General features: G+C 72.3%; 63 protein-coding genes (1 of these 63 cut by a window edge). 46 read left to right on the top strand and 17 right to left on the bottom strand.

Features of this window, described 5'->3' with window-relative positions; genetic code table 11:
- The 6 genes from B085_RS0135040 to B085_RS0135015 all read left to right on the top strand — a co-directional run.
- A partial coding sequence (locus tag B085_RS0135040) for an HAD-IC family P-type ATPase (protein WP_018563275.1) occupies window positions 1-763 on the top strand: 763 nt, incomplete at its 5' end.
- A 20-nt stretch (window positions 764-783) separates the two neighbouring features.
- Window positions 784-1,413 (top strand): potassium-transporting ATPase subunit KdpC, encoded by a 630-nt coding sequence (gene kdpC / locus B085_RS0135035; protein ID WP_026251765.1) that lies wholly within the window; start codon window positions 784-786, stop codon window positions 1,411-1,413.
- A 740-nt stretch (window positions 1,414-2,153) separates the two neighbouring features.
- Window positions 2,154-4,697, top strand: a complete 2,544-nt coding sequence (locus tag B085_RS0135030; RefSeq protein ID WP_026251764.1) for a sensor histidine kinase — start codon at window positions 2,154-2,156, stop codon at window positions 4,695-4,697.
- A gap of 58 nt (window positions 4,698-4,755) precedes the next feature.
- Entirely contained in the window at window positions 4,756-5,439 is a 684-nt protein-coding gene (locus B085_RS0135025; protein WP_018563272.1) for a response regulator, read from the top strand.
- A gap of 39 nt (window positions 5,440-5,478) precedes the next feature.
- Window positions 5,479-5,877, top strand: coding sequence for an OB-fold nucleic acid binding domain-containing protein (locus tag B085_RS0135020; RefSeq protein WP_018563271.1), 399 nt, complete (start codon window positions 5,479-5,481; stop codon window positions 5,875-5,877).
- A 3-nt stretch (window positions 5,878-5,880) separates the two neighbouring features.
- The gene (locus tag B085_RS0135015; RefSeq protein ID WP_018563270.1) at window positions 5,881-6,639 is read left to right on the top strand and encodes a DUF3159 domain-containing protein; all 759 of its coding nucleotides are present in this window, start codon (window positions 5,881-5,883) and stop codon (window positions 6,637-6,639) included.
- A gap of 89 nt (window positions 6,640-6,728) precedes the next feature.
- Here B085_RS0135015 and B085_RS0135010 read toward each other — a convergent pair whose 3' ends face one another.
- Window positions 6,729-7,406, bottom strand: coding sequence for a potassium channel family protein (locus B085_RS0135010; RefSeq protein ID WP_018563269.1), 678 nt, complete (start codon window positions 7,404-7,406; stop codon window positions 6,729-6,731).
- Window positions 7,403-8,071, bottom strand: coding sequence for a potassium channel family protein (locus B085_RS0135005; protein WP_026251763.1), 669 nt, complete (start codon window positions 8,069-8,071; stop codon window positions 7,403-7,405). The genes B085_RS0135010 and B085_RS0135005 overlap by 4 nt, the downstream gene beginning before the upstream one ends.
- A 137-nt stretch (window positions 8,072-8,208) precedes the next feature.
- Here B085_RS0135005 and B085_RS0135000 point away from each other — a divergent pair, with 137 nt between their 5' ends.
- The 5 genes from B085_RS0135000 to B085_RS0134980 all read left to right on the top strand — a co-directional run bounded on the left by B085_RS0135000 (window position 8,209) and on the right by B085_RS0134980 (window position 16,100).
- The gene (locus tag B085_RS0135000) at window positions 8,209-10,257 is read left to right on the top strand and encodes an APC family permease (RefSeq protein WP_018563267.1); all 2,049 of its coding nucleotides are present in this window, start codon (window positions 8,209-8,211) and stop codon (window positions 10,255-10,257) included.
- Window positions 10,258-10,344: 87 nt separating this feature from the next.
- Window positions 10,345-11,697 (top strand): class I SAM-dependent RNA methyltransferase, encoded by a 1,353-nt coding sequence (locus B085_RS0134995; protein WP_018563266.1) that lies wholly within the window; start codon window positions 10,345-10,347, stop codon window positions 11,695-11,697.
- Between the two features lie 471 nt (window positions 11,698-12,168).
- The gene (locus B085_RS0134990) at window positions 12,169-13,662 is read left to right on the top strand and encodes an IMP dehydrogenase (protein ID WP_018563265.1); all 1,494 of its coding nucleotides are present in this window, start codon (window positions 12,169-12,171) and stop codon (window positions 13,660-13,662) included.
- Between the two features lie 116 nt (window positions 13,663-13,778).
- Entirely contained in the window at window positions 13,779-14,396 is a 618-nt protein-coding gene (locus B085_RS0134985; RefSeq protein ID WP_018563264.1) for a TetR/AcrR family transcriptional regulator, read from the top strand.
- Between the two features lie 30 nt (window positions 14,397-14,426).
- Window positions 14,427-16,100 carry an acyl-CoA dehydrogenase family protein gene (locus tag B085_RS0134980; RefSeq protein ID WP_018563263.1) on the top strand — a complete coding sequence of 558 codons (1,674 nt, stop codon included), beginning with the start codon at window positions 14,427-14,429 and terminating at the stop codon, window positions 16,098-16,100.
- A 48-nt stretch (window positions 16,101-16,148) separates the two neighbouring features.
- Here the strand turns inward: B085_RS0134980 and B085_RS0134975 are convergent, their stop codons facing one another.
- Entirely contained in the window at window positions 16,149-16,541 is a 393-nt protein-coding gene (locus B085_RS0134975; protein ID WP_018563262.1) for a PPOX class F420-dependent oxidoreductase, read from the bottom strand.
- 146 nt (window positions 16,542-16,687) lie between these two features.
- On the opposite strand from B085_RS0134975, the gene B085_RS0134970 reads away from it, so the two are divergent.
- Both B085_RS0134970 and B085_RS0134965 read left to right on the top strand, forming a co-directional pair.
- Entirely contained in the window at window positions 16,688-17,701 is a 1,014-nt protein-coding gene (locus B085_RS0134970) for an alcohol dehydrogenase (protein WP_026251762.1), read from the top strand.
- Window positions 17,702-17,909: 208 nt separating this feature from the next.
- Window positions 17,910-18,905, top strand: a complete 996-nt coding sequence (locus tag B085_RS0134965; RefSeq protein WP_018563260.1) for an alpha/beta hydrolase family esterase — start codon at window positions 17,910-17,912, stop codon at window positions 18,903-18,905.
- A gap of 75 nt (window positions 18,906-18,980) precedes the next feature.
- Here B085_RS0134965 and B085_RS0134960 read toward each other — a convergent pair whose 3' ends face one another.
- Complete coding sequence (locus B085_RS0134960) at window positions 18,981-19,523, bottom strand: DUF1697 domain-containing protein (RefSeq protein WP_018563259.1); 543 nt, start codon at window positions 19,521-19,523, stop codon at window positions 18,981-18,983.
- Window positions 19,524-19,625: 102 nt separating this feature from the next.
- Between B085_RS0134960 and B085_RS0134955 the strand changes: the two genes are divergently transcribed.
- From B085_RS0134955 to B085_RS0134905, 11 genes are all read left to right on the top strand, one after another.
- Window positions 19,626-20,879, top strand: coding sequence for an AAA family ATPase (locus B085_RS0134955; protein WP_018563258.1), 1,254 nt, complete (start codon window positions 19,626-19,628; stop codon window positions 20,877-20,879).
- A 10-nt stretch (window positions 20,880-20,889) separates the two neighbouring features.
- A complete protein-coding gene (locus B085_RS0134950) occupies window positions 20,890-21,222 on the top strand; it encodes a nucleotide pyrophosphohydrolase (RefSeq protein WP_018563257.1) in 333 nt (110 codons plus the stop codon).
- A gap of 199 nt (window positions 21,223-21,421) precedes the next feature.
- Complete coding sequence (locus B085_RS0134945) at window positions 21,422-21,877, top strand: DUF6099 family protein (RefSeq protein WP_018563256.1); 456 nt, start codon at window positions 21,422-21,424, stop codon at window positions 21,875-21,877.
- 118 nt (window positions 21,878-21,995) lie between these two features.
- Window positions 21,996-22,919 carry an LLM class F420-dependent oxidoreductase gene (locus B085_RS0134940; protein WP_018563255.1) on the top strand — a complete coding sequence of 308 codons (924 nt, stop codon included), beginning with the start codon at window positions 21,996-21,998 and terminating at the stop codon, window positions 22,917-22,919.
- A gap of 30 nt (window positions 22,920-22,949) precedes the next feature.
- The gene (gene mmuM / locus B085_RS0134935) at window positions 22,950-23,912 is read left to right on the top strand and encodes a homocysteine S-methyltransferase (RefSeq protein WP_018563254.1); all 963 of its coding nucleotides are present in this window, start codon (window positions 22,950-22,952) and stop codon (window positions 23,910-23,912) included.
- On the top strand, window positions 23,903-25,414 hold the full coding sequence (locus B085_RS0134930) for a 3' terminal RNA ribose 2'-O-methyltransferase Hen1 (protein ID WP_018563253.1): 1,512 nt from the start codon (window positions 23,903-23,905) through the stop codon (window positions 25,412-25,414). Before mmuM ends, B085_RS0134930 begins: the two co-directional genes overlap by 10 nt.
- Window positions 25,411-27,957 carry a polynucleotide kinase-phosphatase gene (locus B085_RS0134925; protein ID WP_018563252.1) on the top strand — a complete coding sequence of 849 codons (2,547 nt, stop codon included), beginning with the start codon at window positions 25,411-25,413 and terminating at the stop codon, window positions 27,955-27,957. Before B085_RS0134930 ends, B085_RS0134925 begins: the two co-directional genes overlap by 4 nt.
- 75 nt (window positions 27,958-28,032) lie before the next feature.
- On the top strand, window positions 28,033-29,256 hold the full coding sequence (locus B085_RS0134920; protein WP_018563251.1) for an arginine deiminase: 1,224 nt from the start codon (window positions 28,033-28,035) through the stop codon (window positions 29,254-29,256).
- A gap of 121 nt (window positions 29,257-29,377) precedes the next feature.
- Window positions 29,378-30,382, top strand: coding sequence for an ornithine carbamoyltransferase (gene argF / locus B085_RS0134915; RefSeq protein ID WP_018563250.1), 1,005 nt, complete (start codon window positions 29,378-29,380; stop codon window positions 30,380-30,382).
- A gap of 98 nt (window positions 30,383-30,480) precedes the next feature.
- Window positions 30,481-31,308: an enoyl-CoA hydratase family protein gene (locus B085_RS0134910; protein WP_018563249.1), complete on the top strand. Its 828-nt coding sequence runs from the start codon at window positions 30,481-30,483 to the stop codon at window positions 31,306-31,308.
- Between the two features lie 2 nt (window positions 31,309-31,310).
- Window positions 31,311-33,578, top strand: coding sequence for a bifunctional salicylyl-CoA 5-hydroxylase/oxidoreductase (locus B085_RS0134905; RefSeq protein ID WP_018563248.1), 2,268 nt, complete (start codon window positions 31,311-31,313; stop codon window positions 33,576-33,578).
- A 12-nt stretch (window positions 33,579-33,590) separates the two neighbouring features.
- Here the strand turns inward: B085_RS0134905 and B085_RS0134900 are convergent, their stop codons facing one another.
- The 3 genes from B085_RS0134900 to B085_RS0134890 form a co-directional block, all read right to left on the bottom strand.
- The gene (locus B085_RS0134900) at window positions 33,591-34,172 is read right to left on the bottom strand and encodes a Uma2 family endonuclease (protein ID WP_018563247.1); all 582 of its coding nucleotides are present in this window, start codon (window positions 34,170-34,172) and stop codon (window positions 33,591-33,593) included.
- Window positions 34,173-34,254: 82 nt separating this feature from the next.
- The gene (locus tag B085_RS0134895) at window positions 34,255-35,079 is read right to left on the bottom strand and encodes a PaaX family transcriptional regulator C-terminal domain-containing protein (RefSeq protein WP_018563246.1); all 825 of its coding nucleotides are present in this window, start codon (window positions 35,077-35,079) and stop codon (window positions 34,255-34,257) included.
- A 4-nt stretch (window positions 35,080-35,083) separates the two neighbouring features.
- The gene (locus B085_RS0134890; RefSeq protein ID WP_026251759.1) at window positions 35,084-36,688 is read right to left on the bottom strand and encodes an AMP-binding protein; all 1,605 of its coding nucleotides are present in this window, start codon (window positions 36,686-36,688) and stop codon (window positions 35,084-35,086) included.
- A 95-nt stretch (window positions 36,689-36,783) separates the two neighbouring features.
- Between B085_RS0134890 and B085_RS0134885 the strand changes: the two genes are divergently transcribed.
- Entirely contained in the window at window positions 36,784-37,887 is a 1,104-nt protein-coding gene (locus B085_RS0134885; protein WP_018563244.1) for an acyl-CoA dehydrogenase family protein, read from the top strand.
- Window positions 37,884-38,282 carry a RidA family protein gene (locus B085_RS0134880; RefSeq protein ID WP_018563243.1) on the top strand — a complete coding sequence of 133 codons (399 nt, stop codon included), beginning with the start codon at window positions 37,884-37,886 and terminating at the stop codon, window positions 38,280-38,282. Before B085_RS0134885 ends, B085_RS0134880 begins: the two co-directional genes overlap by 4 nt.
- A 102-nt stretch (window positions 38,283-38,384) precedes the next feature.
- Here B085_RS0134880 and B085_RS0134875 read toward each other — a convergent pair whose 3' ends face one another.
- The 6 genes from B085_RS0134875 to B085_RS0134850 all read right to left on the bottom strand — a co-directional run bounded on the left by B085_RS0134875 (window position 38,385) and on the right by B085_RS0134850 (window position 47,889).
- The gene (locus tag B085_RS0134875; protein ID WP_018563242.1) at window positions 38,385-41,303 is read right to left on the bottom strand and encodes a hypothetical protein; all 2,919 of its coding nucleotides are present in this window, start codon (window positions 41,301-41,303) and stop codon (window positions 38,385-38,387) included.
- On the bottom strand, window positions 41,303-43,147 hold the full coding sequence (locus B085_RS0134870) for an HSP90 family protein (protein ID WP_018563241.1): 1,845 nt from the start codon (window positions 43,145-43,147) through the stop codon (window positions 41,303-41,305). The genes B085_RS0134875 and B085_RS0134870 overlap by 1 nt, the downstream gene beginning before the upstream one ends.
- A 49-nt stretch (window positions 43,148-43,196) precedes the next feature.
- Window positions 43,197-44,105, bottom strand: coding sequence for a hypothetical protein (locus tag B085_RS0134865; RefSeq protein ID WP_018563240.1), 909 nt, complete (start codon window positions 44,103-44,105; stop codon window positions 43,197-43,199).
- A 239-nt stretch (window positions 44,106-44,344) separates the two neighbouring features.
- Complete coding sequence (locus B085_RS0134860) at window positions 44,345-45,874, bottom strand: helix-turn-helix domain-containing protein (RefSeq protein ID WP_018563239.1); 1,530 nt, start codon at window positions 45,872-45,874, stop codon at window positions 44,345-44,347.
- Window positions 45,875-45,888: 14 nt separating this feature from the next.
- Entirely contained in the window at window positions 45,889-46,395 is a 507-nt protein-coding gene (locus B085_RS0134855) for a methylated-DNA--[protein]-cysteine S-methyltransferase (protein WP_018563238.1), read from the bottom strand.
- Window positions 46,396-46,398: 3 nt separating this feature from the next.
- Entirely contained in the window at window positions 46,399-47,889 is a 1,491-nt protein-coding gene (locus B085_RS0134850; protein WP_018563237.1) for an AlkA N-terminal domain-containing protein, read from the bottom strand.
- Between the two features lie 132 nt (window positions 47,890-48,021).
- Between B085_RS0134850 and B085_RS0134845 the strand changes: the two genes are divergently transcribed.
- The 12 genes from B085_RS0134845 to B085_RS0134790 all read left to right on the top strand — a co-directional run bounded on the left by B085_RS0134845 (window position 48,022) and on the right by B085_RS0134790 (window position 65,759).
- A complete protein-coding gene (locus tag B085_RS0134845; protein WP_018563236.1) occupies window positions 48,022-48,849 on the top strand; it encodes an isocitrate lyase/PEP mutase family protein in 828 nt (275 codons plus the stop codon).
- A 316-nt stretch (window positions 48,850-49,165) separates the two neighbouring features.
- Entirely contained in the window at window positions 49,166-51,880 is a 2,715-nt protein-coding gene (acnA, locus tag B085_RS0134840; RefSeq protein ID WP_018563235.1) for an aconitate hydratase AcnA, read from the top strand.
- A gap of 266 nt (window positions 51,881-52,146) precedes the next feature.
- The gene (ngcE, locus tag B085_RS0134835; RefSeq protein ID WP_018563234.1) at window positions 52,147-53,541 is read left to right on the top strand and encodes an N-acetylglucosamine/diacetylchitobiose ABC transporter substrate-binding protein; all 1,395 of its coding nucleotides are present in this window, start codon (window positions 52,147-52,149) and stop codon (window positions 53,539-53,541) included.
- 101 nt (window positions 53,542-53,642) lie between these two features.
- On the top strand, window positions 53,643-54,575 hold the full coding sequence (locus B085_RS0134830) for a carbohydrate ABC transporter permease (protein ID WP_018563233.1): 933 nt from the start codon (window positions 53,643-53,645) through the stop codon (window positions 54,573-54,575).
- A gap of 16 nt (window positions 54,576-54,591) precedes the next feature.
- Window positions 54,592-55,527 (top strand): carbohydrate ABC transporter permease, encoded by a 936-nt coding sequence (locus tag B085_RS0134825; protein WP_018563232.1) that lies wholly within the window; start codon window positions 54,592-54,594, stop codon window positions 55,525-55,527.
- Between the two features lie 226 nt (window positions 55,528-55,753).
- On the top strand, window positions 55,754-56,950 hold the full coding sequence (locus B085_RS0134820; protein WP_026251755.1) for an ROK family transcriptional regulator: 1,197 nt from the start codon (window positions 55,754-55,756) through the stop codon (window positions 56,948-56,950).
- A gap of 146 nt (window positions 56,951-57,096) precedes the next feature.
- Window positions 57,097-58,200, top strand: coding sequence for a sugar ABC transporter substrate-binding protein (locus tag B085_RS0134815; RefSeq protein ID WP_026251754.1), 1,104 nt, complete (start codon window positions 57,097-57,099; stop codon window positions 58,198-58,200).
- A 187-nt stretch (window positions 58,201-58,387) separates the two neighbouring features.
- The gene (locus B085_RS0134810; protein WP_037733039.1) at window positions 58,388-59,176 is read left to right on the top strand and encodes an ATP-binding cassette domain-containing protein; all 789 of its coding nucleotides are present in this window, start codon (window positions 58,388-58,390) and stop codon (window positions 59,174-59,176) included.
- A complete protein-coding gene (locus B085_RS0134805) occupies window positions 59,173-60,471 on the top strand; it encodes a sugar ABC transporter permease (protein WP_018563228.1) in 1,299 nt (432 codons plus the stop codon). The genes B085_RS0134810 and B085_RS0134805 overlap by 4 nt, the downstream gene beginning before the upstream one ends.
- A 136-nt stretch (window positions 60,472-60,607) precedes the next feature.
- On the top strand, window positions 60,608-62,536 hold the full coding sequence (gene dxs, locus B085_RS0134800; protein ID WP_018563227.1) for a 1-deoxy-D-xylulose-5-phosphate synthase: 1,929 nt from the start codon (window positions 60,608-60,610) through the stop codon (window positions 62,534-62,536).
- Window positions 62,537-62,683: 147 nt separating this feature from the next.
- On the top strand, window positions 62,684-64,195 hold the full coding sequence (locus B085_RS0134795) for an amino acid permease (RefSeq protein WP_018563226.1): 1,512 nt from the start codon (window positions 62,684-62,686) through the stop codon (window positions 64,193-64,195).
- A gap of 37 nt (window positions 64,196-64,232) precedes the next feature.
- The gene (locus tag B085_RS0134790) at window positions 64,233-65,759 is read left to right on the top strand and encodes an ArnT family glycosyltransferase (RefSeq protein ID WP_018563225.1); all 1,527 of its coding nucleotides are present in this window, start codon (window positions 64,233-64,235) and stop codon (window positions 65,757-65,759) included.
- Here B085_RS0134790 and B085_RS0134785 read toward each other — a convergent pair whose 3' ends face one another.
- Window positions 65,760-66,167, bottom strand: a complete 408-nt coding sequence (locus tag B085_RS0134785) for an NTP pyrophosphohydrolase (RefSeq protein ID WP_037733037.1) — start codon at window positions 66,165-66,167, stop codon at window positions 65,760-65,762.
- 107 nt (window positions 66,168-66,274) lie between these two features.
- On the opposite strand from B085_RS0134785, the gene B085_RS44780 reads away from it, so the two are divergent.
- From B085_RS44780 to B085_RS0134770, 3 genes are all read left to right on the top strand, one after another.
- On the top strand, window positions 66,275-67,012 hold the full coding sequence (locus B085_RS44780) for a DsbA family protein (protein WP_018563223.1): 738 nt from the start codon (window positions 66,275-66,277) through the stop codon (window positions 67,010-67,012).
- A 91-nt stretch (window positions 67,013-67,103) separates the two neighbouring features.
- Window positions 67,104-68,405, top strand: coding sequence for a peptidoglycan-binding protein (locus tag B085_RS0134775; protein ID WP_018563222.1), 1,302 nt, complete (start codon window positions 67,104-67,106; stop codon window positions 68,403-68,405).
- Window positions 68,402-69,355: an SPFH domain-containing protein gene (locus B085_RS0134770; RefSeq protein WP_018563221.1), complete on the top strand. Its 954-nt coding sequence runs from the start codon at window positions 68,402-68,404 to the stop codon at window positions 69,353-69,355. The genes B085_RS0134775 and B085_RS0134770 overlap by 4 nt, the downstream gene beginning before the upstream one ends.
- A gap of 3 nt (window positions 69,356-69,358) precedes the next feature.
- Here B085_RS0134770 and B085_RS0134765 read toward each other — a convergent pair whose 3' ends face one another.
- Entirely contained in the window at window positions 69,359-70,447 is a 1,089-nt protein-coding gene (locus tag B085_RS0134765; RefSeq protein ID WP_018563220.1) for an LCP family protein, read from the bottom strand.
- Between the two features lie 176 nt (window positions 70,448-70,623).
- On the opposite strand from B085_RS0134765, the gene B085_RS0134760 reads away from it, so the two are divergent.
- The 5 genes from B085_RS0134760 to B085_RS0134740 all read left to right on the top strand — a co-directional run bounded on the left by B085_RS0134760 (window position 70,624) and on the right by B085_RS0134740 (window position 79,142).
- A complete protein-coding gene (locus tag B085_RS0134760) occupies window positions 70,624-71,742 on the top strand; it encodes a hypothetical protein (protein WP_026251753.1) in 1,119 nt (372 codons plus the stop codon).
- A 369-nt stretch (window positions 71,743-72,111) separates the two neighbouring features.
- Window positions 72,112-73,860, top strand: a complete 1,749-nt coding sequence (locus B085_RS0134755; protein ID WP_018563218.1) for a stealth conserved region 3 domain-containing protein — start codon at window positions 72,112-72,114, stop codon at window positions 73,858-73,860.
- Window positions 73,857-74,828, top strand: a complete 972-nt coding sequence (locus B085_RS0134750) for a hypothetical protein (protein ID WP_018563217.1) — start codon at window positions 73,857-73,859, stop codon at window positions 74,826-74,828. Before B085_RS0134755 ends, B085_RS0134750 begins: the two co-directional genes overlap by 4 nt.
- Window positions 74,828-77,701: a stealth conserved region 3 domain-containing protein gene (locus B085_RS0134745; RefSeq protein ID WP_018563216.1), complete on the top strand. Its 2,874-nt coding sequence runs from the start codon at window positions 74,828-74,830 to the stop codon at window positions 77,699-77,701. The genes B085_RS0134750 and B085_RS0134745 overlap by 1 nt, the downstream gene beginning before the upstream one ends.
- Window positions 77,702-77,756: 55 nt before the next feature.
- Complete coding sequence (locus B085_RS0134740; RefSeq protein WP_018563215.1) at window positions 77,757-79,142, top strand: GDSL-type esterase/lipase family protein; 1,386 nt, start codon at window positions 77,757-77,759, stop codon at window positions 79,140-79,142.
- 72 nt (window positions 79,143-79,214) lie between these two features.
- Here B085_RS0134740 and B085_RS0134735 read toward each other — a convergent pair whose 3' ends face one another.
- Window positions 79,215-81,344 carry a 3-hydroxyacyl-CoA dehydrogenase NAD-binding domain-containing protein gene (locus B085_RS0134735; RefSeq protein WP_018563214.1) on the bottom strand — a complete coding sequence of 710 codons (2,130 nt, stop codon included), beginning with the start codon at window positions 81,342-81,344 and terminating at the stop codon, window positions 79,215-79,217.
- Window positions 81,341-81,610: the 3' portion of a thiolase family protein gene (locus B085_RS0134730; RefSeq protein ID WP_018563213.1), read on the bottom strand. It continues 951 nt past the right edge of the window; the window shows 270 of its 1,221 coding nt (coding positions 952-1,221); its start codon lies off the right edge, out of view; it ends in the stop codon at window positions 81,341-81,343. The genes B085_RS0134735 and B085_RS0134730 overlap by 4 nt, the downstream gene beginning before the upstream one ends.

Here is an 81,610-nt window from a genome sequence, read left to right as displayed (position 1 = left end):
CGCCAAGGAGAACGGCACCGCCCGGGTGCTGGGCGTGATCCACCTCAAGGACGTCGTCAAGCACGGCATGCGGGAGCGGTTCGACGAGCTGCGGCGGATGGGNATCCGCACGGTCATGATCACCGGTGACAACCCGCTGACGGCCAAGGCGATCGCCGACGAGGCGGGCGTGGACGACTTCCTCGCGGAGGCNACGCCCGAGGACAAGATGGCGCTGATCAAGCGCGAGCAGGCGGGCGGCAAGCTCGTCGCCATGACCGGCGACGGCACCAACGACGCCCCGGCGCTGGCCCAGGCCGACGTGGGCGTGGCCATGAACACGGGCACCTCGGCCGCCAAGGAGGCCGGGAACATGGTGGACCTGGACTCCGACCCCACCAAGCTCATCGAGATCGTCGAGATCGGCAAGCAGCTGCTCATCACCCGCGGCGCGCTGACCACCTTCTCCATCGCCAACGACGTCGCGAAGTACTTCGCGATCATCCCCGCGATGTTCGCGGTCGCCTACCCGGGCCTGGACAAGCTCAACATCATGCAGCTGTCCTCGCCGCAGTCCGCGATCCTCTCGGCGGTCGTCTTCAACGCGCTGATCATCATCGCCCTGGTGCCGCTCGCCCTGCGCGGCGTGCGCTACCGGCCGACCGGCGCCGACCGGATGCTCCGCCGCAACCTCGGGATCTACGGACTCGGCGGCCTGGTCGCCCCGTTCGCCGGCATCAAGCTGATCGACATGCTCATCTCCCTGATCCCCGGAATCCACTGACGGGAGGCGTGCACCCGGTCATGAACACTTCCGTACGCAACTCCGCCCGGCTGGTCTGGAGCGCCCTGCGCGCTCTGCTGGTGCTGACCGTCGTGCTCGGCGTCGTCTATCCGCTCGCCGTGTGGGGGGTGGCCCAGACGGCCTTCCGCGACCAGGCGAACGGCTCCGAGGTGAGGGCCGGCGGCAGGGTCGTCGGCTCCGCGCTGATCGGCCAGAACTTCACCACCGGCAAGGACTTCGCCCCGGACCCCAAGTGGTTCCAGCCTCGCCCCTCGGCGGCCGACGCCGGCGCCGGAGCGGGGCCGTACGACCCCACCCACACCGGCGCCTCCAACCTGGCGGTGACCGGCAAGCCCCTCACCGACCTGGTCAAGGAGCGCAAGAAGGAGGTCGCGGCCTTCAACCACGTCCCGGAGTCCGAGGTGCCCGCCGACGCGGTCCAGGCGTCCGGCTCCGGCCTGGACCCGGACATCTCCCCGGCGTACGCGGACATCCAGACCGCACGCGTCGCCAAGGCCAACGGGCTGAGCACCGCCCAGGTCGCCCGGCTGGTCGTGGAGCACACGGACGGGCGGCAGTTCGGCATCCTCGGCGAGCCGACCGTCAACGTCCTGGAACTCAACATCGCGCTGAGGCAACTGGCCGGCTGACCCCCCGGGACGGGCCCCGGGGACAGGCCACGTCAGAAAGGCGTCAAGCACGGGGCGCCCGCCGTCAGGAGACCGCCAAAGGGGGGCTCGGGACGCGGCCGGCGGGGTGAGAGTGGAGGTGCGGAGGGAGGCCTGCGCAGGCCGCTCGGCGGTGCGGAGGGGGGCGGCGGAATGGCGCACACCGTCACCGCCGGGCAGCGGCGGCAGGTGCCACCCCGGTCCGGATCCGGACGGCGGTGGGGATTCCGGGTCAGGGAGAGGGCACCGCGTTTCCGCGAGGGCCTCCCTTCCGCGGGGGGATCGCCGGGCCGGCCGCGCGTCGCACGTTGGCGGCGTCGCTGCGCGGCCGCCCCGGCGCCTCGCGCCCGTCGCACCCGTCGCTCCGCGTCCCGCCCGAGGCGTCCGGCCCGAGGCGTCCCTCGGCTGCCGCCCGTGAAGTCGCGGGCCTCACGGGCCCGGGCGGACGACGCGACGACCGGACCCCGGGACGCCCTCGCGGAGCCCCCGCCGGGCCCTCGACGCCTGCCGCGCCGTTCCCGAGGGCCCGCGCCCCACCGGCTTCCCCGACGCGGGGCAGGAGGCGGCCGCCCTCGCCGGCGCGGCCGGCGAGGGGACGTCAAGGACGCGTCAACGTGTTCCCCCAAGGAACAGCACGCCCGTTTTGTCCACTGCTGGGACCATAGGATTCTTGGTGTCGGACGCGCCCGGAAGGGGCACGCCACGAGGCGGAACGTGGAGCCATGGCACGCGGGACTTTGCGGATGTACCTGGGGGCGGCCCCCGGAGTGGGCAAGACCTACGCGATGCTCTCCGAGGCCCACCGGCGCATGGAGCGCGGGACCGACGTCGTCGTCGCCTTCGTCGAGCACCACGACCGCGCCCGCACCGAGGTCATGCTGCACGGCCTGGAGGCCGTGCGGCGCAAGGAGATCGAGTACCGGGACACCGTCTTCACCGAGATGGACGTCGACGCGGTGCTCGCGCGCCGGCCCGAGGTCGCCCTCGTCGACGAGCTGGCCCACACCAACATCCCCGGCAGCCGCAACGAGAAGCGCTGGCAGGACATCGAGGAACTGCTCCAGGCCGGCATCAACGTCATATCGACGGTCAACATCCAGCACCTGGAGTCGCTCGGCGACGTCGTCGAGTCGATCACCGGCGTGCGCCAGCGCGAGACCGTGCCCGACGAGGTGGTCCGGCGGGCCGACCAGATCGAACTGGTCGACATGTCGCCGCAGGCGCTGCGCCGCCGCATGGCGCACGGCAACATCTACGCCTCCGACAAGGTCGACGCGGCCCTGTCCAACTACTTCCGGCCCGGCAACCTCACCGCGCTGCGCGAACTCGCCCTGCTGTGGGTGGCCGACCGGGCCGACGAATACCTGCGGCAGTACCGCGCCGACCACCGGATCTCCGCCACCTGGCAGGCCCGTGAGCGCATCGTGGTCGGCCTCACCGGCGGCCCCGAGGGGCGGACGCTGATACGGCGCGCCGCGCGGATGGCCGCCAAGGGCGCGGGCGGGGAGATCCTCGCCGTCCACATCGCGCGCAGCGACGGCCTGACGGCCGGATCGCCGAAGGAACTCGCCGTCCAGCGGACCCTTGTCGAGGACCTCGGTGGTTCCTTCCACCACGTCGTCGGCGACGACGTCCCCGGCGCCCTGCTGGACTTCGCCCGCGGCGTCAACGCCACCCAGGTCGTGCTCGGCACCAGCCGCCGGCCCGCCTGGCAGTACGTCTTCGGGCCGGGCGTCGGCGCGACCGTGGCCCGCGAGTCCGGGCCCGACCTCGACGTGCACATCGTCACCCACGAACACGCCGCCAAGGGCCGCGGACTGCCCGTGGCGCGCGGCGCCCGGCTCGGCCGCTCACGGGTGATCGCGGGCTGGCTGACCGGGGTGCTCGGCCCTGCGCTGCTCTGCCTGGTCCTCACCCAGCTGCACCCCGCCCTGGGCATCGCCACCGACATGCTGCTGTTCATGACCCTGACGGTCGCGGCGGCCCTCGCGGGCGGCCTCTACCCGGCACTGGTCTCGGCGGTCGGCGGTTCACTGCTGCTGAACTACTTCTTCGCCCCGCCCCTGCACACCTTCACCATCGCCGAGCCCGAGAACCTGATCGCCATCGTGATCTTCGTGGTGGTCGGCGTCGCGGTGGCCTCCGTGGTGGACCTGGCGGCGCGGCGCACCCACCAGGCCGCCAGACTCCAGTCCGAGGCCGAGATCCTGTCGTACCTGGCCGGCAGCGTGCTGCGCGGAGAGCACTCTCTGGGCGCCCTGCTGGAGCGGGTCCGGGAGACCTTCGGCATGGAGGCCGTGTCACTGCTGGAGCGGGCCGGCGAGTACGACGCGTGGACCTGCGCCGCCGGCGTCGGGAGCCGGCAGTGCCTGCGCCCCGAGGACGCGGACGTGGAGGTGCCGGTCAGCGACAACCTCTCCCTGGCGCTCGTCGGCCGGGTGCTGCCCGCCTCCGACCGCCGGGTGCTCTCCGCCTTCGCGGCCCAGGCCGCCGGCGTGCTGGACCGGCAGCGGCTGGAGGACGAGGCGGCCAGGGCCCACAAGCTAGCCGAGGGCAACCGCATACGCACCGCCCTGCTCGCCGCCGTCTCGCACGACCTGCGCACCCCCCTCGCCGCCATCAAGGCGGCCGTCAGCTCGCTGCGCTCCGACGACGTCGCCTGGTCCGAGGAGGACGAGGCCGAGCTGCTGGAGGGCATCGAGGAGGGCGCGGACCGGCTCGACAACCTGGTCGGCAACCTCCTCGACATGTCGCGCCTGCAGACCGGAACCGTCACCCCGCTGATCCGCGAGGTGGACCTCGACGAGGTCGTCCCCAAGGCCTTGCGCGGCGTCCCCGACGGCAGCGTCGCCCTGGACGTTCCCGAGACCCTCCCCATGGTCTCCGTCGACCCCGGCCTCCTGGAGCGCAGCGTCGCCAACATCGTCGAGAACGCCGTCAAGTACAGCCCGGCAGGCGCCCAGGTGCTGGTCGCCGCCAGCGCCCTGGGCGGCCACGTCGACCTGCGCGTCGTCGACCGCGGGCCCGGCGTCCCCGACGCCGCCAAGGAACGGATCTTCGAGCCGTTCCAGCGGTACGGCGACGCCCCCCGCGGCAACGGCGTGGGCCTCGGCCTCGCGGTGGCCCGCGGCTTCGCCGACGCCATGGGTGCCACCCTGCAGCCCGAGGACACCCCGGGAGGCGGCCTGACGATGGTGCTCACCCTCCCCGCCGCGCCCGGCAGCATCCCTGTCGCGCCGGACCTCCCGGCCGAGGCGACGACCTGACCGTGCCCGCACCGCACCCCCGCTCCACCCCCCTCACCGTGAAGGAAAGGCAGGCTCCATGAACCGGGTGCTCGTGGTCGACGACGAGCCGCAGATCGTGCGCGCTCTCGTGATCAACCTGCGGGCCCGCAAGTACGAGGTCGACGCCGCCCACGACGGCGCGACCGCGCTGCAGCTCGCCGCCGCCCGCCACCCCGACGTCATCGTGCTCGACCTCGGCCTGCCCGACATGGACGGCGTCGAGGTGATCCGGGGACTGCGCGGCTGGACCCGCGTGCCGATCATCGTGCTCTCCGCCCGCCAGGCCTCCGACGAGAAGGTCGAGGCCCTCGACGCGGGCGCCGACGACTACGTCACCAAGCCCTTCGGCATGGACGAGCTGCTGGCGCGGCTGCGCGCCGCCGTGCGGCGCGCCACGCCCGGCGGACCCGAGGACGGCGCCGCGACCGTGGAGACGGAGTCCTTCACCGTCGACCTGGCGGCCAAGAAGGTCGACCGCGACGGCGCCGACGTCCGGCTCACCCCCACCGAGTGGCACCTGCTGGAGGTCCTGGTCCGCAACACCGGGCGCCTGGTCAGCCAGAAGCAGCTGCTCCAGGAGGTCTGGGGCCCGTCCTACGGCACCGAGAGCAACTACCTGCGGGTCTACATGGCCCAGTTGCGGCGCAAGCTCGAGACGGACCCCGCGCACCCGCGGCACTTCATCACCGAGCCGGGTATGGGCTACCGCTTCGAGACGTGATCAGTGAACCGTTCACGCGGGCCCGGTACCCTTCGAAGTATGAGTGGTACCACCCGTTCGGACCGGCCGGTCGGCCGCTTCCGCAGGATGCTCGACCGACTGTCCAGTTCCCAGGAGGAACTGCACTCCGACGAGCTGCGGCAGGACACCGCGGACGTCGGGTGCACCCGGATCTGCGACTGCGCCGACCGTGACATAGTGACCGTGACCGGTACACTACGCGCTGTCACTCTGCGGCCGCGGGCCGGGGTGCCCGCCCTGGAGGCCGAGCTGTTCGACGGTTCCGCACCGCTGGACGTGGTGTGGCTGGGCCGGCGCAGCATCGTCGGCATCGAGCCGGGCCGCAGGATCATCGCGTCGGGGCGGATCTCCATGAACCGCGGCCGTCCGGTGCTGTTCAATCCCAAGTACGAGTTGCGTCCGGTCGGACAGGAGTAGTTGGTGGCGTCGATCGACAAGCGGACCGGGGCACAGCCCACGACCGGGCCCGAGCAGGGTCCGGAGCACGACGCGGCCGCCTCGAAGGCGGCCGCCGACCACGCCCTCCTGGAGGCCTTCGGCGGCGTCTGGGGCATGATCGACACGACGGTGCCCGGGCTCGTGTTCGTCCTGATCTACACGATCAACCGGGACATCCACATCGCGGCCATCGCCGCGCTCGGTCTCTCGCTGGTGCTGGCGCTGGCCCGCCTGGTGCGCAGGCAGACGCTCAAGCACGCCTTCAGCGGTGTCTTCGGCGTGGCCTTCGGCGCGGTGTTCGCGATGATGTCCGGCGACGCGAAGAACTTCTACCTGCCGGGCATGCTCTACACCCTCGGGCTCGCGGTCGCCTACGTGATCTCCGCGCTGGCGAAGTACCCGCTGATCGGGCTGCTGCTCGGCCCGATCCTCAAGGAGAACCTGTCCTGGCGGACGCGGAACCCGGGCCGGCTCGTCGCGTACACCAAGGCCACCTGGGCCTGGGGCATCATCCTGCTCGTCAAGTCGGCGATCCTCTTCCCGCTCTACTTCTGGGGCAATGCCACCCAGCTCGGCTGGGTCAAGGTCGCCCTCGGCATCCCGCCGTTCCTGCTCTGCGTCTACCTGACCTGGATCTTCCTGGCGAAGGCGCCGCCGCCGATCGACGTGATCGCGGAGATGGAGGAGGCCGAGCGCGCCGAGAAGGCCGAGCGCGCCGCCAGGGAGGCCGCCAACAACTGACCCGGCGCCCCCGCGCCGGCGGCGAACGCACGAGGGGCGGCCGGAACCCACGGGTTCCGGCCGCCCCTCGTCGTACGTCCCGCGGAGTGCTACGCCCCGGCCTCGCCGCTGCGTACCGAGAGCAGGTCCTCCAGCTGCTCCTCGCGGTGCGGGGCCGCGACGAACAGCAGCTCGTCGCCCGCTTCGAGCGCGTCGTCCTTGGACGGGGTCAGCACACGGTGGCCGCGGATGATCGTGACCAGCGAGGTGTCCTCGGGCCAGGTGACCTCGCCGACCCGGGTGCCCACCAGCGCGGCCTCCTCCGGGAGGGTCAGCTCGACCAGGTTCGCGTCGCCCTGGCTGAAGCGCATCAGCCGGACGAGGTCGCCGACGCTCACCGCCTCCTCGACCAGGGCCGACATCAGGCGCGGGGTGGAGACGGCCACGTCCACGCCCCACGCCTCGTTGAACAGCCACTCGTTCTTGGGGTTGTTCACCCGGGCGACGACCCGCGGAACGCCGTACTCCGTCTTGGCGAGCAGCGAGACGACCAGATTGACCTTGTCGTCACCCGTGGCCGCGATCACCACGTTGCAGCGCTGCAGCGCCGCCTCGTCGAGGGACGTGATCTCGCAGGCGTCGGCCAGCAGCCACTCCGCCTGGGGGACCCGCTCCACCGAGATCGAGGTCGGGTTCTTGTCGATCAGCAGGACCTCGTGGCCGTTCTCCAGCAGCTCGCCCGCGATGGAGCGGCCGACAGCCCCGGCCCCGGCAATGGCGACCCTCATCGGTGCGCCTCCTCAGGGCCCTTTGCGAACGCGGCCTCGACCTGTTCGACCTCGCCCGTGCGCATCATCACGTGCACCAGGTCGCCTTCCTGCAGGACCGTCTCCGAGGTGGGGAGCATGGCCTCGCCCAGCCGGGTGAGGAACGCCACGCGCACCCCTGTCTCCTCCTGGAGCCTGCTGATCTTGTGCCCCACCCAGGCGGTGTCCGTGTGCACCTCGGCGAGCTGCACACCCCCGCTCGGGTCGCGCCACAGCGGCTCCGCGCCGGACGGCAGCAGACGGCGCAGCATCTGGTCGGCCGTCCAGCGGACGGTCGCGACGGTGGGGATGCCCAGACGCTGGTACACCTCCGCACGCCGGGGGTCGTAGATCCGGGCGGCGACGTTCTCGATCCCGAACATCTCCCGGGCGACCCGGGCCGCGATGATGTTGGAATTGTCACCACTGCTGACGGCCGCGAACGCGCCCGCCTCCTCGATGCCGGCCTCGCGCAGCGTGTCCTGGTCGAACCCGACCCCGGTCACGCGGCGTCCGCTGAACCCGGAGCCCAGGCGGCGGAACGCCGTCGGGTCCTGGTCGATCACGGCCACTGTATGACCTTGCTGCTCAAGGGAGTGCGCGAGAGTGGAACCCACTCGCCCACACCCCATAATCACGACGTGCACGACCGTCCTTCCGGCTGCCAACAATTCCGGCCGATCCCTCTCAGGGTCTCAGACCGCGCCCAAAGCTACACACGCACGTAACCCCTCGACAGGTGGGCGGGGGATCGGAAATCTTGACGATCCTCTAACATCGCGGGGTGTCCAAACTGACCGACCTTCCGAAACGGATCCTGATCGGGCGGGCGCTCCGCAGCGACAGGCTCGGAGAGACGCTCCTCCCCAAGAGGCTGGCGCTCCCCGTCTTCGCCTCCGACCCGCTGTCCTCCGTGGCGTACGCGCCCGGAGAGGTGCTTCTCGTCCTGTCGATCGCGGGAGTCTCGGCCTACCACTTCAGCCCCTGGATCGCGGTCGCGGTCGTCGTGCTGATGTTCACCGTCGTCGCCTCGTACCGGCAGAACGTGCACGCCTACCCTTCCGGCGGAGGCGACTACGAGGTCGCGACGACCAACCTCGGCCCACGCGCCGGGCTCACCGTGGCCAGCGCCCTGCTGGTCGACTACGTCCTCACGGTGGCCGTGTCGGTCGCCTCCGGCGTGGAGAACCTGGGCTCGGCCGTGCCGTTCTTCGTCGAGCACAAGGTGCTGGGCGCCATCGGCATGATCGTCCTGCTGATGCTGATGAACCTGCGCGGCGTGCGCGAGTCGGGCACGATCTTCGCCATCCCCACCTATGCCTTCGTCTTCGGCGTCTTCTGCATGCTGGCCTGGGGGATCTTCCGGATCGCGATGGGCGACGAGATGCACGCGCCGACCGCGGGCTACACCATCAAGGCCGAGCACACCGGACTCGCGAGCTTCGCGCTCGTCTTCCTGCTGCTGCGGGCCTTCTCCTCCGGCTGTGCCGCGCTCACCGGCGTCGAGGCGATCAGCAACGGTGTGCCCGCCTTCCGCAAGCCGAAGTCCAAGAACGCGGCGACGACCCTGGCGCTGATGGGCGTCCTGGCCGTGACCATGTTCTGCGGCATCATCGCGCTCGCCCTCAACACCAATGTGCGCATGGCCGAGAACCCGGCCGCCGACCTGCTGGTGAACGGCAAGCCGGTCGGCGCCGGCTACACCCAGGACCCGGTGATCGCCCAGGTCGCCTCCGCCGTCTTCGGCGACGGGTCGATCCCCTTCATCTTCCTGGCCGGTGCGACCGCGCTCGTGCTGTTCCTGGCCGCCAACACCGCGTACAACGGCTTCCCGGTGCTCGGCTCGATCCTCGCCCAGGACCGCTACCTGCCGCGCCAGCTGCACACCCGGGGCGACCGGCTCGCCTTCAGCAACGGCATCGTGCTGCTCGCCGCCTTCGCCTGCGTGCTGGTCTACATCTACGGCGCCGACTCGACCCGGCTGATCCAGCTGTACATCGTCGGCGTCTTCGTCTCCTTCACCCTCAGCCAGATCGGCATGGTCCGGCACTGGAACCGGCACCTGGCCACCGAGACCGACCCCGCCGCGCGCCGCCGCATGAACCGCGCCCGGGCGATCAACACCTTCGGCGCCTTCTTCACCGGGCTGGTGCTCGTCGTCGTCCTGCTCACCAAGTTCACGCACGGCGCCTGGGTCGCCGTCCTGGGCATGGTCGTCTTCTACGGCGTGATGACGGCGATCCGGCGCCACTACGACCGCGTCTCCAGCGAGCTCGCGGCCGCCGAGGAGCACAGCGAGGAGGAGGTCAAGCCCTCCCGCGTGCACTCCATCGTCCTGGTCTCCAAGGTGCACAAGCCCACGCTGCGGGCCCTGTCGTACGCCAAGCTCTTCCGGTCGGACACGCTGGAGGCGCTCAGCATCAACGTGGACCCGGCCGACACCAAGGCCCTGCAGGCCGAGTGGCACCGGCGCGGCATCGACGTGCCGCTGAAGGTGCTGGACTCGCCGTACCGCGAGATCACCCGGCCGATCGTCGACTACGTCAAGAGCCTGCGCCGCAGCAGCCCGCGCGACGTCGTCTCGATCTTCATCCCGGAGTACGTCGTCGGGCACTGGTACGAGCACCTGCTGCACAACCAGAGCGCGCTGCGGCTCAAGGGCCGGCTGCTGTTCACCCCCGGCGTCATGGTCACCTCCGTGCCCTGGCAGCTGGAGTCCTCGGAGCGTGCCAAGCTGCGGGCCCGCAAGGGCGCCGAGTGGAACGCGCCGGGCTCCGTGCGGCGCGGCGAGGTGGCGGGCAGGCGGCGCCGGGAGCCCAGCGGACGGGTGTGAACCGCGTACGGCGCCGGGCCGTAGACTTGTCAGCTGCTCGTTCTTCGCCGTCCCCGTTCCCCACGTGAACCAGGAGCCCGTCCTGCCATGCAGCACCGTTCGAAGGCCCCCGAGGCCGACGCCCTCGTCGGCGAGCGCTACGAGGTCGAGGTCGGCCCGGTCGCGCACGGCGGCCACTGCATCGCGCGGACGGTCCTGCCGGGCCACGACCGCCCTCAGGTGATCTTCGTCCGGCACGCGCTGCCCGGCGAGCGGGTCGTCGCCCAGATCACCGAGGGCGGCCCGGACTCGCGCTTCCTGCGCGCCGACGCCGTGGAGGTCCTGGATGCCTCCCCGGACCGCGTCGAGGCACCCTGCCCGTTCTCCGGCCCCGGCAGGTGCGGCGGCTGCGACTGGCAGCACGCCGCCCCCGGCGCGCAGCGGCGGCTCAAGGTGCAGGTGATCACCGAGCAGCTGGAGCGCCTCGCCCACCTCACCCCCGAGGAGGCCGGCTGGGACGGCACCGTCGAGCCCGCCCCCGGCGACAAGGTCGCCAAGGGGGAGGTCCCGGCCTGGCGCACCCGCGTCCAGTACGCCGTCGACGCCGAGGGCCACGCGGGCCTGCGCCGCCACCGTTCGCACGAGGTCGAGCGCGTCGACCGCTGCCTGATCGCCGCCCCGGGCGTCTCCGAGCTGGGCGTCGAGTCCCGTGACTGGTCCGGCATCGCCTCGGTCGAGGCCATCGCCGCCACCGGTTCCTCCGACCGCCAGGTGATCCTCACCCCCCGCCCCGGTGCCCGGCTGCCCATCGTCGAGCTCGACCGGCCCGTCTCCGTGCTGCGCGTGGACGAGCAGGGCGGCATCCACCGCGTGCACGGCCGCGGCTTTGTGCGCGAGCGGGCGATCGACCGCACCTGGCGCGTCGGTTCCGGTGGCTTCTGGCAGGTCCACCCCATGGCCGCCGGGCTCCTCGTCGAGGCCGTCATGCAGGGCCTCATGCCGCGCAAGGGCGAGACCGCGCTCGACCTCTACTGCGGCGTCGGCCTGTTCGCCGGCGCCCTGGCCGAGCGGGTCGGCGAGACCGGCGCCGTCCTCGGCATCGAGTCCGGCAAGCGCGCCGTGGAGGACGCCCGGCACAACCTGGGCGACTTCGACCGCGTCCGCATCGAGCAGGGCAAGGTCGAGTCCGCACTGCCCCGCACCGGGATCACCGAGGCCGACCTCGTCGTCCTCGACCCGCCCCGCACCGGCGCCGGCCGCGCCACCGTGGAGCACGTCGCATCCCTCGGCCCTCGCCGCGTCGCCTACGTCGCCTGCGACCCCGCCGCCCTCGCCCGCGACCTCGGCTACTTCGCCGCGGCCGGGTACGCCCCGCGGCGGTTGCGCGCCTTCGACCTCTTCCCGATGACGCACCATGTGGAGTGCGTGGCGATCCTGGAGCCGGCGACGAAGGACGCGTGACCGAGGTCAAGTGCCTTGCGCGGCGCTGGAGATACGCCGTGGCCACCACGACCGAGACGAGCGCGCCGGCGGCGGAGCGGCCGGGCCGCACCGGCCACGTCTCGTCGCCACCCGTGCAGAACCCGCAGTCAGTGGATCACTTCAGATCGTAATCGCCGCCTGTGGCAGTGGCCTTGGGGGTCCTTGGGGGTCACATCAGGTGGGACGTACGGACGCCGGCGGCGCGGTAGGATCCCGCATGGCGTGATGGAAGTCAGCGCCTGTGCAGCACCGTGCGAACCGGGTCTGCGTGCCCTCGCCGCCGGTTCGGCCGCGCGTGCGAGCACTGCCCCGCCGGGTGCGCCCGCTCTCGGGATCTCCAGAGTGCGTTCTTCCTGCAGTGCGCCTCCGGCCGGCGTCGACCCGCACTGCCCGCACGAGCCCCGCCGGTCCGTCGCCGACCGGTACGCAGGCTCCTCTTCTGGAGACGACGTGAAGATCCTCCCCGAGATTTCCCGCACGCTCAGCGAGTACCTCCTCATCCCGGGCCTGACCACGGAAGACTGCACTCCGGACAACGTGGACCTCGGGGCGCCCCTGGTGCGTCACCGGGTCGGCGAGGAGCCGGGGATCCGGGTCGCCACCCCCATGGTGAGCGCCATCATGCAGGCGGTGTCGTCACCGGGGCTGGCGGTGGCGCTGGCACAGGTCGGCGGACTGTCGTTCATCCACCAGAACCAGCAGATCGAGGACCAGGCCGCGGACGTGCTGGCCGTGAAGCGGCACAAGGCCGGCTTCCGGACCGGCGACGTCACGGTCGCGCCGCAGACGCCCCTCGGAGAGGTCGCCCGGCTGCTGGCGGACACCGAGCAGGGCGTCGCCGTGGTGACGGAGAACGGGGAGGCGGACGGCGAGTTCGCGGGGATCATCGGCCTCGACGACTTCCACCTGGAGCGTCACGGAGCCTTCGAGCCCGCGGGCAACCGGATGCGGGGCCGGAACGGACTGGTGACCGCGCCTGCCTCGGTCTCGCTGTCCGAGGCGAACGAGCTGATCTGGCAGCACCACCTGGACGTCCTGCCGGTGGTCGACGGCGGCCGGGTCGTCTCCCTGGTCCTCAAGAGCGACTACCAGGCCCACAAGACCTACCACCGCGCGAGCGTGGACGCCGAGAAGCGTCTGCGGGTGGGCGCCGGCATCAACTCCCGTGACTTCAAGGACCGCATTCCCGCCCTGGTGGAAGCCGGTGCGGACGTGTTGTGCCTGGACTCCTCCGACGGCTATTCCGTGTACCAGGCGAAGACCCTCGAATTCGCCCGGGAGGCGTACGGCGAGGAGGTCTCCGTCGGTGCGGGGAACGTCGTCGACGGCCGCGCCTTCCGCTACCTGGCCGACGCGGGCGCGGCGTTCGTGAAGGTCGGGATCGGCGGCGGGGCCATCTGCACCACCCGGGAGCAGAAGGGCATCGGCCGCGGGCAGGCCTCGGCGCTGCTCGACGTCGTCCAGGCGCGCGATGCCTACGCCCTGGAGACCGGGGTGTACGTGCCGCTGTGCTGCGACGGAGGTCTGCTGAGCGACTCGCACATGGCGATGGCGCTGGCGATGGGCGCCGACTTCATCATGCTCGGCCGCTACTTCGCCCGGCTCGACGAGAGCCCCTCGCGGAAGCTCCAGATCGGCGGCCAGTGGTACAAGGAGTACTGGGGCGAGGGCTCCCGGCGCGCGCAGAACGAGGCCCGGTACGGGCAGCGCGGCCGGATGGTCTTCGAAGAGGGCGTCGACGGCTACGTGCCCTACGCCGGCAGCCTGTACGACAACGTGGAGCGCACCCGGGCCAAGATCACCTCGACGATGATCAGCTGCGGCTCGACGAACCTCCGGGACTTCCACCGCGACGCGGTGCTCGTTCCGGTGTCCGCCGAGTCCTTCAAGCAGACCGGCGCCGAGGTGCAGCTTCGCCGCCCCGCCGTCGACTCCGGGGAGTGATCCGGCCGGAGCGGGCCGCGGCCCGCTCCGGCACCGCCCGCCGGTGGTCCGGGCGTCTGCCCCGGCGGCGTTCGGGGCACTGGCATGAAGGTCTGAACGGTGCTTCACTTGTTGCCGTGGCCTACCGGAAGACGCCCGCGGTGCAGGACCGCCTCGCCGCCGCCAGGGAGCAACTGGTGGCGGCCGCCACGGCCGTCGTCGCCGAGGTGGGCTGGGCGAACGCGTCCGTCACCGCGGTGGCGGCCGCGGCCGGCATGTCCGTGGGCACGGTGTACCAGCACTTCCCCTCCAAGGGCGCGCTCGCGGTCGAGGTGTTCCGGCGGGCCTCGGGACGGGAGGTCGGGGTGCTCGGCGAGGTGCTGCGCGACGGCAGCGGCGACCCGGTGCGGCGGCTGACCCAGGGGGTCACCGTCTTCGCCCGCCGCGCCATGGAGAACCGGGGGCTGGCCCACGCCCTGCTCGCGGCGCCCGCGGAACCGGCCGTGGGCGCGGAGCGGCTGGAATTCCGGCGCCGCTACCGCGCCGTGTTCGCCGAGGTGGTCCGCGAGGGGATCGCCGCCGGGTTGCTGCCCGCCCAGGACCCCGAGGTCACCGCGGCGGCGCTGACCGGGGCCATCGGCGAGGTCCTGGTGGACCCGCTGTCCGTCCCCGCCGGGGGCGCGGCCGCCGAGCACCTCGTCTCCGAACTGGTGGCGATGTCCCTGCGCTGCGCGGGAGCCGCGCCAGCCGTCTGACTCCCCACGACCACGAAGGGCCTGACTGCCATGACCGCGATCGCAGATGCCGCGCCGCGCAGCAACCCCGCCGCGCGCACGCACGAGGTGACCAACCAGGCCCCGCCGCTGGTCGGCCACGACGTCGCCGACGACGTCGTGCTGCTGGAGGGCGTGCGCCGCGAGGGGGCCGGGTGGTACGCCGACGACCTGCACCGCCTCGGCCGGCTCGCCGGATCGCAACAGGTGCAGCGCTGGGCCGAGGAGGCCAACCGGTACGAGCCGGTGCTGCGCACCCACGACCGGTACGGCAACCGCGTGGACGAGGTGGACTTCCACCCCTCCTACCACGCGCTCATGGAGGTCGCCCTCGCCGAGGGCCTCGCCGGAGCGCCCTGGGCCGACGAGCGGCCCGGTGCGCACGTGGCGCGGGCGGCCGGCTTCATGGTCTGGAGCACCGCCGAGGCCGGCCACGGCTGCCCGGTGTCCATGACCTATGCCGTCGTGCCGGCGCTGCGCGCCGCACCCGACCTGGCGGCCGTGTACGAGCCGCTGCTCACCAGCCGCGTCTACGACCCCGGACTGCGCGCCCCCGCAGGCAAGCGCGGGCTCCTGGCCGGCATGGGGATGACCGAGAAGCAGGGCGGCACCGATGTGCGGGCCAACACCACCACCGCCACCGGGCAGCCGGACGGCACCTGGCGGCTGCGCGGGCACAAGTGGTTCACCAGCGCGCCCATGAACGACCTGTTCCTCGTGCTGGCACAGGCCCCCGCGGGGCTGTCCTGCTTCCTGGTGCCCCGGGTGCTGCCGGACGGCAGCCGCAACACCTTCCGCATCCAGCGGCTGAAGGACAAGCTCGGCAATCGCAGCAACGCCAGCAGCGAGCCGGAGTTCGACGACACCGTGGCCTGGCTGGTCGGTCCCGAGGGCCAGGGCGTACGGACCATCATCGAGATGGTCACCATGACCCGGCTGGACTGCATCCTCGGCTCCGCCTCCGGCACCCGTGCCGCGCTCGCCCAGGCCGCCCACCACGTACGGCACCGCTCGGTGTTCGGGGCGCGGCTGATCGACCAGCCGCTGATGCGCAACGTCATCGCCGACCTCGCCCTGGAGTCCGAGGCCGCCACCACCCTCGCGCTGCGCGTCGCCGGGGCCGTCGACCGGGCCCGGCGCGGGGACGCGCAGGAGCAGGCGTTCCTGCGGCTGGCCACCGCGGTCGGCAAGTACTGGGTGTGCAAGCGGCAGCCCGCGGCGGTCGCGGAGGCGCTGGAGTGCCTGGGCGGCAACGGCTACGACGAGGCGTCCGGCATGCCCCGGCTCTACCGCGAGGCGCCGCTGAACGGCATCTGGGAGGGCTCCGGCAACGTCAACGCCCTGGACGTGCTGCGTGCCCTCACCCGTGAGCCGGACTCCCTGGAGGCCTTCCGCGCCGAGGTCGAGGCCGCCGCGGGCGGCGACGCCCGCCTCGACGAGGCCTGGCGCCGGGTGCGCGGCGAACTGGTGCTCACCGAGGACGCCCCGCTGCGGGCGCGCCGACTGGTCGAGCGCCTGGCGCTCGTGCTGCAGGGCTCGCTGCTCGTGCGCCACGCACCGGCACCGGTCGCGGACGCCTTCTGCGCCTCCCGTCTGGCCGGCGACCGGGGCCTGGCCTTCGGCACCCTGCCCGCCGGGACGGACCTGGCCGCGGTCATCGGGCGCGTGCCCGGCGCCACGGGCTGAACGGGCCGGGGTCCGCGGCCGCCCACGGCAGCCGCGGACCCGCTCGGGTCACGCCGTGCCGCTGACGCTCTCGGCCTCGATCAAGAACAGCACACGCACCTGGTCGCGGCCGCCGTACCAGGGGTACGGCCCGCCGGTGTACTTGTGCGAGAGCTTCTCGATGTGGTCCTCCGCGCCCTCCGTCGTCACCTCGCGGACGCGCCCGCGCACCTGGAAGTAGCGGGACGGGTCGTCCGGATCGGAGACGGCGACGGCCACCCGCGGATCCCGCGCGATGTTCCGCGTCTTCACATGGCCGCGCACGCTGTTGACGAGCACGTGCTCGCCGTCGGTGTCGACCCACGTCTGGGTCAGCTGCGGCGAGCCGTCCGGCATGGTGGTCGCCAGGAAGCACAGGCTCGGGCGGTGCAGGAGGTCGAGCAGGTCGGCGGGCAGTCCCATGATCGTCCCTCGGTCGGCTGGGCGCAGCCTGCGCCCCATGTCGGGCGGCCCGGCGACCGGTGCTCGGCGCGAGAAAAGACGGCACCGGGGTCACGATGGGTGGGAAGGGCGCTACGCGCCGCAATCCCACACACAGCGGACGGGCAATGAACTCCATGCGGGTGGCCCAGGTCACCGAACCGGGCGGACCATTCGAAATCGTCGAGCGCGAGCTCCCGGAGCCCGGGCCCGGCCACGTCCGGATCACGGTCGAGGCGTCGGGCGTCTGCCACAGCGACGCCGGCTTCGTGCACAACGCCTTCCCCCACCTCACCTTCCCCCTGGTCGCCGGTCACGAGGTCGCCGGGCGCATCGACGCGCTGGGTGAGGGCGTGCGGTACTGGACGGTGGGCGACCGCGTGGAGGTCGGCTGGTTCGGCGGTCACTGCGGGCACTGCACGCCCTGCCGAGAGGGCCACTTCATCGACTGCCGGAACCTGCGGGTGCCCGGCTGGGCGTACGAGGGCGGCTACGCCACCCACATGGTCGCCCCGGTCAACGCGCTGGCCCGGATCCCCGACACGCTCGACGCGGTCGACGCCGCGCCGCTCGGCTGCGCCGGCGTGACCACGTACAACGCCTTCAAGAAGAGCTCCGCCCGGCCCGGGGACCTCGTCGCCGTGATCGGCGTCGGCGGTCTCGGGCACCTGGCCGTGCAGTACGCCGCCAAGTCCGGCTTCGAGACGGTCGCCGTCGCGCGCGGCGAGGACAAGCGGGCCCTGGCCGTGGAACTGGGCGCGCACCACTACATCGACAGCTCGGCCGGTGACCCCGCCAAGGAACTGCAGGCCCTCGGCGGGGCCACCGCCGTGCTCGCCACCGCCGCCAACTCGAAGGCCATGGCGGCCGGTGTCGACGGTCTGCGGCCCGGCGGGGAGCTGATCGTCATCGGCATCGACCCGGAGCCGCTGCCGATCACCCCGGCGCAGCTCATCCTGTCCTCGCGGTCGGTCGTCGGCCATCCGTCCGGCACCTCGCGCGACATCGAGCACACGATGGAGTTCAGCGCGCTCGCGGGGATCCGCCCGATGACCGAGACGGTGCCGCTGGAGGAGGTCAACGAGGCGTTCGCCCGCATGATGTCCGGCGCCGCGCGCTTCCGCATGGTCCTCGTCCCCTGAACCGCGAGGGTGGCTCCCGCCGGGGACGATCCGCTCGCCCCCGGCCCGCCGGAGCACGCGTCAGGCCCTGCCGGGAGGGCCGCGGCGAGCCGCCGGCGCTGCCCGGGGTACCGGTGCGCCCGAGCGGTCCGGGGCACCACGCGCGGCGTCCGCGTTGTGGTGCCCCGGGCCATGTCGCGGGCGTCGCACCGCTCCTACCGTCCGGCGCATGACCTTACTCAGAGCCGCACTGCACAGGGGCCGCCCGCGCGCCGCCCTGCTCGCCGTCCTCGTCGCCCTCCTCGCCGCGCTGGTGCCCGTCCGGCCCGCCCACGCCGCCGGGGCGATCGAGGAGGTGACCGGCTTCGGCAGCAACCCCGGCGCGCTGCGGATGTACCGCTACGTCCCCACCGGGCTGCCCCAGGGCCGGCCGGTCGTCGTCGCCCTCCACGGTTGCACCCAGAACGCCCAGGGATACGGCGCCCAGAGCGGCTGGACCGCGCTGGCGGACCGCTGGGGCTTCTCCGTGGTGCTGCCCGGGCAGACCTCGGCCAACAACCTCAGCCAGTGCTTCAACTGGTTCCAGACCGGCGACATCGCGCGGGGCCAGGGCGAAGCCGCCTCCATCCGGCAGATGACCGCCCGCCAGATCGCCGACAGCGGTGCCGATCCCTCACGGGTGTACGTCACCGGGCTCTCCGCGGGCGGCGCCATGACGGCGGTGATGATGGCGGCCTACCCCGACGTGTACGCCGCCGGCGGCGTGGTCGCCGGGCTGCCGTACGGCTGCGCGCAGGCGGCGGGTTCACCGTACGTGTGCATGTACGTCGGCGCGACGCAGACGCCCGCGCAGTGGGGCGACCGGGTCCGCGCCGCCTTCCCCGGGCACACGGGCCCGTGGCCCCGGCTGACGGTCTTCCAGGGCACCGCCGACTACACGGTCAAGCCCGTCAACATGGACGACCTCGTGCGGCAGTGGACGGCCGTCCACGGCACCGACCAGACCGCCGACGCCTCCGACACGGTCGCGGGTTTCCCGCACCGGACGTACAAGGACGCCTCCGGCGCCGCTGTCGTCGAGACCTACAGCCTCACGGGCATGGGCCACGGCCAGCCCGTCGACCCGGGCAGCGGGGCGGCCCAGTGCGGCACGGCCGCCGCGTACATGCTCGACGTCAACCTCTGCGCGGCGTACCGGCTCGGGACGGGCTGGGGCCTGGGCTGAGCGGGAGGGGGCGACGCCGGGCGGCACGGGGACGCCCGGGGCAGGGATGACGGGGCGCGCGCCGGCCCCGCCCCGTCACCCCGCGGCCATCGCCGCCAGGCGGGTCACGGTGTTCCAGTTGCGGGCCGTGGCCGTCAGTCCCAGGCGCTTCTCCCACAGCGCGTGGGAGAGCCGGGTCTTCTGCACCCCGTTCGGGCAGTGCACGTAGATCTCGCGCTCGCCGGGGCGGAACTCGTCGGGCGCGAAGCCGGCCGGGTCCAGCCCGGCGAGCCGGTCCGCTTCGACGGGCCCCGACAGGAAGGTGACCAGGAAGCGCGCGGGGTCGACGCCCGTCATGTCGAACGGGTTGCGTTCGACGACCCCGGCCAGCCCGGCGGCCTCGCGGACGACGCACGGCACCCTCCGCCCGTCGAACGCGGCGGCGACCGCCGCCTCCAGCGCGTCCGCCAGCTCTGCAGGGTCGGCCCGCTCGTGCTCGAACAGGGCGTTGCCGCTCTGCAGATGGGTGCGCACGGAGGTGCCGCCGATCTCCTCCAGCAGTCGTCGCAGGTCCTGCATCGGAAGCCTGGTCGTCGGCCCGACGTTGATCCCGCGCAAGAGGGCCACGTATCCGGTCACCCCGCCACATTAACCGCCGCCTCGCCGGGCTTACCCACTTTCGGAGGACCGGCGGCCCGGCGGAACGGTTCGCCACCGGGTGCCGCCGCTACGTTCGCGTCCATGAGCACGAAGCGTGACCGTCCGGTCGTCACCGAACTGCGGCTCTCCGCCTTCAAGTCGCATCGCGGCGCGAGTTTCCCGCTCGGGCCGCTCACCGTGCTGGCGGGGGCGAGCGGCACCGGCAAGTCCAGTGTCCTGGAGGGGCTCGGCCTGCTCGGGCGGCTCGCCGCCGGCGAGGAGCTGGCCATGGCGTTCGACGGCGTGCGCGGGGGAGTGGCGGCCTGTGTGCCCCACGCGGCCAAGCCGGACGCCGAGGGCCGGCGCGGCTTCCGCATCGGGTGCACGGTGGACGGCGCGGTCGGCCCCGTCGCACTCGACGTCGCCGTGCAGACCGAACCCGAACTGCGCATCGTCGGCGAGCGGTTGACCGGAGCGGGCGAGACCCTGCTCGCCACCGCGCTGCGCGATCCGGGGCGGCGTACGGTCCAGGCGGCCTGGCACACCGCGGGGCTGGTCCCGGTGACCCGGGCCCCGCTGCCCGACGACCGGCTGGCCACCTCCCTGCTGCCGCTGCGCGTCGCGGGCACGACCGAGGGGCAGCGGCTGGTGCTCGCCGCCGCGGAGCAGACGGTGCTCGCGCTGCGCGGGGTGTTCCCCGTCGACCCCCGGCCGCACATGATGCGTGAGCCCGCGCGGGTGGCCGACGGCCTGCTCCGCGGCGGCTGCGACAACCTCTCGGCGGTGCTGCGCCGCACCCAGGGCGAGTGCCGTACGCGGCACGCCGCGCTGGTCGGTGCGCTGCGGGCGGTGTGCAGCCCGCCCGTCGAGGGGCTGACGGTGGTCCCCGCCGGGGAACCCGGCACGGGGGCGTACGCGGAGTCGGTGGTGGCGGCTGTCGACCGGGGCCCCCTGGGGCTCGTGCCGGTGGACCGGCTCGGTGACGGGGAGTTGCGCTTCCTCGCGCTGGCGCTGGTGCTGCTGACCGGGCCGGGCGTGCTGGAGGTGGACACCAGCGGCGAGGTGCCGGACGCCGTGCAGGTCCTCACCGTGCTGGCGGACGGCCTGGACGCCGGTGTGGACCGGGCGCAGTCGCGGCAGTTGCTGGCGCTGGCCGCGCAGGTCGCCGAACGCGGTCACATCAGGCTGCTCGGCACGGTCCACGACCCTTGCGTGGCCGAGGGGGCGGAGGGGACGACCCTGCTGCGCCTCGGGGGCGCGCCGGCGGACCGGGAGCGGGTGCCGGTGCAGGGGGCGGCCCCGGAGGCGCCGGCCGGGCAGGCCACGCCGCAGCACGCCGCGGCGGCGATGGGGTAGACCTGCGGGTGTGACCGAGGATCTGCACGCGCTGCAGCGCAGGCTGGCCGCATTCGCGGCCGCCCGGCGCTGGGAGCCGTACCACACGCCGAAGAACCTGGCCGTGGCCCTGAGCGTCGAGGCCTCCGAGCTTCTGGAGATCTTCCAGTGGCTCACGCCCGAGCAGGCGGCGGGGGTCATGGAGGACCCCGACAGCGCGCACCGGGTACGGGACGAGGTGGCGGACGTGCTCGCGTATCTGCTGCAGTTCTGCGAGGTGCTCGGAGTGGACGTGCTGGAGGCGCTGTCCGCCAAGATCGACCGCAACGAGCTGCGCTTCCCGCTGCCGGGGGCCGGGGACTGAGGCCCGGCGGGCCGGCGGCGCGCCGGCCGGTGGGCCGCGCTCCGCGGGCCGGTCGCGCCGGGGTACACGCGTGCCGCTCACTCGGGCGGGGGAGCGGGTTGTCCACAGGCGGGAACCGGCCACTTCCCCATCGCGTCATGATCCGTCACTCTGAGTGAGGAACGGACCGACGGGGCGGAGACGGGGGAGGTGCGTCGTGATGGACGCGGTACGGCTGATCCGGGCCACGCGGGAGGCGCTGAGGAGCGGCGGAACCGAGCGTGAGCTGATGGCGGAGGCCTGGCAGGTCCAGGCGCTGACGGAGGCCATCGGCAGCCACCTCGCGCTCCACGGGGCCCCCGAGCTGCGCACTCCCGGATTCTCCGTCTGTGAGGCGGGCGGCCGGGCGTGCGGTGCCACGGGGCCGCCCGGGGTGGCGGCCCTCGCGTTGCGCGCGTCCCTGCTCACCGATGTGCGCGAACCCGCCGGGACCTTGCGCGAGCTGCGCGAACTGCTGTCGGAGCTGGGTATGGCCCTGGTCGCGGTGGCCTGCACCGCCGAGAGCGAGACGGAGTACTGGCAGTGCATCGAGGCGGTCGACGCCGCCGACGAGTCCAAGGACCGGGTGGGTGTGCTCCTGCGCGCGGTCGAGGCACGGCAGCGGGAGGGCGCATGAGCATCAAGTCCGCACATCAGAAGCCAAGTTGGCGGACTGCAGTCTTCTCCGGTCCGGGTGGGTGCCACACACGACAGGTCGCCGATCGATTCCGGGCGAAGAGGTGCAGGATGGAGTCATGGATCTTCGAATCTTCACCGAGCCCCAGCAAGGGGCCTCGTACGACACCCTGCTCTCCGTCGCCAAGGCGACCGAGGAGCTCGGGTTCGACGCCTTCTTCCGCTCCGACCACTACCTCAGGATGGGCGACGCGGACGGCCTGCCGGGGCCGAGCGACGCGTGGATCACCCTGGCCGGCCTCGCCCGTGAGACCAAGCGGATCCGGCTCGGCACCCTGATGACCGCCGCCACCTTCCGGCTGCCCGGTGTGCTCGCCATCCAGGTCGCGCAGGTGGACCAGATGTCGGGCGGCCGCGTCGAGCTGGGCCTGGGCGCGGGATGGTACGCGGACGAGCACGCCGCATACGGCATCCCGTTCCCGAAGGAGAAGTTCGCCAGGCTGGAGGAGCAGCTCGCCATCGTCACCGGCCTCTGGGAGACCCCGCTCGGCGAGACCTTCGACTTCAAGGGCACGCACTACACGGTGGAGAACTCCCCCGCTCTGCCCAAGCCCGCCCAGGCGAAGGTCCCCGTCCTCATCGGCGGACACGGTGCCCGGCGCACCCCGCGGCTCGCCGCCCGCTACGCGGACGAGTTCAACCTGCCGTTCGGCTCGCTGGAGGACACCGCCTCGCAGTTCGCCCGCGTGCGGGAGGCCGCCGAGGAGCAGGGCCGGGGCAAGGACGAGATCGTCTACTCCAACGCCCTCGTCGTGTGCGTCGGAAAGGACGACGCCGAGGTCGCCCGCAGGGCCGCGGCCATCGGCCGTGAGGTCGACGAGCTCAAGGCCAACGGCCTCGCCGGTTCCCCCGCCGAGGTCGTCGACAAGATCGGCCGCTACGCCGAGCTCGGCGCCACCCGCTTCTACCTGCAGATCCTGGACCTGAGCGACCTCGGGCACCTGGAACTGATCGCCTCCGGGGTCCAGTCGCAGCTCGGCTGAGCCCCGCGCACCACGTGAGGAGCACCCGCGATGTCCGCACCGACCCGGCCCCTGGCGCACGCCCTCGCCGAGGGCCCCGTCGCCCTCGACGGCGGGCTGTCCAACCAGCTCGCCGACCAGGGCTGCGACCTGGACGGCGCGCTGTGGTCCGCCCGCCTGCTCGCCGACGCGCCGGAGCAGATCGAGGCGGCGCACAGGGCCTATGTGCGGGCGGGCGCGCGGGTGCTCATCACCTCGGGTTACCAGGCCACGTACGAGGGCTTTGCCGCACGCGGCATCGGGCGGGAGGAGGCGGGTGCCCTGCTGCGGCGCAGCGTCGCCCTCGCCCGCGCCGCCGCCCGCGACCGCGACGACGTGTGGGTGGCGGCCTCCGTGGGACCGTACGGCGCGATGCTCGCGGACGGCAGCGAGTACCGGGGCCGCTACGGGCTGAGCGTCGCGGAACTGGAGCGTTTCCACCGGCCCAGGATGGAGACGCTGGCCGAGGCCGGCCCGGACGTCCTGGCGCTGGAGACCGTGCCGGACACCGACGAGGCGGAGGCGCTGCTGAGGGTCGCCGAGGGCCTCGGCCTGCCGGTCTGGCTCAGCTACACCGTCGCGGGCGGGGCGACCCGGGCCGGGCAGCCCCTGGAGGAGGCCTTCCGGATCGCGGCGGACACGGACGCGGTGATCGCCGTCGGCGTCAACTGCTGCGACCCCGCGGACGCCACCCGCGCTGTGCAGACGGCGGCGGCGACCGTGGACCGGCCCGTGGTCGTCTACCCCAACAGCGGTGAGACCTGGGACGGACGGGCCCGCGACTGGACCGGGGCCCGGGCCTTCGACCCGGCCCTTGCCGCCGTCTGGCAGCGGGCCGGTGCCCGGCTCATCGGCGGATGCTGCCGGGTCGGGCCCGCGCAGATATCCGCCCTCGCCCGCGCGCTCGCCGTCCAGCCGGGGAAAACCGCTGTTGAGGACGGGGGTGGACAGGCGATACTCAGGCGGTGTTCCTGACGATAACGACCACCGGCAGCGGCGGCATGCCGGCCACGGACCTCGGCTTCCTGCTGCACAAGCATCCGGAGAAGGCCCAGGTCTTCTCGACCTCCTACGGCGACGCCCACGTCTTCTACCCCGTGGCGTCCGAGCAACGGTGCACCGCCGCGCTGCTGCTGGAGGTCGATCCGGTGGCGCTGGTCCGGCGCGGCAAGGGCAAGGGCCGGGGCGGGGTCCCGGACTCCGCGCTCGGCCAGTACGTCAACGACCGGCCCTACGCCGCCTCGTCGCTGCTCGCGGTCGCCCTCCGCACGGTGTTCGCCAGCGCCCTGAGGGGCGTCTGCGACGCCCGCCCCGAGCGGGCCGCGCAGCCCCTGCCGCTGCGGATCGAGATCCCCGCCGTGCCCGCGCGCGGCGGCGCCGCCCTGGTGCGCCGGCTCTTCGAGCCGCTGGGCTGGACCGTCGAGGCCGAACCGGTCGCGCTGGACGAGATGTTCCCCGCGTGGGGCGAGTCGCGCTACGTGGGGCTGGTCCTGGAGGGCGAGATGCGGCTGTCCGCGGCCCTCAGGCACCTGTATGTGCTGCTCCCGGTCCTGGACGACGCCAAGCACTACTGGGTGTCGCCCGACGAGGTCGACAAACTGCTGCGCATGGGCGACGGATGGCTCGCCGAACACCCGGAGCAGCGGCTGATCACCAGCCGGTACCTTTCCCGCCGCTGGTCCCTGACCCGGCAGGCCATGGAGCGGCTGGAACTGGCCCGGCTCGCCGAGGCGGACGACAGCGAGGCCGAGGAGCTGGACAACGCCGTCGACGAGGAGGTGGACACCGAGGACAAGCCGCTGCCGCTGGCGGTGCAGCGCCGCGAGGCGATCCTGGCGGAGCTGCGCGACGCCGGGGCGAACCGCGTACTCGACCTCGGCTGCGGCCAGGGCCAGCTGGTCGGCGCGCTGCTGAAGGACGTCCGCTTCACCGAGGTCCTCGGCGTCGACGTGTCGTCCCGGGCCCTGGGCGAGGCCGCGCGGCGGCTGCGGCTCGACCGCATGGGCGAGCGGCAGTCCTCCCGCGTCCGGCTGGTGCAGGGCTCCCTGACGTACACCGACGCCCGGCTCAAGGGCTACGACGCCGCGGTGCTCAGCGAGGTCGTCGAGCACCTCGACCTGCCCCGGCTGCCCGCCCTCGAGTACGCCGTCTTCGGCTCGGCACGCCCCGCGACGGTGCTCGTGACCACGCCGAACGTCGAGTACAACGTGCGCTGGGAGACGCTGCCCGCCGGGCACGTCCGGCACGCGGACCACCGCTTCGAATGGACGCGCGAGGAGTTCCGCTCGTGGGCGGAGCAGGTCGCCGGCCGGCACGGCTACGGCGTGCGCTTCGTCCCCGTCGGCCCCGACGACCCCGAGGTCGGCCCGCCCACCCAGATGGCCGTCTTCACCCTGACCGCCACGACCAGCACGAACACCACGACCAGCACGACCAGCACGACCAGCACGACCACGAAGGAGGTCACCCCCGTATGACCGGCAAGCGCACCCTCCCGGTGACCGATCTGTCCCTCGTGGTCCTGATCGGCACCACCGGCTCCGGCAAGTCGACGTTCGCCCGGCGCCACTTCAAGCCCACCGAGGTGATCTCCTCGGACTTCTGCCGCGGTCTGGTCAGCGACGACGAGAACGACCAGGGCGCCAGCGGCGACGCCTTCGACGTGCTGCACTACATCGCGGCCAAGCGGCTGGCCGCCGGCCGGCTCACCGTCATCGACGCCACCAGCGTCCAGCAGGAGAGCCGCCGCCAGCTCGTCCGGCTCGCCCGCGAGCACGACGTGCTGCCCATCGCGATCGTCCTCGACGTTCCCGAGCAGGTCTGCGTCGAGCGGAACGCCTCCCGTCCCGACCGCGCCCACCTGCCCCGGCACGTCGTGCAGCGCCAGCAGCGCGAGCTGCGCCGCTCCCTGCGGCAGCTGGAGCGCGAGGGCTTCCGCAAGGTGCACATCCTGCGCGGCACCGAGGAGGTCGAGGCGGCCGAGATCGTGCTGGAGCGCCGTTACAACGACAAGCGCGAGCTCACCGGACCGTTCGACATCATCGGCGACATCCACGGCTGCAGCTCCGAGCTGGAGACCCTGCTCGGCAAGCTGGGCTACGTCGACGGCGTCCACCCCGAGGGCCGCACGGCGGTCTTCGTCGGAGACCTCGTCGACCGCGGCCCCGACAGCCCCGGCGTGCTGCGCCGTGTCATGGGCATGGTTGCCGCGGGCGACGCCCTGTGCGTTCCCGGCAACCACGAGAACAAGCTGGGCCGCTGGCTGAGGGGCAAGCAGGTCCAGCACACCCACGGCCTCGCCGAGACCATCGAGCAGCTGGAGAAGGAGGACCAGCGGGACCCCGCCTTCCGGGAGCAGGTGCGCGAGTTCATCGACGGACTCGTCAGCCACTACGTGCTCGACGGCGGCAAGCTGGTCGTCTGCCACGCAGGCCTGCCCGAGAAGTACCACGGCCGCACGTCCGGCCGGGTCCGCTCGCACGCCCTGTACGGCGACACCACGGGCGAGACCGACGAGTTCGGCCTGCCCGTGCGCTACCCGTGGGCCGAGGACTACCGCGGCCGCGCCGCCGTCGTCTACGGCCACACACCCGTGCCGACCACGTCGTGGATCAACAACACGATCTGCCTGGACACCGGCGCGGTCTTCGGCGGGCGGATGACGGCCCTGCGCTGGCCCGAGCGCGAGATCGTCGACGTCCCCGCCGAGCGGGTCTGGTACGAGCCGGCGAAGCCTCTGGCGAGCGAGGCGCCCGGGGGGCAGGACGGGCGGCCGCTGGACCTCGCCGACGTCACCGGCCGCCGTGTCGTGGAGACCGCGCACCACGGCCGGGTGGCCGTCCGCGAGGAGAACGCGGCCGCCGCGCTGGAGGTCATGAGCCGCTTCGCGGTCGACCCGCGGCTGCTGATGTACCTGCCGCCGACGATGTCGCCGTGCGCGACGTCGCAGTTGGAGGGCTATCTGGAGCACCCGCAGGAGGCGTTCGCCGCCTACCGGGCGGACGGCGTCGGCCAGGTGCTCTGCGAGGAGAAGCACATGGGTTCCCGTGCCGTGGCGCTGGTGTGCCGCGACGCGGAGACGGCCGGCGAGCGCTTCGGGGTGACCGGCGGCGTGACGGGCTCCCTGCACACCCGCACGGGCCGTCCGTTCTTCGACGACCCGGCCGTCACCGAGCAGGTCCTGGACCGGCTGCGGGCCTCCGTCAGCGCCGCCGGGCTCTGGGACGAGCTCGGCACGGACTGGCTGCTGCTCGACGCCGAGCTGATGCCCTGGTCCCTGAAGGCCTCCGGTCTGCTGCGCAAGCAGTACGCCGCCGTGGGCGCCGCCTCCGGCGCGGTCTTCCCGGGCGCGCTCGCCGCCCTGGAGTCCGCCGCCGCGCGGGGCACCGACGTGGCGGGCCTGCTGGAGCGGCAGCGCGGCCGGTCCGCCGACGCGGCCGCCTTCACCGAGGCGTACCGGCGCTACTGCTGGACGACCGAGGGCCTGGACGGGGTGCGGCTGGCGCCCTTCCAGATCCTGGCCGTCCAGGGCCGCAGTCTCGCCGCGCTCCCGCACGACGGCCAGTTGGCGCTCATCGACCGCCTGGTCGCGAACGACCCGACGGGGCTCCTGCAGGAGACCCGCAGGCTGCTGGTCGACACCGGCGACGAGGAGTCGGTGGCCGCCGGTACGCGGTGGTGGCTGGAGCTGACCGAGGCCGGCGGCGAGGGCATGGTCGTCAAGCCGCTCCAGGCCCTGGTGCGCACCGAGGACGGCAACCGCCTGGTCCAGCCCGGCGTCAAGTGCCGCGGCCGGGAGTACCTGCGGATCATCTACGGTCCGGAGTACACCCGGCCCGACCAGCTGGTCAGGCTCCGCTCCCGGGCCCTGGGCCACAAGCGCTCCCTCGCGCTGCGCGAGTACGCGCTGGGCCTGGAGGCGCTGGACCGGCTGGCCGCGGGCGAGCCCCTGTGGCGCGTGCACGAGGCGGTCTTCGCCCTCCTGGCCCTGGAGTCCGAGCCCGTGGACCCCCGGCTGTGACGGACGGGGGGCGGGCACCCGGGTGCCCGCCCCTCCCTGGCGGTAAACCCTTGCCAAGTGGGAATGTCTAGCTCCATGGCATTCCATGTGGACTCCGAGGCAGGGCGGCTGCACCGTGTCATCCTCCACCGCCCCGACCTGGAGCTGAAAAGGCTCACGCCGTCGAACAAGGACGCCCTGCTCTTCGACGACGTCCTGTGGGTGCGCCGGGCCCGCGCCGAGCACGACGGCTTCGCCGACGTGCTGCGCGACCAGGGCGTGGCCGTGCACCTCTTCGGTGACCTCTTGCGGGAGACGCTGAACCTGCCCCAGGCCCGGAGCATGGTGCTGGACCGGGTCTTCGACGAGAAGGAGTACGGCCCGGTGGTCACCGACCACCTGCGCGCCGCCTTCGACGAGCTGTCCGCGGCCGAGCTGACCGAGGCCCTGGTCGGCGGTATGACCAAGCGGGAGTTCCTGGCCCGTTTCGCCGAGCCGACCTCGGTCCGCTTCCATGTGATGGACCTGGACGACTTCCTGCTCGACCCGCTGCCCAACCACATCTTCACCCGGGACACCTCGGCCTGGGTCTACGACGGGGTCAGCATCAACGCGATGCGCTGGCCGGCCCGCTGGCACGAGACGATCCACTACGAGGCGATCTACCGCCACCACCCGCTCTTCGCGGGCGGCTCCTTCCACGTGTGGTCGGAGGGCCAGGCGGCCTACCCGTCCACGATCGAGGGCGGCGACGTCCTGGTGATCGGCAACGGCGCGGTCCTCATCGGCATGAGCGAGCGCACCACCTCGCAGGCCGTGGAGATGCTGGCCCAGCGGCTGTTCAACGCGGGGTCGGCCACCACGATCGTGGCCCTGGACATGCCCAAGCGCCGCGCCTTCATGCACCTGGACACCGTGATGACCATGGTCGACGGCGACACCTTCACCAAGTACGCGGGCCTGGGCATGCTGCGCTCGTACACCATCGAGCCCGGCGCCGGGGAGCGCGACCTCAAGGTCACCGACCACCCGCCGGAGCACATGCACCGGGCGATCGCGGCGGCCCTGGGCCTGGACGACATCCGGGTGCTCACCGCGACCCAGGACGTCCACTCCGCCGAGCGCGAGCAGTGGGACGACGGGTGCAACGTGCTCGCCCTGGAGCCGGGCGTCGTCCTGGCCTACGAGCGCAACGTCACCACCAACACCTTCCTGCGCAAGCGCGGCATCGAGGTCATAGAGATCCCCGGGAGCGAACTCGGTCGCGGCCGCGGCGGTCCGCGCTGCATGAGCTGCCCCATCGAGCGGGACCCGGTCTGACGGGCGGCATTCCGTGGCCCGGGCCGCTGGGGCTGTATAAGGATGCGAGTACTCGTATAGACTTCCACGGTCCCGGCGCACTCATGTTCGGCACCCGGCCGACCCCGACCTAGGAGCCCCCATGGCCATCGACCTCACGGGCCGCCACTTCCTCAAGGAACTGGACTTCGCCCCCGAGGAGTTCCGCGGGCTGGTCGAGCTGGCCGCCGAGCTGAAGAAGGCCAAGAAGGCGGGCGCCGAGGTCCGGCGGCTCACGGGCCGGAACATCGCCCTGATCTTCGCCAAGACCTCCACCCGCACCCGCTGCGCCTTCGAGGTCGCCGCGGCCGACCAGGGCGCCTCCACGACCTACCTGGACCCGGCCGGCTCCCAGCTCGGCCACAAGGAGTCGGTGAAGGACACCGCCCGGGTGCTCGGCCGGATGTTCGACGGCATCGAGTACCGCGGCACGGGCCAGGAGGTCGTCGAGGAACTGGCCGCCCACGCCGGGGTGCCGGTGTGGAACGGCCTCACCGACCAGTGGCACCCGACCCAGATGCTCGCCGACGTGCTCACCATGGCGGAGCACTCCCGTTCCCCGCTGGCGGAGACCGCCTACGCCTACCTCGGCGACGCCCGCTCCAACATGGGCAACTCGCTGCTGGTCACCGGCGCCCTCCTCGGCATGGACGTACGCGTCGTCGCCCCGGAGCGGCTGTGGCCGGACGAGTCGGTCGTCGCCGAGGCCCGGCGCCTCGCGGAGGCCACGGGCGCCCGGGTCACCCTGACCGCCGACGTCGCCGAGGGCGTCGCCGGCGCGGAGTTCGTCCACACCGACGTCTGGGTGTCGATGGGCGAGCCCGCCGAGGCCTGGGACGAGCGCATCGCGCTGCTGAAGCCGTACGCCGTGACCATGGACGTGCTGCGGGCGACCGGCCGTCCCGACGCGAAGTTCATGCACTGCCTGCCCGCGTTCCACGACCTCGGCACGGCCCTGGCCCGGGAGATCCACGCGCGGCACGGGCTGACCTCTCTGGAGGTCACCGACGAGGTCTTCGAGTCGGCGCATTCCATCGTCTTCGACCAGGCCGAGAACCGGATGCACACCATCAAGGCCGTCCTCGTCGCCACGCTGGGAGGCGCGTGAGGCGCCGCGTCTATCGCGCGCTCGTGACGGCGGTCACGAAGGGGTGATAACTTCGCGGTGGTGGCAAGCCTGCCTCCCCCGTGAAGGAGGACGTCCCCATGAGCCCCTACCGAGGCTCCGCAGGCCGTACCGAGGAGTGGCGGCACCTGCGGGTCGAGCGCGCCGACGGTGTCGTCACCGTCACCCTCGACCGCCCCGACAAGCTCAACGCGCTCACCTTCGGCGCCTACGCCGACCTGCGCGACCTGCTCACCGAACTGCCGCACCACGGCGACACCCGTGTGCTGGTCCTCGCCGGGGCCGGCCGGGGCTTCTGCTCCGGCGGGGACGTCGACGAGATCATCGGCGCCACCCTCGCCATGGGCGCCGGACAACTGCTCGACTTCACCCGCATGACCGGACAGGTCGTCCGCGCCATCCGCGAGGCCCCCTTCCCCGTCGTCGCGGCCGTCCACGGCGTCGCGGCAGGAGCCGGCTCGGTCATCGCCCTCGCCAGCGACTTCCGGATCGTCGAGCGCTCCGCCCGCTTCGCCTTCCTCTTCACCAAGGTCGGCCTCGCGGGCGCCGACATGGGCGCCGCCTACCTGCTGCCGCGCATCGTCGGACTCGGCCACGCCACCCGGCTGCTGATGCTCGGCGACACCCTGCCCGCCGCGGAGGCCGACCGCATCGGCCTCGTCAGCGAACTGGTCGACGACGGCCAGGCGGACGCCAGCGCCGCCGCCCTCGCCAAACGCCTGGCCACAGGCCCGGCGCTGGCGTACGCGCAGACCAAGGCGCTGCTCACCGCGGAGCTCGACATGCCGCTCGCCGCCGCGGTCGAGATGGACGCCGCGACCCAGGCGCTCCTGATGACCAGCGAGGACTACGCCGAGTTCCACGCCGCGTTCACCGGCAGGCGCACCCCCAACTGGAAGGGCCGGTAACCATGCGGGTGGCCATCATCGGCGGCGGCCCCGGCGGACTCTACGCGGCCGCACTGCTCAAACGCCTCGACTCCGAACGCGACATCACCGTCTGGGAGCGCGGCGCGCCCGAGGACACCTTCGGCTTCGGTGTCGTGCTCTCCGACGAGACGCTCGGCGGCATCGAGCACGCCGACCCGGTCGTCTTCCGCGCCCTGCAAAGGGAGTTCACCCGCTGGGACGACATCGACGTGCACCACCGCGGGCGCGCCGTCACCTCCGGCGGCCACGGCTTCGCGGCGGTGGACCGGCGCACGCTGCTGGCGATCCTCCACGACCGCTGCCGCGACCTCGGCGTGACCGTCCGCACCCGCGAAGCCGCCCCGGCCGCCGAGCGGCTGGCCCGCGACCACGACCTCGTCGTCGCCGCCGACGGCGCGGGCAGCGCCACCCGCGCCACCCACGCCGCCGTCTTCCGGCCCACCCTCACCGGACACCGCTGCCGCTACATCTGGCTCGCCACCGACCTCGCCCTGGACGCCTTCCGTTTCGAGATCGCCGAGACCGAGCACGGTGTGATGCAGGCCCACGGCTACCCGTACCGACCCGGCGTCAGCACCTTCATCGTGGAGATGCACGAGGACGTCTGGCGGCGCGCCGGACTGGACCGGCTGGACGAGGCCGAGTCGATCGCCCGCTGCGAGAAGATCTTCGCCGATGCCCTGCACGGCCACAGCCTGCGCGGCAACCGCTCCCGCTGGATCGCCTTCACCACCGTCGTCAACGAACGCTGGCGGCACGGGAACATCGTGCTGCTCGGCGACGCCGCCCACACCGCGCACTTCTCCATCGGCTCGGGCACCAAGCTCGCCATGGAGGACGCTCTCGCTCTCGCCGCCTGCCTGCACGAGCAGCCCGGCGTCCCCGAGGCGCTCGCCGCCTACGAGGCCGAGCGCAAGCCGGTGGTCGCCAGCACGCAGCGCGCCGCGCGGGCCAGCCTGGAGTGGTTCGAGCACCTGGAGCAGTACGCCGCCCAGCCGCCCCGGCAGTTCGCCTTCAACCTGCTCACCCGCAGCCGCCGGGTCACCCACGACAACCTGCGGCTGCGCGACGCGGACTTCACCGCCTCGGTGGAGCGGGAGTTCGGCACCGGGCCGGACACCCCGCCGATGTTCACCCCCTTCACCCTGCGCGGGCTGACCCTGCGCAACCGGGTCGTCGTCTCGCCGATGGACATGTACTCCGCCACCGACGGCACCCCCGGCGACTTCCATCTCGTCCACCTCGGCGCCCGCGCCCTCGGCGGCGCGGGCCTGGTCATGACCGAGATGGTCTGCGTCAGCCCCGAGGGCCGGATCACCCCGGGCTGCGCGGGCCTGTGGAACGACGGGCAGGAGGCCGCCTGGCGCCGCGTCACCGACTTCGTGCACGCCCGGCCCGGCTCCGCGATCGGCCTCCAGCTCGGCCACAGCGGCCGCAAGGGCTCCACCCGGCTGATGTGGGAGGGCATCGACCAGCCGCTCCCCGAGGGCAACTGGCCGCTCGCGGCCCCCTCCCCGCTGCCGTACCACCCGCACGTCAGCCAGGTCCCGCACGCTCTGGACGACGCCGGACTGGCCGCGATCCGCGAGCAGTTCGCCGCCTCCGCCGTACGCGGCGCTCGCGCCGGGTTCGACCTGCTGGAGCTGCACTGCGCCCACGGCTACCTGCTCTCGTCCTTCCTCTCGCCGCTCACCAACCGGCGCACCGACGCCTACGGCCGCGACCTGGCCGGACGGCTGCGCTTCCCGCTGGAGGTCTTCGACGCCGTCCGCGAGGTGTGGCCCGACGACCGCCCGATGACCGTCCGCATCTCGGCCACCGACTGGGCCGAGGGCGGCACGACCGCCGACGACGCGCTGGAGATCGCCCGGGCCTTCGCCGCGCACGGCGCCGACGCCATCGACGTCTCCACCGGCCAGGTCGTCCCCGACGAGGCGCCCGACTACGGCCGCTCCTACCAGACCCCCTACGCCGACCGGATCCGCAACGAACTCGGCCTGCCCGTCATCGCGGTCGGCGCCATCTCCTCCTGGGACGACGTCAACTCCCTGATCCTCGCCGGCCGCGCCGACCTGTGCGCGCTCGCCCGCCCCCACCTCTACGACCCCAACTGGACGCTCCACGCCGCCGCCGAACAGGGCTACTCCGGCCCCGGCGCCCCCTGGCCCCTCCCGTACCAGGCCGGCAGCCGCCGCCCGCCCACGGGCCGCACGGACGCCCCCCGCCCCCGGCTCACGCTGGACGTGTGAGGGGCGGCCGCCTCAGCGGAAGGCGGAGGTGTCGAGGGCGAACGAGAACGGCTCGGGGAGGTCGAGCTCCTTGCCGAACAGCACCCGGACGTCCTGCCGGTAGTCCTCGGCGTCCGGCTCGCCGTACAGAGTGACGGTGCCTTCGGTGCGGTCCACCAGCAGGTAGAAGGGGATGCCGGCGGCCGCGTAGCCGCGTCGCTTCGGGCCGCGGTCCTTGTCAGGGCGGCTCGACGTCACCTCGACGGTCATGACCACCCCGTCCGGGACGAACCACGAGTCCTTGCCCGCGAACACGCCTTCCGGGCCCACCGTCAGGTCCGGGATCAAGCGGCCGGCCGGAGTGATGAGCCCCTTGGCGCCGGACGTGTAGAACTCGGCGGGGGACTTGCGGATCATCTGGCGGACGAAGCGGCCGAGAATGTCCTCGTGGTCTCCGTCGGGCGGCGGGGTCACGACGATCTCCCCCTCGATCAGCTCGGCGCGGTACCCCTCGGGCACCGTGAGGTCGAGGAAGGCGGCGAGCACGGCGTCGCCGCCGGAGCCCGAGCGTTCGGTCGCGGGCAGTGCCATCTCGCGTACCTCCTCGATCGTCATGGTTCCGCTCCGACGTGGTCAGGTTATGCCCCGCCGGGTGGCGTGGGCGTACATCCTTCCAACGACCACCCGGGGAGGCCCGTCACGCCGCGGGGTCGGCGGCCCGCGCGAACTGCGCGCCCGCGTCGCGCAGGCGGCTGTGCAGGCCCTCGAAGACCGCCGCGGCGCGGCCGCCGGGCCAGTCGGGCGGCAGCAGGGCGGGCGGCAGACCCGGGTCGGCGTAGGGGAGGCGGCGCCAGGAGTCGAGGGCCCGCAGGTAGTCGGCGAAGGCCTCCTGCGGCGGGGTCGCCTCCCGGGCGGCCCAGGCGCGCAGCACGGGTTCGTGGGAGTCCAGGAAGGCGTGGTGGCGCTTGGCGACGGCGTCGAGGTCCCACCAGCGGCGCACGGCCGCGGCCGTCGGCTCGAAGCCGAGGTGGGTGCCGGTGAAGAGGTCGACGTAGCTGTCCAGGCCGAGCCGGCGCAGGGTGTGCAGGGCCTCCTCGTGGAGGCGGGCGGGTGCGATCCACACGCCCGGCGCGGCGGTGCCGAAGCCCAGGCGGGCCAGACGGGAGCGGAGCAGGTGGCGCTTGTGGCGCTCGCTCTCCGGGACGGAGAAGACCGCGAGCACCCAGTCCGGGCCGCCCGTTCCGCCGGCCGGGTGACCGTAGATGCGCCGGTCGCCGTCGGCGAGCAGCTGCCGGGCGTCCTCGGACAGGGCGTAGCCCGCGGCGCCGCCGACCCGGTCCGGTTCCAGCAGGCCGCGGCGCTTGAGCCGGGAGACCGCCGAGCGCACCGACTGGGGGTCCACGTCGACCGCGCCCATCAGCCGGATCAGCCCGGCGACGGGTATCCGCCCGTCCCAGCCGTCGGCCCGGCCGTAGGCGCCGAAGAAGGTCAGGATCAGTGAACTGGGGGTGTGCTCGGTCACGCGATCACTGTAGGTGGCGCAGCCGGAAGCGCTGCAGTTTCCCGGTGGGCGTGCGGGGCAGGGCGTCGATGAAGACGATCTCGCGCGGGCACTTGTAGCTCGCGATCTCCTCACGGGTGAAGGAGCGCAGCGCCTCGACCGTGTGCTCGTCGCGCGGCGGCCCGTCCCGCAGCACGACGAAGGCCCGGACGATCTGGCCGCGCTGGTCGTCCGGTACGCCGATGACCGCGACCTCCCGCACGTCGGGGTGGCGCAGCAGCGCCTCCTCGACCTCGGGGCCCGCGATGTTGTAGCCCGAGGAGATGATCATGTCGTCGGCGCGGGCCACGTAGCGGTAGTAGCCGTCCGCCTCGCGCACGTAGGTGTCGCCGGTGATGTTCCAGCCGCCCCGCACGTACTCACGCTGCCGTTCGTCCGCCAGGTAGCGGCAGCCCGTGGGGCCGCGCACCGCCAGCAGCCCCGGCTCGCCGTCCGGCAGGGGGGACAGCGTCACGGGATCGACGACCCGGGCCTGGAAGCCCGGCACCGGCAGGCCCGTGGTGCCCGGGCGGATCACGTCGTCGGCGGCGGAGATGAAGATGTGCAGCAGTTCCGTGGCCCCTATGCCGTTGATGATCCGCAGGCCCGTCGACTCGTACCAGGCGTGCCAGGTCGCCTCGGGCAGGTTCTCGCCCGCGGACACGCAGCGACGCAGCGAGGACAGGTCCCGGGAGCCGTGCGAGGCGAGTATGGCCCGATAGGCCGTGGGCGCGGTGAACAGCACGGTCACCCCGTGCTCGGCGACGGCGCGGGCGAGCTGCTCGGGGCCGGCCTGCTCCAGCAGCAGTGCCGACGCCCCCACGCGCAGCGGGAAGACGACCAGGCCGCCCAGCCCGAAGGTGAAGCCCAGCGGCGGGCTGCCGGCGAACACGTCCGCGGAGGTGGGTCGCAGTATGTGCGCCGAGAAGGTGTCGGCGATCGCCAGCACGTCCCGGTGGAAGTGCATGCAGCCCTTGGGCCTTCCGGTGGTGCCGGAGGTGAAGGCGATCAGCGCGACGTCGTCGGACGAGGTCTCCACCGCGGCGAAGGAGTCCGGCCGGCCGGCGGCGAGCCGCAGCAGGTCGTCCGGTGCCTCGCCGCCGTACGTGGCGATGCGCAGCCCGGGCGCCTCGCACTTGGCGAGGTCGTCGACCGCGCGGATGTCGCACAGCGCGTGCCGGACGGAGGCCATCTCGCAGATCGTCGCCAGCTCGTGCGGGCGGTGCGCCGCGAGCACGGTCACCGCGACCGCGCCCGCCTTCATGACGGCGAACCAGCACGCCACCAGCCACGGCGTGGTGGGACCGCGCAGCAGCACGCGGTTGCCGGGCACCACCCCGAGGTCGTCGGTCAGCACGTGCGCGATGCGGTCGGAGGCGGCGCGCAGGTCCGCGTACGACCAGACCTCCCCGTCCGGCATCCGCAGGCAGGGCGCCTCGGGCAGTCCGGCGGCGAGGAGTTCGGTACCGCAGTTGAGCCGGCCCGGATAGGCCAGCTCGGGGAGGTCTTGGGTCAGGACGGGCCACTGGTCACGCGGCGGGAGGTGATCCCGCGGGAAAGTGTCCACGTGAGCTGATGGCAGCAGGTCCATGGCGGGTTCGCCCCTCGTTGGCCCCTGGTTGCGGACGGATTCAGCGTAACGTGTTTGTGACGGCAGTCAACGGTACGCGATACGGGAGGTGCCGCGTGGCATCGTTCGCGCTCGACCCGGAACAGCTCAAGTGGTGTGCACAGATCCGTGATTGGGCCGCCGAACGGCTGCGGCCTCTGGCGGAGGCCGGTGAACCCGGGCGGGTCAACCGCCCGCTGCTCGCCGCCCTCGGCGAACTCGGCCTGCTCGCGCGCCTCTTCCCCGGCACCGCCTTGGAGCTGTGCCTGCTCCGGGAGTCCCTGGCCCGCGAGTGCACCGAGGCCGAGACGGCGCTCGCCCTGCAGGGCCTGGGCGCCCACCCCCTGCTGGAGTCCCCGGAGCTGGCCGCCCGCTGGATCCCGCGTGTCGTCTCCGGCGAGGCCGTCGCGGCCTTCGCGCTCACCGAGCCGGGCGCCGGTTCGGACGCGGCCGCCCTCGAACTGGCCGCGGAGCCCGCGCCCGGCGGCTGGCGGCTCACCGGCGAGAAGTGCTGGATCTCCAACGCCCCCGACGCCGACGTCTACACGGTCTTCGCCCGGACCACACCCGGCGCCGGGGCCCGCGGGGTCACCGCGTTCGCCGTCCCCGCCGACCGCCCCGGCCTCGGCGGCGAACGCCTCGACATGCTCTCCCCGCACCCCATCGGGCGGCTGCGCTTCGACGCGGTACCGGTCGGGGAACAGGACGTGATCGGCGAGGTCGACCGGGGCTTCAGGGTCGCCATGACCACCCTCAACCGCTTCCGCCCCAGCGTCGGCGCCTTCGCGGTCGGCATGGCGCAGGCCGCCCTGGACGCGGCCGCCGCCCACGCCGCCTCCCGCACCGCCTTCGGCGCGCCCCTGAAGGAGCTTCAGGCCGTCTCCCACACCCTGGCCGAGATGGCCACCCGCACCGAGGCCGCCCGCCTGCTGGTCTACGCCGCCGCCGAGGCCTACGACTCCGGCGCCGCCTGGACCGCCCGCAGCTCCGCCATGGCCAAGCTCTTCGCCACCGAGACGGCCCAGTACGCCGTCGACGCCGCGGTCCAGATCCACGGGGCCCGCGCCCTGGAGCGCGGCCACCTTCTGGAGCACCTCTACCGCGAGGTCCGCGCACCGCGTATCTACGAAGGCGCCACCGAAGTCCAGCGGTCGATCATCGCCAAGGAGCTCTTCGCATGACCCTCAACCGGATCAACCCGCCCGAGCTGTCCCCGCCCACCGGTTTCAGCCACGCCGTCACCGCCACCGGGAGCACCCTTGTCCTCCTCGCGGGCCAGACCGCGCTGGACTGCGGGGGCAAGATCGTCGGGGAGACGCTCCCCGCCCAGTTCGAGCACGCGCTGATCAACCTGCTCACCGCGCTCCAGGCCGCCGGCGGCACCCCCGCCGACCTCGCCCGGCTCACCGTCCACACCACCGACGTCGCCGCCTACCGCGACCACGCGCCCGAACTCGGCCGCATCTGGCGCGCCCTGGCCGGCCGCGACTACCCGGCGATGGCGGTCATCGGCATCACCCGCCTGTGGGACGAGGAGGCCATGGTCGAACTCGACGGCCTCGCCGTGCTGTCCTGACCGGTCCGGTGGACCGGGCGCCAGGGGCGTCAACGGCCCCTGGCGCCCTTCCCGGTGCGACCACGCGGGGCCCGGACGCCCGCACGCCCCGCACCGCGCAGGTCAGCCCCGGCCGCGCGAGGACACCTCGTCGCCGACCCGGGAGAGGATCGCGGCCGCCTGGTCGAGCCCCGCCTCCCGGCAGCGGGTGATCGCGGCGCGGAGCCGTGCCAGGGCGGCGTCCGGCCGGCCGAGGCCGTTCGCCTCGACCAGCGCGGCGACCCGGACGGCCTCGGCGCGCGGCGCCTCGCCCTGCGCCCCGCCCTCCTCGTGGGCGGCGATCGCCCGCTCCAGCTCGGCGAGCGCCTCGGGGAAGCGCTCGGCGCCGGCGTAGGCCCGGCCGCGCTGGTAGTGCGTGGCGCCGGTCTGGTACCAGCGGGCGACGTCCTCGTCGTCCCCGGACAGTGCCGCCAGGACCTCGTCCGCCCTGCGCAGGTGCCCCAGGGCGTCCTCCAGGCCGTCGGCGCCCTTGGCCGACACGGCGTACGCGGCGAAGTCCCGCATCATCTCCGCGACCGCGTGCGGGTTCGGCCCCTTGGCGTGCGAGGCGACGGCGCGGTCGTACGCGGAGCGCGCCGCGTCCTCACGGCCGGCCGCGAGCAGGGCGACGGCGGCCTCCGAGGCGACGAGCGTGTGCGTGAACTGCTCCTCCCACGGCTCGACGGCGTCGGCCAGCAGCAGGAACTGCTCGGCGCTCGCGCGGTGCTCCTCCAGCTCCCGCAGTCCCCGCGCCAGCAGGAGCCGGGCCTGGGCCAGGGCACGTTCGTCCATGCCGGCCGCGGCCTCGTCCGCGACCAGCGACTCCAGCACGGCGACGGCGTCCGCCTGGCGGTCGGCGCGGGCGAGCACGTCCGCCAGCTCCACCCGCAACTCGGCGGCGCCCGCCGCGTCGCCCTCGCGGTCCAGCCGTGACGCGCCGTCGGACAGGTGGCGCACGGCCGCGCCCTGGTCGCCCGCGTGGTCGGCGGCGTGGCCGAGCAGCGCGTGGGTGCGCGCCACCGGGAACGCTGTGTCGCCATGCGCGGCGGCCGAGGCGAGCGCGCCGTGGAACTGCTCCATGGCCTCCTCGGGGCGGTGCTGCTGCAGCAGCACCTGGCCGAGCAGCCCTCGCGGGCGCGTGCCGCGCCAGGGTGTCCCGGCCGCCTCCACGACCCGCAGCACGCTCCGCAGTTCCCGCTCGGCCCGCTCCGGATCACCGGAGCGCGCCGCGAGATCCGCCGCGTACACCCGGGTGTTGACCGTGCGCTCCGGGGCGCCGAGCCGTTCCGACTCGGCCACGGCCTCGGCCACGGCGGCCTCGAAGCGCTCGCGCAGCTCCGCCGGGACGTCGGGAAGCGCGGCCATCGCCTCGGTGTGCGCGAGGAACGCGCGGCACTGCAGCACGACGAAGTAGGCGCGCCGGACCCCGGCGGTGGCCGTGTCCTCGTCCGCCAGCGCGCGGGCCTCGGCCAGGACGGTGTCCAGCTCCGCCCGGCCCGCGTCGGCCTCCGGGCCGGGCTCCACGCCCACCGAGGCCAGCCGCGCTCGGGCGGTCAGCACGCGCTCGGGCATGCCGGCCAGGGCGAACAGTTCGCGTGCCTCGGCGAGGGCGGCCTTGACCGCCGCCTTGTCCTCGTCCTCCATCGCCGCGAAGGCGCGGTGCTCGGCCAGTTCGCCCCGCAGCCGCTCCTCCGGCCCCAGCCGGGGATCGTGGACATGGCCGTCGGCTCCGACGCGCTCGGCGATCCGGCGCCACAGCTCCTCGTCGCCGGGTCGGCCCGCGTCGGCCAACTCACGTGCCTTCTGGACCAGTTCCACGAAGTCCTCGGGCACCTCCCGTGCGGAGGCGGCCACTGGCGGGGCCGTCACCGCCGGCTCGCCCTCCGGCGACGGCACGGCCGCGGTGCGCAGCCCGAGCGCCAGCGGCTCGGCGAGCGGCGGCCGTCGGGCGAGCCGCGCCCGGCGGCGCTCGCCGACGGCGCCGGTGCCGTTGCGCCGGTCGAACGCCCCGGCCAGGGCGTCGCCCTGCTCGCTCACGTGGTCCAGCAGTTCCCGCGCCGTCCAGGTGCGTCCCACCGGCCCGGCGACGGGAGTCGTGTCGTACCCCTCGTCGACCAGGCGCCGGGTGAGGACCTGGACACCGGTGAGGAAGCCGAGCAGCGAGAGCGGGGCTCCGGCGGTGTCGAACAGGGCGCGGTTCTCGGCGAGGATCTCCAGCGCCCGGCCCTCGTTGCCGGACAGCGCGCAGAACTCCACGTGCAGACCGGTCTCCTCGGCCATGCCGACGCGGCCCCGGGCGTGCCGGTAGCCGGTCAGGTGGTACGAGCGGGCCTCGTCGGTGCGGCCGAGGCGCAGCAGCGGCAGCAGGGCGTGGGCCTGGGTGACCCAGGGCTCCTCCTCGCAGCTCTGGACGCCGCCGAGGACCGGTTCCCAGGTGCGCAGGGCCCTTTCGTCGTCGCCCGCGTCGACGTGGTGCAGCCCCTGGTGCCGGGTCTCGCAGGCCAGGCAGTCGCTGAGCCGCTCCCGGGGCCGCGTGACCCACAGGTCCCAGGCCGTCTCGCGGTCCGCGCCGGTGTGGGCGGCGATCCGGTGCCGCATCGCCGCCACCGGCTGCAGGCCCTCACCGGCGGCGCGGTAGCGGTCGCGCATCCGGCCGACCCACCCGTCGACCGTGGCCAGCGGGACGTCCGGCACCTGGAGCAGCGAGGTCGTCACCCACTTGTGGCGCCACAGCACCTGGCGGGCCTCCCACTCGCTGAAGGAGCCGGGCACCTCCTCCCACAGCGTGAGGATCCGGGCGAAGACGACCGGGGACTTGCGGTGCTCGGCGGCGTACTCGTACGCCGACATCAGTTCGAGCAGCGCCGTCACCAGGACGTCCTTCTCCTCGAACTGCTCGGCCGCCTCGACCAGTTCCTCGGCGGTCACGGTGCGGGGCGTTCCGTAGGGGCGCTCGTTGTTCTCGCGGAGCGCCTCGAACACGGCCTCGGGGGTGTCCAGCATCAGTGCTCCTTGGCGTCCGGCCCGGACGCGGGGGCGTCCTGGTCGTGCATGGCGTGGGTGAGCAGGCCGATGAACGCCCGGTTGAGCAGCGCGCTCTCGGAGGACTTCAGCGGCCGCCGGGTGAGCAGCAGCGCCTGCCCGTACAGGGCCTCGGCGGTGGTGAGGGCGAGCCCCCGCTCGGTGACGGTGGCGGCCCTGCGCACCAGCGGGTTGAGGTGGTTGAGGACGAGCTGGGCCCGCGGGGCCTCCGTGCGCAGCGAGCCGAGGATGTCCGCCCACAGGCCGTCGCTGCTCTGCGCGAGACCGGCCCGGGTGCGCTCGTGGCGGGCCTCGCGGTCGTCCAGGAGCAGCGCCGGCGCCGTGACCGGCTGGAAGGCCCGCAGGACGACGTCGCAGTCGTACTGGCCGACGACCTCGCGGGCGACCGCGAGGAAGGCGGCGGCGGCGAGTTCGGCCGCCGAGTCGACGGGGTCGAGGTGCGCCGTCACAGTGGCCGGGTCCAGGTCGGTGACCGTGGTCCCCGGACGGATCTCGGGCAGCCGGTGCACCAGGTCCCGGTCGTAGGTGTAGCCGCCGTTGACGACGCCGAGGCCCGCGGCCGCCGCGATCGGCGCGACCTGCCGGAACTCGTCGACACTGCGGGTGACCAGCACCGTGGGGTGGGCGCGGGCGAACTCCTCCAGCGTGACGTTGCCGTCCGTCGTCTCGAAGGGCAGCCACGGCAGCAGCATCCGCAGCAGCGCGTCGTCGTAGCGGGCCAGCGCCTTGACGGCGAGGTGGTGGCTGTCGATGAAGCGCCGCAGCAGTACCGGGTCGCTGGCGGCGAGCCCGGTCAGCCAGTCCCGGATGCGGGCGCCGAGGGCGTCGCGGACGGCGGCCAGCGTCTCGTCCTCGTACAGCGCCTCGCGTGAGGCGGTCGGGCGCAGGCTGGTGACATCCACGACGCAGCGGACGAAGAAGGCCCATTCCGGCAGGAGTTCGGCGGCCCGGTCCGAGAGCAGCATGCCCTTGAGGTGCACCCGGTGCCCGGCCCGCTCCGACGGGTTGACGGCGGTCGGCAGCACATAGGCCACGCCCCGCAGCCCGGCGACGGGCAGGTCGAGGTCGATGGTGTCGAGCGGTGTGAAGCCGAACGTGGCGCGGCAGTGCTCGGCGAGCGCCTCGGCGCGGGCCAGCGGGGAGCCGTGGCGCCGCTCCCACGGCGGCGTCTCGTTGACCGCGGTGCTCTCGCCGCGCGGGTCGACGACGGTGACCTCGTGCCGCAGCAGGCTGCCGTAGTGCCGGGCCAGCGAGGCCACCCGCTCGGGCTCCGTCCACTCGCGGGCGTCGGCGCGCGGGGTCAGCGTCACGCGGGTGCCCGGCTCGGGCAGCGCGTCGGCGGGGAGGGTGCGGATCGTGTAGCTGCCGTCGGAGCGTCCGCGCCATTCAACGGCCGGGGCGCCGGGCGCGGTCGCCGGACGGCTGACGACCGTGATCTCGTCGGCGACCACGAAGCAGGCCAGCAGACCGATGCCGAACTGGCCGATGAAGTCGCCGCGGGCGGCCTCGATCTCCCCGTCGGCGGCGCGCTTGGAGCTGCGCCCGATCGTCGCGAGGAAGGTGTGGACGTCGGCCTCGCTCAGCCCGACTCCGGTGTCGGTGACGCTGAGCGTGTCACCGGTCCGCACGGTGATCCTGGCCGGTGCGCCCGGCTGGACCGCCTGCCGGGCGGTGATCGCGTCGACGGCGTTCTGCAGCAGCTCGCGCAGGTAGACGCGGGGGCTGGAGTAGAGGTGGTGGGAGAGCAGGTCGACCAGGCCGCGCAGGTCGACCTGGAACGTGTGCGCTGACGGGGACTGGGACACCGAAGGGCCTTCCGGGCGGTGCGCGGACGGGGAACGGGGCGTGTGGCGGTCAGGGACGTCCGGCGCGGAACCGCATGGTGCGGTAGGGCGACACCGGGACGCTGCCGTCGAGGTACTGCCACGGGAACTCCGTGACGAGCCCGCCGGTGGCGGTGAAGGCGGCCGCGGCCGCCTTCTTCTCGCCGGCCAGGACGAAGGCCAGGGCGAAGGTGTTGAGGGTGCCGAGCCGGCTGACCGGCTCCCCGTACGCGGCGTGGCGGTACGAGCGGTCGGCGGCCTCGTGGAGCTCCGCGACGACATGGGCCGTCCGCATGTAGGGGCTGTCGGTGGCGCCGCGATCGAGGTCGAGCCAGTGCTCCAGGTGCGCGACCGCGACCAGCACGCCGAGCGCGCTGCCCTCGGGGGCGTTCAGGACGGACGCGCGCGCGAACGCGTGCATCTCGTCGTGGGAGCCGCCCCACTTCGCGCAGACCTGCTGCAGTTGCTGCTGGTGCGCGCCCAGGTGCTCCGGGACCCGCCGGGCGGCGGCCTCGAAGCGCAGGCGGGAGATGTCCTGGCCCATCTGCAGCCCCCGGGCGGACATCTGCAGGAAGTACCAGGGGGACGCCCAGCCGGGCTCGAGCTCGGCGGCTCGGTAGAGCAGGTCCTCGGCGACCTCGAGGCGCTCGTGGAAGATCTGGAACTGCTCACGCGAGACGTGCTTCGCCCGCAGTCCGGTCCTCGCCTCCCAGGCCCAGGCGACCTGGCGGGCACCGGCCACGAGCAGCGCCAGACCCGACTCGGGTTCGTCCGCGACGGCCTTGGGCATCCACTGCTCGTAGCCCGCGACCTCGGTGGCGTTGGCGATCAGCCAGCCGCGCTCCCCGTCGTCGGAGACCGCCGACAGCTCGTCCCGCATCGCCGGCCAGTCGGCCGCCTCGGCCGCCGCCAGCAGTCGTGCGAGGCGCGGGTTCCCCATCGCGGGGCTCATCCGTGCCACGGGACGCGGTGCCCACCGCCTCAGCGAGAGCCCCGATCCGCCTCTCGTACCGCCGTCCGCCGTCCCGCCCGCGGGACCACGTCGGACCGCCACCATGAAGACCCCCTCCTGGCCTGGCCGTTTCCCCCCATGGGCCATGATCCGCGGCCCGGAGCATGATTATCACGGCCACCTTGCGGGGGAGTAGCCGGTTTCCCGGCCAGGAGGGGCGGGACGGGTCAGATGTCGCGGAACGTCTCGATCTGGGCCCCGATGGAGTTGAGCCGCTCGGCCAGCTCCTCGTAACCGCGGTTGATGACGTACACGTTCCGCAGCACCGAGGTGCCCTCGGCGGCGAGCATCGCCAGCAGCGTCACGACGGCGGGCCGCAGGGCCGGCGGGCACATCATCTCGGCGGTGCGCCAGCGGGTCGGGCCCTCGACCAGCACCCGGTGCGGGTCCAGCAGCTTGACGTTGGCGCCGAGCCGGGTCAGCTCGGTGAGGTAGATGGCGCGGTTGTCGTAGACCCAGTCGTGGATGAGGGTCGAGCCCTGTGCCGTGGCGGCGATCGCCGCGAAGAAGGGCACGTTGTCGATGTTGAGGCCCGGGAAGGGCATGGGGTGGATCTTGTCGATGGGGGAGCGCAGCTTGGAGGGGCGCACGGTGAGGTCGATCAGCCGGGTGCGGCCGTTGTCGGCGGGGTACTCGGCCGAGCGCTCGTGGTCCAGGCCCATCTCCTCCAGGACCGCCAGCTCGATCTCCAGGAACTCCACCGGCACCCGGCGGATGGTCAGCTCGGACTCGGTGACCACGGCCGCGGCCAGCAGGCTCATGGCCTCCACCGGGTCCTCCGAGGGCGCGTAGTCCACGTCCCGGTCGATCTCGGCGACGCCGTGCACGGTCAGCGTGGTGGTGCCGATGCCGTCCACCCGAACCCCCAGCTCCTCCAGGAAGAAGCACAGGTCCTGGACCATGTAGTTGGAGCTGGCGTTGCGGATGACGGTCACCCCTTCGTGCCGGGCGGCCGCCAGGAGGGCGTTCTCGGTCACGGTGTCGCCGCGCTCGGTCAGCACGATGGGCCGCCGCGGGGCCACGGAGGGGGCGACCCGGGCGTGGTACATCCCGCTGGTGGCGGTCACGTCCAGCCCGAAGTGCCGCAGCGCGGTCATGTGCGGCTGGACGGTACGGGTGCCGAGGTCGCAGCCGCCCGCGTACGGGATGCGGAAGCGGTCGGTCCGGTGCATCAGCGGGCCGAGGAACATGATCACGCTGCGGGTGCGCCGGGCGGCGTCGGTGTCCATGGCGTCCAGCTCCAGCCGCGCGGGCGGGACGATCTCCAGGTCGTTGCCGTCGTTGATCCAGCGGGTGCGCACGCCGATGCTGTTCAGCACCTCCAGGATGCGGTAGACCTCCTCGATCCGCGCGACGCGGCGCAGGGTGGTCCGCCCGGAGTTCAGCAGCGTGGCGCACAGCAGCGCCACGCACGCGTTCTTGCTGGTCTTGACGTCGATGGCGCCGGACAGCCGGCGCCCGCCGACGACGCGCAGGTGCATGGGGCCCGCGTAGCCGAGGGAGACGATCTCGCTGTCGAGCGCTTCACCGATTCGGGCGATCATCTCAAGGCTGATGTTCTGGTTCCCGCGTTCAATACGGTTCACCGCGCTTTGGCTGGTTCCGAGCGCCTCCGCAAGTTGCGACTGGGTCCAGCCCCGGTGCTGTCGGGCGTCACGGATGAGCTTGCCGATGCGTGCGAGGTAGTCGTCTCCCATAGGGAGAGCGTATCTCACATATGAGATGTCAACCTGAGCTCCAGGTCCAGGAGGAACCGCTTGCGCTCCAGACCGCCTCCGTATCCGGTGAGACCGCCGGAGGCGCCGACCACCCGGTGGCAGGGCACGATGATGCCGACCGGGTTCCGTCCGTTGGCGAGCCCGACGGCGCGCGACGCGCCGGGGCTGCCGAGCTTGTCCGCCAGCTGACCGTACGTCATCACCGTGCCGTACGGGATGGCCCGCAGACCCGCCCAGACGCGCTGCTGGAAGGGGGTGCCGCGCAGGTCCAGCGGCAGGTCGAAGGCGGTCAACCCGCCCTCGAAGTACGCCCCCAGCTGTTCGGCGGCGGGCGCGAACGGGGACTCGTCCGGGGCGCGGCGCGCGCCGAAGGACTCCTCCGGCGGCCGGTGGCGCTGCGCGGTCATGTAGAGACCGGACAGGACACCGCCGGTCGCGACCAGGGTCAGCGGCCCGACCGGGCTGTCGATGAGGGCGTGTGTGCGAAGGGACATGAACATTCCTCAGGCTCGGTCGGAGGGCAGGACGTTGACGGGGTGCTCGCCGGTGGCCCACAGGTGCTGGACGGCGTACGCGCGCCACGGCCGCCAGGCGGCGGCGCGCCGGACGAAGGCCGCGGGGGTCGTCGGGAGGCCCAGTTTTTCCGCGGCCGCACGTACACCCAAATCGGTGGCGGGGAAGGCGTCCGGGTCGCCGAGCGCCCGCATCGCGACCACCTCGACCGACCACGGGCCGAAGCCCGGGAGCGCCTCGAGCTGCCGCCGCGCCTTCTCCCAGTCGCTGCCGACGTCCAGGTCGAGGCTCCCTTCGGTGAGCGCGGCGACCAGGGCGGTCAGCGTGCCCCGCCGGGTGCGCGGCATCGCCAGCGACTCCGGGTCCAGGCCCGTGAGCGCCCAGGGGGAGGGGAACAGGTGGGTCAGCCCGCCTCCGGGGTCGGCGACGGGCTCGCCGTGCGCCCTCACCAGCCGGCCGGCCAGCGTGCGCGCCGCCGCGGTCGACACCTGTTGCCCGAGCACCACGCGGACCGCGAACTCGGGCCCGTCCACCGTGCGCGGCACCCGGCGCCCGGGGTTCGCGTCCACGTACGGGGTGAGCAACGGGTCCTGCCGGAGCAGCCCGTCGACGGCGACCGGGTCGGCGTCCAGGTCGAGCAGCCACCGGCAGCGGCTGATCGCGTGCGACAGGTCCCGCCAGTCGGTGAGGGAGAGCCGGCAGGCGACGTGGTCGGGCTCGGGCCGCAGGGCCACGATGCCGTGGCCGTGGGGCAGCCGCAGCGTGCGCCGGTAGGCGCCCTCCCGCCACTCCTCCACACCCGGCACGCCGGTCGCGGCCAGGTGCCCGAAGAGGTTGCCGGGGCACAGCGGCGCCCGGAAGGGCAGTCGCAGCGTGAGCGAGCCCGACACGTCGGCGGCGGGGACGGAGTGCCGCGACCGGGCCGCCCGTGTCCGCAGCTCGCTCGGGGTGAGCGCGAAGACCTCGCGCACGGTGTCGTTGAAGGTGCGGATGCTGCTGAACCCGGCGGCGAAGGCGACGTCGGCCATCGGCAGCGCCGAGGTCTCGATCAGCAGCCGGGCCGTCTGCGCCCGCTGCGCCCGGGCGAGGGCGAGCGGCCCGGCGCCGAGCTCGGCCCGCAGCTGCCGCTCGACCTGCCGGGTGCTGTAGCCGAGACGCGCCGCGAGCCCGGGCACGCCGTCCCGGTCGACGACCCCGTCGGCGATCAGGCGCATGGCTCGGGCCACCAGGTCCGCCCGCTCGTTCCACCGCGGGGAACCGGGGGCGGCGTCGGGGCGGCAGCGCTTGCAGGCGCGGAAGCCGGCCTGCTGGGCGGCGGCCGCACTCGGGTGGAAGCTCATGTTCTCCGGCTTCGGCGGCACCGCGGGGCAGCCGGGCCGGCAGTAGATGCGGGTGGTCAGCACCGCGGTGAAGAACCACCCGTCGAAACGGGAGTCCTTCGACTGCACGGCGCGCACACAGCGCTCGAAGTCCTCATGCACATCCCCAGCATCCGCGGCGGGCGCGGGCCGGGGCTAGCGAGAATCCGACACGGACGTGCGGGCGGGCGGCCCGGGACGTAGGTGTCGGAAATCCGCCGGACCCGCCCCCCGGCCGGTGATGGACTGCGGTCCGTGATCAGCGAACTCAAGGCCAAGGCCGAACTCTTCCGCTCCCTCCATGTCCCCGGGCGCCCGCTGCTGCTGGCCAACGCCTGGGACGCGGCGAGCGCCCGCGTCGCCGAGCGCGCCGGGGCGGCCGCCGTCGCCACCACCAGTTCCGGGGTCTCCTGGACCCTGGGCACCGCGGACGGCGACCACGTCGACCGCGGCCTCGCGCTGGATCAGACCGCACGGGTCGCCGCGGCCGTCTCCGTGCCCGTCAGCGCCGACATCGAGGGCGGCTACGCGGCCGACCCCGAGGGGGTCGCGCGGACGGTGCGGGCGGTGCTGGCCGCGGGCGCGGTCGGCATCAACATCGAGGACTCCCACGACGGCGGCCCGGCCGCCCTGCGCGCCGTGGACGACCAGGCCGCCCGCATCGCGGCCGCCCGCCGCGCCGCCGACGAGGAGGGGGTGCCGCTGTTCGTCCACGCCCGCACCGACACCTTCCTGCGGGGCGCGGGCGACCTGGGGGAGACCCTGGAGCGTGCCGCCGGCTACCTCGCGGCGGGCGCCGACGGCATCTTCGTGCCCGGCGTGAGCGACCCGGCCGTCGTGGCCGCCCTGGCCGAGGGCATCGGCGCCCCCGTGGGCATCCTGGCCGGCCCCGGAGCGCCGCCGGTGTCCGTCCTGGCCTCCGCGGGCGCGGCGCGCGTCAGCCTCGGCAGCGCGGTCGCCGAGGCCGCCTACGCGCTGGTCGACCGGGCCGCGCGCGAACTGCTCGCCACCGGCACCTATGCGGCCGTCGCGGGCGGCATCCCCTGGGGCGAGCTCAATGCCCTGATGCTCCCGGAAGGGTGACGGCAAAGCCTCACCCGGGGTGGGTGCCGTCCGGCCTTCGTGGACAGCGCCCTCGGCGCGCGGCGGGGAGGAGCGGGAGGGGCACCCCAGGGCGCCCGGGCACGGCGGAAGGAGCGTGACGCCGCACACAGACGGCCCGGCGCATGACCCGGCAGCGGTGATGTATTAGAGTTATCTCGACATCGAGATATCTGCCAAGGCGCACCGCTGCCGCCAGAGGTAAGGCTCTCCTTAGTTAGCCTTACCTTAGCGGATCGGCCAGGGGTCGAAGCGGCAGCATTGCGGTGGTACGCGCAAAGTTACGAAGGAGACTGTCGTGTCGGCGAACAGCTTCGACGCCCGCAGCACCCTGCAGGTGGGCGACGAGTCGTACGAGATCTTCCGGCTGGACAAGGTCGAGGGCTCCGCGCGCCTCCCTTACAGCCTGAAGGTGCTGCTGGAGAACCTGCTCCGCACCGAGGACGGCGCGAACATCACCGCCGACCACATCCGCGCGCTCGGCGGCTGGGATTCCCAGGCCCAGCCGAGCCAGGAGATCCAGTTCACGCCGGCCCGCGTGATCATGCAGGACTTCACCGGTGTGCCGTGCGTGGTCGACCTCGCCACCATGCGCGAGGCCGTCAAGGAGCTGGGCGGCGACCCGTCCCGCATCAACCCGCTGGCCCCGGCCGAGCTGGTCATCGACCACTCGGTGATCGCCGACAAGTTCGGCACCCCGGACTCCTTCGCGCAGAACGTGGAGCTGGAGTACGGCCGCAACAAGGAGCGCTACCAGTTCCTGCGCTGGGGCCAGACCGCGTTCGACGAGTTCAAGGTCGTCCCGCCGGGCACCGGCATCGTCCACCAGGTCAACATCGAGCACCTGGCCCGCACCGTCATGGTCCGAGGCGGCCAGGCGTACCCCGACACCCTCGTCGGCACCGACTCGCACACCACCATGGTCAACGGCCTCGGTGTGCTGGGCTGGGGCGTCGGCGGCATCGAGGCCGAGGCCGCCATGCTCGGCCAGCCCGTCTCCATGCTGATCCCGCGCGTCGTCGGCTTCAAGCTGACCGGCGAGCTGCCCACCGGCACCACCGCCACCGACCTCGTGCTGACCATCACCGAGATGCTGCGCAAGCACGGTGTCGTCGGCAAGTTCGTCGAGTTCTACGGCGAGGGCGTCACCGCCACCTCGCTCGCCAACCGCGCCACGATCGGCAACATGTCGCCGGAGTTCGGCTCCACCGCGGCGATCTTCCCGATCGATGCGGAGACCATTAACTACCTGAAGCTGACCGGCCGTTCGGAGCAGCAGCTCGCGCTCGTCGAGGCGTACGCCAAGGAGCAGGGCCTGTGGCTGGACCCGGCCGCCGAGCCGGACTTCTCCGAGAAGCTGGAGCTCGACCTCTCCACGGTCGTACCCTCCATCGCCGGCCCGAAGCGTCCGCAGGACCGCATCATCCTCGCCAACGCGGCCGAGCAGTTCAAGAGCGACGTCCGCAACTACGTGGACACCGCCGACGAGTCGGGCCAGGAGTCCTTCCCGGCCTCCGACTCCCCGGCCGCCAGCAACGGTGTGCCGACCCGCCCGACCCTGGTCACCGCCCCCGACGGCTCGACCTACGAGATCGACCACGGCGCCGTCACCGTCGCCGCGATCACCTCCTGCACCAACACCTCGAACCCGTACGTCATGGTCGCCGCCGCCCTGGTGGCCAAGAAGGCGGTCGAGAAGGGCCTGACCCGCAAGCCGTGGGTGAAGACCACCCTGGCCCCGGGCTCCAAGGTCGTCATGGACTACTACGACCGGGCCGGCCTCACCCCGTATCTGGACAAGATGGGCTTCAACCTGGTCGGGTACGGCTGCACCACCTGCATCGGCAACTCCGGCCCGCTGCCGGACGAGGTCTCCAAGGCCGTCAACGAGCACGACCTCGCGGTCACCTCGGTGCTGTCGGGCAACCGCAACTTCGAGGGCCGGATCAACCCGGACGTCAAGATGAACTACCTGGCGTCCCCGCCTCTGGTCGTCGCGTACGCCATCGCCGGCTCCATGAAGGTGGACGTCACCAAGGACGCCATCGGCACCGACACCGACGGCAAGCCGGTCTTCCTGCAGGACATCTGGCCCTCCGAGCAGGAGGTCAACGAGGTCGTCGCCTCCGCGATCGGCCAGGACATGTTCAGCACCTCCTACCAGGACGTCTTCGCCGGCGACGCCCAGTGGCAGTCGCTGCCGATCCCGACCGGCAACACCTTCGAGTGGGACCCGCAGTCGACCTACGTCCGCAAGCCCCCGTACTTCGAGGGCATGGCCATGGAGCCGGCCCCGGTCACCGACATCGCCGGTGCCCGAGTGCTGGCGAAGCTGGGCGACTCGGTCACCACCGACCACATCTCCCCGGCCGGTGCGATCAAGGCCGACACCCCGGCCGGCACGTACCTCACCGAGCACGGTGTGGAGCGCCGCGACTTCAACTCCTACGGCTCCCGCCGCGGCAACCACGAGGTCATGATCCGCGGCACGTTCGCCAACATCCGCCTGCGCAACCAGATCGCGCCGGGCACCGAGGGCGGCTACACCCGCGACTTCACGCAGGAGGGCGGCCCGGTCGCCTTCATCTACGACGCGTCGCAGAACTACCAGGCCGCCGGCACCCCGCTGGTCGTCCTGGCGGGCAAGGAGTACGGCTCCGGCTCCTCCCGCGACTGGGCCGCCAAGGGCACCGCGCTGCTGGGCGTCAAGGCCGTCATCGCCGAGTCGTACGAGCGCATCCACCGCTCCAACCTGATCGGCATGGGCGTGCTGCCCCTGCAGTTCCCCGAGGGCGCCACGGCGGCCTCGCTGGGCCTGACCGGTGAGGAGACCTTCGCGTTCTCCGGCATCACCGAGCTCAACGACGGCACCACCCCGCGCACCGTCAAGGTGACGACCGACACCGGCGTCGAGTTCGACGCCGTGGTCCGCATCGACACCCCCGGTGAGGCGGACTACTACCGCAACGGCGGCATCATGCAGTACGTCCTGCGCTCCCTGATCCGCAAGTAAGGATCACCGCGTCCGGACCCGTCGAACGGGCCCGCATCCCCGCCGGGGGTGCGGGCCCGTCCGCGTTACCGGCAGGTCTCAACTAGGGAAAGCTGTCTGTCAAAAGCGCGCATGACCTTGCCCACCTCGCGGGAAGTGGACTATACCTGTCGGCGTCCAGGAGGCCCGCTGAACGCGGGCTTGCGCGGGGGGAACAACGGGTGCGTGGCCCGTGCACAGATTCAACTCCGCACCGCATGGGTCCTGGAGAAGGTGAGGACTTGAGCATGAGATCCGACGTCAACCGGCGTGATCTGATCAAGCGAGCCGCAGCGGTGGGCCTGTTGGCCGCTCCCGCCGCGGGTCTGCTGAGTGCCTGTGCGTCCAGCGGCAGCGGCAACGACAAGGGCACCGAGAAGGGCGAGAAGTCCAAGGAGAACCCCTTCGGCGCGGCCAACGACGCCCCTCTGGACGTCGTGATCTTCAAGGGCGGCTACGGGGACGCGTACGCCATCGAGTTCGAGAAGATCTACAAGAAGAAGTTCGCCGGGTCGAAGGTCAGCCACCTGGGCACCCAGGAGATCACCGGCAAGCTCCAGCCCCGCTTCAACGCCGGCAACCCGCCGGACGTCGTCGACGACTCCGGCGCCCAGCAGATCAAGCTGGACGTGCTCTACAAGAGCGGCCAGCTCACCGACCTCACGCCGCTGCTCGACGCGCCCTACATCGACGACCCGAGCAAGAAGATCAGGGACGTCCTGCAGCCCGGCACCATCGAGACGGGCAGCTTCGACGACGGCAAGATGTACCAGCTCTCCTACATCTACACCGTCTGGGGCCTGTGGTACTCCGGCAAGCTCTTCAAGGAGAAGGGCTGGACCGCGCCGAAGACCTGGGCCGACTTCATGTCGCTGTGCGAGGAGATCAAGAAGTCCGGCATCGCGCCCTTCTGCCACCAGGGCAAGTACCCGTACTACATCAACATCGTGGTCATGGACCTCATCGCCAAGCACGGCGGTCCCGACCTGGTGAAGCGCATCGACGACATGGACGCGACCGTCTGGGACGAGCCCGCCGCCAAGGCGGCCGTCGAGGCCGTCTACCAGATCGCCGACAAGGGCTACCTGCTCCCCGGCACCAACGGCATGACCCACATCGAGTCCCAGACCGCCTGGAACGAGGGCAAGGCCGCCTTCATCCCCTGCGGTTCGTGGCTGGAGAACGAGCAGCTGAAGGCCACCCCCTCGGACTTCGAGATGACCTTCCTGCCGATCCCCTCGCTGGACGGCGACAAGCTGCCCTTCGAGGCGATCCGGGCCGGCGCCGGTGAGCCCTTCATCGTCCCGAAGAAGGCCAAGAACCAGGCGGGCGGCCTGGAGTTCCTGCGGATCATGCTCACCAAGGAAGCCTCGAGCAAGTTCGCCCAGACGGCCAACTCGCTGACCGTGCTCAAGGACGGCGTCGGTTCCGACGTCCAGCTGCGCCCGGGCACCGCGTCCACCGTCACCGCGCTCACCGCGGCCGGGAGCAACGTCTTCAACTACAACTACATCAACACGCAGAGTGCCTTCGACACCGACGTGCAGAACGCCAGCGCCGAGCTGATGGCCAAGCGCATCAAGCCCGCCGACTGGCTCAAGCGGGTCAAGGCGGCGGCCGAGAAGGCCAAGAAGGGCTCTTAGTTCGCCCGGCCCTTGCGCACCGGGGCCCCGGTGCCCCCTGATGGTCCGGGGGGCGTTCGGGGCCCCGGTGCGACGGTCTACCCGATGGCAGGAGCAGCGCCATGCGTTACCGCAAGTACCCGTTCATCGCGGGATTCCTCGTCATTCCGGTCGTGCTCTACGTCGTCTTCGTGATCTGGCCGTACCTCCAGACGTTCGGGTATTCCCTGACGGACTGGTCCGGGCAGTCCCAGGAGATGCACTTCGTCGGCCTGGAGAATTACACCAAGCTCTTCGGGGACCACGTCTTCCTGCAGGCGCTCCGGCACAATGTGCTGCTGCTGGTCTTCCTGCCGGTGATCACGATCCTGCTGGCGCTCTTCTTCGCCTTCATGCTCAACGTGGGTGGCCGCGGCGGTACCACGGGCGTGCGCGGAGTGCGCGGATCCGCCCTCTACAAGGTGGTCTTCTTCTTTCCCCAGGTGCTTTCCGTCGCCATTCTCGTCGTGCTGTTCCAGGCGGTCTACCGCAGTGACGGAAGCGGCCTCCTGAACGGCATCCTCATCAAACTGCACCTGCAGGACCCAAGTGCCCCGGTCGAATGGCTGAACAGCCCCGACCTGGTGATGTGGTGCCTGCTCGGCGTGCAGATCTGGGCCGGTGTCGGTTTCTACCTGGTGCTGTTCTCGGCGGCCATGCAGTCCGTTCCGAAGGACATCTACGAGGCCGCGCTGCTGGACGGCGCCGGCCGCCTGCAGACCTTCTTCAAGGTGACGCTCCCGCTGCTGTGGGACAGCGTGCAGACGGCCTGGGTGTACCTCGCCATCGCCGCGATGGACTTCTTCGTGCTGGCCTCGGTCCTCACTCCGGGATCGAGTTTCGGCGGCGGCCCGGACTACCACGGTGAGGTCATGGCGACCTACCTGATGCGCAACTTCCTCACCTTCGGAAAGAGCGGCTACGCCTGTGCCATGGGCGTCGTCATCCTCTTCCTCACCCTGATCCTTTCCGCCATCGCGCTGCGGGTCTCCCGCCGCGATCGCATCGAGTACTGAGCGGGGAGCGCATCCCATGGCCACTCCCATCAAGCAGCCCACTCCGGTACCGGTCTTCAAGGGGCAGCCCACCACGATCGGCAGCAAGAAGACCGACCGGGAACGTTTCGCCGACGGCGGCACGACGCTCAACGTCTTCTCGCACGGCTTCCTGGTCCTGTGGGGCGTGATGATCCTCCTGCCGCTGGCATGGATCGTCCTCGGCTCCTTCAAGAACAACACGGAGATCGGCGCGAGCGCCTGGTCCTGGCCCTCGCACTGGTCCTTCGACGCATTCTCCCGGGCCTGGGAGAAGGGCATCGGCGAGTTCTTCGTGAACACGGTGATCGTGCTGGTGTTCTCGGTCCCGCTGACCATGCTGCTGGGGTCGATGACCGCGTACGTGCTGGCGCGCTACGAATTCCCCGGCAACCGGATCATCTTCTACCTGTTCGTCGGCGGCGCGATGTTCCCGGTGTACCTCGCCCTCGTGCCGTTGTTCTTCATGGTCAGCAACCTGGGCATGCTCAACACCTACCAGGGCCTGATCCTGGTCTACGTCGCCTACTCGCTGCCCTTCACCGTCTTCTTCATGCACTCCTTCTTCAGGACCCTGCCCACGGCGGTCCACGAAGCGGCGATGATCGACGGCTGTTCGCACACCCGCGCCTTCTTCCAGGTGATGCTGCCGATGGCGAAGCCGGGCCTGATCAGCGTGGGAATCTTCAACGTGCTGGGCCAGTGGAACCAGTACATCCTGCCGATGACCCTCATGCAGCAGCAGTCCAGCAGCGACCCGGACCGCTCGATGCTGGCCCAGGGCCTGGTGAACCTGGCGCAGCAGCAGGGGTACTCCGGCGACTACCCGGCGCTCTTCGCGGGCATGACCATCGCGATGCTGCCGGTGCTCGTGGTCTACCTCTCCTTCCAGCGGCAGGTGCAGGCGGGTCTGACGGCCGGCACCCTGAAGTAACCGGAAGGTCACTCCACGTGGCCGCCGCCCGGCCGTCCGGGCGGCGGAGCGGAAGCGGTCCCGCCGTGTGCGGGGCCGCTTCTGGATTTTTCGGGCATTAGGTCGGCGGTCTGGTTCTGCCCCTTGACGGGAAGCGAGCCTAAAGGCTTGCTTAGAGTTCACATGTTGTAGACGACGGGGTCTCATCGGCGTGGCTCCCGTCCGGTTCGGCAGGAGTGGAATGGTCGTGGAGACTCCGGGATCCCAGTCGTCGCTGCACCGGGCCAACCTCGAGCGGGTGGTCCGGGCCGTACGCCTGGCGGGTTCGCTGACGCAGGCGGAGATCGCCCGTACGACGGGGTTGTCCGCCGCGACGGTCTCCAACATCGTCCGCGAACTGCGGGACAACGGGACCGTGCAGGTCACCCCCACCTCCTCGGGCGGGCGCCGGGCCCGCGCCGTGGCGCTGTCCGGTGACGCGGGCGTCGTCGTCGGCGTCGACTTCGGGCACTCCCACCTGCGGGTGGCGGTCGGCAACCTGGCCCACCAGGTGCTCGCCGAGCAGTCCGAGCCGATCGACGTGGACGCCTCGGCCTCCGAGGGCTTCGACCGGGCCGAGCAACTGGTCGCGCGGCTGATCGAGTCCAGCGGCATCGACGCCGACAAGGTGATCGGCGTGGGACTCGGCGTGCCGGGCCCGATCGACGTGGAGACCGGCGCGCTGGGGTCCACCGCCATCCTTCCGGGGTGGGGCGGCATCAACCCGCGCCAGGAACTCGCCGAGCGGCTGCGCATGCCCGTCCAGGTGGACAACGACGCCAACCTCGGCGCCCTCGGCGAACTGGTCTGGGGCGGCGGCCGGGGGGTGAAGGACCTGGCGTACATCAAGGTGGCCAGCGGCGTGGGCGCCGGGCTGGTGATCGACGGCCGCATCTACCGCGGGCCCGGCGGCACCGCGGGCGAGATCGGTCACATCACGCTGGACGAGTCCGGCCCGGTGTGCCGCTGCGGCAACCGCGGCTGCCTGGAGACCTTCACCGCCGCCCGCTACGTACTGGACCTGCTGCGCGGCAGCCACGGCCCCGGTCTCACCCTGGCGCGCATGGTGCAGCTGGGCCGCGAGGGCGACCCGGGCTGCCGCCGGGTCATCGCGGACGTCGGCCGGCACATCGGCATGGGCGTCGCCAGCCTCGCCAACCTCTTGAACCCGAGCCGGGTGGTGCTCGGCGGCGACCTCGCCGAGGCCGGGGAACTGGTCCTCGCGCCCCTCAGGGAGTCCGTGGCACGGTACGCGATCCCCAGTGCGGCGCGGCGCCTGTCCGTTGTCTCCGGGGGCCTGGGGGCCCGCGCGGAGGTGCTGGGCGCCCTGGCGCTGGCCCTCAGTGAGGTGGGGGATTCAACCCTTTTGGATGCCGATGCCCCTGCAGCGGTCGCTGTGTCGTAGAGATCACTCTGCGTTCATCTAGATAACGAAACGCACCGTTGCCATCTCGTTAAGTATTTACTTCTTGACGTCAAGGCTGTTGCCGAGTTGACTCACGCTCACCTCGGCCGCAGTCTTTTGCGGCCCTGTCAGGGAGGCAACCCCACATGAACGCAATGATGCGTCGCGTCGTGATCGGCACCGCGGCCGTCTCCATGGCCCTTTCCGTTGCGGCGTGCGGCAAGGCCGGCGACGACAAGGCGGACGGCGGCAGCAGCAGCACCGGCAGCAAGAGCAAGACCATCGGTCTGCTGCTTCCCGACAGCGTCACCGCGCGGTACGACAAGTTCGACAAGCCGCTGTTCGAGGCCAAGGTCAAGGAGCTGTGCGCCGACTGCGACGTACAGTACGCGAACGCCGCGGGCGACTCGGGCAAGCAGGCCCAGCAGGTCTCGACCATGATCACCAAGGGTGTCAAGGTGATCGTGATCAGCGCCCAGGACGCCGCTGCCATCAAGACCTCCGTCCAGGCCGCCGTCGACAAGGGCATCAAGGTCGTCGCCTACGACCGCCTCGCCCAGGGCCCGGTCTCCGCGTACGTCTCCTTCGACAACGAGAAGGTCGGCGAGCTGCAGGGCCAGGCGCTGCTCGACGCGCTCGGCGACAAGGCGAAGCCGTCGGCGAACGTCGTCATGATCAACGGTGACGACGCCGACCCGAACGCCGCGATGTTCAAGGCGGGCGCCCACAAGGTGCTCGACGGCAAGGTCAAGATCGCCTACGAGCAGAGCGGTCTGTGGAAGGACACCGTCGCCAACCAGAAGGTGACGGCGGCCATCACCCAGATCGGCGCCAAGAAGATCGCGGGCGTCTACGCCGCGAACGACGGCATGGCCGGCGGTATCGCCACCGCCCTCAAGGGCGCCGGCATCAGCGGCATCCCGCTGACCGGTCAGGACGCCGAACTCGCCGGCATCCAGCGGATCGTCGCGGGCACGCAGTCCAGCACGGTCTACAAGGCGTTCAAGCCCGAGGCCGACGCGGCCGCCCAGCTCGCGGTCAACCTGATCGAGGGCAAGGCCATCGACTCGCTGGCCACCACCTCGCTGACCAGCGGTTCCGGTGACAAGGTCCCGTCCCAGCTGCTGACCCCGGTCTCGGTGACCAAGGCCAACGTCAAGGACACCGTCGTCGCCGACAAGCTGTGGTCCGTCGAGGAGATCTGCACGGCCGAGTTCGCCGCGGCCTGCAAGGCTGCCGGCCTCCAGTAACACGGCAGGTCCTCCCACCGGAGGCCGCCACGCGTACCTGTCCGGTGCCCGCCCCGTCCAACAGACCCCGCTGACGGGGCGGGCGCCGGACAGACAGTTCGCTTCCGTTCATGTAAAGCTGTGCAGTTTGCACAAAACTCCGCGCCCCTGCAAGCGCGGCATCCCCGCCGGTCAGGCGGCGAAGGAGATGGTTCACGTGTCCGCTACGCCCGTGCTGGCGTTGCGCGGAGTCTCCAAGCGATTCGGTGCGGTCCAGGCACTCACCGATGTCGATCTGGAGGTCCACGCCGGTGAGGTCGTCGCGCTCGTCGGCGACAACGGCGCAGGTAAGTCGACCCTGGTCAAGACGATCGCGGGTGTCCACCCCATCGATGAAGGCGTCATCGAGTGGGAGGGCAAGCCGGTCAGCATCAACAAGCCGCACGACGCCCAGGGCTTCGGAATCGCGACGGTCTACCAGGACCTCGCGCTCTGCGACAACCTCGACGTCGTCGCCAACCTCTACCTCGGCCGCGAGATCAAGCGCGCCAGCGTGATCGACGAGGTCACCATGGAGGCGCGGTCCAGGGAGCTGCTGAGCACCCTGTCGATCCGCATCCCCAGCGTCCGCATCCCGATCGCGAGCCTGTCGGGTGGTCAGCGTCAGGTCGTCGCGATCGCGCGCGCCCTGATCGGCGACCCCAAGCTGGTCATCCTCGACGAGCCGACCGCCGCCCTCGGTGTGGAGCAGACGGCCCAGGTGCTCGACCTGGTGGAGCGGCTGCGTCAGCGCGGCCTCGCCGTCATCCTCATCAGCCACAACATGGTGGACGTCAAGGCCGTCGCCGACAAGGTGGCGGTACTGCGGCTCGGTCGCAACAACGGTGTGTTCGACGTCAAGAGCACGTCCCAGGAAGAAATCATCTCCGCGATCACGGGCGCCACGGACAACGCCGTGACCCGCCGTCAGGCGCGGCGCACGGAGGATGCAAAGTGAGCGACACGTCGAAGACCGTAAAGAAGGACGCGGTGGCAGCGGTCGAGGACGCGTCCTCGGCGGCCGTGCCCGTGGTCGACCCGCGCCTGCTCGTCCGTGAAGAGGGCCTCAAGGGCTACATCACGGAGTTCAAGCGCAAGGTGCGCGGCGGTGAGCTCGGCTCGCTGCCCGTCATCATCGGCCTGATCATCATCTGGACCATCTTCCAGACCCAGTCGAGCAGCTTCCTGAGCGCCGGCAACCTGGCCAACATCGGCTTCTTCCTGGCCGCCACGGGCATGCTCGCCATCGGTCTGGTCTTCGTGCTGCTGCTCGGTGAGATCGACCTGTCGGTCGGTTCGGTCAGCGGCCTGGCCTCGGCCGTCTTCGCCATCTTCGTGACGAACCACGGAATGAACCCGTGGCTCGCCCTGGTGCTGGCCGTTGTCACGGGCATCCTCATCGGCGCCCTGCACGGTTGGTTCTTCGCCAAGATCGGCGTCCCCGCGTTCGTCGTCACCCTCGCCGGCTTCCTCGGCTGGAACGGCCTGATGCTGCAGCTGCTCGGCGACAGCGGAAGCCTCTCGATCCCGGACAACGGCCCCCTGCACATCCTGGGCCAGCGCTCCTTCTTCATGGACCAGGACATCTCCGGCGCCTACCTGCTGGCCGGACTCGGCACCGTGGCCATGCTGGCGGGCTCCCTGATCGAGCAGCGGCGGCGTCGCGCGGCCGGCGTGCCGTTCCGTCCCACCGGTGAGATCGCGTTCCGCGTGGGCGCCCTGGCGGTCGTCTCCTTCGTCGCCGCGTACGTCCTCAACCAGGCGAGCGGCGTTCCCAACGCGCTGGTCATCTTCCTGGCGGCCCTGGTCATCACGGACTTCGTGCTCCGGCGCACCTCCTACGGCCGCAAGGTGTTCGCGGTCGGCGGCGGCATCGAGGCGGCCCGCCGGGCCGGCATCAACGTCGCCATGGTCCGCATCTCGGTGTTCGCCATCTCCGGCGGTTTCGCGGCGCTCGGCGGTCTGTTCTTCGCCGCGCAGACCTTCACGGCGACCCTCGGTGCCGGCGGCGGCAACACCCTGATGCTGGCCATCGCGGCCGCGGTCATCGGCGGCACCAGCCTCTTCGGCGGCCGCGGCACCGTCTGGTCCGCCCTGCTCGGCATGCTGGTCATCCAGTCCATCCAGACCGGCCTGGACCTGCTCAACATGAACACCGCGCTGCAGTACATGATCACCGCCGCGGTGCTCCTCGCCGCCGTGGTCATCGACTCGGTGTCCCGCAAGAGCCAGAAGGCCGCCGGCCGCGGCTGACGGTTCTCACCGCACCAGTGGCGTGACGTGCCCGGCGCAGGGAAGATCATCCCAGCGCCGGGCACAGGTGTGTGCGGAGCTGAAAACGCGAACACATACACTCGGGTAACCGGCAAGCGACAACAAGGAGGCACGGGTGGCGCTGCTGACCCGTATCAAGGGACCGCGCGACCTCGACCGGCTCAGCCCGGAGCAGCTGGTCGAGCTGGCAGGCGAGATCCGTACCTTCCTGGTCGACGAGGTCTCCAAGACGGGCGGGCACCTGGGGCCGAACCTCGGTGTCGTCGAACTCACCATCGCCCTGCACCGCGTCTTCGACTCGCCGAAGGACAAGGTGCTGTGGGACACCGGGCACCAGTCCTACGTCCACAAGCTGCTCACCGGCCGTCAGGACTTCTCCAAGCTCAAGGGCAAGGGGGGCCTGTCCGGCTACCCCTCGCGCGCCGAGTCCGAGCACGACGTCATCGAGAACAGCCACGCCTCCACGGTGCTCGGCTGGGCCGACGGCCTGGCCAAGGCCAACGAGCGGCTCGGCAAGCGCGACCACACCGTCGCCGTCATCGGTGACGGCGCGCTGACCGGTGGCATGGCCTGGGAGGCGCTGAACAACATCGCCGCCGCCAAGGACCGCCCGCTGGTCATCGTCGTCAACGACAACGAGCGCTCCTATGCGCCCACCATCGGCGGCCTCGCCAACCACCTCGCCACGCTGCGCACCACGGACGGCTACGAGCGCTTCCTCACCCGCACCAAGGAGCTGCTGGAGCGCACCCCCGTCATCGGCCAGCCGCTGTACGAGACCCTGCACGGCGCCAAGAAGGGCTTCAAGGACTTCATCGCCCCGCAGGGCATGTTCGAGGACCTGGGCCTGAAGTACGTCGGCCCGATCGACGGCCACGACCTCGCCGCCCTGGAGTCCGCGCTGCAGCGCGCCAAGCGCTTCGGCGGCCCGGTCATCGTCCACTGCCTGACGGAGAAGGGCCGCGGCTACACGCCGGCCCTGCAGGACGAGGCCGACCGCTTCCACGCCGTCGGCAAGATCCACCCCGACACCGGGCTGCCCATCGCCGCCTCGGGCGCGGACTGGACCTCGGTCTTCGCCGAGGAGATGGTCAAGCTCGGCAAGGAGCGCAAGGACATCGTCGCCATCACCGCGGCGATGCTGCAGCCCGTCGGCCTGGACAAGTTCGCCAAGGCCTTCCCCGAGCGCGTCTACGACGTCGGCATCGCCGAGCAGCACGCCGCCGTGTCCGCGGCGGGTCTGGCGACCGGCGGCCTGCACCCGGTGGTCGCGGTCTATGCGACCTTCCTCAACCGCGCCTTCGACCAGGTGCTGATGGACGTCGCGCTCCACAAGTGCGGTGTGACCTTCGTCCTGGACCGTGCCGGCATCACCGGCACCGACGGCGCCTCGCACAACGGCATGTGGGACATGTCGATCCTGCAGGTCGTCCCCGGCCTGCGGATCGCCGCCCCGCGCGACGCCGACCAGGTGCGCGCCCAGCTCCGCGAGGCCGTGGCGGTCGAGGACGCCCCGACCGTGGTCCGCTACTCCAAGGGCGCGGTGGGCCCGGCGGTCAAGGCCGTCGGCAAGGTCGGCGGCATGGACGTGCTGCGCACGGCCGAGCCCCAGGGCGACGGCGCCAAGCCGGACGTCCTGCTGGTCTCCGTCGGCGCGCTCGCCCCGATGTGCCTGGAGATCGCCGGCCTGCTCGACGCCCAGGGCATCACCACCACCGTCGTCGACCCGCGCTGGGTCAAGCCCGTCGACGCGGCCCTGCCCGGTCTCGCGGCCGGCCACCGGGTCGTCGTCACGGTCGAGGACAACGGGCGCGTCGGGGGTGTCGGCTCCGCCGTCGCCCAGGCGCTGCGCGACGCGAACGTGGACGTGCCGCTGCGCGACTTCGGCATCCCGCAGGAGTTCCTCGACCACGCCGGCCGCAAGGAGGTCATGGCCGAGATCGGCCTGACCGCCCCGGACATCGCGCGCCAGGTGACCGGTCTCGTCAGCCGGCTCGGGGACCGCTACGCCGACGAGCCCGCACCGCAGGTCGCGGGCGACTGACGCCCGCTTCCCGCCCTCGGCACCACCGGGCCGGGCGACACCCTTACGGGTGATCGCCCGGCCCTTCTGCCGATGTGTACGCGCGCCAGATCCGGTCACAAGCATCTGCGGGTGCTGTGATGCAGGAACAACTGTGGAGGTGCGCCGGTGGACGTGGGCGGTAACACGGCGAAGGGTCGGAGCGGTTTCTTCCGTACCAAATCGGTCGAGGAGTCCCTGCGGGACACACAGGAACCGGAGCACGCGCTCAAGAAGTCACTGTCCGCCCTCGACCTCACGGTCTTCGGCGTCGGAGTGATCATCGGCACCGGCATCTTCGTCCTCACGGGCAAGGTGGCGAAGGAGAACGCGGGCCCCGCCGTCGCCCTGTCCTTCGTCGCCGCCGGCGTCGTCTGCGCGCTCGCCGCCCTGTGCTACGCGGAGTTCGCCTCCACCGTGCCGGTGGCCGGGTCCGCCTACACCTTCTCCTTCGCGACCCTCGGCGAACTGCCCGCCTGGATCATCGGCTGGGACCTCGTCCTCGAACTGGCCCTGGGCTCCGCCGTGGTCGCGGTCGGATGGTCGGGGTACGTGCGCTCGATCATGGACAACTGGGGCTGGCACCTGCCCTCGGTGCTGTCCGGCGGCCAGCAGAGCGGCTTCCACTTCGACCTGCTGGCCTTCCTGCTGGTGGCGGTGCTGACCGCCATCCTGGTCGCCGGGATGAAGCTCTCGGCCCGGGTCACCTCCGTGGTGGTCGCCATCAAGCTGACCGTGGTGCTCATCGTGATCGTCGTGGGCGCGTTCTTCATCAAGGGCCAGAACTACACGCCGTTCGTCCCGCCGGCCGTGCGGTCCGAGGGCGCGGAGGCCGGCATCAAGGCCCCGCTGATCCAGCTGATCTCGGGCTTCGAACCGTCCCAGTTCGGCGTCATGGGCATCTTCACCGCGGCGGCCGTGGTCTTCTTCGCCTACATCGGGTTCGACATCGTCGCCACCGCCGCCGAGGAGACCAGGAACCCGCAGCGCGACGTGCCGCGCGGCATCCTCGGCTCGCTGATCATCTGCACCGTGCTGTACGTCGCCGTGTCCATCGTCGTCACCGGCATGCAGCACTACAGCCAACTGACGGTGGACGCGCCGCTGGCCGACGCCTTCAAGGCCGTGGGCCACCCCTTCTGGGCCGGGCTGATCGCCTTCGGCGCCGTGGTGGGCCTGACGACGGTCTGCATGATCCTGCTGCTCGGGCAGAGCCGGGTCTTCTTCGCGATGAGCCGCGACGGACTGCTGCCGCGCTTCTTCTCCCAGGTGCACCCCACGCGGGGCACGCCCTACCGCTCGACGATCCTGCTCGGCGGCATCGTGGCGATCGTCGCGGGCTTCACCACCATCGAGGAACTGGCCGAGCTGGTGAACATCGGCACCCTGTTCGCCTTCGTCGTCGTCGCCGTCGGCGTCGTGGTGCTGCGCCGCACCCGTCCCGACCTGCCTCGCGCCTTCCGCACCCCGTTCGTGCCGTGGCTGCCCGCGGTGTCGGTGCTCGCCACCCTGTGGCTGATGCTCAACCTGCCGGCCGAGACCTGGCTGCGGTTCGCCGTCTGGATGGTCATCGGCTGCGTCGTCTACTTCCTCTACGGCTACCGGCACAGCCGGGTGCGCAAGTCGGCCCGCCAGGGGTGAGCTGACGCGGCGGGAGGGCGCCCGGTACGTTGGGCGCGTGCCGACCCGTCCCGAGACCGCCCGCGCCGCCGCGCCCGCGCCTCCGGAACGAGGGACGGGCGCGGCCCCGTACCGGGCGCCCTCGGCGTTCACCCGGCTCTCGTGGCCCGTGCTGCTCCCGCTGCTGACGTTCGTGGCGGCGCTGGTCCACCTGCCCTCCTTCGTACGCCCGGTCTGGAACCCCGACGAGGGGTTCCTCGCGACCCAGGCGCGTGTGCTCGCCTCCGGCGGCGTCCTCTACGACACCGTCGTGGACCGCAAACCCCCGTTCCTGCCGTGGCTCTACCAGGGCGCGTTCGCGCTCTTCGGGGACGGCTCGCTGTGGCCCCTGCGGGTGGCTGCGGTCCTCGCCCACGTGGCGACCGCGGCGCTGCTCGTCGTCCTCGCCCGGCGCCGCTGGGGCGACCGGTGGGGCGCGGCCGCCGGGTTCGGCTACCTGCTGCTGTCCGTGGGCCTGGCGCCCGAGGACACACAGGCGGCCACCTTCGAGGTCTTCACCCTCCCGTGGACGGCGGCCGCCGTGCTCTGCGCCGACCGCCGGCGCTGGGGCGCGGCGGGAATGGCGGTGGCGGGGGCGGCGCTGACCAAGCAGACCGGCGCGGTGGTGCTCCTCCCGGTGGTCTGGATGCTGTGGCGGGCAGGACGGGAGAGCGGGGCCGCGCCCGCGGGCGCCTGGGTCCGGCTGACGGCGGGGTGCGCGCTGCCCGTCGCGGCCGTGGCCCTGGTGACCGGTGCGGGGCGCTTCGTCTTCTGGACCGTCACCGGGTCCGGCACCTACATGTCTCCCGAGGGCGCCTGGCTGCTCGCCGTCGGGCGGGGGCTCGGCAACGCCGCGATCCTCGCGGCCGCCGGGGCGGGGCTCCTACTGCCGGCCGTCCGGCTCGCCGCGCGCCGGCGGGCGGGGGCCGGGGCCGAGTTGTGGATCTGGCTCGGCGCGTCCGCCGTCGCCGTCGTGGTGGGCTTCCAGTTCTACGGCCACTACTACCTGCAACTGCTGCCCCCGCTCACGCTCGTCGGGGTGGCCGCGCTGCGCCGGCTGCCCGCCCGCGGGCCCGCCCTGAGGGCCGCCGCCGTCTGGACGGTGCTGGCGGCGACCGTCTTCACCGGCTGGGGCTTCGCTGCCCCGCGCGCCGAACTCGACCACGCCCGGGCCGTCGCCGCCGCGATCCGCGCCCGCACCGACGCGGACGGCACCGTCCTGGTCTGGGGCATGCACCCGGAGCAGTACTGGCTGTCCGGACGCGCACCGGCCGGCCGCTTCCTCACCGCGGGATTCCTCACCAACTTCAGCGGCGGCCGCGGCGGGGCCCGGGTCGGCGAGCGGTACGCCGTGCCGGGTGCCTGGGCGGACTTCCGCGGGGAGTTCGCCGCCGCGCCCCCCGACGTCGTCGTCGACGACTCCCGGGGAGCCCCCTACGGCGCGGCGCACGTCCCCGGCCTGCGCCGCCTGCTCGACCGGGGCGGCTACGAGCGCGCCGGCACCGCCGACGGCGCGGTGCTGTACGTCCGGCCGCCGCGCGGCTAGTCAGCCGCGCACCGCCCGCGGGCCGGCGACCTCCGCGCCATGGGCGGTCACCCGCCGGCGCAGCTCTCGGTCGGCCGTCACGACCAGGCACGGCCGCTCCGGCGCCCGTGCCGCGACGAGTTCGGCGACGAGGTCGTCCCCGCTGCCCGACGCGGCCTCGACCCGTACCCCCGGCACGGGCGCCACGCCCCGGGCCGCGCCCTCCACGACGAGCACGATGTCGAGCGGCGCCCGGCGGGCCCACTGGGGCACGTCCGCCCGCTCGGGCAGGCCGGTCCGCGCCAGCCCGGCGAGGGCGTCCCGTACCCGCTCCGTCGCCCCGTGCCGGTCCCGCCACCATCCGTCGGGCACGGACCCCACGGTGTTGGCGGCGTCGACCACGACCAGAGGCGCTGTCCCATCGTTCACCGGCCCACCCTCCCACGACCGGCCCGGAGCCCTCCCGCCCCCGCGACCGTGGGCGTGAGGCCCCACCCCCCAGGGGGCGTGGTCGTACGCGGTGGTAGAAAGTCCCGGTGAAGCAGACGAAGTCCAAGCGCTGGCGGTCCTATGCCGGGACGGTGATCGTCCTGGGTGTGGTGTTCGGGGGTTCTGCCGTCCTCGGGGCGCATGTGCGCAGTGAGAAGCAGCACGAGGTCAAGGTGCCGGCCGGTGCCTCGGGCGAGGAGCAGTTGGCGGTGCCGGTCCGGCCGGCGAAGCTGCCGGTGACGCTGACCGTGTACGAGGACCTGCGCAGCCCGGAGTCGAAGGCCTTCGCCGCCGAGTACGCGGACACCCTCGCGAATCTGGTCGCCACCGGTCAGGTGGGGATCGACTACCGCCTGGTGACGCCGACCGACGCCGCGGACGGCGGCAGCGGCTCCCTGGCGGCGGCCAACGCGGCCGCGTGCGCGCAGGACGTGGGCCGGTTCCAGGAGTTCGTCGCGCAGGTCTGGGACGCCCAGCCCGCCGACGCCCAGGACGATCCGTTCACCAGCGACGTGTTCCTCAAGGGCCTGGCGAAGAAGGCCGGCGACGTGGACGAGACGCACTTCGTCCCGTGCGTCCAGGGCGGGGACCACGACGGCTGGGTGCGACGCTCCCAGGAGGAGTTCGCCGCGGCCGGGTTCACCTCCGTGCCGGTGGTGCAGGTGAACGGCGAGACCGTCACCGACTCCGCGGGCGGCGCGTCCGGGCTGACCCCCGCCAAGCTGACGCAGCTGGTCGAGAAGGCCGTCGCCGAGGTCGTGGACGGCACCACCGCGAACGGCTGACCACACCGGCCACGCTGTCATTCCATCAGATTTGTGTGGAAATCGGGTAATAAGGGCATGTGGCACTCGATCGCGAGGAGTGGTGGTGCACATGTCCACACCGGTGTTCGACGAGGTCGGGCCGCTGCCGGGCTGCGTCTGTGAGGACTGCGCACGGCGGCGGCTGATCCGGGCGGCGACCCGCGTCACCCCGCCGTGCGCGCCACCGGCGGCCGCCTCCACGGCTCTGGTCGTGCTGGCCACGACCGGCGCGGCCGTCATCGCACCCGCCGCCGTGGCGGCTCCCGCGGAGGACGCCGGCCAGGCGGCGATGTCCGCCGGCCGGACCGAGCAGGCGCAGCCGGACCTGATCGGCTCCGCGGTCCCGCTCCGCCTGACCCGCGATCAGATCCTGGAGCGGGCCAGGCGCTGGATCGACGCCAAGGTCCCGTACGACATGCGCCGCCGCTGGCGGGACGGCTACCGGCAGGACTGCTCGGGATTCGTCTCCATGGCCTGGGGCCTGGGCACCAGCCAGTGGACGGGCACACTGCCCCGCTTCGCCGAGCGGATCGGCCGCGACGAACTCGAACCGGGCGACATCCTGCTCTTCCACAACCCCCGCGACCCGGTCGACGGCTCCCACGTCACGATCTTCGGGGGCTGGGCGAACGCCGCGCACACCCGCTACACGGCCTACGAGGAGACCCGGCCGCGTGCCCGGGTCCGCACGACGCCGTACGCCTACTGGGACCACTCCAAGCGCTACGTCCCCTACCGCTACAAGTACCTGCGGGGCGAGGGCCTCGACGACCTCTACGACGACCTCTACGAGGACCTCGACGGGGATCTGGACCTCGGCGACCTCGCCTCCCTCGCCTATCCGGGGAGCCGGTCCTTCGGCCCCGGCGCCGCCAACGGCTACATCACGCGGCTCGGCACGATGCTGCGCCGGCGCGGTGCGGGCGAGTACTACCACGACGGGCCGGGGCCCCACTGGAGCGACGCCGACCGCCTCGCCACCCGCGCTTTCCAGCGCGCGCAGGGCTGGAAGGGTGATCAGGCGGACGGTTTCCCCGGCCCCCTGACGTGGCGGTACCTGACCCAGGGCGCGGGGGCCGACGTCCGTGGCGCCGGGAGCCCGGCGGCACCGGCACCGGCATCGGCTCCGGCACCGCCTGCCTACCCGGGCATCGGTGGCTTCCGGCCGGGCCAGTCGGGCCCGCACGTGCTCGCGCTGGGACGGAGGCTGGCCGCCAAGGGCTTCGGCCGGTTCTACGCGAAGGGACCGGGGCCGCGCTGGGGCGAGGCCGACCGGCGCGCGGTGGAGGCCTTCCAGCGGGCCCAGGGCTGGACCGGCAGCCGGGCGGACGGCTACCCGGGCCCCGAGACGTGGAAGCGGCTCTTCTCATGACCGTCACCGTGCAGGGGAGCCCGGCCGAACTCCCCGTCCCCGTCCGGGCGGCCGCGTACGGCGCCGGCGGACCGGCCGACGCGGAGCCGCCGTCCGAGATCGCCGAGCGTCCGGGACGCTGCCTGCCCGGCGGCGCGGCCGTGCTCGCGGCCCTGGTGGCCGCGGGCGGCACGGCCGCGCTCCTGCTCGGTCCGGCCGGGTCCTCGCCCGCCGTCCGCGGCAGCGCCGTGGCCGTCCTCGCGGCGCTCACGGCCCTGACCGCGCTCGGCCTGGCCCGGGGCCGCCCCGGCTCCGTCTGGATGCTCTCCCGGCACGGCGCCTACCGCGGCACCGTCCGCCGCACCGGACTGCTCTGGATCAGCCCGCTGCTCGTCCGCCGCCGTGTCGACACCAGCCTGCGCCACTGGCGCAGCAGCCCCATCGAGGCCACCGACGCCTGCGGCACCCCGCTGCAGGCGACGGTGCTGGTGGTGTGGCGGGTCAGGGACACCGCGCGGGCCGCCTTCACCGTCCACGACCACGTCCGCTATCTGCGCGAACAGGTCGAGGCGGCGGTCACCCGCTGTGTGTCCCGGCTGCCCGCCGACGACTTCCGCGGCCCCGGTCCCACGCTCCGCGACACCGACCGCCTCGCGGACGACCTCACCCGGATCCTCGTCGAGGACCTGCGGCCGGTCGGCGTCGAGGTGTTCTCCGCCCAGCCCGTCCGCGTCGACTACGCGCCCGCCGTGGCCGCCGCCATGCGCCGCGCCCAGGTGGCGGCGCTCGACGCCCGCCACCGCCGGGCCGCCCTGGACGAGGCACTCACCGCCGTCGGCGAGACCGTGCGCGGCCTGCTCGACCGCGGACTGGTCGACCTCGACGACTACGAACGCAAGGCCCTGGTGCGGGACCTGACGGTCGCCTACTGCACCGCCCGTCCCGCGGAGGGAGCCGCGCCCCCCGCCTGAGGCTCAGTTGGACGTGGTGGACTCCAGTACCGACCGGGGGATCGCGGTGTCCTCCCGGATCGCCTTCCACAGGCGGGAGGCCTGCGGCTCGGCGGCCACCACGCGGTTGGGGTCGGCCTTGTCGTAGACGACGGGCAGCATGACGGTGCGCAGGTGGCCCGGGTCGAGGCCCTTCAGGCTGCGCCCGAAGTCGCCCAGTTTCACCAGGGAGCCGAGCCCGGAGTCGGTCGTCAGGGAGCGGGTGGCCGAGTCCGCGATCCGGTAGGCCTTGGCGGGGCTGCCGAGGAGGTCCTGCCGCTTGATCTCGTCGAGGGTCGCCAGCAGGAACTGCTGCTGCAGCCCGATGCGGCCGAGGTCGCTGCCGTCACCGATGCCGTGCCGGGTGCGGACGAAGGCGAGCGACTCGGTGCCGTCGAGCCGGTGCGTGCCGGCCTCGAGGTCCAGGCCGCTGGACGTGTCGTGGATGGTCTTGTCGATGGTCACCGTGACCCCGCCGAGGGAGTCCACGAGGTTCTGGAAACCGGCGAAGTCCACCTCGACGTAGTGGTCGATCCGCACGTCCGAGATGTGCTCGACGGTCTTCACCACACAGGCCGGACCCGCCGTCGTGTAGACGGAGTTGAACATCACGCGCTTCGCGGACGGCAGGGTGCTCCCGTCGCGGGCCTTGCACTCGGGGCGGGTGACCAGCGTGTCCCGCGGGATGCTCACCGCGACCGCGCTCCTGCGGCCCTCGGGGAGGTGGATGACCATGGCGGTGTCCGAGCGCGCGGTGCCGCCGGTGTTGCCGCCGGCCAGGCCCTTGTTCGCGCCCGAGCGGGAGTCGGAGCCGAGCACCAGGATGTCCTTGGCGCCGGTGGCGAGCTTCTCGGGCCGGTCCGGGCCGAGTTCCCGGTCCAGGTCGATGCTGGTGAGGTTGGAGTTCAGGTGGGCGTAGGCCCACCACGCCGTGCCACCGGCGAGCAGTACCAGGGCCAGCAAGGTCCAGGCCACGACCCTGCGGATCCTCTGCCCCCGGGTGCGGGGGACGCGTGCCTTCGGCGGTGCGGTGACCGTGGCGGCCTCGTGGTCGGTTTCGACGGCGTGCGGCATCGCGTGCGTTGTCCTCCGTGGTGCGCGGTCCGGGAACCGGTCGCGACGCACCGCGTCGCAGCCCCTCCCCCTCGTGATCGAGATCCGCGGAAGTGTAGCCCGCATGCATATCATGTGAAGAATTGGGGTTCCGGATCCGTGGCGGGCCCACAGGGGTGAAGGGGTGGGCGCACGTCATGAGGGGTGGAGCGGCGCGCGCGGCGCAGCGGCGGGAGGCCGGCGGGCGCCCGGACGCACCGGACGCCGGGAGGGCCGCGACCGGTACGGCCGCCGGCACATGGCTGGTGCGCGGCGCCGACGGCAGGCTCACCGCGTACGCCCCGTGCCAGGGCGGCCTGCTGCGCTGGACGGAGACCGCGGCGGGCGGCGACGCGTGGACCGGGCCGGACGTCCTCCCCGCGGACGGGCTGACGCACCTGGCGGTGACCCAGGGCGCCGACGCCTTCGTGCACTTCCTGGGCCGCCGTGAACGACCGTGCGCCGACGGCGGGGTGGCGGTCGACGTGGTGTACGCCCTGCAGTACCAGACGGGACGCCCCCCGACCGAGTGGGTGTCGGTGGGCAATCCGCACAAGCAGCCCGGACGGGCGGCGCGGCTGGGCGCCCCGGCCGCCGCAGTCGACGCCTCGGGCGCGGTGCACGTCTTCGTGCGCAACGCCGGTGGCGGTGTCATGCTCCGGCGCGAGGGCAAGGGCGGTGCCTGGGAGCCCTGGCGCGACCTCCGCGGGACCGACGTCCAGGAGGGACTCGCCCCGGCGGCCGCGTCCTCGGGCCGTGTCGAGGTGCTGGCGGCGGGCGCGGAGTCGGCCCTGCGCTGGGTGCGGGCGACACCCGGCGGCGCGATGGAACGGGCGTCGGACATCCTGCCCGCGCCGGTGGCGGGGTCCGTCACAGCACTCGAGACCGCTCCGGACCGGCTCACCTGGTTCTGGACCGACGCGGGGGGCTCCGGGGTCGTCGCGCACAGGCCGGGCGGCTGGATCTACCCGCTGGGTGGGGATCCGGGGGACGGCGCCCACGCAGCGCTGCGCGGCACGCTCGACGGATACGACTGCACCGTGCTGGCCCACCGGGGACGCAACGGCAACGCGATGATCGGCGCGTACCTGACCGAGTCGGAGGGCGACGGTGTGGCGTGGACGGACACCGGTGTCGCGTGCCTGGGCGGGCCGGCCCTCGCGCACGACGCGTTCGGACGGGTGGTGCTCGCCGTGGTCGGACGCGACGGCCGGCCCCGCCTCGCCCGGCAGGAGCGCGACAGCGGGCTGACGCTCTCCGAGTGGGTCCGGATATGAGCCGTTTGTGCACCGGATTTCGATTGCGTGACAGACTTTGCGTTTTCAATAACTCGATCTGGACAGAGTGCGTGGGCCATGTAAACATTCCGTGAGGTCGGCGTCTGTGTGCGAGGGGGCTCGAAGGCACAGACGGCCGTCGCGGGCTGCGCCCCGTGACGGCGTGCCGGCGGCGGTAGTGAGCGGAGACGGTGCGCCCCTCGGGGGCGGGGGGTGTGATGACGTCAGCAGTGCTGCGGGCGGCGGGTTCCCGTGTCGGGCGGCGTGGCATTCGGATGGCGCCCGCGATGTCCTGGGTGGTGCGGTAGTTCGGTGGTGAGCCTCAACAACCCCGAGGCCAGCGCACTTGTGTCGACTTATCGATCGCTGGTGCCTGCCCGTGCGCGCCGCCGGATCGTCCGGGGCGTCCCCCAGCCGCTGCGCAACGCGGTCAAGCGTTCGCTGACCATCGCCGACGACACGCGGTCCGCCGTGGTCGTGCGGGCGCTGGGCGGCAGGCGCGGCGCCGGCGGGCACAGCCTCGCGGGTCAGGCCCGCGTCGTCCGCGTGGACGGGCGGCACATGCGTGCCGTCGTCGTCCCCGAAGTGACCGCCTGGGCCGCCCGCGCGCGGAACCTGCACCTGCTGGTCGCGGCGTTCGAGGAAGCCGGCATCGACTACTTCTGTGTCCGCGGGACCTCCTCGGCCACGCCCTGCGTGGCGGTGCCGGTCCGGCTGCGCGCCGAGGCCGAGGAGGTGCTCCAGCGGGCGTTCGAGCGCGAGCCCGGATACGTCGGGCCGGTCACCGGCGGCCACATGCGCACCGGCGGCTCGGCCGGCGTCTGGCGCAGCCTGCGCGGCAACCGCGTCCTGCGCGTCGTGTGGAACGTCTGCGACCCCTCCGGGCACCTGGTCTTCGGCAGTGGGTCGGGCTGCGACCTGGAGTTCTGGGCCGAGGAGAACGGCGAGCTGGTCGCGCCGCGGCCCAACCGCGTGATGACCCAGACCCCGGTGGCCGCCGAGCGCTGCTGGGCCCCGCAGCGGCTGTTCAGCCCGCTGCCGGACGCCTACTCCTCGGGCCACGCCCGCACCTTCCCGGAGTTCACGGCCGCGCTGCCCGAGGACCACCACTTCCCGATCGACGTCGTCTACACCTGGGTCGACGACTCCGACCCGGTCTGGCGCGCGTCCAAGGACCGGGCGCGCCGGGCCCTGGTCTCCCGTTCCCAGCACGGTCTGCACGAGCAGGCGGCCAACGACGCCCGGTACATCAGCCGGGACGAACTCCGCTACTCACTGCGGTCGCTGCACCAGTACGCGCCCTGGGTGCGCAACATCTACCTGGTCACGGCCGGCCAGCGACCCGCCTGGCTCGACACCACCTTCCCCGGGCTGAGGGTCGTGGACCACCGGGAGATCTTCTCCGACCCCGGCGCGCTGCCGACCTTCAACTCGCACGCGATCGAGAGCCAGCTGCACCACATCGACGGCCTCTCCGAGCACTTCCTCTATCTGAACGACGACGTCTTCCTCGGCCGCCCCGTGCAGCCCGGGCACTTCTTCCACCCCAACGGGCTGAGCAAGTTCTTCACGTCCAAGGCCCTCATCCCGCCGGGCACGGTCACCTCGCAGGACCTCCCGGTCAACGCCGCGGGCAAGAACAGCCGAGGCCTCATCGCCCAGCAGTTCGGCACGGTCATCTCCCAGAAGATGAAGCACACGCCGCACGCGCTGCGGCGCAGCGTCCTGGCCGAGATCGAGCAGGTCTACGCCCAGGCGCACCGCAGCACCCAGAACTCGCGTTTCCGCTCGCCCCACGACGTCCCCATCACCTCGTCGCTGCACCACTACCACGCGTACCACTCGGCCCGCGCGACCGCGGGCGAGCTGCGCTACCTCTACGTGGACCTGGCCGACGAGCTGGCCGGCCGGCGTCTGAACGGCCTGCTGGCCAGGCGGAACTTCGACACGTTCTGCGTCAACGACACCGTGGTGCCCGAGGACCGCGACGCCCAGGCGCGGATGCTCGACACCTTCCTCACCAGCTACTTTCCCGTCCCCAGCCCCTACGAGAACCCCGGCTCCGAAGGGCTGCCCGCACCGCGGCGCACCGCAGAATTGGGAACCACCCGCGAATGACCGTCCGACCCCCCCGCCTCGGCCTGCGCCGCAGGGCGGCCACCGTACGCAAGAAGCTGTACCGCCGTGCCACGGTCCTGCGCACGGCGCTCATGCTGCGGTTCTTCCTCCCCCTGAGGGCGAGGCGGACCGCGCGCCTGCGGTACGCGGCCGTCCTCGACGGGCAGACCGTGAACCTCCACGCCGAGCTCCCCGGCTCCGTCACCCGGGTCGGCGACGCCGAGATCGAGCTGAGGCGCGGCCGGGAGAGCCACCGCACCCCGGCCCGGGTGTACGAGGGGGCCGAGGGGCGGCTGCTGATGGACGCCGCGGTCCTGCTCGGTGACGAGGCGGGAGGCGCCCCGGTCGGTGCCGGCCGGTGGAAGATCCGCCTGCGGCTGCGCTCGGGAGGGCGTTCCCGGACGCTGCCCCTGCTGTTGGTGGAGCCGCCCGTGCCCTACGACGGTCCCACGATGCCGATGGCCGCCTCGCCGGTCAGCGGCCGCCGCTACCGGATCGGGCGGACGGTGACCGGGAACGCGCGCGTGGTCACCTCGGCCGCGCGGCCGGGCGCCGAAATCCTCAAGGTCGACCTCTCACACGCGGGCCTCTCCGTCGCCTTCCGGGTGTTCGGCACCGAGGTCGCGGAGCCGTGGGCGGAGTTCATCGCGTCGGGACGCCGTATCCAGCAGCCGGTGACCGTGTCCGGCGACGGGTCCTGGCACGTCGTCGTGCCCCTCGAGCAGATGACGCCGCGCCGGCGGGCGACCGAGCACTGGGACGTCGCCCTCTGCTCCCGGGGGCGGCGGCCGATGCGGCTCGGACGCCGTCTGCACGACGTGCGCAATCCGCTACGCGTGTTCGCCGTCCAGCAGGCCGTGGTCGCACCGCCGGGACAGGACCCGCTGGTCGTCCATCCCCGCTACACCCCCGCGGGCAACTTCCGGGTGACGTGCACCCGCATGCCCGAGGCCGAGGGGAGGGCCTGATGCGGATCACCTTCCTGCTGACCACCGCCGACGCGGTGGGCGGCACCGAGCGCGCGGTGTTCAACCAGGCCTCCGAACTCGCCGGCCGCCACGACGTGCGCGTGCTGAGCGTGTTCAAGAGCCGCGCCGAACTGTTCTTCACGCCGGACGAGCGGGTCCGTGTCGACTACCTCGTCGACACCACCGGGCCGGTGCAGCGGCCGCTGCGGAGCACCGGCCTGGACGACCCGTCCTGCGCCGCGCTAACGGGGCTGCCCAGCGGCATCGTCGAACGGGACTGGGAGGCGGCGTTCAACAGGCTCTCGGACATCGAACTCGAACTCGCCCTGCAGGACACCGACACCGACATCCTGGTCACCACCACTCCGGCGCTGATGGCGCTCGCCGTGCGCCTCGCACCCTCCCGGGTGATCACCGTCCACCAGGAGCACCGCGTCTCCGAACTGCGCGGCACCAGTGGAGAGCCGCTGCTGCGCCACGCCGCGCGCCTCGACGCGCTGGCCGTGCTGAGCGGCCGTACGCGTGACTGGTTCGCGGAGACCCTGGGCGCGAGCGCGCCCGAGATCGCGGTGATCCCCAACGCGCTGCCCGCCGGGTTCCGCCCCAGGTCGACGCTCGAGACCAGGACGGTGGTGATCGCCGGCCGCCTCGTCGCGGAGAAGCAGATCGACCACGCGCTGGAGGCGTGGTCGCTGGTCGCCCCGCGCCATCCCACGTGGACGCTGAGGATCTTCGGCGACGGACCGCTCAGCGGGGCCCTGCGCCGACAGATCACCCAGCTAGGACTGCACGACAGCGTCCAGCTGAACGGCAACTCCCCGCATCTCACCGAGGAGTGGGCCAAGGCGAGCATCGCTTTGATGACCTCCCGCAACGAGGCCTTCCCGCTGGTCCTCATGGAGGCGCAGGCCGCCGGGGTGCCGGTGGTCTCCTACGACTGCCCCAACGGCCCGCGGGAGATCATCCTCGACGGGCAGACCGGGCTACTGGTGCCGCACGGCGACGTCGGCACCCTCGCCACCCGCCTCGACCAGCTCATGGGTGACGCTCCGCTCCGCCGTCACCTGGGTGCCAACGCCCTGGAGGCGATCGCGCGCTTCGCGCCCCCCGTCGTCACGGCGCAGTGGGAGGGCTTCTTCCAGGAGCTCGTCGACCGCCGTGACCGGGGCGGCAGGGCCTTGGCCAAGGCGGACCGCCAGGCGCTCCACGCGGTGCACAGCGGCTCGGACGGCGCCGTGAAGGCGGCGACACCCGCGCCCGCCACCCAGGTGAGGTCGGGCAGGCAGCGCGGGATCCAGGAGCGGATCGCCAGGAAGCGGCCGTCACTGGTCCACAACGGCGGCCAGCTCTGCCGCGTCACGGACGCGGAGTCGCCCTTCGACATCGTGCAGGCCAACCTCGCGTTCGCCGCCGACGTGCTGGAGGCCGCGTCGATCCCGTACTTCCTGGTTCGCGACAGGATGGTCCGGCGCACGATCGCGGTCCACGCCTCGCACCGTGAGGCGTTCCTGAAGGAGCTGGCGGACCGCTACCGCGACGAGGCGGTGTACGCCGCGTTCCTGGACGATCGGCAGAACCCGATCACCACCGTGTTCGCCGAACTCGCCGGCGACTTCGTCGAGCTGCCGTGTTCCGGCGTCCGGATCTACCAGAGCGTCGTCTCTGTCTCGCAGACCCTGCGGCTCGGCGAGGTCTACGGGTGCACCGTCTCCTTCTGGGAGGACGATCCCGAGGACAGCACGGTCTTCGTCTCGCCCGCGCGGACCCTGATCGGCGACCGGGTCTCCCAGCGGGCCATGGAACGGGCCCCCATGACCCTGTCCGGACGCGCGTACTCCTCCATCGCGCCCTACACCCGCCCCCTGCACGAGGACGTCACCTTCCCGATCGACGCCGTGTACACCTGGGTCGACGGCTCGGACGTGGAGTGGCTGGAGCGCAAGAACGAGGTGCTGGCCCGGCTGGGGCTGGAGACCGTGGACGCCGCCGCCAGCGCGGCGCGCTTCCGCAGCCGGGACGAGCTGCGCTACTCGCTGCGCTCGATCGACATGTACGCCCCGTGGATCCGGAACGTCTTCATTGTGACGGACCGTCAGGTACCGTCGTGGCTGGACACCACGCACCCGCGCGTCCGGGTCGTGGACCACACCGAGATCTTCGGGGACCAGGGGGCGCTGCCCACCTTCAACTCGCACGCGATCGAGAGCCGGCTCCACCACATCGAGGGCCTGTCGGAGCACTTCCTCTACTTCAACGACGACTTCTTCATGGGCAGGACGGTGCAGCCGGGCCTGTTCTTCCACGGGAACGGGCAGGCCAAGCACTTCCTGTCGCCGACCGCGGTGCCGATGGTGCCGGCCACGGAGACGGACGACTTCAACATCAGTGCCGCGAAGAACAACCGCGAGCTCATCGCCGGTTCCTTCGGGCAGTACCTGACACATTCCTTCCTGCACGCGCCGTACGCGCTGCGGCGGAGCGTGATGACCGACCTCGAGGAGGCCTACCCCGAGGCGGTCGCGGCCACGGCGGCCAGCAGGCTGCGCAGCCACAGCGACGTCTCGGTCGCCTCGTCGCTCCACCACTACTTCGCCTACCACACCCGGCGCGGCGTGCCCGGCTCGATCTCCTGCGGATTCGTCAACGTCGGCCTCAGCGAGCACCGGACGCGGCTCAACCGCCTGCTGACCACACGCCCGAACGACGTGTTCTGCCTCAACGACTTCCACGACGGTGACGTCCCCGAGGACGAGCAGGACGCGATCCTCGCCGCCTTCCTCCCGAGCTACTTCCCCGTGGCCAGCCAGTTCGAGACCGGATCGCCCAGGAACGCGCGCCACCACGCCGGCCGACTCCCGGACTGGCCGCTGTGATCGTCACCGCGGCCCGGACCTCCGCTCCCACCGGGCGCGTTGAAAGGACGTCAGGATGAAGCTCTGCATCGTCGGCAACTCCGTGGCCGCCTCGCGGACGCCGCAGGAGTCGCCGCTGGCCGGATGGGGGCAGTGCCTCGCCGAGTTCCTGCAGCCCTCGTGCTCCGTGCGGAACTACGCGCGTGACGCGATGACCCTCCGCGACTACTACCCCACCCGGTTCGTCGACCTCCTGAACATGCTGGAGCCGGGGGATCTGGTCGCCATCGAGTTCGGCGCGGCCGACCAGCGGATCAACGCTGCGAAGCTGTACCACAGCCCCCGCGAGTTCAAGGAGTTCCTGTACCTGTACGTGGACGGCATCCGCGGTGAGGGCGCGGTGCCGCTGCTGGTGACGCCGTCCGCGCGCTGCGTCTTCGACCCCCACGGGGCCGTCCTGGACACGCACGACGGCTACCCGCAGCTCGTGCGCGAGGTGGCCGCGGAGACCGGTGCCCCGCTCGTCGACCTGAACGCCATCACGACGTCGATGCTGCAGGAACTGGGCTGGAACAGGGCCCGGCAGTACTACAACTGGCTGGACGCGGGGGACCACCCCAACTACCCGGACGGCAACGTCGACTCCTCCCACTTCAACGAGACCGGGGCCCGTGAGGTCGCCAGGCGCTTCGCCGGAGCACTCGTGGACACCCCGGGAGTCCCCCCGGGGCTGGTGGACCCGCGCACGCTGACCCCGTCGATGTTCCCGCCCGTCGTGCCGGAGTTCACGGTGGAGAACCCGGAGTCGGCGCTCCACTCGCCCGTTGCGTCCGCGGCGCCGCCGGTCCATGCGTCGCCGTCCCCGTCGGCCCTCGTCAGCCCCCAGGTGAAGTTCACGGGCAAGGCCGACGCGGGCACGTCCTACATCCTGTTCTTCGAGAACGGGACCTACCTCGGCGGCACCCGGGTGGGGCAGAACGGGGTCTGGCAGTGGCGGCGCCTGGTCGGCTGGGCCGCCGGCGACCACGTCCTGCAGGCCGTGGCGATCACCGCACAGGGTCCCTCGCACGCGACGGGCCTGCCGTTCACCGTGCTGGACCGGGTCGAACCCCCGGTGGTGGCCGGACCCGCCGACGGCGCGTGGAGCGGCCCGCGTCCCCGGTTCTCCGGCACCGCCGCCGCGGGGGTCTCGAAGGTGATGCTGCTCGAGGGCGAGCGGCTGATCGCCGAGGCCGCGGTGAAGGACGACGGGACCTGGAGCGTCACCCACCCGCACGACTGGCGGCCGGGCACCTACACGGTGGAGTTCGTGGCGGTCTTCAGCGCGCTCTCCTCGCCGCCCACCCGGCACACGCTGAGAGTCCACGGCATCCCCGACGGGAACTGGATCAAGGAGTCGGTGCACGCCCGGGTGAGCTGCGGGGACACATGCGACCACCACCCCTTCGCGGGCCGGTGGTGACGTCCCCCGACATGGGTCCGCCCCGGCGCCGGTGACGGCGCCGGGGCGGACCCATGGGTACGGGAGGTGCCGCTACGCGGGCACGCTCGCCACGCCCGGGGCCAGGAACGGCTTGCCGTGCACCCGCTCCGAGACGCCCTCACGGTCCAGGTACGGTGTGATGCCGCCCAGGTGGAAGGGCCAGCCGGCACCGGTGATCAGGCAGAGGTCGATGTCCTGCGCCTCGGCGACGACACCCTCCTCCAGCATGATGCCGATCTCCTGCGCGACCGCGTCCAGGACGCGGTCGCGCACCTGCTGCTCCGTCAGGACGCTGTCGCCCTGGACCAGGAGCGCGGCGACCTCGGGGTCCAGCTCCGGCTTCCCGGAGTCGTAGACGTAGAAGCCGCGCTTGCCCGCCTTGACGACCGCCGCCAGGTTCGGGGAGACCGTGAAGCGGTCCGGGAAGGAGCGGTTGAGCGTCTCGGAGACGTGCAGACCGATCGCCGGGCCGACCAGCTCCAGCAGCACCAGTGGGGACATCGGCAGACCGAGCGGCTCGATGGCCTTCTCCGCGGTCGCGACCGGGGTGCCCTCGTCGATGACGTTCTGGATCTCGCCCATGAAGCGGGTGAGGATGCGGTTGACGACGAACGCCGAGGCGTCCTTGGTCAGCACGGCGGTCTTCTTCAGCTTCTTCGCCACGGCGAACGCGGTGGCCAAGGACGCGTCGTCGGTCTTCTCGCCGCGCACGATCTCCAACAGCGGCAGCACCGCGACCGGGTTGAAGAAGTGGAAGCCGACGACCCGCTCCGGGTGCTCCAGCTTCGAGGCCATCTCGGAGACCGACAGGGACGAGGTGTTGGTGGCCAGGATCGTCTCCGGCTTCACCACCGCCTCGACCTCGGCGAAGACCTGCTGCTTGACGCCGATCTCCTCGAAGACCGCCTCGATGACGAAGTCCGCGTCGCCGAAGGCGGCGGCCTTGTCGAGGGAGCCGGAGACAAGGGCCTTGAGGCGGTTCGCCTTGTCCTGGTTGACGCGGCCCTTGAGCAGCAGCTTGTCGATCTCGCCGTGGACGTAGCCCACGCCCTTGTCCACGCGCTCCTGGTCGATGTCGGTGAGGACCACCGGCACCTCCAGGCGGCGCGCGAAGAGCAGCGCCAGCTGGGAGGCCATCAGACCGGCGCCGACGACGCCGACCTTGGTGACCGGGCGGGCGAGGTTCTTGTCCGGGGCGCCGGCCGGGCGCTTGCCGCGCTTCTGCACCAGGTTGAAGGCGTAGATGCCGGAGCGCAGCTCGCCGCCCATGATCAGGTCCGCCAGGGCCTCGTCCTCGGCGTCGAAACCCGCGGACAGGTCACCGTCCTTGGCGGCGGCGATGATGTCCAGCGCCCGGTAGGCGGCCGGGGCGGCACCGTGCACCTTGGAGTCGGCGAAGGCACGGCCCTTGGCGACGGCCTCGTCCCACGCCGCGCCGCGGTCCACCTCGGGGCGGACGATCTGGATCTCGCCCTTGAGGACGGCGGCGGTCCAGGAGAGCGACTGCTCCAGGAAGTCCGCGCCGTCGAACAGCGCGTCGGCGATGCCCAGGTCGTAGACCTGACCGCCCTTGAGCTGCTTGTTCTGGTTGAGCGAGTTCTCGATGATGACGCTCACCGCGCGCTCGGCGCCGATCAGGTTCGGCAGCAGCGCGCAGCCGCCCCAGCCCGGGACCAGGCCCAGGAAGACCTCGGGCAGGGAGAACGCGGGGATGGCCGAGGAGACGGTGCGGTAGCCGCAGTGCAGGCCGACCTCGACGCCGCCGCCCATGGCCGCGCCGTTGTAGTACGCGAACGTCGGCACCGCCAGGGACTGCAGGCGGCGGAAGACGTCGTGGCCGCCCTTGCCGATGGCCAGCGCGTCCTCACGGCGCCCCAGCAGTTCGACGCCCTTGAGGTCGGCGCCCACCGCGAAGATGAACGGCTTGCCGGTGAGGCCGACGCCGACGATCTCGCCGTCCGCGGCCTCCTTCTCGACCTGGTCGAGGGCGGCGCTGAGGTTCGCCAGCGACTGCGGGCCGAAAGTGGTCGGCTTGGTGTGGTCCAGGCCGTTGTCCAGGGTGATGAGCGCGAAGCGCCCGGCGCCCAGGGGGAGGTCGAGGTGGCGCACGTGCGCCTGCGTCACGACCTCGTCCGGGAACAGCTCGGCCGCTCCCTTGAGAAGCTCGGCGGTCGTGGTCACTTGCTGCCTCCGTCGAAGTGCGGGTTCTCCCAGATCACGGTGCCGCCCATGCCGAAGCCGACGCACATCGTGGTCAGGCCGTAGCGGACGTGCGGCTGCTCCTCGAACTGGCGGGCCAGCTGCGTCATCAGACGGACGCCGGAGGAAGCGAGCGGGTGGCCGAACGCGATGGCGCCGCCGTACTGGTTGACGCGCGGGTCGTCGTCGGCGATGCCGTAGTGGTCCAGGAAGGCCAGCACCTGGACGGCGAACGCCTCGTTGACCTC

It is taken from the genome of Streptomyces sp. BoleA5 (genome assembly GCF_000373665.1).
Classification (GTDB): domain Bacteria; phylum Actinomycetota; class Actinomycetes; order Streptomycetales; family Streptomycetaceae; genus Actinacidiphila.
The sequence above is the reverse complement of the archived record's forward strand: the minus strand, read 5'-3'. Positions and strand labels throughout refer to the sequence as shown.

What these genes read in the sequence shown, in the direction of transcription:
- B085_RS0134815 (WP_026251754.1), top strand. Translation starts at nt 57,097, where the DNA reads ATGAACGCAATGATGCGTCGCGTCGTGATCGGCACCGCGGCCGTCTCC.
- B085_RS0134775 (WP_018563222.1), top strand. Translation starts at nt 67,104, where the DNA reads ATGTCCACACCGGTGTTCGACGAGGTCGGGCCGCTGCCGGGCTGCGTC.
- B085_RS0134975 (WP_018563262.1), bottom strand. Translation starts at nt 16,541, where the DNA reads ATGGGACTGCCCGCCGACCTGCTCGACCTCCTGCACCGCCCGAGCCTG.
- B085_RS0134955 (WP_018563258.1), top strand. Translation starts at nt 19,626, where the DNA reads ATGAGCACGAAGCGTGACCGTCCGGTCGTCACCGAACTGCGGCTCTCC.
- B085_RS0134880 (WP_018563243.1), top strand. Translation starts at nt 37,884, where the DNA reads ATGACCCTCAACCGGATCAACCCGCCCGAGCTGTCCCCGCCCACCGGT.
- B085_RS0134750 (WP_018563217.1), top strand. Translation starts at nt 73,857, where the DNA reads ATGACCGTCCGACCCCCCCGCCTCGGCCTGCGCCGCAGGGCGGCCACC.
- B085_RS0134765 (WP_018563220.1), bottom strand. Translation starts at nt 70,447, where the DNA reads ATGCCGCACGCCGTCGAAACCGACCACGAGGCCGCCACGGTCACCGCA.
- B085_RS0134890 (WP_026251759.1), bottom strand. Translation starts at nt 36,688, where the DNA reads ATGGACCTGCTGCCATCAGCTCACGTGGACACTTTCCCGCGGGATCAC.
- B085_RS0135010 (WP_018563269.1), bottom strand. Translation starts at nt 7,406, where the DNA reads ATGAGGGTCGCCATTGCCGGGGCCGGGGCTGTCGGCCGCTCCATCGCG.
- B085_RS0134970 (WP_026251762.1), top strand. Translation starts at nt 16,688, where the DNA reads ATGAACTCCATGCGGGTGGCCCAGGTCACCGAACCGGGCGGACCATTC.
- argF (WP_018563250.1), top strand. Translation starts at nt 29,378, where the DNA reads ATGGCCATCGACCTCACGGGCCGCCACTTCCTCAAGGAACTGGACTTC.
- B085_RS0134910 (WP_018563249.1), top strand. Translation starts at nt 30,481, where the DNA reads ATGAGCCCCTACCGAGGCTCCGCAGGCCGTACCGAGGAGTGGCGGCAC.
- B085_RS0134825 (WP_018563232.1), top strand. Translation starts at nt 54,592, where the DNA reads ATGGCCACTCCCATCAAGCAGCCCACTCCGGTACCGGTCTTCAAGGGG.
- B085_RS0134745 (WP_018563216.1), top strand. Translation starts at nt 74,828, where the DNA reads ATGCGGATCACCTTCCTGCTGACCACCGCCGACGCGGTGGGCGGCACC.
- ngcE (WP_018563234.1), top strand. Translation starts at nt 52,147, where the DNA reads ATGAGATCCGACGTCAACCGGCGTGATCTGATCAAGCGAGCCGCAGCG.
- B085_RS0134945 (WP_018563256.1), top strand. Translation starts at nt 21,422, where the DNA reads ATGGACGCGGTACGGCTGATCCGGGCCACGCGGGAGGCGCTGAGGAGC.
- B085_RS0134830 (WP_018563233.1), top strand. Translation starts at nt 53,643, where the DNA reads ATGCGTTACCGCAAGTACCCGTTCATCGCGGGATTCCTCGTCATTCCG.
- B085_RS0134865 (WP_018563240.1), bottom strand. Translation starts at nt 44,105, where the DNA reads ATGGGGAACCCGCGCCTCGCACGACTGCTGGCGGCGGCCGAGGCGGCC.
- B085_RS0134770 (WP_018563221.1), top strand. Translation starts at nt 68,402, where the DNA reads ATGACCGTCACCGTGCAGGGGAGCCCGGCCGAACTCCCCGTCCCCGTC.
- B085_RS0134925 (WP_018563252.1), top strand. Translation starts at nt 25,411, where the DNA reads ATGACCGGCAAGCGCACCCTCCCGGTGACCGATCTGTCCCTCGTGGTC.
- B085_RS0134810 (WP_037733039.1), top strand. Translation starts at nt 58,388, where the DNA reads ATGGTTCACGTGTCCGCTACGCCCGTGCTGGCGTTGCGCGGAGTCTCC.
- B085_RS0134900 (WP_018563247.1), bottom strand. Translation starts at nt 34,172, where the DNA reads ATGACGATCGAGGAGGTACGCGAGATGGCACTGCCCGCGACCGAACGC.
- B085_RS0134940 (WP_018563255.1), top strand. Translation starts at nt 21,996, where the DNA reads ATGGATCTTCGAATCTTCACCGAGCCCCAGCAAGGGGCCTCGTACGAC.
- B085_RS0134965 (WP_018563260.1), top strand. Translation starts at nt 17,910, where the DNA reads ATGACCTTACTCAGAGCCGCACTGCACAGGGGCCGCCCGCGCGCCGCC.
- B085_RS0134980 (WP_018563263.1), top strand. Translation starts at nt 14,427, where the DNA reads ATGACCGCGATCGCAGATGCCGCGCCGCGCAGCAACCCCGCCGCGCGC.
- mmuM (WP_018563254.1), top strand. Translation starts at nt 22,950, where the DNA reads ATGTCCGCACCGACCCGGCCCCTGGCGCACGCCCTCGCCGAGGGCCCC.
- B085_RS0134860 (WP_018563239.1), bottom strand. Translation starts at nt 45,874, where the DNA reads ATGGGAGACGACTACCTCGCACGCATCGGCAAGCTCATCCGTGACGCC.
- B085_RS0134760 (WP_026251753.1), top strand. Translation starts at nt 70,624, where the DNA reads ATGAGGGGTGGAGCGGCGCGCGCGGCGCAGCGGCGGGAGGCCGGCGGG.
- B085_RS0134995 (WP_018563266.1), top strand. Translation starts at nt 10,345, where the DNA reads ATGCAGCACCGTTCGAAGGCCCCCGAGGCCGACGCCCTCGTCGGCGAG.
- B085_RS0134920 (WP_018563251.1), top strand. Translation starts at nt 28,033, where the DNA reads ATGGCATTCCATGTGGACTCCGAGGCAGGGCGGCTGCACCGTGTCATC.
- B085_RS0135030 (WP_026251764.1), top strand. Translation starts at nt 2,154, where the DNA reads ATGGCACGCGGGACTTTGCGGATGTACCTGGGGGCGGCCCCCGGAGTG.
- B085_RS0134905 (WP_018563248.1), top strand. Translation starts at nt 31,311, where the DNA reads ATGCGGGTGGCCATCATCGGCGGCGGCCCCGGCGGACTCTACGCGGCC.
- B085_RS0135025 (WP_018563272.1), top strand. Translation starts at nt 4,756, where the DNA reads ATGAACCGGGTGCTCGTGGTCGACGACGAGCCGCAGATCGTGCGCGCT.
- B085_RS0134875 (WP_018563242.1), bottom strand. Translation starts at nt 41,303, where the DNA reads ATGCTGGACACCCCCGAGGCCGTGTTCGAGGCGCTCCGCGAGAACAAC.
- kdpC (WP_026251765.1), top strand. Translation starts at nt 784, where the DNA reads ATGAACACTTCCGTACGCAACTCCGCCCGGCTGGTCTGGAGCGCCCTG.
- B085_RS0135020 (WP_018563271.1), top strand. Translation starts at nt 5,479, where the DNA reads ATGAGTGGTACCACCCGTTCGGACCGGCCGGTCGGCCGCTTCCGCAGG.
- B085_RS0134740 (WP_018563215.1), top strand. Translation starts at nt 77,757, where the DNA reads ATGAAGCTCTGCATCGTCGGCAACTCCGTGGCCGCCTCGCGGACGCCG.
- B085_RS0134855 (WP_018563238.1), bottom strand. Translation starts at nt 46,395, where the DNA reads ATGTTCATGTCCCTTCGCACACACGCCCTCATCGACAGCCCGGTCGGG.